Genomic DNA, 115,343 nt, shown 5'->3' on the forward strand with positions numbered 1-115,343 from the left:
AGAGCGGCCTGCTCCGCAGGCCGTCGGCCACTCCGTGGCCGTGTGCTCCACTCCGTGGAGCACGTTGGTGAGTCGGCGTGATGGGAACCCGATCGCTCCGCGATCTGCTTCTCATCACGCCTCAGCTTGCCTATTTCCCTTCAACAGATCACCTGGTGACGGTTCTTCAGGAAAGTGCCCGCTCTGCGAGCACTTTCAGTGCTGACTGCACGTTCGGGTGGTGCCGACGGTGACAAGGCCCAGGTCCCTCTCTTAGGAAGCAAAAAACTATTCATGTTTATGAGAACTCGTGCCTCTCCTCTCGGCACCGATCCCTGCGCGCCGGAGTCTTGTGACTGTCGGGAGGTTGGAGCTACCCACAGTCGTTCAGATTGCCTTTCTATAGAGGCACTTGACCGGGCATCAGGATGAGTCACCAGCGGGCCGCTTCCGCATGTTCAGAGGATGCGCAGGTCGTCCCACCCCGCCCGGGTCTCGGAGGTCAGGGTTCGATGAACGGCAGGGCGACGGCGTGCAGTTTGGTCTGAAGGTTGATGTCGCTGGTGGCGACGTACCAGACGGAGCCGGGATACCGGGACTGCAGGAGCAGCGTCGAGGCGATGAATCGGTCGTCCGGGACACCCAGGTCGAGCCAGTCGGGCAGCACGTCGGACTTGGGCTCGATGTACTCGAAGACGGCGTGGACGTCGCCAGCGACCCGGACCCCGCGGGTGACGTCACCGTTGGTGCGTAGCCCCTTCAGGCGGCGGTCGGCTTTTTTGGCCGCCTCGCGCAGGACGTCGGTCCGGCCGGCGCGCTTGTTGTCGTCGAGTTCGCGCAATACGACCGGCAGCAGGTGTGCCATGTAGCGGGGACCGACCTGGTCGGTGTAAGCGGCGAGGTCGGGGTTGTCGATCAGCGCGTTGGTGTCGACGGTCAAGCGCACCGGCCACGGGTCCGTCGGCAACAGGTCGGTCAGGCTCCGCAGCTGCTGGACCGATGCCTGCAGGAGGTTCACCGCCTCCGGCATGTGCTGCGGGACGGTCCAGTCGGACCACGTGCCCTCGCGAACCAGCCAGCGCTCCAGATGCTCCAGGCTCTCCTGGATCTTCTCTTCCGCCTCGGGAGTCGGGTGCGGGAACAGCAGCCGAAACCGCGGTTCCCAGCCCCGCAGGCGCCGCAGCAGGTCCATCCGCTGGGTCTCCAGGGCCGGGCCGCTCGGTGCCCAACCCCAGTCCGCCGCGGTCATGATGATGACTTCGTAGCTGCCCGGCCGGTTGGGGTTTACGTACCGGATCTCGGAGGCTTCCAGCACGGCAAGGTAGTCCAGCTCGATCGCATCGAGCTGCTCCAGGAGGCGCTCTCGGTAGGTCGGCGGGAGGGGCTTTTTCTGTGGCATCCACCGATGATGGCCCATCTGACTGACATCCCTCGCCTTGCCGTGTCCTGCCACGGGAAAGCCCGTGCACCAGGGCCCTGTTGGGGGGCGCCTGGGCTCCCGTCATGTACAGCTTGCACCCGTTGTCCGGGCCTTTCGGGTCGAGGCTTCGGTCCCTGTGCTCTTACACCGGGCATCCTGCCGCGCTGAAACGCGGCCAGCCGTCCACGGTCCTCGCCATCGGTGGTCGGTCTGGCCTGGATCAACGACCACGCCGGTGCGTGACGCGCTCGCTTGGTCTCCTTCCGTCGCGGGCGGAGTGGCAGTTGCCTGCCCGATGCGCTGTCCGCGGGCCGGGCGCTGTTACTCGGATGCGGGGGAAGTCCAGTCCGTCTGGAGGATCTGCGCCATCAAGTCGTCTTGTTCCTTGGTGAGTTGGCCCGTGTCGCGCCGGGTGCGGGCCTTGCACAGCCACGGTCCGATCATGATGCGTTCTCCGTCGACGTCGATCCATTCCCGTGCGCTGGGCGGTCGGTCCCAGTGCTCGACGAAGAGCCGCAGGATCTGCGCGTTGTGTTCGAAGGAACGGCGGGTCCGCTTCGCTGCGGGCCTCGCCGGCTTGGCAGGGGGCAGGGTGGTGGCGGGGGTCAGCCGCAGGCGGGTGAGGAGATCGCGTTGCGCGGGAGCGAGGCGGTCCCAGGTGGAGAGCTGGCGGTGCAGCCAGCTTCCCATCTTCACGTCGTCGATCACTGTGCCGCGGTGCAGGGTGTCGAGGCTGTGGCCGGCTTCGATGTGGCGTCGCAGGAGGTGGTACTTGCGGTGCCAGTCGGGGCCGTGCGGGAGGGTCCAGTGGGGGTCGAGGGCGTCGAGCTGGGCCAGGCGGTCGGGATCGAGACGGTTCTCGCGGGCGAGGGCGCGCTGGGTTACGAGGAAGCGGCCGCCGGGCTGGTGCTCGGGGATGGCGAGGTGGCCGTGCTCGGCGTGGAAGGCGGTGATGGTGGTGAGGTTGCCCTGCCAGGCGGCTTCGTGGTCGTCCCAGATCATGCCGAGTTCATCGAGTTCGGCGATCCAGTCCTCGGTGAGGAGGCCTTGTCTGCGGGCGGTGCGCTGGCCGGTGACGAAGGCGCCGAGCCGGTAGCCGTAGGCGTCTTCGTAGTCGGTGGGGACGCGCAGGTGGCGGTGTTCGGTGTGGAAGCGGGTGGCGGCCGCCAGGCCGGCGCGGCGGGGGGCGGAGAGGGCGGCGGCGTTGGCGGGCCAGGCGATCAGGTCCATCGCCCGGGCGATGCTGTCGGGGTCGAGGGTGAAGTCGAAGCGGAAGCGGCGGGCCAGGAGCGTGCGGGTGCCTTGTTCCAGGCGGCGTTTTGCGGTGGTACGGGGGGCGCGGGCGGCGATGGTCTGGTCGTGGTGGCGCAGGGCTGCTGTGACGAGCCAGAGGGCTTCGTAGGGGGTGCCGAGGAGGTCGGTGGGGTCGGCGCCGTGAGGGATGTAGGCGGGGACGACGAGGCTGGCGGTCTTTGCGGTCTGGGTGGGGGGTTTGCGTAGGGCGCGGCCGAGGGCCTGGACGATACGGCGGACGCTGGCGGTGCGGTCGGCGAAGACGACGGCGTCGACGGCCGGCAGGTCGACGCCCTCCCCCAGTACTTGGGCGTTGGTCAGCACGGCGCGGTCGGCGGTAGCGAAGTCGGTGAGGATGTCGTGGCGCTGGCCGGGACTGTGGGTGCCGTTGATCGACTGGACTACCAGGTCGCTGGTCCAGGCGGGACGTTGGTCGTCGGTGAGGGTGCGCAGGGTGTGGGGGAACTGGCAGGCGAAGTCGGTGGCGTCGGCGACCTGCTGGAAGTACACGATCACGTGGTGGAGGTCGTGTTCGGTCATCGCTTTGAGGACTGCCAGGTGCAGGGCGGTGGTGCGGCGTGCGGTCGGGCCGAAGCCGGAGTAGGTGTCGGGGGTGGTGAGGACGGTGCGCAGGTGGGTGTCGGTGATCGTGGGGACGACCAGTTGGTAGTCGGCGAGGACTCCGTCGTCGATGGCATCGGCGTGGCTGTAGGTGTGCAGGCGGGGGCCGAAGATCTTGGGGTCCGCCATGGAGGCGACGAGGGCGGGGGTGTCCCAGGCGGGGGCGGTGGCTGCGGTGCGTTTGGGCTGGGGGCGGGTGGTGGGTGCTTCGGTCAGGCGGGGTGGGTCCCATTCGTAGGGGGTGGCGGTCAGGTAGAGGCGGCGGTCGGCTCGGATGCGGGTGTGGTCGTGCAGGACGGTCCAGTCCTTGTCCCAGCTTCCCGCGGTGCGGTGTGCCTCGTCGACGATCAGGAGGTCGAAGGTCGGCACGGGAGCACGGGTGTGCTGGGTCTGTTCGATTCTCGGGAGGGAGTCAAGCGTGACGAAGACAGTGGCGTGCTCGTGCCGGGCCAGCCACGTTGCCAGGAACTCTGGGTTGTTGGTGCTGTGGACGGCTGCTCCGGCCAGGACCGGGTGCTTGGCTGCGGCCAGGGATGAGACGGCCATCATCGGTTCTGGGCGTCCGTCGTTGCGGGCTGCGCTGGCCCACTGCGAGATGAGGTCCAGGCTCGGCACGGCGATCAGCAGGTGTCGGGCGTCGAGGGCTTCGGCGGTCCGCAGCGCGGTGAGCGTTTTGCCTGTGCCGCAAGCCGAGACCATGTGTCCGCGGGTGTGTTCGCGTGCCAGGTGACGTGCCGCGCTGTCGACCGCCCGCTGCTGGTCCGGGCGTAGTGAGAGCCGGGCGGGGCGGGTGCGGGAAGCGGTGACGGCGGAGATCTCGGCGATGGGCTCCTCAGAGGGCATTGAAACAAGATCCTCAGTGCGCGATGGAGCGGTGGCCGGCGGGATCCATCGTGTCAGGTGTCCTTCGCTGAGTGGTGTTGTGAGAGGAGCGGGCCGGGTCGGTGGGTGCGGGTTGTGTCCGTGCAACGTTAGGGGATGGCGTGGGGCTGGTCTGCGGTTAGGCGAACAGGGCTTCTACCAGGACTGCTTGGAGCCTTCCTTCTTTTAGGGCGGTCGTGATTTCGGCTGCGGAGGGGTCTCCAGTCAGGCCGGTGCACAGGACCGCGCAGGGCGGCTCGTTCTGGGTCATCTTCCACATCGCGTCGGACAGAACGGTGACCGGGACGCGGAAGGTCTGCGTCTCTTCAAGGGTGGGGCCCTCGTAGTAGATGCCCCTGAAGGTGCGGTCCTGGGTAGCAAAGACGGCCTTCCACTTCTGGTGGGCCTCGGGGATGGTCTCTCCCTGCCAGGTCGGCCAGATGAAGCGGCTTGGATCGACGTCGGTCTCGGCCAGGTGGGTGGCGGGGCTCACCACGATCACGATCACGTCGGTGCCCAGAGTGACTTCGTTGATGAGTTCGGTCAGGCGGTTGACCTGTACCTGTGAGGTGGGGAGTGTGACGTGGGTGAGGCCGATGTTGAAGGCAGGCAGCCGGCCGGGCGAGTGGGGCGGTGTCGTCATGATGCCGTGCTCCTGGTTGAGGTCGTTCGGTTCTTTCGTGCTTTTGGGCTGCGGTACGTCTGGTGATGTCTGCCGGGCTCGGGTTCCGGGTCTGTTGGGCGGGTGCGGCGGGCGCTGCCGGGAGGATCCGGTGCAGCCGTTCGTTCGGGGGGGGCGGAGCGCAGGGGCGCGCCCGTGGTCTGCCGGTTGGTCGGCGGTTCAGGGTGTGCGGTGCCGGTGGCGTGAGATCCAGCGCATGTCGAGGGCTTCCAGGGCGTCCAGTTGTTCTCGCGAGAGGGCCTGCGGAAAACGCCGCTTCTCGGCGAGCCACCTTCCCAAGGCGAAGCCGTCTTCGCAGGTGTAGTTGTAGGGAACGTCCAGGTGTTGGTGGCGGCAGCGGTAGGCGTAGGCGGCCTTCAACCCTCGGGCGAAGGCCCGTTGGGAAGAGCCTCGCGGGCGGCGCAGCAGGAGGGCCAGGGGGTGCTCGATGGGGAGGTCGCCCATGAGGTGGCGCTGGTAGTCCTCGAGCCCGGCGAGGTTGTCGATCTGCTCGGCCAGCCATTGGGTCAGCACAGGGGCGGCGCCGGTGAGTTGGTGCGGGCGTAGGTGCGTTTCCATTCGGCTCTGCCTTTGGTGTTCCACCAGGGGTAGATCTCGTTCAGGGCCCGCTGGTAGCAGTGGGGCAGGCGGCGGGTGTTGGCTTCCTTTCGGCTGTCGGCGAGCCAGCGGCCCAGGTGCAGGCCTTGGTGGTGTTCGACCCACCGGGGGGCGAGGTGTCCGTGGCGGGTGACGTAGTCGCGGGCGATGAGGAGCTTGCGCTCGATGCTGTGCGGAGGGTGCTCCCAGATCATGCCGAGGGTGTCCAGTGCTGCGATGCGTTCGGGTAGGAGCAGGCCGTTCTTGCGCATGGAGCGCTGTGCGCCGATCCACCAGCCGAGGTAGAAGCGGCCGTCGTGGAGGTAGCGGCTGGGGACGTCGAGGTGGCCGTTTTGGAGGTAGAAGTCTGTGGCGACCTCGAAGGCGGCCTCCCATACGCGGTTGGGGGCCATGACATCGTTCAGGTCGAGAACGGGGATGATCTCGTCGGCGCGTTCCGGGCGCGGGGCGATCTGGGGGGTGGCGGTGGGGTCGCTCGGGTACCGGAAGTGGTCGACGAGGTGGAAGGTGTGCTCGTCGTAGACGTCGAGGTCGATGAGAACCCGGTAGATCAGGTGGAAGGCGGTTTTCTTGACGGCCTCCTCGAGGGTTTCGCCGGGTGCCATGTAGATGGGGATGACGATGGTGGAGATCTTGTTGTCGCCTGGGGTCTGGCGCAGTGCGCGTCCGATGGACTGGATGATGTCGATGCTGCTGGTCTTGGGGTGGGCGAAGAGCAGGGAGTCGATGGCGGGGATGTCGACGCCTTCGGCGCAGCAGCGGCAGTTGGTGAGGACGGCCCGGCGGGCCGGCTGCTGTGAGGCGGGGGTGTTGAGGGGCGCGGAGGCGAAGTCGGTGTAATTCTTGTGGCGTTCGAAGGGACTCTGCCGGGAGCTGACGGTGCCGACCTGCAGGGGCGCGTGGTAGGCCGGGGGCATCAGGGCCGCGGTCTCGTGGAGTGTTTCGGCGAAGACGTCCGCCGCGGCGATGCAGGGGTGGAAGGTCAGCGTGCGGCGCAGGTCGTAGCGGTGCTGCGCGACCAGCAGGGCCACTTGAGCGGCTGCGGCACGCAAGGCTTCGCCGGTCCAGGTGTTCGCGGGAAGCCGGTTCAGGAGGCCCCGCAGGTCTTCGTCTCTGATCACGACGCCGGCGATACGGTAGTCGGCGAGGAGCCCCTCATCGATCGCCTCTCTCAGGGAGATGCGGTAGACGACGGGCCCGTAGATGCTCACGTCGTCCATGGAGGCGATGACAGTGTCCGCGTTGATGCCCTTTTCGCGAGCTTTCTTCTCGTCGAAGACACGGGGCGTCGCGGTCATGTAGAGACGGTGGCGGGCGGGCAGCTTGTCGTCGTGGTGGATGCGGGCCCAGGGCTTGTCGTAGTCACCGGCGGTGCGGTGGGCTTCGTCGCCGACCACGACGTCCCAGCGGGGCAGATGGAAGTCGCGGTGGGCTTCGACGACCTTGTCCAGGGAGTCGTAGGTGCAGAACACGTTGAGCGGTCCTGGGGTGTCGGCTGCCTGCCAGGCCAGGTCGTCGGCGGTGCCCACCATGGTGAGGACGTCGGCCAGGTACGGGTCTGCCGGGTGGCTTGAGGAACAGACACCGAGGTAGCGGCCGGGACGTCCTTCGCTGTGCCATTTCGCGGCGGTCTGCTCAAGCAGTCGCAGGGAGGGGACTGCCACCAGGGAGGCGCCTTGAGGCGCGGTTTCCTGGACGACGTGCAGGGCCACCAGGGTCTTTCCGGTGCCGGTGGCCATGTAAACGCTGACACGGCGGTAGCCCTCGATGAAGCTGCTCGCGGCGGTGTCGACGGCGATTTGCTGGCCTCCGCGCAGGCGGGTCTTCAGGCGCGAGGCAGTCGCGGGGGCGGGGACGGTCGTGTCCGGGCGGATGCGTGTCGTCGTGGCCATGGTCCTCCCCCGGGTGACGGTGTGCACAGGCACCTGGTTCACAGGGTGGAAGGAGTGTGCGAGGCCGTGCCTGGGCGTTCGCCTGGGTTCACCTGAACGAGTGTCGGTGCTCTTGACCGCCTGCTGGCGGGCCGGTCACGGTGACCCGTGGTGACGGCTTCGGCGGAAGGGCAGCGGTGCTGGACGATCCCGGTCTGTACGGGCCTCGCCGGCCGCTGCCGCTGCGTGTGCGGCCGGTGCCGGGTGAGTCGACGGGGTCGTTCGTGAACCGGCTCGCGCACGCCAACGGCCTGAGCCTGGCGGCGTTCCTCGACCGCGTCGGACAGGGCGAGGCATCCGCGTACACCGAACGGGTGGAGAAGTACCCGCAGTCCACCGAGATGTACATGAACGAGGCGGGGCTGCGCTATCTGGCTGTCCTTGCTGACCGTGCGTCTGGTCTTCTCCAGCAGGATCTGCCCAGCCTGGGCGCGGAGCACCTGCTGCCAGGCGAAGAGGCGGCGCAGTGGTGGTGGCGCTGGGAGCCCGTGGCGGGGCACCTCGTGCGGTACTGCCCGCTGTGTGCCGATGCCTTGGGTGTCGGCCAGACGGTGTGGCTGATGTCGCCGGACAGCTGGCAGGTCTGTCTGCGGCACGGTTACTGGTCGGACGACTCCCGCGGCCGTGGTCCGGACTTCGTGCAGCTGGCCGAGCTGCCCGAGACGGTGACGGCGCACCAGGTGCGGCAGCAGCTGGCCGAACGGTGGGGGCCGGCCGGCGAGGAGTTGTTCGCCGATGCCTTCCAGGTGGCGGTGTACTGGTGGACGCGGATGCCGGACACCGTATGTTGGGTGCGCCGGGCCTGGACGGCTGGGCTGGACGCGCGGGAGATGCGGGCGGCCCCACTGGTGATCTACTCGGAGGCCGCGGAACTCGCGGGCGCCATGCTGGACTTCGAACGCGCGGGGCGGCGGGATACGGCGGACCGGTCCCGATGGCTTGCGGGCGTGGAGCAGTTGATGGCCGGGTGGGGGGTAGACGTGACTGAAGGGCGTCAGGCGCTGCTGATGTGGCTGGGGCGCCACCGTAGGGGGGTGCCCGCGCCGTCCGGTCCGGCGGGCCGAAGCGGGCTGGTGCTTGGGGCGGGGCACAGCCGGATCGCGTCCCGGACCGGTCCGGGGAGCCAACGCTCGTGCCTGACCTGGCAGTTGGGCATGGCGGCCGCCGACATGTAGGCGTCATAGAGTGGAGGGCTCGCAACCGTACGGTTGCGAGCCCTCCACCTTGCAGTAGCGGGGACAGGATTTGAACCTGCGACCTCTGGGTTATGAGCCCAGCGAGCTACCGAGCTGCTCCACCCCGCGTCGGTGAACACCACCGTACGTCATAGCGGCGGGCGCTGGAGACCATTATGGGCCGGGGGTCGTATGTTCCGGATCTTTGTGGCCCTCGAGGTCGGCCTGACCTGGCCGTAGTTGCGGCGTCCGGCGCGCTGGCCCCGCTCATCGTCCGGGTCTCGTGGCCCATTTGCCGGTCCGGAGCCTGTTGTCCCGGCCGTGGGATACTGGCTCACCATGACACCGGCTCACGCCGCCACCACCCGGCCCGTCGTGGATGTGGACAGCCCCACCACTTGGCCCGGGCCGCTGGCAGATCTCATCTACAAGATCGCCGAAGAAGCCGAACTGGACGAGCCGGAGCTGTACGTCGACTTGGAGTTGGAGGACAGGGAGGCGCAGATCCTCGACCTGCTCCGCGGCCACCTTCTGCGGGCGCAGCACTGCACCAGGCTGCTCGACCACGAGGCCGATGCGATTCGTGCCCATGGCCTGCGCCCCCTGGATGCCGCACTCGTTGACGACCGCCTGAACCAGGCCCATGAGCGGGGCTATCTGACCGACGCTGAGCGGGAGGCACTGCGCTCCCAGAGCATGGTCGCCCCGGGGAGGCCGAGGATGGGCGGTCGAGAGGGTCAGGTCTGCCTGACCCTCTCGACCGAGGCCACCACCCACAACATAGGCGGGGCGTGGCGGCTGCTGTCCTTCTGGGGCGGCGAGGCGATCTACTGGCAGCACTGCGACGACCCTGCCGGTGTTGCTCAGAGGCTGCGTTGCCTAGGCCGCCCCGCACTGGTCACCGCCTACGTGGACCTGGCCAGTCCCGGCAGGCACCTCGTCTTCAAATCGGTGGTGCACACCTTCGTCGGCAAGGCCATCGGCTACGCCCCCGCCAACGCCGACGTCCTCTACCGCAACGCGATCCCGCCGCAGCACGTCGAGTCCATCGCCTTCCCCGGCGATCCCGCCTACGACCGGCTTTGGGGCCTGCCCACCGCGTGATTGACCGCTCCGATCGCGCCGGTGGAGCGTCCGGCGTCGGTCCCCTGGGCCGAGAGGGACGGCTTCTACGCGGCGAAGCCGATGTTTTTGACGTACTCGTACTGGCCCCACTGGGAGCCCAGATCGGGCAGGACATCGGCGGTCCAGGCGTCGTCCAGGCCCTGGTGGTCACCGGCCGCCCAGGATCCGACGATCTTGTCCCAGCGGCGCACGTTCATCGTCCGGTGGGCCACCACCCGCTGGAGCTGGCGCGCCACGCCGGACTGGTCGAGGGGGTGGATCTCCACGCGGGTGCCGCGGCCTGCGCGGTTGAGGCGGGCGGTGAGGTGGCGGGCGACGTTGCGGCGCCGCACCGTCTTGTAGGCGGCGTCGATGCGTTCCAGGTTGGCCTTCGAGGGACGGCGGGTGCCCTGCATCCATGCCTTCAGCGTCCGGTCGCTCACGGTCAGTCCGGCGTCCTTGGCTGCCTGCCAGGCCCTGTCCGACGTCGTCAGGTAGTGCAGGCGGGCCATCAGGCCGCGCCTGGCGGTCACCGGGGTGGCGATGTGAGCGGCGAGCCGGTCGAGCTGGCGGGCGACGGCTTCGCTGCCCTTGATGCCGCTCGCGCCGAACTTCCCGAAGTCGATGTTCTTCTCCGGCATTTACTGCTCCTGCCCTGTGCCGGCTTCGGTGCCCCCGGCGGTGTACGTGTCCTTGACCTTCACCTCGGTAACCGAGCGGCCTTCGGGGAAGACACGGCGCCAGTCTCCGATGACGTGGAGTTCGTCGGTTCCCATCGCCCGCACGACCGTCAGTCCCGCGTCGTGGGCCTTGAGCGCCTTCATCCAGAGGTTGGCGAATGCCTGGGAGCGGATGATGTGCATCCAGTCCGGGCGGTAGAGCTCCCGGTTGTAGTTCGACTCCCCCATCGTGGACACGAACTTGGAGTACATCGCCTTCACGTACTCCAGCGTCAGCCCGTCGCCGTCAGCGATCGCGGTGTCGCGGGCATCCTTGAGGGCGATCCGGAACTTCTCCAGGAGGTTCTCGGTGGCGCCCGAGGTGTACGACTCGTGGATCTGGGGCGGCTCGCACAGGCCGTGCTTCGGTCCGGACAGGCGCAGCAGCAGGCGCAGGGTCGGTTCGGTGACCCACAGGGGGCCTGGTTCGTCGCGCTGGCCGATCGGGTTGGGCAGCACCGCGTCGTGCTCCCAGTCGGGCGGGGTGATCAGGTGGACTCCGGCGCGGCGCCGGTCGTGTGCGAAGCCGCTGGAGTGTTCCAGCTGACCGAGCGGGAGGTGGGTCTTGAGTGCGCTCAAATAGGCGCCGTTGATGTCGAGCGCGGTGACGTCGTGCTTCCCGGGCGGCAGTTCGGGCCGCGTCCACTTGGGGCGGGCCTCCCAGATCTGGTCGGCGCCCTTGGACGTCGGCTTCTTGAGGATGTCGGGGATCCAGGGGTGGGCGATCACGTCGTAGCGGGCGCCCTTGCGGGTCTCGTCCAGCAGGCGCATCGCGTCCGGGATCGCCTGCTTCAGCAACGCGGCGCTCGCGGCTTCGACATCGCCCCCGTGCTCGGCGAGCGCGGCGTGCACCGCTTCGTGAATCAAATCGGCCGGCCCGGACGGCTCCTGGAACGCCCGCCCGCGCGGGGCCGCACCTTTCCCTCCGACCGGGCGGGACGGGCGTGCTGTGCGCGACTCGTGGACCCGGGCAGACGGCGCGGCGGGCTCGGGTTTCGGGGTTCCGCCAGGGGTCTCCTGACAGTCGGAGGGGTCGAGGTGCTGAGCGAATCCCGCCACGCGTTGTTCGGCCGGACGGCCGCACAGCACACACGGCTCGGGCACGGCGAGCAGTTCCACCTCGTCCTCGTCCTGGCCGACTTCCGGCGAAGACGTAGAGGTGACGGCCGCCGCAGCAGTGCCTGATGCCACAGGCCGCTCCGCAGCCGGCTCCGCCATGGTCTTGGTTTCGGTCTCGGTGGCGAGCTTGGCGTTCAGCCCGTCCAGCAGATAGGCGTACTTGGTGCGGACCTCACCGGCCGGGTCCCGGCCGCTCTCCCATCCGCTGAGGGTGGACGGGCTCACCCCGAGCGCACGGGCCACCTGCGCCTTGGACAGCCGGGCTCGCTCCCGCAGCTCGCGGCGTACCTGGCAGGGCGGGAGTTCGGCCTGCGGGCCGACGGCGTCGAGGAGCGAGTCGATCGCGTCGAAGTCACTCACCGGCTCGCCCCCTTCGTCTCGGCCCGGACGGAACGGCGCCGGTCGGCGTGTAGCGCCTCGCATGCTCTGGTCGGACCCGCAAGCAAGTCCAGGGCGCCGATGCCGTAATGCTCGGCCAGGACATCCACGTCGCGCAGGCTCCACGAAACGGCACCCGACTGCCGGCGCGACACCTGCGTCTGCGTCAGCCCCAGAACTGCCGCCACCGACCGCTGCGAGTCACCCGTCACCTGCATCAACGCGGCCACCGTCAACCGCAGCGACTCTTCCAAGGTCAATCCCACGCCCTCATTGTATCCGAGTCGATGCAAATTCCGCATGGATATCAGCCAATTGCTTTCAATGATGCACAGAAGCTTCATCATCATGATCTGCGCGGGCCCTTGCTATGGCAGTCTCTGCTCAGGCCTGCAAGTCAGCGATGAGGACCGTCTTGTTCACGCGGAATCCGGCGGGCCGCGCGCCGGGCGTCCCGCTTCGCCTGGCGTGCCTCTTCAACCGCCCGGTCGGACAGACACCGTGGGCACACGAGGTCCAGGACACGGCGGCGCAGGGCCCGGCGCAGTCGGGGCCCGGGAGGCATCGACCAACCGCGGCAGTAACGGTGCACCGTACGCGCGCGGGTGCCCAAGAGCGCGGCAACCGCGGAGGCGTTGCGGGTGTAGGCGGCCAGGAGGAATGCCATCTGCGCCTGGTGGCTGGCCGGGAACCGTGCGGCCAGCTCGGCCTGCTCCTCCGGATGGAGGAGGGCATCGTGGCGCTCGCAGCGCGGCGCCTTCCTGTTGTTGCGGGCGGGGCCCGGCGAGCTAGTGTTCATGGCTTCAGGAGCCTGCCCCGGGCCGTCTGTGGACAGCGGCCGGCCTGAAGGCCTACGGCAGTTCTCGGCAGACCACTCCGCCCAAGCCCCCCTCCCGCCCGCCGTCGTTCGGGCAGCGCGTCGAGCCTGTCCGCCGTACCGCTTCAGCCGGCGCCCCGGTTGCGGAGAACGCCGCGTACGCCACGCTCTCCCTGGTTTCCGCAACGGGCCGGTTCTGCAACGGGCGACGAGGGGAAGCGGCCTCCAAGGGGACGTCAGTCTACGGACCATGCTCCAGAACTGTGGCTGGCCTGTGTAAACACGCATCCTTCAGAGGGCTCGCGCAAGAAAGGTCGCATCCGGCAGCGGCCATCAACGACGACAGCTCGTCACCATCGGCCGGGAAGCGATCACCTTTGCTGAGGTCCTTCCGCGCCCGCGCTTCGGTTCACTCGCACCGACGGCTCCCGTTCTGCCGCAGGGCGGTCAGCGTGCCGGCGGGTTTCCGTCGGGGTGCTCGTGGATCCAGGAGAGGCCGCCGAGGTCGAGGCGCCGGCGGGTGCGGGTGACGGCGACATAGGCGAGACGGGCTTCGCTGTCGCTGATCGGTCCGGGGACGGGGCGGCCGGTGTCGTCGTGCTTGTCGGTGTCCTTCGGCGGGGTGAAGTCGTCGGCGACCTTCACGCAGGGCCATTCACGGCCTTTGGCCTTGTGGGCCGTTGACACGGTCACCTCGGCCTGTTGCTCCGGAGTGAGGTGAGCGAGGGCGGCCAGGATGGCGTCGGTGCCGTGGGTGTCGACGAGGTCGACCAGCGGCTGCAGGTCACGTCCGGCCGGGTCGTGGGCTGCGTAGTCCTGCAGTTCGCCCCAGGAGGGGAACAGCACCAGCTCGGGGTGGGAGGTGCGGCGGCCCTCCTTGAGGTCACGGGCGGCCAGGGCCAGGGCGCGCAGGCTGTCCCCTCCCCCGGCCAGTCCCACGCGGTATCCGGCGGCCAGCAGGTCCATGACGTGGGCCATGGCGCCGACGTTGGTGCGGCACAGCACGGCGTCGGGCCGGACGAGGTGCCCGAGTTCGGTAGGCACGGCGGGGGTGCCGGTCAGGCGGATCGGTGCCTCCGCGATGGAAAGCCAGCGGTTGGCCTCCTGGGCCAGGTGGGGGCCGAAGCGGAAGGACTGCGACAGGACGAGCTGAGTGCCCTCGAAGCCTGTCATGACGTCTTTGGCGCCGCGCCACTGGTAGATGGCCTGGGCGGAGTCGCCGACCATCACCAGCTGAGCGTGGCCGCGCTGCTCGAGAAAGATCTGTTCGACGACGGGGTTGGTGTCCTGGGCCTCGTCCAGCAGCAGGAAGTCGGCGTCGATCTTCGGCTGACTGAGAGCCCAGATCTTCAGGTAGTGGTCGTGGTCGAAGCGCACGGCCCCGTCGTCGGGGTGCTGCAGGTCGGCCCAGGCTTTGCGGGCGAACGGCACGATGTGGGCGGCGAGTTGGGTGTGCAGGTCCTTGTCTTCCAGACCGCGCAGGCGGGGGACGTGATGGCGGGTGATCGTCTCGTCGGCGGTGTGGCAGAAGCCGGCCACGGTGCGCAGCGTGGCGTTGGAGAGGGTCTTTTGTGAGATGTCGCGGTCGCCGATGCGGATCGGCTTGGTGATGCCGAGGGCCTGTCCGGTCTGCCAGGCCGGGCGGCGGGGGGCGTTCAGGCGGCGGGTGTAGCGGTGGCCGACGGCGGCGTAGGCCAGGGCGTGGGCGGTCTTGCACTGCACGGTGTCGGGGAAGCGGGTGCGTGCGTCCTGGGCGATGGCCCGGTTGTAGGCGAGGTAGCGGCCGCGGCGTTTGGTGGTGCGGGCGAGCAGGGTCAGGGTGGTGGTCTTGCCGGTACCCGCGCCGGCCTGCAGGGCGAGGTGGTGGCCGGCGTGGAAGGCGTCGGCCGCGGCCGTCTGTTCGTCGGTCGGGTTCATGCGGGGGCTGCTCCGGGGGTGCGGGTCAGGGCGTGGCCGACGGCTGCCAGGAGGTGTGCGGCCGTGGTGCCGGCGAGCAGGTGCTGCACGGCCCGGTCGAGCCGGTCGGCCTCGTCGCTGGCGTGCTGGGCCAGTGCGCGGTGCAGGGCCAGCTTCACGAAGAGTTCCGGGCTCTGCCCCGTTTCATGGGCGGCGTGGCGGATCGTGGCGTGGACGGCGGGCGGGAAGGCGAGGTTGAGCAGGACCTGCCCTGCGGCGTCCGGGTAGTGGGTGGTGATCACGTCCACGGGGAGCCGAGTGGCGAGGTGCTGGCGCAGCCGGTGTGCGGCGCGGCCGGGGGTTTTGGCGCGTACGAGGGTCATGAGGCGGGTGGTGTCGTGGTTGGTCGCGAGCGGCAGCACGCGGGCGGCGTCACGGAGCTCCGCCGGGACCAGCGGGCGCGTCAGGAGGATTTCCAGGGCGTGGTGCGGCATTGTCACCTCTCTTTGCTGCCGGGTGCCGGTGGGTATGGCAGACCGGTACGCAGGTGCTGGGCGTGCAGGAGGGGATCGAAGACCTGCCATCCGGCCAGGGCCAGGTCGGCGGCGCCGTGGGTGGTGGCGTGCGCGGGGCAGCGCTGGATACGCCAGCGCCGTTGTTCGGCATGGGGCAGCTGGCTGAGGTCGTAGACGGCCGTCACCTGTTCGGACAGGGCGAGTTGGCCGCGTTGGGTGCCGACAGGCAGCAGTCTCCAGGATCCGGGCGGGGCGTCCGGGGCCAGAACGGGACGGGGGCAGCGGGTTCGGTGGCTCGTCTGGGCTACGCAGCGGATGGCCTCCACGGGGCCGTCGGCGAGGTAGTAGCCCAGCAGCATCCGTACGAGAGGGCGGTCGGGGCCGTCAGGCGCTGCGCTGGTGGGGGCAGCCGTGGGGATGAAGACACCGGTGTCGATCAGGCGACGGGTTCGTACGGCGAGTTGGCGGCGCACCGACGTGAGGGACGGGTTGATCCGGCAGAGGGGAGTGCGCTGCGGGCAGAGCACGGCGTGCGGAATGCGGCACCAGGCGCTGCCGTCGCCGTGCGGGTGAGCGATGCCGGAGCTCAGGTGCCAGTGGCAGGAGGCAGGGGCGTGGGCGGTGGCCAGTTCGGCGGGATGCAGGGCGATGGGACGCCCGTCGGCACGCGGGTAGAGGTCGATGCGGTTGCCGCAGTGGCGGCAGCGGCCGCTCTGGCCGGCGCGCAGCAGGCGGCTGGGACTGGTGGCGGCCACCCGCAGGGGACGGCGCGCCGGGGCGGTGCGAGGGCTGCCGTCCCAGTGGCAGCCGGGGATGGAGTGGGGGCGCATGGCGAGTACCGTGCCAGGTGACACGCCCGGAGGGCGGGGATGGCGGACGGGCAGTCCCCCGGGCGGCCCAGCCCTGTCGAACGGCAATGCGAGTCGGCGGGTGTGCGTTCTATGCATGCTCGCCGGTTCGGGTGATTTGCGCGGCGCGCCAGGCCTGACGCGGCCGGAGTCAGGCGCCCTTGGATCCGGGCGGGGCGTGGTCGTCGCAGAGCGAGCCGAGCAGCTGCTCGATGGGGACATCGAAGGCGTGCGCGAGGGCATGCCAGGTGGTGACGGTGCCTGCGGCCCGGCCGTGTTCGAGGTCGATCAGCGTGCGCCGGGCCAAGCCGCTGCGGCCGGCGAGTTCGTCGAAGGTCCACTCGCGCGCGTTCCTCAGCCGCGCCAGCGTCACACGCAGGGCGTCGCGGTCCGGGTCGGGCGGCAAGATCGTCACCCCACCATCCGACGGTGCAGACACCTGCCCTGTCAGTGCGGATTTCTGCACTATCAGTGCAGGTGAGCGCGCCCTGCACTCGCACTGCGTGAGTGCAGGTATCTGCACTACGGTGCGGGCGGCTCCCACGTACGTACCGGGAGGCCACCGCGCGAGGCCGACGCGGACCAGAACGGAGGGACAACGAGCCGATGCGGCTTGCCAGTACACACGCTGCGGTGCAGCGCATCTGGACGGTGCACCTGCGCCCGCAGACTGGCGGGCCGGCCCTGACCTGTCCCCGCTGCGCACACAGCCCCGTCCTGCCGGCCGCCTCCGCCCGCTCGGCCGCCCTCACCCATCTGGCCCGCCACGCCCGCGCCGACACGCTGCCCGGGTACCTGCGCATCTGCCAGTGCCGGGCACTGGGCTGCCACTGGCACCCCCGCCACCGCGGCTGCGCGGGACCCGTCCTGCTCGCCCTGACCTGCGACCGCGGCGGCCGTGCGTGGCGGCTGGCTGATGCCTGCGCCGCCTGCGCGGCGGCGATGAGCCGCACCGCCGTCGTGCCGCCCACCCTGCTCGGCACCGGCCGCGCCCAGCCGGCCGCCGGCATGGCGCGCCCTGCGCGCACCACGCCTCCGTTCGGCCCGGCAGAGCAGCAGCGCGTACGCGAAATGCTCACCTACCTCGCCACAGCGCTGCCCCGCTTCTCCTCCCCCGCAGCCCGGCTGCTCGCCCTGCAGTGCGCGTTGCGCGCCGACCATCACGGGCAGATCCGCCTGCCCCACGGGTTCCTGCGCGGCATGCGGCTGCACGGCCGCGCGGAGCTGTGGCTCGAACTGGAGCACGCCGGCTGGCTGCACCGCCTCAGCCGCAGATGCTCGCCCGTCCAGGCACAGCTGCTCGACGCCGCCGTCCTGCACCAGGCCCCCGGACGCACCGCGCGCATCCGCGCCGCCCAATGGGCGCTGCGCCCCGCCCCGCTGGCCGCCTCGCCCGGCCTGCCCTGCGCCCTGCGGCTGACCGCACTCGCCCTGGCCGCCCACAGTACCGCCGGGGCGGGCGGGGGCGAGCTCGATGCCCTCGCCCGCCAGTGCGGACAGCCGCCCCAGCAGCTGGAAGACCTCCTCGACCAACTGGTCCGCGCCCGCCTCGTCACGGCCTGGCACCATCATCACGACAGCGGCGAGGTCCGGTGGGAGCTGCCCGCGCACTCGCCGCCCAGCGAAGACGCCGCCAGAGAGGCTGGCGCGTAAAGGCAGCACTGTGGCCCGTTTGCCGGGCCCCGGTCATCCTGCCGCTGCGCGTGCCGGAGGGGCACCACACCGCTTGCTTCGCTGCTGTCTCAGCGGTGTGCCCGGCGCAGGTACATCGGAAGGACGGTGCGCATGATCTGTTCGCCGCGGGTGGTGATGGCCTCGAGGTCGCTGCGGGTCATGGCTGCGAAGTTGGTCGGGTAGGAGGCGACCGCGCTGCGCGGGACGAGGTCGGCGGGCGGTGTGGGCAGCCAGTTGTCCTTCATGCCGAGGTAGGCGAGGGCGAAGCCGTCGATGCGTCCGCTCGCGGCCCACTCGTGCAGGCGGGAGCGGGCGGAGTCCTGGGCTTTGCGGTGGACGGTGGCGAAGGAGCGGTTGAGTCGTCCGGGCATGAAGTGCGGTGCTTTCAGGGCGAGTTCGCCCAGGCCGGCGTCGCAGGAGATGATAAAGGGCACGTCGTAGACATGCTGGGTGTGGTGCGGTGAGCGTCCGGGCTCGAGGACGGACAGGCCGAGGTTGTCGTAGACGCCGCCGTCGGTGAGCAGCACGGTGTGCTGCTGGTTGTGTCCGCCCGGGTGCTGGAAGGTGAAGGTGCGTTCCAGGGCGGGCAGGAGCGCGGGGTAGGCGGCGGAGGCGGCCACGGCGGTGGCGACGTGGATGGGCTCGGTGATGGTGCCGTAGCGGGAGCAGCCGCTGCGGGTGCTGCCGAAGCGCACGGCGTTGGTGGTGGCCAGATCGGTGGCGGTGAGAACGACGTCGAGGCCCGGGTGGGTGACATCGGCCATGGTCTGGGGGCCGAACGCCTTGTGGGTGAGGACGGCGGCCAGGGCGTCGGTGCGGTTGGCGGGGCGGGCGACGCTGACGTCGCTGTGGCGGGAGAACAGTTGGCGGGTGCTTGCGCGGGCGGCTGCGGTGAGGTTGCGCGCGGCCGCGGAGGGCTTGAACGCCTGGCGTGCGATGTCCAGTTGGAGGCCGCGGCGCAGGAGGTCGGTGGTGCGGATGTCGAAGTCGGCGAAGTCGGACGGTCCGTAGGCCCACAGGGCGGCGAGGAGGGAGCCACCGGAGATGCCGGAGACGACGCGGATGCGGTCGAGGAGATCGCGGTCGTGAAGGGCGCGCAGGCAGCCGAGGTGGAAGGCTGCGGCGCGGGAGCCGCCGCCGGACAGGGGCCCATCAGCCGGGCGATGCGGCGCCGCAGCTTGCCGCGCGGGGTCTTCTTCGCCTCATCGATGAGGAAGTTCTTGATCGACGTGAGGAACAGCCGCTCCAGTGAGGCGTCGTCGGCGGCCAGGGCGAAGCAGCTGGTCACGAAGTGCTGCCCGGCGCCCTCGCGGGTCAGCATGGCCGTGATCACGTCGTAGGCCGCGTCGTCATTCCACTCTGCGTACCCCTCGGGCGGCGGGAATCCGGACGACTGGCGGACCTGATGAACCAGACGTCGCAGCATTTCGAACGTCTCCGGCCCCAACTGGCCCGTATGTGACAGTTCTTCGTACGCTCCACCCGCCACCAGCTCACCACCCCCGACCCGCCTGGAACGGACGGTCCCAGGCTTCCTGCCTGCATACACCTGCCGTCTCAGGCCCGCCAGGCAACACGCCCGAAGGCGCGAACCGCGAGCCTGTTCGTCACGCGGACCGTCCCCGCGGATCGCCGTGGTGCGGACACCGCTCGTCGGCCGGAGGCGCAGACGGTCTGGTGCGTCCTGGCCCGGCAGCTGCCGGATACCCGTCGCCCCGGACGCGGGGTGCCGGGGCCGGTTGGCGGCGCCAGGGTCCTTCCCCCACCGGTGATCGGATCCCGGCGGGCCACGGTGGGTCTCCTCGCTCCCTCCCCTTCCTGGGACTGATCGATGCAGCGGATGTTCAGCGGGCCGAACCGGGCCGCGTGGCGGGCGAGTTCAACAGCCAAGGCGGCGCGCAGGACGCCCTGGTCCGCACGGGAAGGGGGTGCCCGACTTCCTTGTCACCACCGTATTCACCCTTTCAGGCGTATCCGGCGGGTGGGGAAGTTCTCGCGGCGCGGCGCACAGCAGCATGGGGGTACCGGGCTGCGGTGTGGGCCGGCTGGGCGCACGGCCAGGGACCGAAGATGCAGGAGTTGACGGGCGGACAGGTCTGCGGGGCCGTGCGGCGGCACGGCAGGGGGTGGGCATGAGTGCGGTGGAGGTCGCCGGCGGACTGCTGGAAGGCGAGGCCGTGCCGAAGGCGGGCCAGGGTGTCGTGGCTTTGTACCGCGAGCCGTACGGGCCGGTGTACTCGTGCACCGCGGACGGGCTTCAGGGCGTGGTGCTGGAGGAGTTCGGGCCGGTGAGCGAGCCGGTGCCCTATCGGGGCCGCAGGGGCATCATCACCTACTGGCCGGTGGCGACGCGGGAGCAGACCGTGGTGTGCGGCAGCCTGCGGCAGTGGCGGCTGGCGGTGGAGCTGGACTTCGAGCCGGCCTGGGCGGCGTTCAGTGCCGGCCCGGTGGAACTGCGGTGGCGGGCAGGAGGCCGCCTTCGCCGCTGGCGCCCCGATTTCCTGGCGCGCACGGCCGATGGTGTACGTGAGGTGCTGGTGCTGAAGCCGTCCGGCCAGGAGAGCCTGACCGCGGCGCGGCTTCAGGTGCTTGAGGAGGTAGCCCGGTCGGCAGGGTGGCGGGTGCGGCAGGTCCGCGAGCCGTCGGGGGTGCGCGCGCGCAATCTCGGGTGGCTGGCGGGCTACCGCTTCCCCGCAGGCGACGAGGAGGGCCAAGGACAGGCGCTGCTGGAGGCGTTCAGGCAGCCGACGGGTCTGCGGGCGGGGGTGGCGGCGAGCGGGCTGGACGAGCTGACGGGGCTGGACCTTGCCTACCGGATGCTCTGGCAGCGGCGGCTGCTGTTCGATACCGCGTATCCGCTGCTGCCCGATGCCATGGCCTGGACGGCCTGAACGACCGGGAGGAGCGCATGGCGGGAGCAGATGAGGGCCGGTCTGCGGGACCGCTGTCCATCGGGGCGCTGGTGCGCTGGCACCAGCGCGAGTGGGAGGTGGCGGAGTGGCAGGGGCCGCTGGTCACGCTGGTGCCGCAGGACGGCGCGGAGGCGCCCCGGGCGGTGTCCTTCCGGTGGCTGGTGGGCGCGGAGGATTTCGCTGTTCTCAGCGGGGGTGCGGCACCGGCCGCGGGCGGGGCGGCACTTGAGGGGCGAGGGCGGCTGGAGGGGCAGGAGGAGGAGGCCGAGCTGTGGCAGGCCCGCATGGTGGAGATCGATACCGGTCTGGCGCCGGGCCGAAGCGAGCATGCGCGGGGATTCGGGCCGGACACGACGCTGGCCCAGCGGTGCGCCGCGATGTCGGCGCGGCTGGCCGCCGACGGCATCCGCTGCTCCGCTCACACCCTCGCCGACAAGCGGCGCAAGTGGAAAGCGGCCGGGGAGAACCCGGTTGTGCTGCTGCCCGCAGGGCGGGAGAAACGGCCGGGTGGCTTCACCGATCCGCGGTGCCTGTTCGCCATGCAGGAGGTGGCGGCCCGGCGGGCCCACGCGTCGGATGTGACCATCGACGTGATCCGCGAGGAAGTCGAGGACCTGCTGCACTCGCGGTACGCCAAGGAACTCGGCTCGGCTGGCGTGGCGGCTCTGCTGCCCTCCCGTTCCACCTTCTACCTGCGGATGAAGGAGTCCGGCCTGGCCGATGCCCTGAGCAAGCCGACACGGTCCCGGGCCGCCCTGGCCTCCACCCCGCCGCTGCCCCATGGCGGGCGCGAGGTCGTGCTGCGGCCGGGACAGGTGACCCAGACCGACACCACGCCGCTGCGGATCCTGGCCCGCGGCGACGACGGCCGGCCCACCGCAACGGAGCTGACCTCGCTCATCGATGTGGCCAACCACACCGTGTGCGCGTTGATGATCACGCCCAGCCGCCCCCGGGACGCCGAGAGCGGGCAGGCGGGCCAGGCGACCCGGGCGATCGACCTGACCCTGATGCTGGCCCAGGCATTCGCGCCCTGGCCGGTGATGCCCGGCTGGGACCCGCTCAGTGCGGCCGCCGCCTCCAGTCTGCCGTTCGGGGCGCTGCGGGCCGCGGACGAGCGGTTCACCGAGGCCACCGCCGCCCGCCCGGTCATCCGCCCCGAGCTGATCATCTACGACCAGGGCAGCCCCTATGTGAGCGAGCACTTCACCGAGGTCTGCGACCGGCTGCGCATCGCCCGCCGCCCGGCGCGCAAGAAGACCCCGACCGACAAACCGCTCCCCGAACACTTCTTCGTCACCCTCGCGCACCGCTTCAGTCAGCACGTGACGCACGGCTGGCAGGGCCGCAGCCACAAGAAACGCGGCCGCGGCATCGACCGGATGCCGCTGTACACGATTGCCGAGCTCCAGCAGATGGCCCAGGAGTGGGTGGCGCTCGAGTACCAGCAGACCCCCGACGCGGGGCTGCGTGACCCGTTCCGTCCCCACGTCGTGCTGTCGCCCAACGAGATGTATGCGGTCCAGGTGGCCCGCAGCGGCTACCGGGCGGTGCCGCTCTCCCCTGCCGAGAACCGCTCCTTCCTGCTGCGGCAGTGGGTCCGCCCCGGCAAGGGCGGCTTCATGATCGATTATCGGATCTATCAGCCCATCGCGCAGGACGCCGGTCACTACCGCGAGATCCTTCTGCGCGGCGGCTCGAAACTGCCCGGCCGAGGCGACCAGTGGGAATGCCGCTTCAACCCGTACCACCCCGAGCGGGTGTGGCTGTACGACCACACCGCCGGCACCTGGGTGACCTGCGACTTCCGGCTGCGGCACCTGCTGCACGATCCGTGGACCGCAGACATGTGGCAGGAACACGCAGAGCGGCACCTGGCGGCCGGCGGCAGCAAGCAGGACGAGGAGGCGATCGCCCTGTCCCTGGCGCAGCGCGACCGGCGTCGTCGCAGTCGCAGGCCGCCGCCCAAGCGCACCGGGGCCGAACCGCCCTTCCAGGGGCTGGAGTTGGAGACGGAGCAGCCGTCCCAGGACCCGTACGCGGGTCTGGAGGAGTTCGACCTGTCGACCCTGCGGCCCTACCCGGCGCTGCCCATCTCCCCCATGGCACCCCCCTCAGCACCCGCCACGTCGTTGCTGCCCGCAGGCAGCAACGACGTGGGGCCGACTTCGGGCAGCGGGCTGGCTCCGCATCCGCTCGCAGCGCTCTTCCCCGACGACGGCGACGGCAGCGGGCCGCAGGCCCTCACGGCCGAAGCACCGGCATCTGTAGACGAGGTCGTCGACGCAGAGCTCCTCGACGACCCCAATCCGGACGATGACGAGGCCGAGAACGACGTATGGGATGTGTAGGCGACCTGGGGCAGGGGCCGTGAACGACGCAGCCGCATCCGGCCCGGGGCCGGTCCGGCGGTGTCGAGGCAGGAACCGTGATGAGGGAGAAGCGTGATGAAGGCATCCGTCGAACTGCGTGACAAGCGTGAAGCCCGCCTGCGCCAGCAGCTGAGGGACACCCCGATGCGGCCTCTGCCGCTGTTCCAGCTCACCGGCTGGACCCACTTCGTCGACGAGGAGGTGAACCCGCCCGTCCTGGCGGCAGGCACCAGTCCCACCGAGGACAGGAAGACGGACGAACAGGCCATCGCCTACCACCGGCACCTGCGGATGGTGCCCACCGGCGCGATGACGCACATGCAGAAGACGGTCGTCGAGGCGGTCCACCGCAACAGCGGGAGCCGTGAGGGCCTGATGGACCATGTCATCGACGGGCCCGCGGGCACTGGCAAGACCTGCCTGCTGCGGGCGATCGGACGCACCGCCCAGCAGGAGATCGAAGTCGCCACGAACGGCCGGCAGCCCAACACGATCCCGGTGGTGCACATCACCACCCCCGCGGACCCGGAGCCGAGGGTGAACTGGATCTGGGAGATCGGCTCCTACCTGGGTCTCAACCCCGAGCCGAAGAGCCTCACGGAAGTCCTGGAGATGCGCAGGCACCAGGATGTGACCCTGTCGGTCAACTACGTCCTGGAGACGGCGCAGACCCGTCTGCTGCTCGTCGACGACATCGACCGGTCCTCGCCACAGCAACTGGCCAACGTGCTGCCCTACTTCGACTACCTGCGCGACAAGCTGGGCATCTCGCTCATCTTCTGCGGCACCGGCGCCAGCCACCTCCTGCACCAGGCCCGCATCCTGGCCCAGGACCTGACCCGGGTCAGCGCGGAGAACCGGGTACGGCTCGAACAGGCGGGCCGCCCGGCGGATCCCGTCTCGCCCTCCCCCACCGCGCTGCTGCCCGTGACCTGGCTGCACCCCCTGCCCCTGGGCCCCAAGGCCGAGGAACAGGAGATGTTCCGGCGCGTACTGGCTAGCTTCGAGGCTGACTTGAGCCTGTACCGGCTCGAGGAAAACGCCCTCAGCAAGCACGCCGCCCAACTGCACCAGCTCACCGGCGGCTACTTCAAAGCCCTCACCTACGTCATCTCCACCGCCGCCGTCATCGCGATCCACAGCGGCAGCGAGAACATCACCGAGAAAGAGCTCAAAGCAGCGACAGCCCAGCTCGGCCCCTGGCAACCAGCCGCAGGCGAGCGGTGAAGCCGGCCGGCCTCCACCGCCGCCACCGTCATCGCGATCCGAAAGCGTTGCGGCTGCTTGCGGATCGCGCTGGAGGAGATCGACGCCGCAACGGAACCCGCTCGACCCTGAAACATGGCGGGCAGCGGGCCGTTCGCCTCGTGTCATGAACTACCCGGTGGATCCGGTTTCGCCGTCGCCCGCACGAGCGCCGTCTGCCGGCACGTTGGCGTAGTCGACCCCGGGAAAGAGCCTAATGCGGCTCTCATCGACGCGGACCCTGGCCGGCCGCGGAGCGTCGTCCGAGAGGCGGCACAGCACGTCCGCTTCACGGCGGCCGTCCCTGGTGGTGTGCCAGGATCGCAACTGGCCGAAGCGGCGTTTCCCGTCGGCGGTCTCTACGAACACGGGCGGGTCCGGTGCGCGTCCCGGTCCCTCGGTGACCTGGGCGAAGAAGCCTTCCTGGCGCAGCCGGGTGCACAGGTCCACCAGAGAGGATGCCTGGGTTCTTCCCAGTTCCATGCCGATCTCGAAGTGCTCTTGAAGACCGAGGGAGGACAGGTTCGCGCTGCCGAAGTAGCCGGTGGCGCGGTCGGCGACCACGAACTTGGCGTGCATGATGCCGGGGTTGGCCCCGGTCCACCAGTACAAGGACGTTCTTCCGTAGTCGGCGCAGTCTTTGACGAGGTCGGTCAGGGGTTGGGCCCGGCTGCTCGGGTCGTGGGCGTAGAAGTGGACGGCGACCTGGCGCTCGGCGACGGCGGGCAGCAGGACCTCGCGCAGTAGGTCGCAGCCATGGCGGTTCCAGAAGGGGCCGCCGATGTGGAGTTCGCTGTTGGCTCCGGCGATGACGTCCTGGACTAGCAGGTCCAGGCGTCGGACGGGGGGCGCTACGAGGTGGGCGGCGGCTCGGGGGGTGGTGAACACCAGGGGGCGCTCGGATGGTGGTGCTGCGGGCGGTGGGTCAAGGCCGTCCAGGACGTCCAGGAGCACCTGGAGTTGGGAGAGGCGGGCAGGGACGAGCCCTGCGTGCCGGCCTGAGCCCAGTAGGCCGCACTCGGCGGCGAGCTGGCGTACGGCGGTAGCGTGATCGTCTGCGACCCCGTGGACGCGGAGGGCGTCAAGGGTGTCGGCTCTGGCGATCTCCCGTGTCCATTCGGCGGCTGCCGCGTAGCTGCCCGCGAGGCGCTCCAGGAGCTGGGCGAGCGGGACCAGCGGTCGCAGTTCGTCGGTCATGTGTGGCTCGAGGCGGCGGTGTGGCGGAGGAACTCTGCGGCGAGGCCCCGGTCGAGGTCGTCGTTGAACAGCTGGCAGCCGAAGGTGAGGTAGACGCAGCGTTCGCAGCATCGTGGTGAGGACTGATGGCACAGCGGGTCGTTCTCGCAGCTGAGCACGGAGTCGGCGGTGCTCTCCAGCCAGCTGAGCACGCGGTTGCTGAGCAGGGTCCACAGTGATCCGAGGGTGAATTCACGGACGTTGTCGGCGTAGATGGCGACGGTGAGTGCCTTCGTGACGACCCATTCGGCGAGCGTGTTCTCGGCCAGTCCTACTTGGCCGTCGTCCAGGGAGCGAAGCAGGAGGTGGCCGAGGGTGTGGATGACCGTGTGCACGGTTGCTGCCGCGCGGGCGGCTTCCGGGTCGTCCTGGTCCGTGAACAGTTCCAGCAGCCGCCGGCGGGCCGCCGATTCGTCTTCGGCCACCCCGGCGGTGAGTCCTTTGGCGTCCAGGAAAGACAGGACGGAACGTGCGGAGAAGGTGACCAGGAGGGCTTCGGTGTCTGATGCTGCGACGTAGACCGGGTACTTTCCGTCGTGGTGGTACTTGTTGTGGAAGCCGGTCAGGACGCCCCGTTCGGGCTCGTGCTCTTCTCTGGTGTAGCCGAAGGCGACTCGGGCTACGGGGAACTCCCAGGTGACGGCGATCTCCGCGATCCCCAGGGTGCGGGCCTGCTCGCGGGCGCGTTCCGTGGTCTGCTGGGCCAGCCGGTCCTGGAGCTCGGCGAAGCGTGCACACTGGTCGTCGAGGGTAATGCGCTGGATCTGGGCGGGGTCGAAGACGGCTGCGCGTTCCACGAAGGGGCGGTCTGCACCGAGCAGTTCCCACCGCGCGTTGTCGGCGTCCGTACTGGGCAGAGCAGCCAGGCCGCTCTCCTCCGGGCCCATCATTCTGCGGATCTGCTCGATTGCCTCCTCCCCCATGTTGATCTGGCGCAGTTGTTGTTCTTTTTGCTGCCATTCCTGCGGGGACAGGCGTGGCACCGTGACGGTCTGGGCGGCGTCGCCGAGGCCCTGGGCCGTGGAGTCGATCAGGTTGAGGTAGTGGGCGGCCGCGATCCGGCCGCGCTGGGGGTGGCGTTGGTACTGCCGGAACTCGGAGTTGTCGATGTTGACGAGTTGGAGGGCGTGGACCTGGTAGGCGCGGGTGTCGTTGAACGTCCTTGCCCGCATCATGGCTCGGCCGGCGGCGTCCTTCCATTCGCAGCCGCAGGGGGACTGCGAGGTGCCCTGGAGCTTCGCGCCGCCGCAGCCTGGGCCGACGCAGCGCCAGAGGGCGGTGACGAAGCTTCCCGTGTTCTCAAACACGATGTGGTCGTAGCCGTGCGCGGGAACACGGCACTTGGGCACGTACATGGGGCGGATGCGTCCGCAGTTGTGCGCGTTGAAGTACGGGAGTTGCCGCAGCGGTGCGCTGCAGGTGCGGCACCGGGGGTCGGCCGCGAGTTGCTGGGCCTTCGCGTAGGTGCGCACGCGGCGGCAGGAGCGGCGGACGCATTCGAGGACGAGCGGGAACACCTCGAAGCGGACGAGGTCGGGACTGACCAGGACGAAATTCTGCCGCAGTCGGCCCTGCGGCACGGGCAGGGCGGCTCTGGCGTCTTCGCTCCAGCGCTCCAGGTAGCGGGAGATTTCGTCATAGATGACGTCTTCGTTGAGTTTTTTGACCACGTCCCCGTCGACTGCCTGGACCCTGCCTCGCAGCCGCTGTTCGTGGCGGAAGACCGCACCGGGCAGGAAGGCGGTCATGGCCTGGCTACGGCTGCGGTTCATCCTCGCCCCCCTTGCTGTCGGCAGTGTTGGTGGCGAGCGCATTGAAGGCGTCCTGGCTGCTGGTCAGTGACTGGAACGCTGTGCTCTTGTCGATGTCGCGGAAGCTGGTGAGCGGCTGTTGGAGGAACAGGTAGGCGGTGCGCTTTTCCTCTGCGCCCTTGTTGAGGTTGGGGCGTTCCTCCTGCCGCCAGGTGTCCATGATCCGCGCAACGAGGTCGTTCTCCAGGCCGCGCCCGTTGACGCCCTCCACACGCTCGCGGTAGCAGGCTGGGATGCGTCGTTCCAGCCAGGGGTCGAGAAGTGGTCGTTGGGCGCTCCACCAGCGCTTGAAGTCTTTGGAGTAGTCGGCTCCTTCCGGTGGTGGCTTCAGCGCGGGGTCACGGGCGGCGTCGTGAAGCAGCGCCAGCACGATGCCAGGCAGGGTGCGTCGCGCTGCGAAGTAGGCGTACTTGTTGACGGGCACGGGGGTGACCATGCGGTCGAGCAGGCGGTGGTAGCTCAGGAAGTTGGAGAACATGGAGCGTTCGCGGCGCGAGACGGGGTCGTAGACGGTGACGACGAGGCCTGCGTGGGTTCGCCCGGCCCGGGCGGTGACCTGGATGTAGTCGGCGGCGGTCGGCGGCATGCCGGCCAGGACCAGGAGGTTGAGGCGCTCGAGGTCCACCCCGTGGCTGAGCACGCTGGTGCCGACCAGGGCACGCAGCCGCTCTCCTCGCGGGGTGTCCAAGTGCTCGCGTTGGACCCGGGCGATGGCCGCGGCCAGGTCGGGGACCGGGACTTCGCCGGTGAGCACCGCATGCTCGACGCGGTCGAGTCCGGCGTGCTGCAGGTCGTCGGAGAGCTGGCCGAGCTCCTCGTCGAGCTGGGTGCCGTGCTGCTTGCTGTTCACATAGGCCAAGGAGACCTCGTAGGGGAAGAGGAGCCGTGGGAGGTCCGAGTCGGGCAGCCCGTGCAGGGCGAGGCGCTCGCGCAGGGCCTTGGGCTCCTCCTGGAGCCGGGCGATCTCGGTGAGGAGCTCGCCCTGCACGATCGCGGCGACGTCGGCTTTGCGGCGCTTGTGCGGGAGCACTCCGATGTGAACGCGCCGGAAGTCGGGCCGGGTCGTGGTGTAGAAGCTCTCGCCGAGTGTCCATCCCGGTGCGGGGAAGGCGCGGGGACGGCGGCCGTAGAGCTGGCGGAGCTGGTCCTGGTACTGCTCGATGGTGGCGGAGGCGCCCAGTACCTTGCTGGGCAGGCCGCTGCCTGCTCCTGACTGGAGTTCGGCGATCATGCCTTCGTAGTGCGCGTTGAACGCGCCGAGCTCCTCCTTGAGGAGGTGCATCTCGTCCTGCACCGTCAGTGCCGGTACCGGGTCCTTGATCGGGCGGGCCGCCGGGTAGCCGCCCTTCGGCGCGGTGCAGTGGTCCGGCCCGGCCGAGCAGACTCCGAAACGCGGGAAGGAGAAGTAGCCGTGCTCGGCGCAGCGGTGCTTCGGTCCGTGCTGGAACGCGGTGAACTCGGGGAACCAGCTGTGCCCGGTGAGCTTGTCGACGGTGGAGATGACGATCGCCGGCAGGGTGCGGTAGACCTCGACGTCGCTCACGTGCAGAGGCAGGATCCGCTGGCAGGCGGCGCACTCGTGATGCAGGCGGACCGCATCGATGTCCAGGCGCAGCCGTACGCTGTCGCGCTCGCAGTAGGGGCAGGTGATCACGAGCCGGTCGCGCAGGTGGTCTTCGGCGAAGGTCCCCGCCCGGGTGGCGGCGGCCTCGGTCTCCCAACCGCGCCACCAACCCCCATCCCAGTGGAGATCGTTGGGGCTGCCCGTGCCGCCGGCGAGGTAGCCGAGCGCGAACGGGTCGTCGTGGGGGGATCCGATCCGGCGTTCGACGCGGAGCTCCTCGGCGGCGATCAGCATGCGCAGGGTGCGGTCGAGTTGCTGCACGCTGAGCATGCGCAGCGGGAAGCGCAGCCAGGCGGTGACCCCTGCGTGCTTGCCTCGCAGCCGGTCGTAGAACAGGGCGGTGAGGATCAGTCCCAGGTACGCCTCGGTCTTCCCCCCGCCCGCGGGGAACCACAGCACGTCGGTGTGGTCGAGTTCAGCGCGCAGGTCCGTCCGCTGCGGGTGCTCGCGCACGGCGAGGGCCGGCAGGTGGGAGACGATGTAGACCAGTTGGAAGAGCCGCCAACTGTCGTACGGGCGGCCGTCGTTGACGCGGGCGAAGACCTCGTTGGCGAGCCGGAAGGCATGCTTGAGGTCCGGGTCCAGGTCCAGGCACTCGCGGCCGAGGCCGAACCGCCTGGCCTCGTCGTCGAACTGGGCGCGGTCGGTTCGATGGCCTTGTGGTGCGGCAGCTGCTGGGCGGCACGGCAGGCGGCGGCGAACTCCCGGGCGTAGCGGGCCATCGCGACCTCGACGGAGTCCAGGATCGGGGTCGGATCGTCGGCCAGCTCACGCCACCGCGGGTGTCGCACCCCGGCTTGGCGGGGTACGACGGTGCGTTGGACATGGATGGGCAGGGTCTCGGTCCGCAGACCGCTGCCGTGGGGAACGGCTGCGCAGCCGGTGCCGCGACCGATCACCTCCGCCAGCTCCTCCAGGCGGTAATCGCGGGGGGCGAGGTGGAAGCGCTGGGGCACGATGCTGATGCCGTCTCCGGGGAAGACCGCGAAGCGGCAGTCGTACACGGAGAGGTCCTGCCAGTCGCTCTGCGCCGTGTCGCTTTGGTTGTGCAGGGAGACGCGTATGAGGTGGTCGCCGCCGTCCAGGGCCTGGGCGTGCGCGGACAGCACCAGTTGAGGTGCGCAGGGGGCAGTGTCGCGGTCCAGCAGTGCCGCGACGTGGCGGTGGAATGCCTCCTCGTCGGCCATGGCCTCCGCGGGGAGCACATTGCGCCGGCGCCGCCCCTGGCGGCTCTGCGGCCCCGCGGTGAGCGGGCGACGGGCCTCGGGGCGGGCGAAGTGCGCGTCCACCGCTCGGCGGACCGCACGGTCCAGCACCTGCTGGGCCTCGCTGAGCGCGTGCGGATCGAGGTCGCCTTCCCCGAGCGGCACTTCGATGACCAGGTCGGGCACGTGGACGTCATGGCGGCGCCAGACGCCCAGCAGCTCTCCCGGCCGGGCCTGTGCGCCGGAGGGGTCTTCGTCGCCGCGCAGGTACTCCATGTGCTCGGCGTAGCTGGCGATGTCCTCCAGGTACAGGGCGAATCGGCAGTGGACGGCGAGTTGTGCGGTCCCGCGGCCGGGGGCGATGCCCACCCGGAAGTCGAGTGCCAGGACCGGGGGCGCCTGTGTGCCGCGCAGGGATTCGACGGGCCGGCGGCCCGGGTCAGCCGTCGCCTCGTCTGGTGCCGGGGGCTGTTGCGGCGGGACCGCGACGGCGGGCAGCACGCCGACGACGACGTGGTCGCGTGGTGTCCACGGGGGCTTGTGCGGCGCTCCGCTACGGTCGGCGAGCCTGTCGGCGAGGACCTGCGTCAGGTGGTCGATCAGCACCGTCTCCCGCTGGTTGTCCGCAGCGCTGTCGGGGTGCGGCGCCAGCGGGTTGTTGCGGGCATCGTTCACGGCGCCTCCTGTGGTGAGCTGCTTGCGCTGCGGGGGCCTGGCACGCGGCCCAGGGCGGTTGTGGACACGCTCTTCTGGCCGCCGACGCTGCGGACGACGACCAGGTCGAACTCCTCGAGGACCTCCGAGACGTCGATCCCGGAGCACAGTGTCTTCAGCTGGCGCAGCGCGGGGCCTTCCGTGCCCCGTGCGGCCTCGGTCATCGCCGCCGCCGCGGTGTGGCCCAGCGCCCGGTGTAAGCGGCGTAGTTCCTCCGCCATGCGGGCCAGGCGCTGCCAGGTGCCTCCTGCGGTCAGGCGGGTGTCCCGGGCCAGCAGGGCAACCCGGTGGATGTCTTGCGGGTCCTCCGGGGCAATGACGCTGCCGTCGGCCCATTTGCTCACCGCCTGCCATGACGAGACCTCGCTCCCGAGGTTCTTCAGGGCGGTGAGCACGTTTGGCCACGACCCTCGTTGCTCGTGCACGGTGGTGATGGCCTGGCGGAAGAAGCCGATCATCGTGTCCATGGCGGTCACTTCGGCGCTGTCGTGCATCACCATGACGAGCCGGTCGTGGAGTCTGGACTGCCCGTCGCCGCGTGCGCGCAGGAGCCGGCTGCCGGGGGTGAGTGCGGTCACGGGCACCCTGGCGTAGCGCTGGCCGATGAGGACGTCGACCTGCTCGTCGCTGCGCAGCCAGAGCACTGTCCCTTCGGGTTCGGTGAGCACGGCCGTGGCCGGCACCGGGTCGTCCGCGGCCGCCACCGCTGTGGCGCTGCGGCCGGGGTCCGCCGAGGTGCCGATGGCCCTGGCCGGGGCGTCGTAGTCCTCGAAGAGCGCTGAGAGGTCGAGGGCGAGCCGACTGTCGTGCTGGGGCGGCTCTTCTGGTGCGGTGGACGGTCTGGAGAGGTCGACGGGGCCGTACGCGACGGGCAGCGGGGGCGTCACCCGCTCTGGTACCTCGCCCAGCCTCAGCACCGCGGCGGTCTGGCGTATCTGCTCGTGCCAGCCGTGCAGCGCCCGGTCGGCTGAACGTTCCAGCCAGGTGTACTCGCTTTGCTCTACAACGACGAGGTGTTCATCGGCAGCACCGGAGAACAGCACGCCGGTGCGTGAGGCCGCGGGGACACCGAGGTGGAGCTCGAGCCTCGGCGAGGCGTCCCAGGGCAGGCGTTCTGTATAGGGCATCACATGCAGCGTTCCGGCTCCCCTGCTGGCGGCGGGCCCGGGCCGGGGAGCGAGCAGCAGGGAGTCGGCGTCACCGCCGAGCGTGTCGGCCAGCTCCTCGGCGACAGCGGCGGCGGCAGAGCGGGAGCGGGTGCGGACGAGAACGGGGACGTCTGCCCGGTCGGCCCGTGCCCAGGCGATCAGCGCAAGCAGCAGGTCCCGGCGGGGGTTGTCGTCGTAGAGCAGTTCATACAGGTCCAGCACGCTGCGCCGGAGGTCGGGCCATTGGGTTTCGCGGAACAGCCCCCACGGCCCGGCCCGGCCCTCCAATGTCCCGCGGGACACCGACCGGGCCAGCGCCCGTGCGCCGCTGCCGCGCCCCATCAGCACCTGCCAGGCGTCTTGCTTTCCGATCGAACCCCAGCTGCACCACAGCAGGTTGAGCAGGCGCACGGCGTCGGCGACCGGCTGCGGCCAGGGCTCCGACGTGTGGATACGCCGTGCTGCAACCACACCCGCCACGACGGTCCGGTACAGCTCGGCGAGCTGCTCGTGGCGGTATACCGCCACGCTTGGTGCGGCTGCCGGGCGATGGGCGAGGAGGGCGTTGCTGGTCAGGGGGCCGTATGCGGAGCGGTGTCCGAGGGTGTGCCGCACGTCGGTGCGCAGCGCGGGAGTCCACGGCCATTGGGTCCAGGCCCTGCTGCTGCCCGGCTGGGTGCCCAGGTCGGCGACGCCTACGACGCGAGCGGCGTCGTGCTCGCTCGCCCAGGCCAACGCGCGCTCCCAGGACTGGTCGTTGGCCATGCTGGTGCGGTCGATGACGACGGTGCCGACGCTGCTCCCCAGTGAGGGCCTGCCGAGCGCGGTGTTGAGGTAGAACAGTCCCGAGGGCGAATCGACAGCCCTGGTGATCCTTCCTTGGAGGTCAACAACCCGCCCGTCACCGCGGATTCTCTGCATGCGCAGGGCTCGCGAGAGGTTCTGTCGGCCAATCGCGAGCTGTGCCAGCCGTACGGTGACGTTGGTGCGCAATCCGACGACAACCACCGGTCCGTCAGGGACCGGACAGGGCGATCCGCCGGTCAGCTCTGCGCCGCGCCGTATGAGCTGGAGGTAGATCCCGATCAGCACGGCCAGGTCGTGCCGCCCGCGCGGGAGTCCCAGGTACACGCTGTGTTGGTCGCTCGATAAGGCGCGGGACAGCAGGGTCAGGGTGGCGCGGTCCAGTGGACCGAGATCGACGGTGCGGCCGCGGTCCGTCATGCGAAGGGCCTGCACGCGCTCGAAGAAGTCGGCCGGGTCTGCGTCGGGAGGGACGAGACAGTCCAGATATGTCACGCGTGCCATCACCCACCTGGTATCCCCCCACTACCTGCCGTTACAGTAACGCACGTTGACAGGCCGTCACCTGCTCCTGCCCAATCCGAGGGCGGTGGATCCGGGTTCGGACCACCGGGGGCGTACACATGAACGAGAAGCCAGGGGCGGGCCTTCCCCCGGTGTCACTTCTCGAGGCCGGGCCGGCGCCAGTGGAGTGGAGCCGGATCGCCGAGCACGAGTCGTGGCGCAAGGAGGTGCACCGGCCCGCGACCTACGTGCACAAGTGGTGGGCGAGGCGCCTGGGCAGCGTCGCACGCCACTTACTGTTGGCTGCGGTGTCCGGGCCGGACGACTCTGTTGCGGACGCCGCGGCCAGGCTGCGGGGGCTCGTCGTCTATGATCCATTCGCCGGATCGGGCACCACCCTCGTCGAGGCGGCCAAACTCGGGGCCGCCGTTGTCGGTCGCGACATCAACCCCGTCGCGACGCTCACCCAGCGGCAGGCGCTGCAACCATGGGATCTAGAGGTGCTCGCGGACCTCTTCGGGCAGGTCGTCAGGAAGTGCGCCCGTCCCGTCCAGGAATTGCACCGCACCGCCTCCAACGAACCGGTCCTGCACTACTTCTGGGTCGCCCTCGCGTACTGCCCGGAGTGCGGCGAGGACGTGGAGCTCTTCACCACCCGAGTGTTCGCCCGCCATGCATACCCGCGCCGATTCCCGCGCGCCCAGGCTGTATGCCCGGGCTGCCGGGGCGTCTGCGTCACCGACCTGAGCAAGGACGAGAGGGGGCACTGTCCCGCCTGCGGCATGGCCTTCTCGTTCCAAGGGGCCGCCCGTGGACGATTCATGACGTGCCGTCACGGTCACCGCACCCCTGTCATTGCCGCGCTGAACGGCGCCGTCCCGGAGCGGCGCATGTACGCGAAGCTGGTGCTGCGCGCCGACGGCCAGCGTGAGTACCGGGCGATCGACGACTTCGACCTCTGCCTGTACGACAAGGCAGCGAAGTCCCTCGCCGACACATCCCCCGATGAGCTCGTACGCCCGCTCGGCGCGCTGGAGGAAGGCGTCAGCACCATCCAGGCGCTGCGCTGGGGGTACGACTCCTGGGAGCGGTTCTTCAACGAGCGCCAGCGCTACAGCCTGGGACTGATCGGCGCGGCGCTGCGCGATCTCCCCGGGGCGTCCGCGGAACGCGAGGCGCTCATCGCATCGTTCGGCAGAACCGTCGAACACCACAACCTGTTCTGCTCTTACAAGGGGGAGGGCACCGGCCCGGTCCGCTCGGTCTTCCACAACCACGTACTGCGACCGGAGCGGTGCAGCGTCGAAGGAGACCCCTGGGGCGCCCAGGGGGGATCGGCCGGGTTCTCCGGGGTGCTCACCCGGCTGCACAAAGCAGCCCAGTACAAGGGCACCCCGTTGGACTTCAGGGCCGAGGCCGGCCGGATCCTCGCCGTCGACCAGTCCTCGCTGCCCGTCGCCCGCCCCCTGAGCACGACGTGGCAGCAGTTCGTGCGGAATCCCGCAACGGCCTACACCACCACCGGCGACGCCTCACAGACGGATCTCCCCGACAACAGCGTGGACCTCATCGTCACCGACCCCCCCTACGTCGACAACGTCCACTACTCGGAACTGGCCGACTTCTTCCACGCGTGGCTCAGCGCCATGCGCCCCTACCAGGGCTACCCGGACATGCCCAGCACCCGGGCCGTCCAGGAAGTACAGAACGCCGCCCCTGATGGATTCCAAGCCACCGCAGCCCGTGTCTGGCGCGAGTGCCGGCGCGTCCTCAAGCCCGGCGGCTGCCTCCTGTTCAGCTTCCACCAGTCGCAGACCACGGGCTGGTGCGCTCTTATGCGGTCGCTGTCCGACGCTGGCTTCACCGTTACCACGACCCGCGCCGTGATCGCCGAAGTGGCGACCAGTCTCTCCAAGACCGCAGCGGCGGAGCCCAACCGCATCGACGTCATCGTGCTGTGCCGGGACGCCGCGGGCACGTCTGCCGGGGCAGCCCCCGACCTCGACCAGGCCGCCGCGCAGGCGCTGTCGGAAATCCAGGGTCTTAGGGGAGCTGGGCTGCGGGTGGGTCCCGGCGATGTCCGCACCGCCGTACGCGCCGCGGTCTTGGCGACAGGAACACGCCAGGTGGCCGCCGACTGGGAGACCCTGCAAGCAGAGGCAGACCAGCGAGCCACGGCGGCGGTAGCGGAGTTCAGCACCACCTGACTCCCCCGGTGCCGGTGCCTGCCACATCCCGGCCTGGCCCAAGCCAGCCAGGAGGACCGGGGACGGCCCCAGCACGCGGACCGCCCGCCGGCGACTGCCCTCGCACTGCTGCCAGTCGCCTGCCCAGGAACAGCGGGCCGCGTCGCACTGCTCACGACCGGCACTGTGGTCCGGCTCAGAGCCCGAGGCGGTCCTGCGGCGGCGTTGCGCGGAAGAAGGCACGCAGGGGTTCATCGATAGCGCGTTCGCGGCCGGTGCCGGCAGCAGCAGCGTCGAGGAGGGGGGCGAGGTCTTCAGTGTCGCAAGGGGTGAGGACGAGCCAGCGCAGAACAACCTGCCGCACGATCAGCCTGAGGTCACGCAGGGCGGCCAGTTTCTCGCTCTCCTCCTGGTCCTTGAGGACGTCCCCGTGCACGTACTTGGAGCGCGCGCTGTACGCCTCCTGCACAATTGTCTCGACCTGCTGGCGCAGGGACGGGGTAAGGAACAGGGCGGCTGCACGGGACCGGATCCTTTCGCTGACGCCCTCGTGCTTGTCGTCGGGGCTAGCCATCAGGGCTTCCAGCGTGATGACGTAGTCCAGGTGCAGCTCGTCGGCCTCCTGCTCCCACACGCCGTAGTCGCTGTGAGTGCGCTGGTGGGCCTGCAGCAGGTGCCGGGCCGCGCGCTCCAAGCGCAGGGCGCGCCTCCTGGGCAGCCTTCGGCTGCTGGTGGCGCCGTCCATGACAGCGTCGATCTTTGCGGTCACGGCGGCGCAGAAGGCTTGCAGGCGCGGGAGTTGCGCCTGGGTGACGTGGAAGGTGCCGGTCTCGCGGACCTCGACTTCCTCCTGCCTGCCGTCATGGTCCTCGTAGATCTGGAGGGTGGTGGGCACGTGGTTTGGGTGCAGCCCGAACTCGCGGCCGCGCTCAACATCGAACACCGCGTTGACATGCAGGAGTTCGGGACTCCACAGGATCAGCGGCAGCAGCGCCCTCCAGTGCCGGGCCTCCGGCCGCGGGCCGGTGAAATCGAACCAGGGCGCGCCACTGCGGTCCGAGGCACGGTCCGGATCGGGGGCGTGGACGAACGGCGCACCAGCCAGGAGACGGAGGTCGAGCCCGCCCGGCTGAAGGCCGTGGAGGGCCGACATCGGACCCAACTGCCTCAGCTCGTCAGCGGTGAAAGTCTGCAGGGTGTACCGGCCCAGCGGGATCCGTGTCCCCTCGGGGAGTTCGCCGCTCAGCAACAGCCAGTCCTCCACTGCCGGCGCGGGCGCCGTACAGAAAGCGACGAAGCTGTCCGCAACCTCTTCCACCGGCACCGTCGCCCCCTGGGCAACCAGACGGGTCGCGTCCCCGAGCCCTGATCCGCCCAGGAGCGTGGACCATCGGGGCACCCAGTCACCATCGGCCTTGCCGTACAGGTCGCGGTGTTCGGATTTCGGCGCGGCGCCCACCACCGCGTTGACCACGGCATCGAACTCCGGCTGCGTCGACAGCGCTACATCGGTGATCGCCTCGGGTATCGAGGGCAGGTCCCGTGCCTGTTCAAGCCAGGCGAGGACGGCCTGACGCAGCGGGAAAGTGTCTTCCATATGGTACGAAAATAGCGCACCCTTGCCGCCCGCCACACCCAACCACCAGGCCACAGCTCCCGGCCTGAGCGGCCGTTCCCGCGTTGTTCGAGCATCGAACTCCGGGGCACCCGTCCGCCAGTGGCCCTACCTGTAGTACGCCCTCACTCAGCAGTCGTAGCTCTTGAGCGTCTTCGAGGCACCGGTGGCTGACTTCAAGTAGTCGTTCTCCGACTTCAGGCTCTCATTCTCCGCCGTCGACTCCGCCAACTGCACGACCAGTCCGGCAGCCATGGACAGGAGCCCCTCGTGCTTCGCCTGGAGCTCCTCATGCTCTTCCTGAAGCCCCTTGTACTTCCAGGTAAGGACCCCGATGGTGGTGGCGGCCAGAACGCTGGCGCCGACCTTAACCGCGACCCTGACTTTGCCGAACTTACCTCCGGCTGGCCCGGCACCGTCCTTGCCGATGCAAACGTGGCCCGTCTGGTGCGAGTGCTGTTGCGCCTCGCCGAGATGGTCGCTCTGATACGAGCAAGATCCGCATTGGTAACGGGTCATCAGTCGTTCCTCTCCCCCAGGGAGATGAGCCTGCCACAGGTCACGTGCCTCCGGCGGCCACTTCGTGATCCTCCGTACGCCCACCCACGCTGAGGGAAGGACGCGCACCTGCACGGGTGGCGCGCCCCTGGTTGTGGGCTAAGCCGTCAACCTTCGCAGGAGGGCCCATGGCGCGCCACGGGTACCTTGTTCAGGTCTCTGGCCAGCGAGATGCGTCGGTTCCAGGCCGAGGAGGTCAGGAAATGGAGCTGACGCAGGTCCAGGTAGCAGCGCAGCCGAAGGCCGAGCTCGCCCGCGTCCCGGGTCGTGTGCTCCGCTGTTCGCCGTCGCCCACCGGTCGGCAAGCAGCTGCTGGAAGGCGAGCGCGGTGGCGTCGTCGGCGGCCGCGACGTCGACCAGGCCAACCGGCTTACGTGCACTTCGTTCATGTACGGCACTACGCCGGGTGTCCACGGGAGGGTTCCGCCGCAGTGCGTCTTCACTCGGCTGAGTGGCAGGCCCTCGGGGCCGTCGACGCCCCGGTCCAGCCGCGCAGACACAAGGAAATCCCACGCCGATCACTGAACTCGCACTTCAGGACCTCTCCAGCTCCTGCAGCTCCACAAGCCCCCAGTCCAAAGCCGCGCCACACCACAGCCAAATCCGGAAATGATTACTAGATCCCCAGGCCAGCGTTTTGCTCATGGAACCGACGAGGAGACCCGCCCCGCCGCAAGGCGGAGGCGGGGCGGGCAGATGGCGCAACCCTGCCGAAGCAGCGGCAGGAGGAAGCGAGAGACCGTACTCAAACCGAAGCTCTCACGCTTTGCTGTTGTGACGGATCTTCCGGGCCGGAATGCCCGGTGCTGAGAGCCGCTGAGGCTCAGAGCAACGGCTTGCGGCACCCTCTGTGAGGCTCAACCGCCGCCGCGTGCAGCAGTGTTCGCCCAGGCGGCCGTCTCCGTGCGGTCCGGCCCTCGAGGCGCACCCGTCTGCACCTGCCCTGGTGGCATTGCGCGGTGGTGGTGCGCACGATGAGGTCGGCGAGCGGCTGCTTCTCGAGGTAGCGCACGGCAGTATGCGGATCGGTGATGCCGTTGCGGACGAGTTCGTCACGGACGGCCGGAGCGACGGCCCCCAGTCCGCTCTGGGCGACCAGGTCACCGGCAGCGTGGAGGTTCAGCCAGTCGATGCCGTCGGGCAGTTCGAGGGCGCCGTCCTGGCCCAGCGAATGACGGATGGTGGGCCAGGCCAGGGGAGATCCGCAGGTGACGAGGGCGGTCAGGCCGTCGGGGCCGGGGCCGGTGTCCTCGCGGGTGAGCATGTCGAAGGCGATGACGCTGCCCAGGGAGTGCGCGATGACCAAGCGGGGTCCGGGGCGGTGCAGTTCGGTGCGGACCTCGGCGCGGATGCGCTCACCGATGTCGTGGTGCAGGTAGTCTCGCTGTGATCACCAGCGGTGATTTCGAGCAGGAGCCGCACCGGGGCGAGTTCACGCAGCTGCTGAAGCTGGCGCTGGACAAGGCCAGGGATGAGTCGGCCGGCTTCACCGCGCCCCATCTGTCGTTCGAGGAATGGGAGAAGCTCCTCAACACGGTCGGGGATGAGAACCCCGCCCTTCTGCGGGCGCTGTGGGTGTGGCCGGACTCGCGCCGCGACGAGCCGAGCCTGTGCCTGCCCAACCCGCGCTATCAGCCGCAGGAACAGGTCGTGGAGGCGTCCCGGCAGCCGGTGTCGCTGTCGGCATCCACCCTGGCGCAGTACTGGCTGGCCCGCGCCTCGGGCCGTACCGATGACGATGATCCGGGCTGGTATTTCAGCGGGCGCCAGACGCTGATGCAGGCGCTGGTGGAGTTCGTTCATGCCGGGGCGGGGGTGCTAGTGGTGACCGGGGCGGCCGGCTCGGGCAAGTCGGCGTTGCTGGCCCGGCTGGTCACGCTGAGCGATCCGTTGTTCGTTACCCGGTTCGCGGACATGGTGGAGGCGGTTCCCGCACCGCTGCGGCCGCGGCAGCGTGCGGTGGACGCGGCCGTGCTGGCGCGGGGAAAGTCGTCGCTGGCATTGATCGAGGATCTGCTGGCCGCCCTCGGCACCGAGAGAGTCGGGGGCGAGCCACACGTGCAGGCACTGCTGGACCGGGTGGCCGCAGTCTGCGCGGAGGTGCGGGAGCCGATAACACTCGTGGTCGACGGTCTGGATGAGGCGCAGGAACCGACCGCCTGCCTGTCCGACGTGATCGCCCCGCTGGCCCGGCTGCGGAGTGCGGACGGGGAACCGGCGGTGCGGTTGGTACTGGGAATGCGTAGTTCGGCCCAGGACGTCGAGGGCGGCAAGCTGCAGGATGCGGCGGCCGACCAGCTGCTGGGTTTCCTGTACACCGTGCTGCAGGCGGGGATGGGCGAGAGCAGCGTGCCGCTGGACCTGCTGCGCACGGACGGGGCCCAGACCGCCGCCGACATCACCGCCTATGTAGAGATGGTGCTGCAGGCGGCTGCGGACAGCCCGTATGCCGGCCACGCCGCGGCGGCTGCCGAGGTGGCCTCGGTGATCGCGCAGGCCGTGAAGCCGTCGTTCCTCGATGCCAGGCTGGCCGCCGCCCAGCTGAGGTCCGCGATCGGCTGGCAGGACGTGCACGATCCCCTTTGGCGTGGCCGGCTGCTGGCCGGGACGACGGCGCTGCTGGCCAGCGATGTGCGGCAGGCAGCCAGGGACCAGGACATCAGCCTGCCGATGCTGCTGGCGGTGCTGCGGGCCACCGCCTTCGCCCAAGGCGCGGGGCTGCCGTGGGCGGAAGTGTGGCCGGCGGTGGCCGCCGCGGTCCTCGGCCCGGCTGCACCGCCCGCCGACGAGATCGATGCGGTGATCCGCACGGTCCGCCACAGCCGCCTGGTCGGCTACCTCGCCGCCGGTGAGGAGGACGGCCGAGTCACCTACCGGCCCGTCCACCAGCGGGTGGCCGAGGTGCTGTTGACCGAGCCGGGCCTGCTGATCGGGGAGCCCCTTGAGGGCCTTCCTGCCGAATGGGCTGCTGAGATGGAAGGCCTGCGGCCCGTGCCGCAGGTCCACCGTGCCATCGCCGAGGCCTGCGCCCACCTGGCCGAGCAGGGCGGCCGCCTGGCACCGCATCCTTATGTGCGCCGCCACACGGTGGCCCATGCCGAGCTGGGCCACGCTCTGGACGATTCGATCATGCCGGTGGAACTGGCGGTCTGGGAGAGCTCAAGGTCGCTGCGCGGACGGCTGGGCCTGCCGCTGCCGGTGGGTGACCCCCAGCGTCGGGTGCTCACATCGGCCGGGCTGATCGAGCCGTACCTGGATGAGTCGGTGGATGCCCCGTCCCGCTTCAGCAGCCTCTCCTTCCAGCTGGCGACACAGGGGGAGGAAGAGGGCAAGGACTTGCTGCCGGCATCGCCGACTCCCGCCCGTTCCTTCGGCCCGCGGCTGCGCACCCAGTGGGGGCACTGGCAGGCGCGGACCAACGTGGTGGCGTCCCCCATGGGCCGGGTGCACGCCCTGTGCTCGCTGGCGACGGTGGGCGGCCGCCAACTGCTCGCCGCCAGCACCCGTCACGGCATCGGTGTCTGGGACAGCACAACCGGCCAGCAGCTCACCCACATCGACACCGGTGTGGCTCATGGCCTGACGGTCGCGAAGGGGACCAGCGGGCGTCCTTTCCTGGTGGCGGCCGGGCCCCGCAGCGCGGCGGTGTTCGATCCGCTTTCGGGCCGCCGACTGGCGGGCCTGGAACAGCTCAGTGTGCGCACGGTGGTGGTGGCGCAGGATGGCGCCGACCGGTGGACGATGGTGTTGGCCAGCGGGCGGGACGAACTGGCCCTGTGGAAGCCGTCAGAGGACGTGGTCCAGCTGGTCCGTCTGCCTGACGATCTTCGCCTGCCGGAGCGGCTGACCTGGGTCCGTGACCGGCGGGGCCGGGGCTACCACCTGTGTAAACGGCACCGCGCTGGGTGGGTGCTGTTCAATCCCCTGACCGGCGACGTCCTGCCCCTGCACCTGCCGTTCTCCACTGCCCGGTCCATGGCCGCCGTGCAAGGGCCGGAAGGCGATCTACTGGCCGTGCTGCGCGGCGGCCCGGACGAGCCGGTCTGGCTGTTCAACCCCTTCCAGATCACCGCCCGCAAGAGCGAGCTCTTCCCCACCGATGCCCTCCAGGCGGGCGAGGTGGTCGGCCGGTTGCCCACTCAGGGTCAGCGGCTCGTGGCGCTGGCTGCTCCCGGCGGCGCCAGTGTGGCCGGCATCGTGACGGACGACGCCATCGAGGTGTGGGATACATCCCGGCCCGAGCCGCAGCATATTGGGACGTACCCGGCGTCGCCGCGAGCGATGTTCGCCGGCATTCCCAGCCCGGACAAGGCATGGAAGGTTGCCATCACCGGTGACGAGGGCATCCAACTCCACGGTCCCCGCCCTGCGGTGCAGCGGGGCTCCCGCCCATCACCCTCGCCACGGCCCCGGCAGGCGGCCAAGCCGCAGCGGGTCGCGCGGGCAGCGCACCTGATGGCCGCCCTGCCGTCCGCGACGGGTACGCAACGGCTGGCCGTCCCCACCGGCTCCCAGGTGGAGATCCTGGACGTCGCCACCGGGCAGTGTCTCGACCACTACGAGCAGTTCTCCCCCGTGACCTTCCTGGAAGCCCTGCCCATCCGGGGCGGCTCAGCAGCCGTGGCCGTAGGCGACACCAAGGGCATCCGTCTGTGGAACACCAGAGATGATGTCGCCCGGCCACTGATGAACGGCTCGTTCGAGCAAGCCCGCTGCTGCGCCGTGCAGCTCCCGGATGGGCAACCCGCTCTCGTGGTGGCCGACCGCAGCGGGACGATCATTGTGGATGCCGTTACCGGCGAGGTAAGACCGCTCCCCGGCACCGGGCCGGTCAGCGCGCTGCTGGCGCTGCCGTCCCCCGCCGGCCGCTGCCTGGTGGCGGGGGCGGTGCGCTCCCGGCTGCTGGTGTGGGATGCGGCCGGTGGCGAACTCGTCGAGGAACGCACGCTGCCCTACCGCAACACAGTCACCGCCTTGTGCCTCGTCCCCCTACCCGAAAATCGTGTCGTGGTGGCCATCGCCACACCTCATGAGATCGCGTTCTGGGATCCGCAGGGGTGGAGCCGGATGGGCCGTATCGACACCCCGTACACCGCTGTGATGACCGCACTCCCCCAGCCCTCGGGGTCATGGCTGCTGGCAGCCGGCAACGGCACCGGCATGCGGCTGTGGGACCCTCTCACCGGACGCCTCGTTCATAGCCTGCTCACCGCGGCACCGGTCACCAACATCGTGCACACTGCCGGCGATACGCAGCATGTGCACATTGCCGGGCCGGCAGGACTTGCCACCCTGGACTGGCCGCTGAAGGCAGAACCGTCGTACCTGCGTTCGACAGAAGTCGGTTCGCCTAGAGATGCAAAGTGGGCCATGACCTGCAGCTTCATCGCCTCACGCCCGAATTGCCCGTGTCTCTAGGCGCTGACATTCCCGCTGGTCAAGGAGTTGGCGAGAGAGGCGTGATTCTCTGACAATGCCACAAGATCCGAGGGTGATTCATCACCTTTCGCCACTTTTGCGGGCTTGCCTCGGCGCAGCGCGATGGGGCTAGAAACCCGCTATGTGATCGGATAGCGTGGTTGCAACGCCCCAGCATCAAGGGGCCCTTGGCGGTCATCACCGCGCTGACCAGCAAGAATGTCAGAGCCTAGAGACACGCCCCCTCTCCATGACCTAGTGCATCCTCCCTGGTCAGACCTCATCTTGTGACTCTAGGTGATGGGAATTCTGTCGAACCCAGGTCGTAGGGACGCTGATGGCCCGCTGATGACGTGTCACCGCCGATGGCCCGCGGGCCGGGCCCCACGCGCTTGGGCAGCAATGCCTCGTCGAAGGCTCGAGATCCGGTCCGCTCGTGTCCTGGCGCCGCTGCGGGCCTGGGCAAGACATGCACGGTCAGCACATCCTCGAGCGGGGCGTTCGTGGCGCAGGCGCCCGCCGGTTTGCCGGGATGCGCCACCGGGCCGTGGACAGCGCGGATAGTCTCCGATGCGTGATGAACGACGGTCTCAGGCATACCACCAGCCGCCTCTTCGACGCCTTCTGGGCAGCGGGAATCTCCAGTCCGCTGGAGATCGTGGAGCAGATATCCCACCTCCTCTATCTCCGCGAGCTGGACGCCGTCCAGGAACACTGGGAGCGGGAGACTGTTCGGCAGGAATCCCCACAGCAGCAGCCAGTCTTCACTCAGGATGAGCAGCATCTGCGCTGGTCCCAACTGATCCGCCTGACACCTCAACGCATGTACACGTCGATGACCGACGAGGTGTTTCCCTGGCTGCGTCGCCGCACTTTCGCCGGAGTGGGCTATTCGCAGCTCGTCAAGGATGCTCGTTTCACGATCCCGACCCCCAGTCTCCTCGCCAGGGTTGTGGGCCTGCTGGAAGAGACGCTCTCGGCGGGGGATGCCATCGCGGGCGCTCTGTATGAGCACCTGCTCGCCCGGATCGCCACGGCCGGTCCCTATGGTGCTTTCCGTACGCCTCCTCATCTGGCGGCTCTGATGGCAGCGATGGCTGAGCCCGGAGCTGACGAGGAGGTGTGCGATCCAACCTGCGGCATGGGCGGTCTCCTCGCTGCCGCTGCTCAGTTCGTCCACCGGTCCCGCCGGGAGACCGCGCAGCAAAGCGCAGCGGAGGTGAGCGGCAGGATCCACGGGTTTGACTTCGACACGACCATGCTGCGGTTGAGCAGCATGCGGCTGGCTCTTCAGGGCTACGAAGGTGCTGATCTGCGCTACCGGGACAATCTGGCGGAGGGCACCGGGACGGAGCGTGAGCGCTACTCAGTCGTCCTGGCCCATCCCCCGTTCGCGGGCAGCGTCGACTACGAGGCCGTCGCACCCGAGTTGCTCGCAATGGTACGTACGAAGAAGACCGAGCTTCTTCATCTCGCCATGATTCTGGAGCTGTTGAAGCCGAAGGGACGCGCGGCTGTGATCGTCCCCGCCGGTCTGCTGTTCAGCTCGACTTCTGCACACATCGAACTTCGGCGCCTGCTGGTGGACGTGCACGGGCTGGAGGCTGTGGTCCAGCTGCCCGGCGGCACCTTCAAGCCGTATGCGGGGGTATCGACGGCGATCCTGTTCTTCACCAAGGACGCCGGACAGAACGACAGCGTGTGGTTCTACGATCTCACGGCGGACGGCTTCAGCCTGGACGACCGGCGTGAGCCGCTGCTGGCGCAAGATAAGCTCGGGCTGGCTCCCGACAGCGTTCTGGATGCCGTCGATCACACGCGCAACAACCTCCCGGATCTCATGCGGCGTTGGCGGCTGCGGCGCAGCAGCGAGCGCCGGCGTGCACGGTCCGAGCAGAGCTTCTGCGTGACAGCCGCGGACATCGCCGCGGAGGACTACAACCTGTCACTGGAGCGATTCCGTCAGATCCATGAGATGCAGCGGGCCGCGCAGGAAGGCATCCGTCTGGGGGACTTCGCTGAAATCTTTCCCGGGTCCGTACGCAAAGCCGATCTGGACGAAGAACCGGATGCGACGGACACGGACGGGCAACGGCGGGTTCTGACACCCACCCTGCTGACCAGCACGCTACCGGACGTGGCAGACCTGCCCCTGCGCGCGGACCAGCGCGAACCCCGCCGCCGGTTGCGGCAGGGCGACATCATCGGACGGGATCTCGCCGGGACCCGCCACTGGACGTGCGTGCCGAGCCACTACGACGGCGTGCAGCCCGGCCAGGGCCTGATCGTCATCCGGCTCACCGAGGAGCCTTTGCCCCACGAGTACGTGATCGCCTACCTGTCCAGCGCTCTGGCCGAGCAGCAGCTGCCGAAGTACGGAGTCATCCCGCACATCAAGGCCCGCGAAATGGCCGACATCTGGATCCCACGGTGTGACGGCAGCCTCTCGGAAATCCGCGCCGCCCTCGCCATGCTCGACGAAGGAGAACGGGAAGCCGCACGCATCCAGGACGATCTCCACCGCAAACGGATGCAGATTTTCGAAAGCGGAACCGGTTCGGCCCGGCGCGGGCGGCTCGATGACGCCGCCGCGATCAGCTCCTTGACCGCGCAGAACCTGCGCCGACACAACGAGCCCTACAAGCTGTTCCAGGATTCGTACCCCTACGCCGTAGCCCGCGCGGTCCGCAAGTTCCGCCACGCCCTGTCCCTGGCCGAAAAGCACGAGGCAGCCATCCAGTGCACCGAGTCCTTGATCCTTTCTCTGGGCATCATGGCCCTTGCCCTGGCCACCGACCGCGGCCGTCAGGATCTGCCGGCCATCGCCCAGTGGAGCCAGTCCGTTGAGCGGGGCGGTGTCTCTCTCGGCCACTGGGTGGGGGTGGTCAGGGCAGTAGCCGACGACGCCCGCCAGCACGGAGACCCAGCCGCCGGCCTCGTCGAGGCAACAGCTCGCAAGAAGGGCAAAAAGGGCCTGTTCGCCGACCTTGACCAATTGGTCGAGCTCCGCAACAAGATCCGTCACGGCGCAGGCCCCCGGACACGAGCCGAGCTGGAGAGGAGCCTTGGACGCATCGAACCGCTGATGCTCAGCAGCCTTTCGGGATGCGCATTCCTTGCGCACACCCGATGGGTACACACCGACCGGCTTCAATGGATGCCCGACGCCGGGAAGTTCCGCGTATCAGGCCTGGCCCTGATGGGCGATCACCCCGACTTCGCAACGGTCTCCTTCGACACGGCACACCCTCTGGCAGACGACCAGCTGTACCTCATCCCCCCACACGACGAACCCCTCCCCCTCTCGCCGTTCTGCCTCCTGAGCGACTGCCCCACGTGCCTGGCACCCGAGCTGTACTACCCCGACCGCATGACGAGTTCCACGGCTCTCCTCAAGAGCCTGGATCGAGGCCACGAGCTGGACAGCGACTCCGTTTTCAAGGCACTGCGCGAGTGGAGCACCCCGTGAACGTTGCAGCCACACATGAGGGCGCGAGCAGATGAGCGAGAGGAGATCGGAGAGGACGTGAGGTGCCCCGGCGCGTCACGATCCTCACAGCCTGCGCAGGGACAGATCAACTCGCCTGCCGGGCGGCACTCGTGACGGCCCCGGGGTGCCCGTGCTCCAGACGGGCCGTTTCCAGCAGGCGTCGCCAGGAGATCGATGGGCGCAAGTAGTGGTTCACTGCCTCCGTACGCTGGCTGCTGGCAGCCCAAGACGGGTTGGCCCTCTTACCGGCGAGCCTGACAGGATTGCCTACTCCTGGCAGACACGCGTCCTTCTGAGCCCGACAGCCTCGACAACCAAGGGCATTACGGTTCTGGACTCCCAGCCCTGCGTTCCGCGTAATTCGGGGGTTCTGGAGTCCCTACCGGGCTGAAGGTGCAGGTCAGTGGGCTGGAGGCTGGTGACGCGGGCAGATTCGCCTAGAGACGCGATTCTGCGGATTCGCCTGCGCTGACCTCGAGTTGCTCCGTAGGGTCTGGAGTCGTGTATGTGAAGACGACGAAGCGGGAGAACAAGTCCGGCACGGTCCGGTACCTGCACCTGGCCCACAACGAGTGGGATCCGGTAAAGGGCCGGGCGGTCCCGAAGGTGCTGTTCACGTTCGGCCGTGAGGACGACCTCGACCGGGACGCAGTGAGGCGCCTGGTCGCGTCTCTATCGAGGCTGCTGGAGCCGGGTGAGGCACTGGCGTCGACGGCGGCGGGTGACCTGGAGTTCGTCTCGTCGGTCCCGTTCGGCGGCACCTATGTCCTCGATCATCTCTGGCGTCGGCTGAGGATCGACAGGATCGTCGGGCAGGTCGGGCAGCCCAAACGGGGCCGGCGCCGGGACATGTCGATGACCGAGCGGGTGCTGTTCTCCCTGGTCGCGAACCGGGCCCTGGCTCCGTCGTCCAAGCTGGCCGCCGCGGACTGGGTCACGCACGACGTGCATGTCGAGGGCCTGCCGGCCATCGACGACGACGCCTGCTACCGGGCGATGGACTGGCTCCACGAGGTGACCGACGACCTGGAGAAGCGGGTGTTCGACGAGGTCGCGAACCTCCTCAACCTCGAGGTCGACCTGCTGTTCTTCGACACCACCAGCACCTACTTCGAACTGGAGGAGGCCGACGGACCCGTCGCCCGCGACGACAAGGGCCGCCTCCTGACGGACGACCGCCCACCCGCTGAAGAGGACGGCGAGAGCGCGGATCAGGCCGGGTTCCGTGCCTTCGGCAAGTCGAAGGACTCCCGCGACGACCTGCCGCAGATCGTGATCGGGATGGCCGTCACGAGGGACGGGATCCCGGTCCGCGTCTGGTCCTGGCCCGGCAACACCGGTGACAGCAAGCTGATCCGGCAGGTCAAGGACGACATGCGGGACTGGACCCTCAGCAAGATCGTGTGGGTCACCGACCGGGGATTCTCCAGCGAACGCAACCGCCGCTACCTCCGCCAGGGCGACAACGCCTACATCGTCGGCGAGAAACTCCGCTCAGGCAGCCCGGAGGTGAAGGCCGCCCTGTCCCGCCAGGGCCGCTACGGCGAGATCGCCCAGAACATGCGGGTCAAGGAGGTGCGGATCTCCGACACCGAACGGTTCGTGATCTGCCACAACCCCGAAGCCGCCACCCGTGACCAGCACATACGCGAACAACTCGTCTCCCAGCTCACGACCCTGATCGAAGACACCGACAAGCTCAGCGACTTCAAGCGTGGCGAACTCCGCGGCAAGATCGCCGACAAGCCCGGCCTCAACCGCTACCTCCGCACCACCCCGTCCGGCAAGCTCCGCATCGACACCGCGAAGATCAAGACCGAGGAGAACCTCGACGGCAAGTACCTGCTGCGATGCTCCGACCCGGGCCTGTCCGCCGAGGACATCGCACTCGGATACAAGCAGCTCCTCGAAGTCGAGCGGGGCTGGCGGGACATGAAGCAGATCATCGACCTGCGGCCCGTCTATCACCGGCTCGAGGAACGCATACGCGCACACGTCGTCCTCTGCTGGCTCGCCCTCCTGTTGATCCGCATCATCGAGACCAGCGCCGACGCGACCTGGACGACCGTCCGCCGCGAGCTCGACCGGCTCCACCTCGGTACGTTCACCGGCCCTACCGGCCTGTTCCGCCAGGTCACCGCCCTCACCAAGCCCCAGAGGGACCTGCTGGCCAAGCTCAACATCCCCGCACCGAAGCAGATCATCGCGCTCGAACCCGCACCCCGCTGACCAGCACGAACACCAGCGCCTAGAGAAACGCCTCTCAGGCGCCCTCACCCATGTCCGCGCAGGTCAGACCCCAGATTCGTGACTCTAGGACGCTGAATTACGCGGAACGCAGGCCAGCGGCCCGGCCCCGTCACGAGCGAGGATCTGGCTAGCGCGTTAGCGGGGCCGCCAGGTGCGGATTTCCAGGTGAGTGATGTGCGCGGCGGGGTCGATGCGGCCGGTTACCACCAGCCACTGGTGGATGGCGGCGGAGAACTCATCGATGCGTTGGCACAGGCCGCAGGCACCACCGCAGTCGCCCGGCTTCTTGAGACAGGCCTGACAGACGACGTCTCCATCGGCAGCAGCTACCACGTGGGAGCACTGTCCAAGACGCTGCGGGTCTCTGGAAGAGCGAGGAAAGCAGCGCCACTATTCGGCGCAGCGAGTTCGGCAGGCGGGGAGCCTCTGCAGGCCTGCCTGTCCAGCGCGTACACGGCCCACTCCCCTGGCCTGTGGCCGTGCTTCTCTTCAGTAGTCGACCACAGACGCGATTTGCCAAATGCGCCCCTGACCAGCACATACCTGACTCTCCGCACCACGCAGCTGTATAAAATCTCGTGCCGATCACTACATTCCTAGACGATCACTAGACCTGCACTTCGGAGCCTCTTCAGGTCTCAGAGCTGTCAGAAAGACCCAGCTCAGAACTGCACTGCGCCACTGCCGAGAATCCGGGGTCGATCACTATATTCCAAGGTCAACGCATCATCCATCTAGTGATCACTGGCGGATTTGTCAAATGCGGTCAGAGCCACGACGGCGTCGAAGACCGGCGCGAGCAGCAGATCGCCGCAGCCCGTGCGAAGGTGGACCGGCTCCTGCTCAGACTGCGGAGCCTTCAGGAGGCATCGGCTGCCGCCGCCGACCAGGCCGCCGAGGCGGATACGGCGGCCGCGGCCGCGCTCACCGCCCGCGACGCCTACGACGAGGGCCATCTCCAGCCCGCCCGCAAGGCCGCGCAACAGGCCGAGAAGGAGGCCCACGGCCTGAGCCGCGACGTCGCCCAGCTCAAGGAACGCCTGGAGTCGGCCGACTACATCAGCGCCCAGGAGCAGGTCATCCAGGCGGCCAAGGAACAGATGGAGACGGCGCAGGCCGCCCGGGATGCCGCGGTCACCGCCCACGACGTGCGCCGCAAGGAAGTCACCGGCCGCTGGTCGGAGTTCTTCCTTGCCCGGCTGAAGCAGATCAACCCCGACGTCGAGACCGCCCACATCGACCCCGCCGACTTCACCACCCGCGTCAAGGAACGGCACACCGCCGACAAGACCTTCGCCGAGAGCTCGGTCGCCGGAAGCCCCAAGGTGGCCACCAACGTCGCGCTGCTGCTGGCCCTGCGCGATCTCGGCCGCGTCGACCGCGGCGTCCGAGTGCCGCCGCTGATGGTCATCGACTCGCCGCTGGCCGGCCTCGGAGCCAAGGGCCTGGACCACGACACCGGCCTGCGCCTGATCGACACCCTCATCGACATCGCCGACGACCCCTCCCCCGACGGCTACGCCTGCCAGGTCATCGCCGCCACCAACGACCCCCTCCCCCGCCCCTATCCCGGCGTGCGAGAAATCCGCATCGACACCGACAACCGCTTCTTCGACCACGCCCCACGCCGCGACAACTGACCCTCTGTGCCCCGCACTTTCGTAGAAGAGCCCAGGGCGGCCGCCAGCCGTCGCCACGCCCGGACGGCCGACGCCCGCAGCTGCGCCACCGCCTGGAAAGGTGCAGCCGGGGCCCGCCATGGGGCCCTCACCGGCATCGCGGACGTACAACGAGGTCGGCCACCCTTCCCGCCCCGCTCGGCTGAAAGACGGTTGACGGAACTGATCAGCCCGCCGTGGCTTTCAGCGGCGGGCTGCCTCGTGCAGGTGCCGGCGCAGCTGTGCGCGCAGCTGCGGCAGAGGGGCGCTCGCGCCGAGCCTCCGCAGGAAGTCGGCTCCGTCCCAGGTGATCAGGCCGCCCTGGCGGGAGAGGTACAGGCCCACCTGGTCGATGCCGAACTCGTCGTCGTAGTCCAGCAGGAGGTATCCGGCGAGTTGATATATCTCCTCGCGGCCCAGGCGGCGGGGGTCCTTGGTGGCTTTGCAGTCCAGCAGCAGGCCGCCGAGGATGAAGTCGGCGTCGGCGATGTCGCCGCTGCCGGCGAAGACCGGACCGCACACGCGGGCCCTTTGCGGTAGAGCCCGGAAGGCGGCGAACGGACCCTCGGCGAGCCGCATCTGCTGGCCGATGTCGGTCACAACGTACTCGGGGACCGCCGCGGAGAGGTCGGCCAGGGTCGTGGCGGGGGTGGCGGAGCTGAGCATGCTGAAGCGGCGGATCTCACCGGTGCGGGCGATGTCCTCGAAGAAGCCGGCCACGAAGCACAGCCGGATGAGCGCGTTCTCGTCCAGGCTGCCGGGGTCGGCGAGGTAGGCATCGACGGTGGCCAGCAGTTCGCGGCCTGCCGTGTGCAGGGCCGCTCGGGCCCCACGCGCCGGTGCGCCGCGCAGCGGTCCGGTCTCGTCAAGGAACATGACGCCGGCGACAACGGCCAGTCCGAGCCGCCCGCCGAGGCTGAGACGGAGGCGGTAGTCGACGGCGTGGCCGAGGGCCGACCAGTTCGGGTACTGCACGTCGATCGGCTGCACCGGGTGAGGGAGGCCGACGATGCGCGCCTGATAGTCGCCCACCAGGTTCTGGCTGTACGGGAGGTGGGCGGCCATGAACTGCGAGATCGGTGAGGAGTCGTACTTCAGCTGCCCGGTCAGACTGAGCTCGATCATCGGCCGCCCGGCTACCGTGCCGTCCCGGCCGGCGCCGGCCATGGTCTTTTCGTACGCGTCGATCCAGGCGATGCCCTCGGTGTCCAGCAGATGGCGGGCGCGGGTGACCGCGACGTAGATCAGGCGGGCCTCGCTCGCGTTCAGCGCGCGCTGCAGGCCGTGGTCGTCCACCGACGGGGCCATGAAGCCCTTGCCGATGCGTACCGACGGCCACTCCCGTCCCTTGGCCTTGTGCGCGGTGGAGACGGTGACCTGCGCCTTCTCCTCCGGGGACAGACGGTCCACCGCGGCGATGATCTGGTCGGGGCCGTAGGTGTCGACCAGCTGCATGATCGCTTTGAGGTCCTGGCCGGCCTTGTCCTGCTCGGCGTACTCCTGCACCTCGCCCCAGGAGGAGAACAAGAACAGCTCCGGGTGGCTGGTGCGCTGCCCGGCCTTGAGCTCGAGTGCGGCCTTGGCGATGCGCTGCAGCGCGCTGCCTCCGCCGGTCAGCGCCACCGGGATGCCGAGCTCCAGGTAGGACAGGACCTCGCTCATCGCGTCCACGTTGCCCCGGCACAGCACCGCCTCGGGCTGCGCCGCCTCACCCACGCGGGAGCCGGGTCCGTGGCCGGTCAGCTGCATCTCCGACTCGGCGTGTCCCAGCCACCGGTTGGCCACCTCGGCGATGGCCGGGCCGAAGCGGAAGGACTGGGTCAGGCGTAGCTGTTCGGCGGGGAAGCCGGTCATCACATCGCGCGCGTTGCGCCAGCCGTAGATCTGCTGGGCGGGATCCCCGACGCACACCCGCTGCGCGTCCTGGGCGAGGAAGACCTCCTCCAGGACGGGGTTGGTGTCCTGGGCCTCGTCCAGCAGGACGAAGTCCGCCCCGAGCTGCGGGGAGGTCATCGCCCACAGCTTCATGTAGTGGTCGTGCTCGAACCGCAGCCGGCCCGCGGGCGAGCAGATGTCCTCCCACGCACGGTGCGCGTAGGGCAGCAGGGTCCGGGCGAGATAGTCCTGGCCGAGGCCGTCGAGGCCGTTGACCGGCTCCATGTGGCGGGCCATGACCTGCCGGTCGGTGGTGTAGCAGAACTTGCGGACCACGCCCATCACCAGGCGCGCGGCGTGAGTGACCTTGATCTGGCGGGAGCCCACGTCAAGGTCACGGGTGATGCCGAGCAGGCGGGCGGTGTGCTTGGCGGGCATTCGCGCCGAGGCATCCAGACGCTCACGGTAGTGGTGGCCGACAGCCCTGAAGGCCAGGGAGTGCGCGGTACGGCACTCCACGTTCGGCCCGAATCGCCCGCGGGCGTCGTCGGCGATCGCCCGGTTGAACGCCACACACAGCCCGCGTTTGCGGGTCGCGGCGCCCATCAGGATCAGCGTGGACGTCTTGCCCGTCCCCGCTCCGGCGACCAGGGCCAGGTCCCGGCCGGAGGCGAACACCTCACGGGCAGCCTGCTGCTCCTTCGTCGGCTCCATGGCCATGGATTCCTCTCTGGGAAGCGCGGCTTCATGTACCGCAACCCCAGAGGCTGAAGTAGCCGATGACCAACCGTCAATACAGTCATACGTTCGGTAGCCAGTTTCGGCCGAACCGGGGCAGCCTGCAAGGCAGCACCGCGAGCCTGTTGTGCTGCCGGTTTCCCCCTCCCCCGCCTCCTGGCGAAGCATCCCCGTCGGCGCAATCGAGACAACGAACTTCCCTGATTCCGGCAAGAGTTGTCAGTCCTGGTTTCTATGCTGCCGCAGGTTGGGGACCGCTGGGCACCGCGTTGATGCCCGGCCGTGTGAGCAGATGGGAGGTGCGGGATGGCGACGTGTACCCGCCGGGCCAAGTCGACCCGCGCTTATGCCGCCGGGAGGCCGCCGAGTGGCCCCGCTACGACGATCTCCCCGCCCCCGTGGCGGCGTGCGCCAGCCACCTCACGCCGGCGGAATGGGCCGCCTGCCAGGAAGCCCGCGCCCGGGCAAACGCCGAGTACGCCGCCCGCCGGGCAGCGGAGGCGGCCGCACGCGAAGAACAGGGCGAACAGGCGCAGCCGGCACCGGCCATGGCACGCTATGTCCCCCGGCCGTGCACCGGCCAGTGCGTCTCCCAGGAACGTGCCTGGGGCCGCGACGCCGACAGCGCCTCCAGCCTGTGCGCGACCTGCGACGGCTACGTGTGCCTGGCCTGCGGCAAGGCCGAAGTCGACGGCATCTTCGACTTCTGCGGCCGGTGCGCGGCGTTCGAATCGGAGATGGACCAGGAGCCGGACGCGGTCTGGGGCGATGAGATCGACACCGGGCCCCACCCGCGCATGCGGCTGACCGCGATGGTGCACCAGCTCGTCGCGGCCACCGGCGCCACACACCGCGACGTCAACGCCCGCATCAACCGGACCATCGGGGTACACACCCGCGTCGGAGCCGACGAGCAGGTGATCCGCCGCGCCGCCTGGGCCGCCCGCGACTGGCTCGACCACCTCCTCCCAAGCCCGCAGACGGACACCACCGCCCCACCCGACGCGCCCGATCCCGGCGCAGTGACAGTGACCACCGAGCACGTCGAGCCCGCTGCACGGGTCGAAGGCGCTGCGCTCGCGGGCGGCCGGGTACTACGGTCAGCGCCCATGGACACCCCAGCACCACACCCCGCCGACGACGCCGTGGGCGAGCACGCCGAGCTGACCGTGACCATCCGCCTGACCGGCCAGAGCGCCAGGCGCCTGCGCCGCGCGGCCGACATCCAGCAGCGGCCCATCGAGGAGGTCGCGGCCGAGAGCATCAGCGACGAGATGCACCGGGACGTGCACGAGGCGCTGTACAGCGGCAGCGACACGTACGCGGCCACCCTCGACGGCCTCGCCAAGCGCCTCGCACTCATCGTCCGCGAACTGGGCGCCCTGCCCTCCGGCGCCGCCGCACACGTGATCGCCCAGGCAGCCGCCGAGAAACACGGGCCCCTGCCCGAGGAATGGCACCAGCGCATGCTCGAACAGCTCACCGAGATGTGGACCGGCCGCGCCACCGAGTCGGCGCGCGTCCCGACGGCTCCGTCGGCCCGCTGGAGGACATCAAGGTCCACGCGATGGTCACCCCCGCGCAGTGGGACGCCCTGGCCCGCATCGGCGCACCCGGCAGCATCGCACTGGGCACGCAAAAGGCCCTCGAAGCCGGGATCACCGCCCTCGACCGATAGCCGGCCCGGCCGCGCCCCGGACGGGGGCTAGCATGGCGCGCTCCCTCACGAGAAGAAGGAGCCGATGCAGCCCGAACACTGCCCTTTCCACCACCGCGAGGCCATCTGTGCGGCCACCGCCCGGCTACTGGTCCAAGCCGGCCTGCTCGACCCCGCCCCGCACGCGCCCGCCGCCGGCGCAACGACGGTGTGAACGGTCACGTAATTTCGTGATCGCTCACAGACGGTGGACGTTCCCCCATCCCACCGCGTCCCGTCACGCTCGCCTGATCACTGAGCACGTCAACGCCTGGGGCCGCGTCGTCATCGACCCCACCCTCCCGCACGCCGACATCACCACGCTGGAGGAACGGTCCCTCGTGGAGGCCGTGAGTCGCCCCCGCGCCGTCCACCCGGATGAGGATCTTCGCGGTGGAGGCACCGGTGAAAACCGGCGGGCGCTTGTCCATGTGGCTGCGAACCAGCGCCTGCTCGTCCAGGTCGGCGAGCGCGCGGCGGGTCGTGGAGTCCGACACCGCCGGCCCGAACAGGCCCTGGTGGTGGGCCTGCAGGGCCTCCGCCTCGCTCAGGTTCCGTGCCCCCATCACGATCGCCACCGCGAGTTGCACCAGCACCGCGCCCCGATCGCGCCAGCCGTGGCCGCCCGCCCCGGGCAGCGCGGCCGCCAGCGCGGCCGTCAGTCCCGTACGGTCCGCCAGCCGGCGCAGCAGCACCGCACCCGCATACCCGATCAGCCCCTTCCCGTCGGCAGCCACGGACAGCGCCGGTCCCACCCGGTAGTCTCCGTCACCAGAATGGTGCCCCTGATCTCTCGAACGCTGCGAACTCGACCACATCGTTCCAGCTCAGGCGGCACCTTTCGCTGTCGATCAGTCAGATCGACCTATTCCGCTGAATACCCAGGGTCAAACAGCGGCCGCCGCGGGTAGCTGCGGCTGCTGCTGGGCGAGTTCCAGCTGCGTCGCCCGGTCGAAGCCGCACCGGTCGTACAGACGCGACACCACCAGCCCGACCAAGAACGCCCCGACCGCGTAAATGACGAGCACCGCCCAAGCCCGGCCCAGACCGGACCCCAGCCCGTCGAAGAAGAGCAGCGAGCGGATCCCCTCCGTGACGTGCCGAGCTGGGAGTAGCTCACCCATCGACGCGGCGAACCCCGGCTGGGCCTCCACCGGAATCGTTGCACCGGACAGCGGGACGCCGAGTAGTGTCACCGTCAGTAGCGCGAGCAATTGACCTGCCATGCCGAAGACGGCGAACAGCGCCAGCGTCAGCTGCGTGATCGCCGCGCACGCCATGCCGGCGAACATCCAGAGCTGTAGCGGCTGGTCTGGTTCCACGTCCAGTCCCCACACCGCGACGGCAATCACTGCGCTGCCCGCAGCAAATCCGGTGGCCGCGCCGATTCCCGCCTTCGCCGCGAAGGTCGAGGTACGGGCGATGCGAACGAGGGGCCGCAGAGTGCGGCGCGGCCCTATTTCCCATGCGCCGTAGCCGAGCGCGGCGTCGACCACCATCGTGAGCAGCATCGCGGGCAGCAGTCCGGCCAGCAGCACGGCGATCGTCAGATAGAGGGTCATGGACCCTCCCGCCGCGGCACCGGAGGCCGTCTGACCGGGCTCGGTGAGCGTGCGGACCGGGTCCTGGAGCAGCAGGAGCCGGGCGGCGTCGGGCCTGGCGGTGGCCGTGGTGGCCTGCATGCGCTCCGTGAGTTGTGTGCCGAGGCTGGCGGAGGTCTCCGCGGCGGTCTGCCGGGCGGCCTTCTCGGCCATCGAGGAGGCCACTCCTCCGGCGCCCTCGTTGGTGAGAACCGTCATCGTGGGACGTTCCGGCCGTCCGTCCGGCGTGACGAGGGACATCGCCTTTCGGCTGAAGTCGCGCGGAAGGACGAGTCCGGCGTAGGCCTCGTCCCGCGCGAGCAGTTGCTCGGCTGCTTGCAGGGAGCCGACGGTCCGCCAGGCGACCCGGCCGTCGCGATGCGCGGTCTGTTCGATCTGGGTGCTGATGTCGCTGCCCAGCCGCACGCGGGAGTCTCCCGCGCGCACTCCCTCGTCGGCGTTGACAAGGACCAGGGGGAGGTCCCGGACGTTCGCCTGCGGATCGGATGCCGGTCCGATGTAGGCCATGGTGATCACTGCCGCGAGCAGGCTGCCGACGATCACTGCCAGCCAGCCGCGAGGTTGCTTCCACAGGGCCGTTGCCCGCACGAGGGCCGCCTTTCAGTACTTCGTATTCGTAAGTGGGTAGGCCTGTTCAGGCGGCGGGTCCATGGGGCGCTGCGATCGGGCGTTCCAGTCCGAGCCGGGCCCGAAGCTGCCGGGGGTTCGCCGTCCGCTCGGGCAGCAGGGCGCGGTCCCGCAGTATCGGCACGATCTCGTGTGCGAAGCGGAGCAATCCCGCGCTGCCGCCGGGGAAGCGGAGCAGGAGGCCGTCGGTGCGGCCGTCGGCGAGCGCGGCCGCGAGCCTCTGGGCCACCGCCTCGCCCGGTTCGAGGGCCACGGTGAATGTCTTGAGGGCGAGGCCGGATGGGGCCGGCGGGCCCACGGTGTCGTCGGCCTGGCGGGTCGCCGAGGGGCTGTGGGGCCACGAGGTGAGGACGAGCGGGCGTCGCCCTTTCCAGTGCTCGCCGACCTCGTCGATGAATGCTTCGGCGGGCCCGTACTTCGGTCCGGACTGCCCGTCGGATGCAGGCACGAACTGGCCGTCGAGTTCAGGTCCGAACTGCCCCTCGGGTTCCGGGACGAGCCAGCCCGCGCGGCCGCCGCTGATGGTGTCGAGTGAGGCGAGCTCCCCTGCCAACCGCTCGGGTTCACCCGAGGAACTGGGCACCTCGGCGACGAGGCCGAGGCGGTAGGTGCGGGGTGCGAGGCCCGCGAGTACGACGACGGGGTCCAGGACGGGTTCTTGGAGACCGGCACCGTGCTCGACTACGAGGGCGTCGATTCCGGCTTGCTCGGCGGCGACGGCAGCCTCGGTCAGCGGCCGCTGCCACGGCACGTTGTCCCTGGCGGGGCGTACGGCCGGCAGCGCGGCGAAGAGGAGCGGGACGTGGGGCGTCTTCAGTTCGGTCATGGGCGTCAGCAGTTCAGGCATGGATGCCTTCCGTGGCCGGGGCGTACGACCGCAGGCCGAGGTTCTGCCGCAGCGTGCGGCTCTCGTAGTCGCTGGGGAACAGGCCGCGCCGCCACAATTCGGGGATCACGTGGTCCACGAAGTCGACGAGCGGTCCGGGCAGGGAGGGGAAGGACAGGGCGAAGCCGTCACAGGCCCGCAGCTCGAACCACTGCTCGATCTGGTCGGCGATCTGCGCGGGCGTGCCCGCGAGTACCTCACCGTCCGGTTTCCCCCGCGCCGGATCCCAGTGGTGCACGACAAGGGGCGTCAGCTCCGCCCAGACGACCAGCTGCTCGGGCTGCCTGCCGTGGGTCGCGGCTTCGGCCTTGATCTCGGCGTAGCGGGCGCGGGCCGCCTCCAGGGGCAGCCGGCCAGCGAGGACGACGTCGGCGTGACGGGTGGCCAGGGCGCGGTCGGGGGCGGTGTCGGCAGTCTGGAAGAGCACCGGACGGCCCTGCGGAACCGGGGCTGGGCTGGAGGGGCGGTCTTGCTTCGCGGCGGCCCAGAGGCCGTGGACCTCGTCGAGGAGTTCTCCGGTGATCTTGCGGCGCAGTTCGCCGTCCTCGGTCTCCTCTGCCAGGGCGTCCGGGTCTGATGAGGGAGCGGGCTGCCAACCGGATCTGCCCGCCGACAGTACGTCCAGCGAGGCGAACCTGCGGGCGATGGCCTCGGCCCGCCCGGGGGTCGCCGTGGTCGCGGCGGCGATGCCTATTCGGTCGGTGGCTCCGGCGAGGCCGGCGAGCAAGGTGGTGGCCTCGAACTCCTGGCCTGCGGCACTGTCCTGTGCGTCACCCGGAAGCCGGAGCACTTCCGGTACGAGCAGGGTGTCCAGGCGTCCCCGCTCCAGCTCCAGGGCCAGGAATTCGAGGAACGGGTAGTCGTACGGGTCGGGCGGCGCGGGCGGGACCTGCAGGCCCATGGCCCTCTTCTCCCCTCCGTGCAGCCGCACTCCGAGTGAAAGCCGTCTGGCGGCTCCGCTGTGCATGTGTTCTCCCCCTGGGATCTGCGGTTGGTGCGGCTGGACCGTTCAGCGGGATCCGAAGAGCCGGACGATGTGCTCCAGCCGCGCGATGTCCTTGGCACCGCGGGCGTACGTCGAGATGGCCAGCGGCGCCTGGAAGCGGCGGCGGGTCACGGCGTGCGGGACCGTGAACTCCCGCAAGCCGTCAGTTCCATGGATGCGGCCGAAGCCCGAGGCGCCCACTCCGCCGAACGGCAGAGACGGCACGCCGGGAAAGGCCATGACGTCGTTGACGCTGACCATCCCGGAGCGCAAGGTACGGGCAAGGGCGGTGGTTCCGCGGCACGCGAAGAGTGACGCCCCCAGCCCGTACGCGGAGTCGTTGGCTCGGCGTACGCCGTCCTCGGCGTCCCGGACCCGGTTGACGACCAGGACGGGGCCGAAGGTCTCCTCGCGCAGGGCGGCGGAGTCCTCCGGGACGTCGGTGAGGACGACGGGGCCGAGCACATAGGGCGGGCTGACGGACTCGGGGCCGCCGACGAGCGCGCGGCCGCCGCGTTCGAGCGCGTCGTCGATGTGGCGGCGGATGATCTCGAGCTGTGCGGGCATGGTGATCGGGCCGAAGTCCTCGCGTGCGCGTATCTGGCGCGCCCGTCCGGTCAGCCGGGCGACGAACCGCTCGTAGACGGCGTCGGCGACATATACCCGCTCGATTCCCGTGCACGACTGGCCCGCATTGGCGCAGCCGCCCCACAGAGCCGCTTCGACCGCCGCATCGACATCGCCGTCCTCGGCGACGACGAGGGCGTCCTTGCCGCCGAGTTCAAGGAGGACCGGGGTGAGGGAGGGGGCGCAGGCGGCGAGTATGCGGGAGCCGGTGGCGCGGGAGCCAGTGAAGGCGATCTTGTCCACGCCTGAGGTGCACAGTGCTGCGCCGGTGGGGCCCGCCCCGGTGGCGAGCTGGAGGACGGGGTGTTCCGGCACGGCCTCGGCGAAGGTGTCGACGAGCCAGCTCCCGCAGGCGGGGGTGAATTCACTGGGCTTGAAGACGACGGCGTTGCCTGCAGCCAGGGCGTAGGCGAGGGAACCGACCGGGGTGAACACCGGGTAGTTCCAGGGGCCGATGACTCCGACGACTCCGTAGGGCTTGTACTCCAGGGATGCGGCCTGGTTGAACATCAGGGGTCCGGTGGGCATCCGCTTACGGCCGAGCACCCTGCGGGCGTGCCGGGCCGCCCAGTCGACGTGGGTGAGGGTAACGGAGAGCTCGATGACGGCGTCCGCGCGGACCTTTCCGTTCTCGCGTCGCAGCAGGTCGATGATCTCCGCGCGACGGCGTGTCATGACGCGCTTCCAGGTCAGCAGTCGGGTCCGGCGGCCGTCGTGGCCGAGAGCGTCCCACCAGGCGGCGGCCTCGCGGGCCCGCTGGATCTTGCGCCGTACGGCTGTCTCGTCCTCGGAGGGGAACGTGCCGACCGCCTCCCCGGACGCCGGGTTCAGGGAGGTGAACTCCGCTGTTGCCGTGTCGATCTGGGTGTCTGTCACGTCGTTCTCCTTCACGGTAGGGCGTTGCACGTGCCGTGGTCCGAGGCGATGTCCCTGGCGAGGGAGGCGATCAAGTCGGGGACGGTGTCGTCCCGCCAGGGGAAGAAGTGGCCGCCGTCCAGGACACGCATCCCTCGCCAGCGCTCCGCGAACGGCTCCCAGGAGGCGACGGTGTGCGGCGGGTACACGTCATCGGACCGTCCGCTCAGCGCGAGGACGGCCACGGAAGCGGGGACCGGGTCCGCCGGGTCGGGGAAAGCGGCGAGGAGCCCGAGGTCGGCCCGCATGGTGCGCAGGACGAGTTCACGCATCGCGGGTGTACGCAGCACTTCTGGTGGGGTGGCGCCGAGTTCCCGTACGTGGTCTAGGAGCGCGACGGGGTCACCGGTCAGTGCCCGGCAAGCCGCCCGGTCCACCAGGTGGGCAGGAGACATGGCCGAGAGCACAAGTGCGGCGGGAGGAGTGCCGAGTTCGGTCATGGCGCGGCAGAGCTCATGGGCGAGCAGGGCGCCCATGCTGTGCCCGAAGAGGATGGTGGGCGGTCCTGGGCGGGCCGCGAGTGGGATCAGGGTTTCGACGATCTCGGTGACGTCGGCTGCGGGGGTCTCGGTCAGCCGCCTGCCGTGGCCCGGCAACTCCACGGCGTGGAGTTCGGTTCCGGCGGGCATGGCCGGGCCCCAGTGCCGGTAGCTGCCCGCGCCGCCTCCGGCGTAGGGCAGGCACAGGATCCGGGCGGTTGTCGTGCCGTCAGGTGCGGGCGGCGACCACTGCTGGAGCCACGCCATCACCGGGACGTCCCCTCGGGCCCGGTGGTGAAGGCGTCGGGCCGGGCTCCGGACAGGAGCTCGTATCCGCGTTCGACGATTCCGGCGAAGGCGGCCGGATCGCTGATCGACATGTCGTGTGCGCCCGGCACGTGGAACAGCCTGGCGTATCCGCCGGTGGCGCGGACCGCGCGGAGGAACTCGCGCTCCTGGGCGCGGAAGAGCCGGTCGCTCCGGGCGTTGACGAAGAGCACGGGGAGCCGGCAGCGCCCCGCGACGTTGAGGAAGTCACGCCGTGTGAGGTCCTCGACGACTTCGACGAAGGCGTGCATGGTGAGGCCGCCGGCCATGACGGCCCGGTAGCTGTCGGGGGGCAGCCGGCGCTGGAGTGCCCGGTCGTTGAGGCGGGCGGCGCGAGCCGGGCCGAGTCCCCAAATGGCGCGGGCGATTGTGCGGTAGACGAAGCCGGTCATCCGGTCGGGCCGGGCGGTGGAGCCCTGCGCCAGGACGGCGGCGGCCCGGACCGGGTGCGCGGCGCCGTAGGCGAGGGCGACGTATCCACCGAGGGAGCCACCGGCCACCAGAGGGCGGCGGCCGGTGGCCAGAGCTGCCTCGTCCACGGCGAGCCCGACCCGCTCGACCGCCTCCTCCAGGTTGAAGGGACGGTCGCGTTGCGTCCCGTGCCCCGGCAAATCAGGGGCCGTGATGCGGAATCGGGGGGCCAGCCGGTGGGCATGCGGGTTCCACATCCGGGCGGAGACCCGGATGCCATGGACCAGCACCAGGGGAATACCCTCGGCGGGTCCAGCGGTCCAGATGCCGGGCCGGTCGGGGGCCGGAGTCAGTCCGGTAACTGGATCTCCCAGTCCGTCAGCACGCATCGATTCCCCTGCCAGGCGTGGTGCGCCCGCGGACGGGCGGCAACCTAGAACGCAACGTTGCGTTGCATACTAGAGGCCGGACCCGCCAAATGCAACGCCACGTTGCGTTGTTGTAGACTCGGCGCCCGCACAGACGAAGGGCGTGAGCAGTGAAGGACAGGCGGGACTTGGAGGCCGGCGGACCGCGACGCAAGGCCGAGATCTTTACTGCCGCGCTGGACCTGCTGGGCGGTCTGGGATACGACTCCCTGACGATCGAGGGCGTGGCCCAGCGCTCCGGGGTGAACAAGACCACCATCTACCGCTGGTGGCCCTCGAAGTCCGAGCTGCTGCGCGACGCGCTGCTGCACTCGCATCTCCTGCAGTTCGAGCTTGCCGACACCGGCAGCCTGCACGGCGATCTGACCGCGCTCGCCGAGCGGGTACTGGCTCTGCTGGACGACGAGCACCGACGGGCCGTCATCGAGGCGGCCCTGGTCGGCGCGGTGCGCCATCAGGCGATGCGCGAGCTCGTCGTCTCGTTCCTCGACGACCGGCTCGGACGGCACCAGCCGGTCTTCGAACGCGCGGTGGCGCGCGGCGAGCTGCCGCCCGACGCCGATCCGGCGCCCCTCGTAGACGCCATGGCCGGGGCGCTGTGGCTGCGCATCCTGGTACGCCGGGGCGAGGTCACCGGGACGTACACCCGCGACCTCATCGGACTGCTGATGGAGGGAGTCACGCGGACCGCGCCGACTCCTGGCGCACCTGCTCCGTGACCTGGCGCAGGTGCGCCAGGACCTCGACGTACGAGCGGGTCGCCGAGACCTCGTAGTACGGCAGGTCCTGCGTGGCGCAGTGCGCCCGCGTCAGCGGACGCACCTTGCGCAGGTTGGGCCGCGGCATGGTGGGGAAGAGGTGGTGCTCAATCTGGTAGTTGAGCCCGCCGTAGAGGAAGTCATGGACCCGCGAGCTGCGGATGTTCCGGGAGGTGAGCACCTGCCGGCTCAGCCAGTCGGGCTCAGAGTCGCCGTCGCGGACCGGCATCCCCTTGTGATTGGGGGCGAAGACGCAGCCGAGGTACACGCCGAACAAGCCCTGATGGACGGCGATGAACGCGACCGCGAGAAGGGGGCCGAGCAGGGAGAAGACCACCACCGCATAGGCGAGCGCGTGCAGCGCGAGCAGGACCGATTCGGTCCGCGGTCGCCGGACCACTCCGCGCCGGATGGCGATCACGGACCCGACGCGCAGGCCGACCGCCTCCAGGTTGAGCAGCGGGAAGAAGAGCGGTGCCTGATGGCGTATCACGAAGGTCCGCAGCCGGTTGACGCCCTGAGAAGCCATCCGCTTTCCGATCAGTGGGTTTGTCGGTCGAACAAGGGTCTTGATCGGGTGATCGCGGTGGGGTCGGTGCATGAAGGCAGGGCCTCGCGGTAGCTCGGGGTTGTCGAAGCCAACGAGCACCGGGAGGCCCTGTTGCTGCAGTCTGTCGCGCTTGCGTCTGTGGAGTCCAACGAGCCATCTCCGGCGTGTGACTGTCTCGCGCACAGGTTCGGCAACGCGGCGGACGGACCGGACCGCGTCCCGTGTTACGGCTCCGACCTGACGGAGGCGGAATGGCAGGTCATCCGGCCGCTGCTGCCGGTCCCCGCGTGGCTTCAGGGGCGGGGCGGCAGGCCGGAGGGCTATTGCCACCGCGTCATGCTTGATGCGGTCCGCTATGTCGTCGACAACGGCGTCAAGTGGGTCAACCTGCCCTGTGACTTCCCGCCGTACCGACGAGTGCACGCGTTCGCCCGACGCTGGCAGGTGACGGGCCTGCTCACCGAGCTCCACGACCGGCTGCGCGACAAGGTCCGCCAGAAGGAAGGCCGTTCGTCGGACCCGACGGCCGCCATCGTGGACTCGCAGTCACTGCGGGCGGCGACGAACATCCCGCGCTCGACGTCCGGGTGGGACGGCGGGAAGAAGGTGGGCGGCCGCAAGCGGCACCTGGTCGTGGACTGCCTCGGCCTGGTCCTGGCCGTTGCGGTGACCGCGGCAAGCGTGCAGGACCGCGACGCCGCCGTCCCGCTGCTCGAGCGGCTGCGCACCATGTACTTCTCCATCCGCCTCGTCTGGGCGGACGGCGGTTATGCGGGTCGGCTCGTCGGCTGGGAAGCCGAGAAACTCCAGCTCACCCTTGAGATCGTCAAACGCACCGACGACACCAGCGGGTTCGTGGTGCTGCCGCGCAGGTGGGTCGTGGAGCGCACCCTGAGCTGGCTGATGCGCTCGCGCCGCCTGGTGCGTGACTACGAGACACTGCCCGCCATGCACGAGGCCATAGTGCTGTGGTCCATGACCATGCTCATGGGCAGCCGCCTGGCCGGGCGCCGGCCAGGCGCCTTCAGCCGGCCGACGCCGCGAGCGAGGTGAACACCCCCGGCCGCACCTGGAGCGCCCACCCCCGCTCCACCAGGCGTTTCGCCTTCGACCGCAGCCCCTCGACCTTCGCCGGGACCGCCTGAAGGCCCAGGGCCGCGGCCAGCTGCTGGCACCGCACACCCTCCCGGGCCGCATCCGACTCCAGCACGGACATGATCCGCTGGTAGTCCGCAGGCAGGACCGCCGCCGTCATGCCCTCGGTCCGTCTGGGCACCACCGCACTCACCACCGGCTCCGCGACCACGACGGGCGGCTCGGCCAGCACCTCGGCCACCGTCACGCGGGCATCCGCCAGACGCTGAAGTGCCCGTTCCGCCTCGCCAAGGGCAGCCTCCACCCGCTCAGCCTCCTCCCGCAGCCGTGCCACCTCTTCCCGCACCTTCTTCTCCCGAGCCTCCAGCAGACCGAGCACCGACGGCACCAGCCACCTCCACAAGCGAGACGAGCAGACGAACCACGCCCATCTCTCCCGCCGCCAGCCGGAGTTCATGCCCACCCAGCCCGAACCAAACGATCACGTTCGGAAAGCGGATGGCTTCTCAGCACACTAGCGTGACCGATTTACGGGCCTGGCGGACGCACACCACGCGGAGCTGTACGAACTGCTCCTCGCGGAGAGCCGGACTCAGCTGGCCAAGGAGCTTCGGCAGAACGGCCTGCAGGTGTTCGCACAGTACGTGGCACTGGCCAAGGGGCACGTCGTGGGCTGGCTTGAGGGCACAACGCGCTACGAGACCGGCAACGAGGTGCCCGGCCACCCGACCCCGTGATCGCAGATCAACTACGTCCTCACCCACCCTGCCATGCGCAGGCAGGGCATCGCAGGCGATCTCGTGCGCCACTTCGCGCACGATGAGTACGGTGCCGGGAACCGCTTCATGGTGCTCTGACCCGATCACCGTGAGGACTCGGACAGACGGTTCGCCTTCTTCACCGCGTACGGATTCCAGCCAATCGCGGGCGCCGGATTCTTCGGCGTCGATCTCCAGCAGCTGCTCACCGGCCGGGGTGAGGCGTCGCCCAGTCCATGACCGGGCTTCCGACTTGCACCCGGGCGACGCACTACCGGTGCCTGAAGCCCCGCCCGCCGGTCGACCGGGCACCGCGTCCGGTTCCCGCCGTCGGCCCTGCTTCCGGCACCCCACGCTGGGGGATGGACCACTGAGGGTGTGTACCGGGACGGGTTCGGCGAAACGGCGGCCCTGGGTTCGGGCAGCGGCATGGCGGCCGCACGCGCCGGACGCGGCCCCCGCACGTGAGGCGGACGGTCATCTCGAGGCGGTCGCGGCGCCTCCGCACTGGAACCCGACTGCTGACTCGTGAACAGGGGTTCTGGTCAAAGATCAGCGTCAGCTATCCGAGGCAGCGCGAGCCGATAGGCAGTCTCAGCCGTTTCGGCTTCGACAAAGCCGGGCATGCCAAGGCACTGCAGCGCCAGCGCCTGCCCGCCACCGGCTCGATCACATTTCTCCGGCGCGTGACGGAGTGCTCAGAGGTGCACGAGCATCGCTCCGAACACGGCGAGAGGCCCTTGAACGGGACCTTCCCGGTGGGCCCAGCGTGCGGAAACAGAATCGATCACGGAGGGAACCCGCTCGATTCCGCACAGTAGGGATCAGAGGCGGTATAGCTCATAAAACCGACGCGAGCCTGTAGGAGAGCGCCGCTACAGAGGAGGCCCGGCTCCAGCGTGGTGAAGAGAAAGTGGTCGTCATACCGGCGCCCGGGATGACAGCTGAGCCAGCACATCATTGATCTCCGCGTGGGCAATCGCTGATCCAGCAAGCTGACCGGGTGGGGCGACCGCCTCCTTACTGCGGTTCCGCCCGCTTGCCACCACCTGGTCTTCAGTACTGATCAACACGGCTCCAACGAGCGTACTACCCGCCCTGAACGCCTCCAACGCCAGTTCGAAGGGTAGTCGCCAGGTCGGCGATAGCGCTGGGCTGTCGTTACCGGGCACACACCGACTCTACGCGGCCTGAAGGCTTGGTGAGCTGTGCACACGATCCGCCCCGCCGTCTTCCGGCCGCTCACCGGGAGACGGCCACTTCCGTTCACAGTGCTGTTCAGGGTGCTGTTCCGTTAGGATCTGGAGGGAGAGGTTGACAATGCTCATCGAAGACGAGTGGCTCCCGGCCGCCGATCACCTGCCGGCGCAAGAGCCACTCCGGCACGATGCCGCATTCTGCGGTCAGCGACCGGACGACTGAGCTGCGAGGTGCCGGGGCCCGGTGCGCTGCCTGCGTCCGCCGACTCCCGCCTGGGCCCGGGGTGCTCTCGCCCGTGGACCCGGTGGCACCGCTACCGCCGTCTCCGGAACAGCGACGTCGACGGTGGAGCACGGCAGGCGGTGTCTCACCGTCGCTCACGTCGTCGTGGCGCCCAGGCGTGGAGAAGGCCACGGCTCCGGCGACCCGCGGCGGTCTCCCCGTCGTGGGGCCGCGCGGGCTTGTTCGGCGGCCCGCCGATCGGTCGTGGTGTCGCACATCCCCCGCGATGGTGGAGACCCGGGCATGTGAGGGAGATGTCCGACCGGCACGCCGGTGCGAGCCGGTGACTCTGTCCCAGGGTTCCCCGGCGGCCCGGCCGAGCGGGTTAGCTCGTCCGGGCACGCAAAGGCGAGGACCGGTCGGCCCCAGGCCTCACAGGGAGACAGAGCATATGACGCGACAGCCAGGCCCCCGTCGTACCCATGCGGCGACTGAGTCGGATGGCGACCGTCAGCCCGATGCGGAATCGACCGGTGCGGCCGGGGAGCATGAGGTGGTTCGTAGCCGGACCGCGCATCGCGCTTCGCTCGCGGTACTGGTCACGACCCAGTTGTACGTGATGCTCAGTGGCACGGTTGTCAACATCACGCTGCCCGTCATGGGGGCTGACCTGCATCTGTCTCCCGCCGATCTGTCGCGGGTGGTCAGCGCCTACATCCTGGCCGTTGCGGCGCTCCTGCTGCCGGCCGGCCGGGCCGCCGATCGCTTCGGTCGACGACGCCTGCTACTGATCGGCCTCGCGGTGTCCGCGATCGCCTCCTGCCTAGTCGCCGCCGCCGGCGACGGCGTATCGCTGATCGCCGCGCGGGTGCTCCAGGGGGCCGGGATCGCCCTGGTGCAGTCTTCCCTGCTTGCCCTGTTCCTCTTGCGCGCCCCGGCGGGCGACCGTGCCAAGCCCCTCGGCCTGTGGAGCATGGCGACCTTGACCGGAGGCGGCGCCGGAATCCTGTTCAGCGGACTACTGACCGAAGTCGTCGGATGGCGGGGGGTATTCTTCGCCTCGGCTGCGTTCGCGGCACTACTGGCACCACTCTGTGCTGTCACAGCCCCGTCCGATCAGGGAACCCGCGGCACCATGTCCCGACGTGACCTGCCGACCTTCGTCGTGCTTGCGTCCGGGTTGACCCTACTGGCCGTTGGCACGGCCGAGGCCGGGCACATGGGTGTGTCACGCCCCGGAGCCCTGGTCCCGATCGGCGCGGGACTCGCCGGTCTCCTACTGCTGATCACACTCGAGCGGCGCCGGGCGAACCCTCTGATTCCCCTGCGGATCATTGCCGGCCCCCGGGTGGGTGCGGCCCAACTCGGTGTGGCGGTTCTAGGGATGACAGCCACCGGGTTCTTCTTCTTCCTGTCCCTCTACCAGCAGCAGGTCCTCGGTGACAGTCCCGGCGTGGCCGCGCTGTGGCAGATCCCCCTCGCGGTGGCGTCCGGTGTGGGATCCGTCTATGCCGTCCGCCTGGGCCGTCGATTCGGATCCGGCACAGCCCTGGCCTTCGGCCAGGTGTCGCTGGCCGTCGGCCTGGTGTGGATGGGACGGCTGAAGGGGGAGAACGGCTTCGGGGACGAGGCCCTGTTGCCATCGCTGCTGGTCGGTGCCGGTTTGGGAGTGGCGCTCGTCCACATGGTCAATGCCGCCACCGCGGGTGCTGACCGGCAGGACGCAGGTCTGGCGAGCGGACTGACCAGCACCGTGAAGAAATGCGGTGGCGTCTTCGGCCTCACCCTGCTCAGCAGCCTGGCAGTGTCCGAGAGCCAACGGGCCGACCTCACCATGTCCCGCGTACAGGCCCTCCAGGAAGGGTACGCCGCGGCCTTCACGACGCTGGGCACGCTTGTCGCCGCGACAGCGCTCCTGATCCCACTGGCCCCGTTGCTCGGTCGGATCATGCCTCGACGGTCCCGCCCCCGGACAACGGGTGACGACAACGCCCCGTCCCGCACCTGAACCCGGGGTATTCACGAGGCGCGGTGGCCCAGGTGCCGACCCGCTGGCACTTCTTCGTGGTCAAGTGCGGGAAGACGTTGTCGCAGACGATCGCGATCCGGACCTCGGAAGCGGCAACACCTCGCTGACCTTGGGCGACTTGCGGCACCAGGTGGCTTCGGCAGCGTGAGCTGGCCCCACTTGTCAGTGGGTTTCGGCCCCACTTGTCGATCGTTCGGGCATGATCTATCAGTGAGTTTTGGCCCCACCCTCGCGTCGCGGTGTGTGGTTCAGGGGGCAACTGTGGCCGGCGGAGGTATCCGTCGACGGGGAGATGTCTGTGATCGTCTGGGTGAACGGCGCGTTCGGCAGCGGGAAGAGCACGCTGGTGGAAGAGCTACGTCCGCGCCGGCCGGAGGCGCTGGTCTATGACCCGGAGATGGTCGGCTATGTGCTGCGCGAGATCGTGGACGTCCCGACTGGCGATTCTCAGGATCTGCGGCTGTGGAGGCGGCAGGTCGCGGAGCTGGCCGTGGGGCTCGTCGAGGAATATCGGCGGCCCGTCCTGGTGCCCATGACGCTGGTCAACCCCGGCTATGCCGAGGAGATCTTCGGTGCGTTGAAGGACGCGGAGCTCGCTGTTCACCACTTCTTCCTCAAGGTCTCCGAGGAGGTACTGGTGAAGCGGATCGACGGGCGGAGCTTCACGCCGGATGACCCCGCGCAGGACGAACGGGTCCGCGAGTGGTGCAAGTCCAAGATCGAGTCGTGTTTGGCCGCAGTGGACGCGCTGCCCCATGACACCGTGTTCCTGGACGGCGAGCTGAGCTCGCAGGAGTTGGCCGACGACGTGCTGGCCCGCGTCGGCGCGGTCCCGGGCCGGTAGTCCAGGCTGTGCGGTCAGCTGCTGCCCTGCTGGTTCTTGGTGTGGGCAAGGCGGTAGGAGTCGCGGCCGGTCTCGATGATGTTGCCGCCGAAGGTGAGCCGGTCCACGATTGCCGCGCAGAGCCGCGGGTCGGTGAAAGTCTTCCTCCAGCCTCCGAACGATTCGTTCGAGGCGATGGCCACGGAGGCTTTCTCCTCCCGCTCGGTCAGAACCGGGAGTGTCTAAGTAGGGTCGGGGACTGGCGCGGTGGCTGTCGCTCCGTTTCCAGTCCCCGCCGCTTCAAACCGTGCATGCGGTTCTCCCGCACACGGCTTTCCGACATCGTTCACCGACTGGCATGCGCTGTCGCCCTGCGTACGGTTCCGGTGAGGCGGTAGACCCCGAGCCGGGTGATCCACCCGTAGGTGAATCGGGTGGTCCAGTTCCGGCCTCGCAGTCCGTGTTTCCGGCTGGCGAGGATGGCCAGCCGTTCGTGAACGTAGCCGTCGACCGCGTTGAACTTCCGCCCGGAGTTCCCGTTGCGGAAGTACGCACCCCAGCCCCGCAGCACGGGGTTGAGATCGGCGACCACGGCGGCCACCGGCCGTTCGATCTTGGAGCGTCCGGTGGCCGCGCGGACTTTGTCCCGCAGCACCCGCATCGCTCTGACCGAGGGCCAGCGCTGCAAATAGAACTTGCCCCGCCATCTCCACGACTCCACTTTCCGGTGGTGGAAGCCGAGGAAGTCGAAGCCTCGCCCGCCCCTGCTGAGGCAGGTGATCCCGGACTTTTCGGGATGCAGCCGCATCCCGAGCCGGTCCAGCACCCTCGCTGCCAGCTCCCGTGCCTGTTCGGCCCGTTGGCTGGTCGGCGACAAGACCACGAAGTCATCGCAGTACCTCACCAGCACTCCCAGCCGGCGGCCCTCGTCCTGCCACGCCTCATCGAGGACATGCAGGGCGATGTTCGCCAGCAGAGGTGATACCGGTGAGCCCTGTGGGGTTCCCGCCCCGGTCGGAGAGGTCACCCCGCCCTCCAGCACTCCCATCCGAAGCCAGGCCCGGATCAGCTTCAGCATCGGCCGGTCCACCACACGCCGGGCCACCTGGGCCATCAGCGCTTCGTGGTCGATCGTGCCGAAACAGTCACGGATATCGGCCTCGAAGACCCACTCCCGGCCCTGGTTCACAGACAGGCGCACGCCTTCGCACGCGTCGATCGCGGACCGTTTGGGCCTAAATCCGTAGCTCGCCTCGGTGAACCCGGCCTCGAAGACCGGTTCGAGAACCAGCTTCGCGGCCGTCATCACCACCCGGTCCGCCACGGTGGGAATCGACAGCGGCCGGAACTCCCCCGGCCGCCCCGGCTTGGGAATCTTTACCCGCCGAAGCACCGACGGACGATACGTATACGTCCGCAGTTGCTCCGCCAGGTCCTGGAGGAACGCGTCCACCCCCGAGGCCGCCACCGCGTCGACACTCACGCCGTCGACGCCGGGGGCTCCCCGGTTCTCACACACACCGGCCCACGCCCGCCGAAGAACGTCCATACGGTGGACATGGCCATACAGGGCATGGAACCGGCGTTCGGGTTCTTGCTTGGCACATCGGTAGAGCGTCCGCCGCAAGGCTCGGACCTTGTCCAAAGGACGGCCACCCGGTCCCGCGGTGCCTTCCTCCCGGCGGATGGATCTAGGGCGTGTTCTGGGTTGAGATCACGAGCTCGGTCATTCCCGCTCCAGGAGGGTGCCGGTTGCGATAGACCGGTCGCGTGACTCGTGGCGATCTGACCGATGCCGAGTGGGGGTTGGTCGAGCCGCACCTGCCGCTGGGTGCGTTCGGACCGATCCCTGACCTGCGCAGCTACTTCAACGCGGTGATGTGGCGGTTCCGCACCGGCTGCCCCTGGCGAGATGTGCCGGAGAGCTACGGCTCCTGGTCGACGATCTACGACAGGTTCCGGATGTGGGTGCGTGAGGGGGTCTTTCAGGCCCTCATGGACGCGATGATCGCCGAGGCGGCGGCCCGCGACGATGTAGATCTCAGCCTGGTCAGCGTGGACTCGACTGTTGCCCGCGCGCATCACCACGCGGCGGGCATGGTCGTCGCCCCGGAACTCCTCGAGGACCTGGAGAAGGCCGTGGCGGAGGAAAAGGGGCTGCAGCAAAGGGACAAAACAACCCCGTAGGCGAGCAACCCGCGGACATGGAGGACTCCGGGCGGGAACAGCGCCGCGCCGTGCGCCGACGCCGCAGGGCCCGGCTGCGGGCCGCCGAACTGGGCCGCTCCCGGGGCGGGCTGACCAGCAAGGTCCACCTCGCCGTCGAGCGGCGGTGCCGCCCGCTGTCCATCATCCTCACCCCCGGCCAGGCCGCGGACAGTCCGCGCTTCATCCCGGTCCTCAAGAAGATCAAGGTGCGTGTCCCGGTCGGCCGCCCCAGGACCCGGCCGGACGCGGTCGCTGGCGACAAGGCGTACTCCTCCCGCGCCAACCGCGCCCACCTGCGCAGACGCAACATTAAGGCGGTGATCCCGGAGAAGGCCGACCAGACCGCCAACCGCAAGAAGAAGGGACGCTCCGGCGGACGCCCGGTCAGCCACGACGCCGCGCTCTACAAAGATCGCAACACCGTCGAGCGCGCCATCAACAAGTTCAAGGAATGGCGGGGGCTGGCCACTCGCTACGACAAGACGCCCGAGAGCTATGCCGCCGGGCTCCACTTGCGCGGATCCATCCTCTGGTTACGCAGCCTGCCAGCCCTCCCGTGATCTCAACTCAGAACACGCCCTAGCCGATACGGCACTCATCCGGGTCCCTCCCTGTTCACGATCCGCATCGATGAAGCAGGGGCCCTTCGCTCCCGGCGGGTTGTGTTGTCCCGCCGATCGGCACTACTACGGCCCCCTCCGACTGCCTCTCGGCAGCCCGCCACTTCCCGGTTCTTCCGGTTATAGGCGGGCCACGCTTCCCGCGCCGCATGCGCGGGGCCGAGGAGGCTCTCTCCAGTTCCCAGGACACCCGTCCGGCCATTCCACGCCCCTTACGCCGGGAGGTTCTTCGGCGACCGCTCCAGGTCCAAGATCGCCTTCCATGGCCTTCGCCGTTCAAGCACAGGCTCGGCTCCTCCTTGGCCCCGCCTTCCGGCGGGCTTAAATGACGACGCTGCAGGCTTCACTTCATGTTGCGGACTGGCCGGTTACACACCCCCGAAGGGCGCTTGTCACTCCACTTCGACGCCACCATTTCGAGTGACGCCGGGAGTCAGCTACCGGGGACCCTGGCGTCTCCCCGGACCGGACTTCCACCGGCTGGCTATCCTGAGCTTGACGTCCGGTTACATCATCCACATCCCTTCTGAACTGGGACGACGTCCGGACTGCTGGACGTACGCTTGACGTTTAACCTACGTTTAACCTCGCTGTTGTTGGTGTTCCTTGATCGTTTCGGCGCGTTTGACGGTCTTGCCGACGTCCTGGATGCGGGCCTTGTGTTGGTTGCGGCTTCCGGGCGGGCGTCCGGGGCCGGGCTTGCCCGGTTTCGGTGCGGCTGCGGGACGGGCCGCCTTCCGGTGGAGGTTGCGAAACCCTCGCCGGACACGGGCCGGGGACAGCCGTTCGGTCTTCACGGGGCGTTCCCAGGGGCGGCGTAGGTCCTCGGTGAGGGGGCGGGCGAGTCGGAGCTGGGTGTGCGCGGCGATGATCAGCCAGGTCCACAGGTCGGCCGTGGCGGGATGACGGACGCGTGGTGCGGTCCAGCCGAGCGTCTGCTTGATCATTCTGAAGGTGTGTTCGATGTCGAACCTGCGTAGGAACGTGCGCCACCACAGGTCCACGGTGGGCGGGGCGGCGTCGGTGGCCGAGCACCACAGCCACACCGGCTTGGGGGCGGCCTCGCCGGGCAGTCGTTCCACAGCGAGTCGGATCAACGTGCCGTGCAGCAGCGGGAGTTCTTCTGCGGCGTGCTCCAGCCAGGGTCCACGGTGGGTAAGGCGGGGGTGCATGCGGTCCCAGGCCATCGCCTCCGCCTTCCCGTAGCGGGTGGTGTCTGTCACCGTGGTGACCTCGGGGGCGTGCCAGGACTCCGGCTTGGCGAAGGTCAGCACGCCGCCGTGCTTGCGCGGCCGCCCGCCCCGAGGGCCGGAGCGGGCAGGGCCTGCGTCGCGGAGCATGACGCGGTCCGAGCGCAGGCGCCCGACCAGGACCACGGGCAGGTCGGCCAAGGCATGGGAGAGGTAGGCGCTGTCGTAGCCGGCGTCCATCACAATCAGCATGTCGGGGTCGCCGTCGTGCCAGTGGCCTGCAGTGATGATGCGGGTGACGACTTCACGCAACTGGGTGGCAGTGACGGTGGTGGCGTCGCCGGCCGGCCCCAGGCGGATGGCGTCCAGCAGGGCGCACCAGGAGGTGCGGCCCGATTCGAGGGCCGCGACGAAGGAGTAGGGCCAGCCCGGGATCAGCTGGTCGCAGCTGCGGTCGGCTCGGCGGCCGTGGACGTGGCAGAAGAGCCGGTCGGGGCTGGTGTTCGCGTCCGGGCGCAGCCAGTTGGAGACGTCCACCGCCAACGCGATGCGGCCGTCGGTGACGCGGGGCAGCGGGAGGTCGGCCAGCGCCCGGCGCATACGGGCCGGTTCGCACCAGCCCTTGTCCAGAGCCGCGTACAGGGCGCCGTGCCCGCGCCGCATCTCATGCGCGAGGGAAAGCTCGACCAGCGTCTTGACCGGCCCATCGGTGCACAGCACCGCGTCGGTCAGCTCGAAGAGCACGTCCGCGCGGGCGTACAGGCTCTCGTAGAACTCGACCCGAAAGCGGGACAACACGTCCAATGCCTGGCCTGCGGGCGCATCGACAGACAGACTCATACACAGCGGCCGTTCCCTCGGTGCTTCGTGACTCGACATCTCGAAGCGTGGAGAACGGCCGCCTCCACTGTCCCGGGAAGAACCGCAGATCAGCAGGTCGGGTGACGCGCGAGGTTAAACGTCAAGCTAAGAAGCCGTATCTCAACCGAACGTGATCGCTTGATTTCTGCTGGTCAGGCATGGTGTAGCTCCGAATGAGGGAGGGATCCGGCGTCTTGTTTCCGCTCCATGAGCAAGGGGTGCGCGATGGCGTCGGTTCTGGGAATGCTGGGGGAGCGGGAGACAGCGGCCCGTGTGCGGGTGGAAGGGCTTCGGGAGGAAGTCGCCGGGTTGGCCGCGGTGTTGGAGGCCGCCGAGATCGAGTTGGACCGGCGGGTGATCGCGCGGGAGGAACTGGTCGAGGCCCTGGCCGTGTCCGCGGCCGAGACGACTGCCGTGACCGAGGCGGAGCAGGAAATCGTGCCCTCGCCCTCGCCCGCGCCGGTGCCGGGGTCGATCGTGCCGCTTTGGCGCGAAGGCTTGCCGGTGACGGTGCTGGCGCCGGACTACCAGCGGATCCTGGGCGTGCTCGATGAGCGGCAGCCGGCGGGCCAGGGACCGCTCAAGGCCAGGGAAATCGCGGTGGGGCTGGGCCTTCAGACGACGTCGGCGAAGGTCGAGGGGGTGCGCTCGAAGTCCAGGCGCCTGGCGGAGCGCGGGTGGCTCGTGCCGGAGGCGTCGGGGGCCTTCAGTGCCGGCCGGCGGCCTGTGGCCGTGCCAGGCGACGGCTCATCCGCGTGACCATCGACCACCGGATCATCGCCTCGCTGCTGGCCGGCAACGTCTCGTAGTCCCGGGCCAGTCGGCGCGAATGCATCAGCCACGCGAACGTGCGTTCTGCCACCCAGCGCCTGGGCAGCACCACGAATCCCGTCATGTCGTCGGTGCGCTTGACGATCTCCAAAGTCAGGGCGAGTTTGTCCCGGCACCAGTCGACGAGGCCGCCGGTGTAGCCGCCGTCGGCCCAGACCAGGCAGATGTCACGGTGCAGGCGGCGCAGCCGGGTCAGCAGGCCCGTCGCAGCATCCCGGTCGCCGATGTTCGCGGCAGTCACCGCGACGACCAGGAGCAGGCCGAGGCAGTCGGTCACGATGTGCCGCTTGCGGCCGCCCACCTTCTTCCCGCCGTCGTAGCCGCGTGAGACGGACGGCACCGAGGCCGCGGCCTTCACCGACTGCGCATCGATGATCCCGGTCGTCGGCTCCGCCTCACGGCCCTCCCGCTCACGCACCCGTCCGCGCAGCCGGTCGTGGAACTCCGTGATCAGCCCGTGCTCGCGCCAGCGGCGGAAGAAGGCGTAGACCCGGCCCCAGTCGGGGAAGTCCGCGGGCATCGCCCGCCAGGAGATCCCGCCCGCGACCAGGTAGCGGATCGCGTCCAGCAGCTGGCGGTGGCAGTAGCCCTCGGGCTGCCCGCCCCGGCCCTTCAGCCAGGCCGGCACCGGCAGCAAAGGCCGGACGGCCGCCCATTCCGCGTCCGTCATGTCGGAGGGATACCGGCGTTCCCGGTCCGGACAGGGCTCCGTCAAGTTCCGCGGATGAGCGGGTGGTTGACGATCAGGGCCGGTAGGAGCGGATAGCAGTGCAGGCACGAGGGTTCGTGATCATTGTGGTGACTAAGCCAGATGATCATGAGGATGTCCCGTGCCTGCCGTTGCATCTTCCCCTATACCTGCCGTGCTGGAGAAGCTGGGTCCGCTGGATGCGGACCGGATCGCTGACCTGTGCCCCTACCTCGCATCGGTGCCCGATCCGCGTTCTCGCCGGGGCCGCTGGTACTCCCTGGTGTCGATCCTGCTGGTGTGTGCCTGCGCGGCCGTGTCAGGTGCGAAGAGCCTGGACGAGATCGCCGAGTTCGCCGAGCGGGCCACGAACACCCTGCTGGCGACCCTGAGGATCCGCCGTCACCTGCTCGGCTGGCGGCGCAGCCCCAAGCCGGTCACCATCGGACGCGTCCTCATGGCGGTCGACGGCGATGCTTTGGACCAGGCCGTGGGCGCCTACCTCGCTGACCAGCACCGCAAGTCCGCGTGCGCGGATGCGTCAGCGGCCCGACCGCGGCGGGTCATCGCCGTGGACGGCAAGGCGCTGAAGGGCTCGGCCCACCTGGCCGCGCCGCGCCGGCACCTGCTCGCGGCGGTCACGCATCACCCCGTCGCCACGCTCGCACAGGTCGAGGTCGGCGCGAAGACCAACGAGACGCGGCACTTCAAGCCCCTGCTGGCACCACTCCACCTCGCTGACGCCGTGGTCACCTTCGACGCCCTGCACTCGGTGAAGGCCAACATCACCTGGCTGGTCGAGACGAAGAAGGCACACTACATCGCGGTCATCAAGACCAACCAGCCCACCGCGTACGCCCAGCTCGCCGCTCTGCCCTGGACATCGATCACCGTCCAGCACACCGCCTCCGCCACCGCCCACGGACGGCGCGAGTCCCGGTCGATCAAGACCTGTTCCATCGCCGACAGCCTCGGCGGGATCGCCTTCCCCCACGCCCGCCTCGCCATCCGCGTCCACCGCCGCCGCAAGCCCACCGGCAAGCCCGAGAGTCGCGAGAGCGTCTACGCCGTCACCAGCCTGGATATCCACCAGACCAGCCCCGCCGGCCTCGCCACCGCCATCCGCGGGCACTGGGGAATCGAGAATTCCTCCCACTACATCCGAGATGTCACCTTCGCCGAGGACGCCTCGACCGTCCACACCGGCAACGCGCCCCGCGCCATGGCTACCTTCCGCAACCTCGCCATTGGCACCCTGAAGATCCTCGGAGCCGACAACATCGCCAAGACCACCCGCGCCATCCGCCACGAACCCGAACGAGCACTCGCCATCCTGGGCATCACCAACAACCCCGACACTCACGGAACTTGATCAAGCCCTGCGGTCCGGATGGTCGGCCGCGTTGCCGTACACATGCGCGAGGCAATCACACGATGGAGCCGCCGAGTTGAACTGAACGGGTTCGGACGCGTACAACAACGACACCAGGGCCTCCCGGCGCTGCTCGGTCAGATTCGCATCCCCGAGCTACCGAGAGGCCCTGTCTTCATGCGCGCACAACGGGAAGATCACCCCGGCGGGAAACCTGTTCGACCCGCACGTTCCATGATCGGTTGAGATACGGCTTCTAATCAATCAAATTGACACACCCACAAGTACATGCCCGCATGTCTGCCGTACCAGTCCAGCGAATTACCACGATGAACTCGGGTCCCGGTAGCGTTCGTTTCAGTGGCCACGTTCCGGATCCTCCGTCGGCTCCTCGGAAATGCCGCCGGTCGTCAGGGGCGCAGTCCCAACCATGTGGCGCCGTCCGACGAGAACTCCTTCTTCCAGATCGGTACTTCCTCCTTGAGTAGTTCGATACACCTCCGTGCGGCGGTGAAGGCCTCCGAGCGGTGTGGAGCGGATGCGGCGAGCACCACTGCCGCGTCGCCGATCTGCAAAGCCCCGGTGCGATGGGAGACGGCGACCCTTACTCCCGGAGCCGACTGCTCGCAGCGGTCGATGATGGAATTCAGCGCCCGCAGGGCCATGGCCGGGTATGCCTCGTAGTGCAGCTCGGTGACCTCGTGGCCGTCATGCTCGTCGCGGACCGCACCGACGAAGACCACCAGCGCCCCCTGCCCAGGGCCGGATACCGCATCGACCAGGGGGTCGATCCGCAGCGGCTCGTCCGTCACCACGCAGTAGCGGTCCGATCCGCCGGCGATCGGAGGGATCAACGCCACGGTGTCACCGACGTTCAGGACCTGCCCGTCAAGCGCGAACTCCTCATTCACTGCGATCTTGATCCGGTCCCGGATCGGGACGAACCGCGGGTGGCGGGCCCCGATCTGCTCCACCAAATCGGCCACGGTGGCACCTGCTGCCAGGGAGAAGCGCTCCTCACGAGCCTGGACGTACATCTCACGCAGAACCCCGAAGTACAGGACCTGGACGTCGGTTCCCATGGTCATCCCTCCTTGCTCCCGGCCGCGTTCGCCTCCACGTGGCCGTCTTGGTCGGCTGTCGTGCGGCGCCAGTGTCCGGAGCGCCCGCCCCTCTTCTCCTCCAGGCGGATGCCGGTGACCTGCATGCTTCGGTCGACGGCCTTGCACATGTCGATCACGGTCAGGCCCGCGACCGCGACGGCCGTCAACGCCTCCATCTCGACACCGGTGCGTCCGGACGTCTTCGCCCTCGCCGTGATCAGCAGCCGGTCCGGCGCCGTGGCACTGAGGTCCACCCGGACCGCATCCAGGCTCAGGGGATGGCACAGGGGGATCAGGTCTCCCGTCCGCTTGGCGGCCGTGATCCCCGCCAGCCGCGCCGTAGCCAACACATCGCCTTTGGCTGCGGCCCCGCTGGTTATCAAGGACAGGGTGGCCGGGGCCATGACCACCGCAGTGGACGCGACAGCCTCACGCGCGGTCACCGCCTTGTCCGACACATCGACCATCCGGGCCGCACCCCGGGCATCCAGGTGCGTCAGGGGATGCGGATTCTCTGAGGCACTCGTGCCGCTGCTCGCAGGGAGGTATGCGGCGTCGATGCCTGCTGCGAGATCGAAGTCCAGCACCGTCAACCCGCCGAGCTTGTGCGTCCACAGCACCACCCTCACCTCGCGCTTGTCCTCCAAGGACAGGTTCGGGTGGTGGTTGAGTTCCTCCGCTATGTCGGCGATGGCCTGGACGAACGCCATCGACTCGCGGAACGTCGAGCAATGAAAGGTCCGGGTGAGGCGCCCCTCTCGGAGCTCCCACCCCGGGACCTGGCCAAGGCGCCGCTCCGCTCCGGCTGTGTCCAGGACACCGACACCGCCCTGGCAGGCGCTATGGTTGACTGGCGACAAGTGGTCGTCGGTACAGGACCGATTCGCGGTCACAGGAGTCTCCTAGGGATTCGGTCGTTCCTTCGGTACAAGGTCCGGCGTGGCGGTCTCTCTCAGCCGCCGCGCGTGTGCATCTCCAGATGCGGGTCGCGCCGCAGGCTGTCAAGGGAGATGAACGCACCCCTTTCGCGCTGGGCCAGTCGGTTCTCGGCACCTCGGTCCGCTCGCGCGCGCCACACCTCGGCCACCAGCTCGCGCAGCTCTTCGTTGCTCGCACCCCCGCGCAGGGGCTCGCGCAGATTCAAACCATCAAGGGAGTAGAGGCACGTGAGCAGGATGCCGTCGGCGGTCAGCCGGCTGCGGTTGCACGTACGGCAGAACGGCTGGGTAGTGGAGGAGATCACGCCGAAGACGGTGCCGTCCGGAAGGGCATAGCGATCGGCGGGCGCCGGACCGCCTTCGTCCAGCGGGATCGGCGGGCCCGCGTAGTGTTGCGTCAGCCGCTGGAGGATCTCCAGGCGCGACACGACTTTCGACGAACTCCATCCGGTAGCCCCACCGACATCCATGTACTCGATGAACCGCACCTCGGCGGGGACGGAGCGCGCGTACTCGATCAGATCGGCAAGCTCGTCTTCGTTGAACCCCCGCATGACCACCGTGTCTATCTTCGTCCCCGTGAATCCGGCTTCGGGTACCGCCCGGATTCCGGCCAGTACCGCTCCATGGCTCGAGCGTCGGCTCAAGGCCTCGAAACGCTCCGGACGCAAGGTGTCCAGGCTTACGGTCACGCGACGCAGGCCCGCTTCTTTCAGCGCGCGGGCGCGTTTGGCCAAGAGCACCCCGTTCGTTGTGATCGCCAGATCGCGCAGGCCTCGGTCGCGTCTGGATGCAAGGTCCCGGACGATTTCAGGGAGTTCGGGCCGGATCAGGGGCTCGCCCCCGGTCAGACGCAGCTTGGTGACGCCCAATGAGACGAACACATCCGCAAGACGGCCGATTTCGGAGATGGTGAGCAGATCGCGTCTGGGAAGCCAGGTGTAGTGCTCCTCGGGCATGCAGTACTGGCAGCGCAGATTGCACTGGTCGATCACAGACACCCGTAGGTCACCCAGCGGCCGGTCGAAGAGATCTCGCGGACGGGCAGCGATGCTGTCAGTCATGCTCATCAGCCTCCGCCGTCGCGCAGCGTAGCCGACGCATCGGCTCGTCCTGACTGTGCATGCGCGGGCGCCAACCAGGCGGGGGGCCGATCGGAGGTGACGATCAGCGAGCGGGCCGGTCGCTCGGGATTGGCCGCCATGCCGGACGGAGGGGCCGCAAGGGACGGGCAGCTGTCGATCAGGGTTGTGTCCGGGTACGCACTCACGGTTTGCTCCTTGTGACGTGTGACTCTCACACCAATATGCAGTGGCTCGCCTCGCTCCCAGAGTCCACCGGGTGATCCACGGGGCGGAGGTTCGGGCGTTCCCCCGAATGGAGGAAGGCGGCGAGCCGCCCGCGTGGACGACGACCGGCACGAACACAGAATGACCGCGGTCAGCGGCGACGGGGCAAACGCCGCTGCCTCGACCCGCGGACGAGCTGGCGAAGCCTCGCCTTCCGTGGGACGAAACCGACATCGCCGAGGGGGATGGCGCCGCGACAGAGCCGACGGCGCCACGACCGCCCAAGAGGTGCTTGCTCTTGCTGCCGACGGCGATCGAGGTCGTTCGCAGGAACCGACCAGGCGAGGGGCCCGCCCCGGCGGCGTCCGGCGACGGGCGGACCGGTGGCGTCGACGACGATCAGGCCGGGACCGGCAGCTCCCTCACCCGTGATCCAGAAAACCGGCGGCGTGCGTAGCGACGTCGCCACGCTGCCGCATCATCCAGCCTGGCTCTTGCAACCGGCTGCCTCAGTCGGGTTTGACGACCGGCTCCCAGCAATTCAGGTTGATCGGGACTCGCCCGAGGATCTCACAGAAGGAGCGCTATGTTTACGTGCATGCAAAACATTCATCTATAGAGTTATCCCCGCCACTACCATCTTTCCATTTATTCAAAGTGTGTCATCATTTCGATCGATGTGACACGGGGTCAACGTGGAGTCACTCTGAGGCTCCGGACCACCTTGGCTGGACACCCCCCCGCGGCAGTGCCCGCGATCAGGGCGAAGAAGCCGCGCGACGCAGGGCACTCAGCGCCAGCAGCCATGCCCACCGGGGCGAAGAGAACCACGCCGATCGGCTACCTCATCAACGCACCGCCACGAACGACGGGAACGAACCCGGCGAGTACCATAAAGAAGTAGCTTCATTGTTGGTTGCATCCTACGAGAGGTTCCGTTATGTCAGATAGCTCAGCTGACTCGCGGGAGCCGCGCACCGTGGACGTGGCCCTGGTCTACGCGGGCCGGACCAAGATCCGCTACACAGCGCAGCTGATCGAGGACAATGGCGCACGAATCACGGTCCGCACGAACTGGGCGGCTTCGCACGTACGCGACCTGGGCTTCGTCCGCTTCGAACCGGGCGATCTCTTCGTGGAGCACTACTGGCGCGACCGCTGGTACGTGGTCAAGGAAGTCTGCGGCTCGGATGGTGCCCTCAAGGGCTGGTACTGCAATGTCACACGACCAAGCACCTTGGACGGTAGCGAAGTCCTCGTCGAGGAACTCGGCCTGAACCTGTGGGTGTCGGCGGATGCGGCCACCGTGTTCCGGCTGAACGAGGAGGAGTTCGCGTCGAGTGATCTGCGGGAGCGAGACCCGGAGGCAACGCGCATGGCCGAGAGCGCTCTGGATGAACTCGAACTCATGGCCAAGAGTGGACAGTTGGCGCGGCTCGATCAAGTTCCGTAGGTGTCCAAGATCACGGGAAAACGATCAAGGCCAGGCAGTTACCGAGCTTTTTCAGAGTGGCCACCGATCGAGTGACCCAGGCCGAGTCAGGATTGGGACCGCAACGCACAGGGCTCCCGCGCCGTTGAGGGGCCTGGTCTACCTCCGTCGTCACGACACTCTCGCGCAGATCGCCGCCGGTTCCGGCATATCCGTCGGCACCGCCCTTGCCTACGTCAAAGCCGTCGTCCAGCACCTGTCCGGCCGAGCACCCGGCCTCCCGCGTGTCCTGCGCGAGACTGGTCCTGATTACGTCCTGCTCGACGGCACCCTCGCCGAGTGCGACCGCGTCGGCGACAGCCGGGCCGACTTCTCCCAGAAGCACCGTCGCCACGGCGTGAACGTGCAGGCCGTAGCCGACCCCTCGGGCAAGATGTGAACGCCAGGGTGTTCCGATCCTCGCCGACCGCGCTTACATCGGCGCCGGCCCCTGGGTGACCACACCGATCAGACGGCTCCCGAACCGGGACCTCACCACGACCCAGCGAGCGGTCAACCGAGCCCTGCCAGCGGCACGGGCACCGGTCGAACGCAGCATCGCGCGCCTCAAGTCCTGGCGGATCCTCCGCAGAGCCCGCGGCAGCCCGAACCAGATGACCGTCATCGTCGCAGCCGTCCTCACCCTGGAGCGGCAACGCTGACGAAGCTCATCGCCGTTCCAGAGTGAGGACGGATCGGCGATGGCGCCATCATGGGTCTTCGAATTTAGTGGGGGGTGCGGCGGTGACGGGCGCGCTCGCCGGTCACGCTGTGTGAGGTGGTTGGGGTGCGGGCGCCCTGGACGCAAGGAGCCCGCGGGCCTTCGTGATCATGGTTGTTGTCTAGGCAACCGATCATGAAACCCCACGGGCTTGAACAGCGACGATACCGGCATCAACGAAGCGGCAACGCGACTTCTGGGGCTGGAGGGGGTGAGTGTGACGCAGGTCAAGGACGACGGGGCGGGCGGTTCGACGGTGTACGTGGTCACGAGCGAGGACTCCGCCCGGGCCTGCCCCTCGTGCGGGGTCTTCGCCACCCGGCTGAAGGACTACCGCACCACCCGGCCCCGGCACCTGCCCTGCGGTGGACGCCCTGTGAGTATCCGGTGGCGCAAGGCACGCTGGTACTGCGCCGAACCCGCGTGCGAGCGCGGCTCGTTCACCGAGGCGATCCACGCGGTGCCCGCCGGGATGCGCACCACCACCGCCCTGCGCCGGGCGGCGGGGGCCGCGGTCTGCGACGGATCCCGCACCGTCGTGCAGGCCGGCCGCGACCTGTCCTTGAGCTGGCCCATCGTGCAGCGATGCTTTGAGGACTACGCCGCGACGGTCCTGCCCGAGACGCCGCCCGCGACCGAGGCGGTCGGGATCGACGAGACCCGGCGGGGCAAGCCGGTCTGGGCCCAGAACCCGGCCACGCAGAAGTGGGAACTGGTCGCGGACGCCTGGCACATCGGCTTCGTCGACGCGATCGGCGGGCAAGGACTGTTCGGGCAGGTCGAAGGCCGCAACGCCACCTCGGTCGCCGACTGGCTCAGCTCCCAGCCCGCATCCTGGCGGGCACAGGTGCGCTACGTCGCCATCGACCTGTGTTCCACCTTCCGCGCCGCCGTCCACCGTGCCCTGCCGCACGCGACCGTGGTCGTCGACTGCTTCCACATCGTGCAACTCGCCCAGCGCCACCTCGCCGACCTGCGCCGACGCCTCACCTGGCGGCAGCACGGCCGCCGGGCCCGCAAGGGCGACGGCATCTACACCGTCCGCAAACTCCTGCGCCGCAACAAAGAAGACCTCACCGAAGACCAACGCCTCCTCCTGAAGACCGAGTTGGAGTACATGGGTACCTACGGCCGGCAGATCCACGCGGCCTGGCAGGCCAAGGAACTCCTGCGCGACCTCCTCGGCCTGGCCGTCAGCCGCACCCACCACGCCCCCGACCGCTCCGCGATCTCCGCCGCCCGCCACCGCTTCTTCACCCACGTCGCCGACCACGCCCACCTGCACGAACTCCTCACCCTCGCCGAGACCATCGAGCAGTGGTGGGACGGCATCGAGACCTACCTGACCACCGGCATCACCAACGCCGCCTCCGAAGGCAACAACCGCCTCATCAAGCTCGAAGCGCGTAACGCCTTCGGCTTCCGCAACCGCGCCAACCAGCGCCTACGCTCACGCTGTGCGACCACCCGCCGGAGCCGACGGCAGGCGCACCCCCACTAAATTCGAAGACCCGCCATCATGCGGTGGGGAACCGCCTCACGACCAGACGAGCCGACCTTCGGAAAACTTACAGACCGGGTAGCTTCCATCGGCGATCACCGTCAGCATCTCCGCTACGGAGCCGAAATACTGGGCCATCGATTCGTACTCTCCCGTGACCGTGGGATCACCCACGAACCAGCTGCCGACACGCCCGTCCCGTACATCGATGAACTTGCCCATCCAGCCGTCCTGGTCCGACAGGAACGGGATCCACTCATTGCGCCAGAACGGGTTGTCCGGCTGATCCGGAGGGTCGAATCCACAGGACGTGGAGCGGTTCGCGTACAGCCTCTCTATCGCTCGGATGCCCAGAAAGAAGCTTCCCTCGTCCGGGAAGCCGTCGAAGCCGCAGCATGCCACGTCGTCGTCGAAATCTTCCTCAGGTAGATCCAGATTGTTCTGCAACAGCCACGTCCGGAGATCCCCAGGGAGGGAGATCCCCATCCGTTCCTCGGCGGCCGCGAGCATCTGCTCGGTAGCGGGCCCTGGAAGATCCGCGTGATCAGCCGGGGCGTGCTGCCGAAGAAGAGTCATCACACGGGACCAACTCTCAGCTCCACTCATTGCACTCTGTCCTCTGCATGGATGCCTCTGTCCGACTGCTCCACGACGGAGGTTGCGAAGTGCCGACCGGAGAACTTTGCAGGGATGCTACTTCGAGCGTGCCTCCCATCCCTCCCCACGACCATCTTCTGACACGAAGCACAGGGCCGGCTCCTCAGCGCGGTGACGGCCCCGCCAAACGGCCGCATGCCGAGGCCGTCGAGTACACAGACCGAGCCGCCCTGCTCCTGCGCTTCCTTGCCGACCTCCTCTCGGCCCTCCGAGCCAGTTGCCCGGAGCCTGCTCACCCCCACGCCATGACGTCAGTCGTCAGTGCCGCCCTCGCCTTGGAGGGGCGAAGCTGAAAACGCTTACTGACTTCGGCTGGTCAAGGTGACGTTGGGTTGTCGAGGGTCAGGCCGGTGCCTGCTATGAAGCCGTCGAGGGTGTCGGGCCGGTACTGAGGTTGCGTACGAGGGCGAGCCGGTCGAGGGCGACGACGGCGAGGTTGGCCAGGCTGCGCTTGACGTGCGCCCAGACCCACTCGACGGGGTTCAGATCCGGCGCGTAGGCGGGCCGCAGGAACACCGTCAGCCATCCCCGTTCGGCGATCAGCTTGCGCATGGTGTGGGAGACGTGGGTGTTGAGGCGGTCCCAGACCAACACGATCGGCGCCTTGACGAGGTGGTGGGACGCCGTCGACGAGTGCGATGAAGTCGCGTTCGCCCATGCTGCGGCGTTTGCCTCCGCCTGCTTGGTGGGTGCGCAGGCGGTGGCACAGCCGGTCCGCGAGCCGGGCCGCATGGCGATCAGCCCGGCCACGGAAAGGCGTCCCGAACGGCGCCCGTTGACCGTCACGACCGGGGTGTGTCCGCGCCGGCCCCAAGTACGTTCCCTGAGCGAGCGGGTGAAACCTGCTTCGTCCTCGAAGCAGATGTTGGGCTGTACTGAGATTTGTGGAGTCCCTGGTGTGCCAGGTTACGGCCCTGGCGAAGCAGAACCACGAGCACCATGGCAGCAGCCCGTGAATACCCGGACGAGCTCCGCGAGCGCGCGGTCCGTGAAGTCCGCAGCACCGGTCGGCCGATCGCCCACGTCGCGAAAGATCTCGGCATCCACAAGGAGGCCCTGCGCGGCTGAGTCCGTCAGGCCGAGGCCGACCGCGGCGAGCGTGACGACCGGCTCACCACCGCCGAGCGCGAAGAACTCAAGCAACTCCGGGGTGCGACCGCCGAGTTGAAGGGGACGAATGAGATCCTGAAAGCCGCCAGCGTGTTTTTTGCCCAGGAGATCGACCGTCCCCGGACGAGGCCGAGCAGGTGATCGACCACCTGCGTGACAAGGGCATGCCTCGGGGTCGATCCAACTGTGTCTTCACGGCCTCCACTCCCGAAACCACCACCTGCTACGGGTCCTACGTCCTCGAAGACGGCCAGATTACCTGGCGGAACGCCACACGCGACCCGCAGACCCCCTATCTCATCGCCATCACCGGAGGCACCGGCAAGTACTGCGAGGCCAGCGGCCAGATCCGCGTGGTCAGAACCCAGTCGGAAGCCGGAGGCGGCCTGTACCAACTCGAAGTCATCACCAGCCGCAAGCGCGCCACTTCCCAAGCCTGGTCCCGGTGAAGACAGCAGACAGCGCGCCGGCCCGGCCCGGGTGGAGGGAATGGCTCAGGAGTAGGTGCGGATGTTCTGGGCTGCCCATTCGGCGAGGGCGCGGGCGCACTGCTCGGCGGATTCCCGCCAGGTCGCGGCGGCGCCCTCGCCGGCGTCGTCGCTAACGTGTTTGATGATGCTCAGAGACACACCGGCGCGGTGTGCCGCAGCAGCCAAGGCGTAGCCTTCCATGTCGACCATGGAGGCACACGCTGCCAGACGGGCACGAGCGGTCTCGTCGTCGATGAAGGAGTCCCCGGTGGCGAGGGTGGGGCCGCCAGGGTCGCCCACCGTCAGGGGCGCGCCGTAGGTCTTGCCGGTCAGGGCGCGCAGGATGGCGCTGTCCAGGTCGTGTTGCATGACCGTGCCGATGACATGGGTTCCCGTCCAGCCGGGGCGCAAGGCTCCCGCGGTGCCGAGGTTGACGACGTCCGACGGAAGCGGGCCGCGGGCCAGTGTCGCGGCGAGGGCGGTCGCGGCGTTGACTTTGCCCATGCCTGTCAGCAGGACGGGCAGGGACGTGTCGAGGTACTGGGCCTCTTCTTCGACCGCCAGCACGAGCAAGGAACGGTCGCTGGTGATCTGTCCCATGAGTTCCATGGGCTCAGAGTACGGCAATTTGTCCGAATTGCGGAATGTTGCGGGTCACCTGACGGCAACATGCGGGAGCTCGACTCCGGCACGGCCGCTGTCGCACGCCGGGACGCACTGCGGTCGCGTCACACAGCGGTCACCGCGGCGGCGCGTGCCGGGCGCGACCGGGGAAACGGCGGGCAGCTTCGGTCCCGGCCGATGCAGCTCTCGGCGCCTCCAGCCGCAAACCGAGCGGGCGGCGGTGCCCTCGGTACGGGGCGGTTACTTCCGGTCGCTGGAGACGCCAGCACGGACCGTCCCACAACGGAGGGCATCGGCGGCGTTCAGGCCGACGGCCCCCGGGGCAGGACCAGGAACTGGATCTCGGGGAGCGTGTACCCGTCGCTCGTGACGATGCTCGCGTGCGCTGCGGCCAGTTGGGCCCACCCGGGCTCGCGCCTCCTCCGGTGTGGGCTTGGTGCTGCTGATGGGCCGCTGGACGGCGTGGGCGCTGGTCGTGACCAGGACCTAGTGGTTGGTGTCGTACCGGGAAGTGTCCACCGAGTCGCTCAGCCAGGCCGAGGCGTTGGAGTCGAACAGCACGAACCAGGGGCGGGCCTCGACTCAAGGCCCCTGCTGACCCTGCCCGCGTTCCCCCGCACCGGCCGGACCCACCTCCCCGGCCACCCGGACCCCGAGGTACGCGCCCTGGCCGAACCTCCGCTGGGAGACCCCCGACCGACGCGGTACGCCGGGCAGCCAACCCGACCCTGATACCGAAGGCTCTGGAACCCCTCCTCGCCGACCTCCGCACCGCGGAGGGCGCCGCGGCCAACCCGTCCCTCCCCGTCCCCCGCATGCACGCACTCCTCGACCACTGCCTGCACGGAGCCGCCATCCCGCCTGCGGCGGCCCGACACTGAGAGACGACGCCCGGGTAGCGATCACGGGCAAGGCAACCGCCGTCGACCATCGACTGACGCCGACACGCCAGGCAAGTGTTTCCGAAACTCATCAACATTCCGAGCACCAGCAACAAGCGACTCCTGCTGCAACTCGTCCATGAACGTTCTCCCCTGTGGTCCATGACCATGCTCTTGAGCAGCCACCTGGCCGGGCGCCGCATTGGCGCCTTCAGCCGGCCGGCGTCCCGAGTCGGGTGAACACCCCTGGCCGTGTCTGGAGTGCCCACCCTCGTTCCACCAGGCGTTCCGCCTTCGACCGCAGCCCCTCGACCTTCGCCGGGAGCGCCTGAAGGCCCAGGCCCGCAGCCAGTTGCCGACGCCGCCCTGCCCCGCTTCCGGGCTCGGCCGTTCGACCCCCCAGCCGTCCGGTGGGCCGTTGCCGCCGTCTCCGCCCGGAGAAGCGCGACGCCGGCATCTGCGTCGACCAGGCCTCCTTCGTGCGAGTCGGCGGAGCACCCGTTCCCCTCAAGGACATCACGCGCCGCCCATTCGATGGCACCCGGGTTCCCCGCGGTCGGCCTGCGGGACGGCCTCACGCATAGCCGTGCAGTCTGAGAATCAGCTCCTTGACGTCGGCCGCGTGGTAGCGGGGCCGTTCCTGCGCCGGGTCCGAGCAGAGCAGCATGGGGGCGTCGCGGTCTGAATCCGGCAGTCGGCCATGGCTTCCCCGGACGCAGGACGGGTCCAGAGGCACCACGGTCATGGGTGCCCGCATGCCCGCCTTCTTGCGCAGCAGTGTCAGCGCGGCCCTGGCCTTCACCAACCGGTCGGTGGGGTCGAAGAACAGCTCGGCGGGGTCGTAGCCGGGCTTGCGGTGGATCTCCACGCCCCGCGCGAAGTCGGGCGCCCGGTCGTCATCGAGCCAGTAGTAGTACGTGAACCAGGCGTCGGGCCGTGCGACGGCCACCAGTTCGCCCGCGTTGGGATGGTCGATGCCGTACGCGGCCTGCTCGGTGCGGTCCCACACCTCGTCGAGTCCTTCGACGCCCTTGAGGACGTCCCGCACGCGGGGCACGTCGGCCGAGTCGGCCACGTACACGTGCGCGGCCTGGTGGTCGGCGACGGCGAACGCCTGTGAGGTGTGGGGATCGAGGTACTCCATGCCGCGCTGGGTGAAGACGTGCAACAGCCCCGCTCGGCGCAGTTCCCGGTTGATGTCGATGGGGCGGCTTACCGGCGTGACCCCGTACTCGCTCAGCGCGACGACGGCGGTTCCCCGCTCTCGCAGGTCGTCCAGAAGCGGGCCGAGGGCCGCGTCGGCGTCCCGGGCGGCCTGGACGGCCTGCTCGCTGTCGGGACCGAAGCGCTGAAGGTCGTAGTCGAGGTGGGGCACGTAGACGAAGGACAGGTCGGGCCGGCGCCGGTGCACCACGTGGCGGGCCGCGCCCACGATCCAGCGGGTCGAGTCGATCCCGGCGCCGGGTCCCCAGTAGCTGAACAGAGGGAAGTCGCCCTGGCGGGAGCGGAGTTCGTTCCGTAGCGTGGCGGGCACGGTGTAGCAGTCGGGTTGCTTGCGTCCGTCGTAGCGGTATACGGGCCTTGGAGTGAGTACGGTGTCGACTTCGGCGCCCATCGCCCACCACCAGCAGAGGTACGCGGCGGTGTGCCCGGCGTCGTGTGCCCGGGCTGCGTGCCACACTTTCTCGCCCCGCACGAGGGCGTTGTGCTGGCGCCACATGTGGACCTCGCCGTGGTCCCTGAAGTACCAGCCGTTGGCCACGGCACCGTGGTCGCGGGGTAGCAGCCCGGTGGTGAGGCTGGCCTGGACGGTGGCGGTGACGGCCGGGAAGACGGTGTCGAGCGCGGCAGTGAACCCGTGCTCGCCGATGGCGCGTACGTTGGGCATGTGGTGCAGCAGCCGCGGCGTGAGACCGACGGTGCACAGGACCGCGACGCTGCGGGTGCTTCGGCCAGTGGCGCGGTCGTCCCTGTCGGCGGTCACGATGTGTGCTCCTTCAGTCCGAGGTCCCCCAGCCGGTCGCGGGCCCAGTCGAGTTCGGCCGCGATTCCCGCGCTGAGCCCGTTCTCTGTGTTCGGGCGCTGCCCCTCGGGCAGAACGGACCAGGTGTACGTCTCTACCTCGACGTGACTGGTGATGGCACGTTCTCCGCCGAACAGTGCGCCGAGTGTCTGCATCAGCACCGGTCGGGTGCTCGTCAGCGGTGGTTCGGGCCGGGCATGCAGCGGAACGTGGTAGTGGACGCGCCACGGTGCGCGGCCCGGCAGCGGGGCGGGCCCGTCCAGCGCCTCACCGAGGTCGTCGGCCGCCAGCAGACCTCCGCCCGGGACCGCTTCGCGCGTCTGGTGCAGGAACCTCGGTTCTGCGAACGGTCGGAGTGCGGAGCGGACCGCGGGATGGGACGGATCATCGGCCTGCAGAGCAGCCGAAGCCTGGAGCTTGACGACCGGGATCCCGCTGCTTTGGAGGTGCGCCACGGCGGTGGCCGGATCTTCGTGGGCGACGGCGAGATGACAGGCGTCCAGGCACAGCCCGACATGCGCGGAGTCGGTGCCGATGAGCCCGTCCACGGCCTGGGACACCGTCTCGGCGACGCACCCCGGCTCCGGTTCCAGGCCGACCCTGATCATCCGGCCGGTCTCGGCCCGGATGTCCTTGAGCCCGGACGCGAGTGAGTCGAGATGGCGCCGGGCCCGGTCCCGGTGCTCCACAAGCCACGGCTCGCGCCACGCCCAGGGCAGGGTCGAGACGCTTCCGCCCTCGACATCGTCGGGCAGCAGCGCGGCGAGGATGCGCGCCAGGGACAGGGTGTAGGCAAGGCGGGCCGGCTCGGACCAGTCGGGTGTGTAGACGGCGCGTTTGACGACAGGCGCGTGGAAGCTCCGGTAGGGAAAGCCGTTGAGGGTGACGGTCTCCAGGCCCCTGGCCCGGAGCCCGGCACGCAGCCGTGCAGTGGCCGCCGGGTCGGCTGCCAGGCCGGCTGCCGCGTCGGCGGGCAGCCAGAGGCCGACCCCGAGCCGGTTCGTGCCGAGCCGCTCGCGGACCGGCACGGCGTACTGGCCGAGCTGCGTTGTGATGCCGGCCAGGTCTTCGGCCGGGTGGACGTTGGTGCCGTATGACAGGTGGACGGTGCTGCCGCCCGGATGCCGGAATCGCATGATCCGCCGCCTGCCGCTCAGCTGCCGCCGCGGGCGATGGAGTTGCCCGCGTACAGAGCGGCCTCCGGCTCCTCGCCGGAGCGGTCCGGGAGGAGGCGGCCCGACTGGCCGTAGAAGGCGACCGGATTGCGCCACATCACCCGGTCGACGTCGTCCTCGTCGAAGCCCGAGGCGAGCATGGCCTCGGCGGTGCGCCGGGTCAGCAGCGGGTCGCTGTGGCCCCAGTCGGCGGCGGAGTTCACCAGCATGCGTTCGGTCCCGTACCGGTGCAGGACCTGCACCACGCGCTCGGGAGTCATCTTGGTGTCCGGGTAGACGGAGAACCCCATCCAGCAACCCGAGTCGACGACGGCGCCCACGGTCATCTCGTTGAGGTGGTCGAGGACGACGAAGCCCGGGTCGATGCCGGAGTCGGTGACGACGTCGAGCGAACGGGCCGTGCCGCGGACCTTGTCGCGGTGGGGGGTGTGTACGAGGGCCGGCAGCCCGTGCTCGACGGCGAGCTCCAACTGGGCGGCGAATGCGCGCTCCTCGGCCTCGGTCCCGGTGTCGAAACCGATCTCACCGACGGCGACGACGGTGTCCTTGACGAGGTAGCGCGGCAGCAGGTCCAGCACAGGCGTGCAGCGGGGATCGTTGGCTTCCTTGGGGTTGAGGGCGATCGCGCAGTAGTGCCGGATGCCGAACTGCGAGGCGCGATAGGGCTCCCAGCCGAGCAGCGAGTCGAAGTAGTCGGTGAAAGTGTCGGGCGAGGTGCGGGGCTGGCCGAGCCAGAAGGCCGGCTCGACCAGGGCCCGAACGCCGACGGCGTGCATGGCCCGGTAGTCGTCCGTCGTCCGGGAGGTCATATGGATGTGCGGGTCGAAGATGCGCATGGTCGGTCCTCGGAACTCCTTCAGAGATGGGAGGTGATCAGCCAGGTGTCCGCGGGCACCGGCCGGCCCGCGGCGCGCCTTTCGTCGGCGAAGCTGTGGGCCATCAGGGCGAGTTCCGGGTCCGCACGCTCCGAGAGCCCCGCCACAACGGTCAGGGGAACACCCAGGAACAGGCATTTCAGCACGGCGTGCCGCCACTGGTGCTGATCGAGGCGGACCTGGGCATAGGGCCCGAGCGCGGCGGCGAGGAGCCTGGGGTCGTTGGTGCGCAGAGCGTCCTCCACGAGCGGCAGCCCGCCGGTGCCGATGGGAAGGAACGGCAGCGCTCGCAGGACGCCGCGACGCTCGCCCGCGTCTCCGTGCCGGTAGCGGACCGACACCTCCTCGACCAGTCGGCCGCCCGTCTCCGGGAAGCGGCTCAGCAGCAGCAGCCGCACGGCGTCGTCGACGGTCCAGCCGGCCCGTCCGGGCAGTGCCTCACGGCCGAAGGACCGTCCCGCGAGGGGAAAGGAGGAGGCCAGTGCGGCCGGATCGGAAACCAGTTGCTCCAGTTCCGCGGTCAGCTGCGCGTTCTTCGGCGGCGAGAGCACGCTCCGCAGGGACGCTTCCACGGACCGCACCGCCGCCGCGTCCACCGGGACGGCCGTGTTCCCGTTCATCGCGAGGGCCCCGTCGTCGAGTAGCCGGCAGGAGCGTCCCGTGTCGCGACGGCGCGAGGCGCGTCCTGCGAGGGGACGCAGGCGGCAGCGGACACCGCGGCCGCGCGCAGGAACTCCAGGCTGCGCCGTGCCGTATTGGTCGCGGCATGGCTGTGCCTGGGCAGTTCCACCGACACCAGGCCGCCGTAGCCGGTCGCGGAAAGGGCGGCGAGGACGGGCGGAAAGTCGATCTCGCCCTCGCCGAACGGGAGATGCTCGTGCCGGCCCCGTCGCATGTCCTCGATCTGCACATGGGCCAGGCGATCCTGATCGGCCGCCCGTGCGACGCAGTCGGTGACGGGATGCGGCTCGAGGCACTGGCAGTGGCCGATGTCGAGGGTCAGCCGGAAGCGGGGCGGTGCGCCGAGTTCCGTGTGCAGGCGGCGGTAGCCGGCCAGGTCGCAGACGAGCATCCCGGGCTCGGGTTCGAAGCCAAGGTCGATCCCGGCGATCTCGGCGTGGCGCAGCACCTGGGAGCATCCGTCGACGAGCCGGGCCCAGGACTCGGCTTCGGCGGCCCCACTCGTGGCGGTACCGCTCCAGAGGTGGACCACCCCTGCACCGAGTTCGGCGGCGATGTCCACGGCGCGCCGCAGCATCTCCAGACGCCTGGCTCGGCCGTCGGGTTCCGCGGTCAGCAGGGTGGGCTGGTGCTTGTGCCAGGGGTCGAGGAGGTAGCGGGCTCCCGTCTCGACGACGACGTCCAGTCCGGTGCGGTCGAGCGTGCGGCGCACCTCCCGCACCCGGCCGGCCAGACCGGGGGCGAAGGGGTCGAGATGGTGGTGGTCGAGCGTGAGGGAGACCCCGGAGTATCCGATGTCGGACAGCACGTGCAGGGCGTCGGCCAACCGGTGGTCCGCGAATCCGTTGGTTCCGTACGCGAACCGGAGCCCGCCGCTGGGGGAGGTCATGTCGGGGACACCTTTCGGGCGAGGCGGCACGCCAACGGGAGCGCGGCGGCCAGTGGCACGGACAGAGCGGGCGCACCCGCGCGGGCGGTCAGCGCCGCCTGCAGCGGCAGCAGGGCATGGATGCCCGCGCCCACGGCGTTGCGGACGCGGGCGGGAGCCGGATCCTCCAGGGCAGCGATCTGGGCTCTAAGGGCCGTCGCGGCGTAGAGCACCGTCCCCGTGAGGGCGGTGGCAGCCGCGGTCGGTGTACGGGCCCGTCCCGCCGTCGAGCCGAGGGCGACCGCAGCGGTGACGGCCAGTGCGGTGCGGGCATCCGCGGTTGTGCCGCCGTGCACCTCGTGGCGGCTGAGCCAGGTCACGGCGAAGGTGTGCCCGGCGACGGCTGCCGCCGCGGGCAGTGCGGCGGCCGTCCTGCCGGGAGGGACCCCCAACAGGACGTCGAGCCCTCGCGCTGCGGCCATCGCGGTCGGGCCGACCGGAGTGGCCTTCAGGCCGAGGTCGTACGCCCACACTGACGCGGCCAGCGGGAGCGCCCGCCGGAGGAGTACGCGTCGCCCCCCGGCAGCTGCGGCCAGGCCGAGTGAGGCGGAGGTCAGGACCGATGCGAGAGCGAACGCCTGGCCGGGCGTGACGCGGCCCGAGGGGAGGGGGCGACCGGGCCGCTCGACGGCGTCCTGGTGCCGGTCGGCCCAGTCGTTGAGGGCCATGCCCGCCCAGTACAGGGTGACGGACGAGGCGGCGAGTCCCAGCAGTCGAGGACGGAACGCTTCTCCGGCCGCCGCGGCTCCGGCGAGCACGTCCCCGGGGACGGTGAGCGCCGCGGGTGCTCGGACCAGCTCGACGAGCGTCCGCCACCGTGACGGGCGCACAGCCGGCACGGCCGTCCCTCTGCCGACCCGGTCGGTACCGGTCGGCCGGGAAGCCGTGGTCTCCGGGCCGTCCGCGCCGCTCCCGGAAACGGCCCGGCCCGGCGTCACCTGAGCTCGCCGGACGCGGCCGAACAGCCTGTTCACCGGGTTCCGCCGGTGGGGAGCGCCGAGGCGAAGTCCAGCAGGTCGCGCCACTGCTCCGCCAGGCCGTGGCGGTCGGACCCGACAGGGTCCTTGAAGAAGAAGGCCAGTTCGCGCAGCGGCCCGGACCGGCCAGCAGCGTGGGCCGCAGCGGTCAGCCGCACCAGGTCGAGCACCAGGGGTGCCGCCAACGCGGAGTCACAGCCGTGCCAGGTGAACTCCATGCGCATCCTGGTACCGAGGAAACCCGTGAAGGAGATCAGGTCCCAGGCGGTCTTGAAGTCGCCGATGTCCGGCACGTACTCGATGCAGAGGGGGCCCTCGGGCTGGTAGCCGAGCGCTCCGGCGAGAACCTGCCGCTTGCTGGCCGCCTTCGTTCCGTTGGCCGCGCCGTCCGCGAGGTTCGCGCCGTCGCCTCCGCCCAGTACGTTCAGGCCCGACCAGGAGTGGACCCGAAGATGACGTTGGGCGAACATGGGCGCCAGCACGGACTTCACCAGCGTTTCACCGGTCTTGCCGTCCGATCCGGCGTGTGGCACATCGGCCCTGGCTGCGAGTGCTTCCAGTGCGGGAAGGCGTGCGCCCGTGCAGGGAGTGAAGTCCACGAACGGGCAGCCCGCGGTGAACGCCGCGAAGGCATACAGTGAGCTCGAGGGCAGAACCGTTTCGCCGGTCGACAGCGCGGCATGCAGTGAAGCGGGGTCAGCGTGCGCCGGATGGGGTTCCAGGGGCCCCTCGGTAGGTGCCAGGTGCACCACGACGACCCTGCTCAAGCCATGCCGGTCGCGGAAGGCGGCCAGGTCCGCGGCGATCGCCTCGGCGGTCTCGCCCTGGGTCCGCCGGGTGGGCACGACGGCGATGCTCGCATCGAGCCGGACGAGCTCGTCCTCAAGCGCCTCCACCACATGGCCGGGCAGTACGCCTGCCGCGACGAGGTGCTCGGCCCGCTTGAGCACGGTGGTCTGCGCGGGGTCGTGACCGCCGAAGACCAGCTGGTCATAGCCCGGAAGGGCCGACCGGTGGAAGCAGGGCAGCGCCGTGACACAGCCTGTCGGGTCCACGAGCCCCGCGCTGAGCGCCAGCGACCCGACCATGGTGGTCGTCGCCACGGAACCGCGGGCTCCGATCAGCCATACGCCGGTGCCCCCCGCGTCGACGTCGTGCTCGTGCCGTTCCGGCCCGGGCCGCTCCACCGGAGCGGGCAGGGAGCGTTCACCGTCCACGGGGGTCCTCCATCCATGCGGAGAGACACCACAACGCGGTGGGCGGTGGAGCAGGTGCCCTTCGCGCTCCGACATCTCCTGCTTCGGGTCGGCGGTGGATCCATCGGCGGGACCAGCCCCGAGGACCAGCGACTCGTTGTTCGTGATCATCGTTGGGAACTCCTTACGGGACTCATGCCTTCTCTCGCCATGCCGGATTCCTTTGCGCCACTGCGATCCAGCCCAGGAACCGCGGAAATGCACACCGTCCACCGTTCGACTCGTTCGCCGGACGAGGGCCAGTCCCCGATGAGCCGACGCACAACGCCGTGCACAGATCGGTGAACCGGGTTGTCCCCCGTGGCGCATGAGGCCACCGTCGAGTGAGATGCCCGGAGTCTCGGGAGCACAGCCCGGGGACCTCGCCGGTTCGAGCGCCGTGACACAGCCTGCGGATTGCACCGGCATCGCGGCCAGTGCCCCGGCCATCGTGGTCGTCACCACGGAGCCACGGATCCCGATCGGCCACGTCCCTGCCTCCTGCCCCCGGCCGAACCGGTGTCGGGGCGTCATCGGCCCTTCAGACGGCGGGTAGGGAAGGATGCGCCGGCCACGCGACCCCAACCGCGTCCGCGACACCGCAGCGCGGCGGCCGGCGTCCCGCGGAACCTCCCGCGTCGAGTCGGCGGTGGGTCTGTCGGGAGTCCGGCGGAGGCTCACCCCGGGTGCGGCGACCGGACAGGAGGGCTCCGGCTTCGGACGCAGCCGCAGAAGCACGCGCCTGACCGCCGTTAACCCAATGTGACAACCCGCCAGGCGCCAAGGCGGGTCTGCGGCAGGCCCGTCCGGGGGTCGGGCACCGCCGAGAAGAGGAGGTAGCGCCCGGGGCGTGAGTCGAGGTGCAGCTTCACGTTGCGATGTGCGGACAGGCCACCGAGCCCGAAGGGCTGTCCGTCGACAATGGTCTCGGTGGGGAGTTCTCCCCGGAGCACGACGGCCATGGCATCGCTGACGTCCTCTGGGGTGACTCCCCTGCGGAGCCGTTGGAGCAGCAGTTCACCGCCGCCCTCGGGAAGACGGTTGGTGAAGGACAGGACACCCTGTGCGGGCAGCTTGGTCCGGGTGCGGATCCGGGGGCCGTCGTCGGTGGCGACGAGCTCGACCGAGGTTTCCCCACGATCACCGGAGGCCCGGCCTTCCCGCCCGTCGCAGCCCTCGGCGGACCCAGTCACCTCCAACTCCCGCCAGCGCTTCTCTCCGAAGAGGATCTGCTCCAGATCGATGAGGTAGTAGGTCCCAGGACACAGCGTCGCCGACCAGCGCACCGAATGGTGGCGGTCGACGAGGGCCCCGCCGAAGAACTCGGTGATCTGGTCCGTCTCACGGACTGCCTGAGCCACCTGATTGGGGGGATTGGCCACGGGAATCCCCTTGACCCGGCGCAGCAGGGCGGTGTTCTGGACTCCCTCGAGCGCCTCCCGCACCGACACTCCGTCGCGCGGCTGGAAGACCTCCAGCATGTGCGGTCGGCCGTCCTTGGAACGGACGGCGAAGAGCACCTTTCCCGCCTGGACGGATCTGGGCGCCCGGATCTCCTCCGCGTCGATTCCCACCGGGACGGTCTCACGATCGGCTGCTCGCGCTGTCTGCTGTTCCCGGGGAAGCGGGCCTACGAGCAGGGCCGAGGCGCAGGCAGCCCCCAAGCATGCCTTCGCCCAGGTGCTCAGCAACGTCATCGACGGCTCCTATGCGACAGGGGTTTCGATCGCCTCGGCATCGGCTGCCGGAGCGGCAGAAGGCCGGGAAGCGGAAGGAGAGTCTTCAGCCACCGTCCTAACACATCTTTCGCTTGACATCGCATGAAACATCCGCAGATGTCCCACTTTTGGTCGTGCTGAACCGCGCCTCTGTCGTGAGCTGCCGTTTCTCTGACGGTCACATGAGGAGCCGGCCGGCAGTGGTGGTGGCGTAGGAGGGCGTCGTCGGTCTCCCCGTCAGCGGCCCGTCTTGGCGACGCCCTTCCTCAGCGCCTCACGCACGTCGTAGGCATAGGTCCAGGAGACTTCCTCCACCATTCTGGCCAGAACGTTCTCATACACGCCGCCCATCCCCGCCGCGTCCGAGGCGGGCCCGCTCCCGCGCGAGCCCAGCTGCACCCGGGTGGTGTGCGGCAGACGGAACGACTCGTAGCGCAGCAGTGCGTCCTCCACCGCCCGCCCGGTCGAAGTGCCGCCGTCTCGCCGGCCGGTGCGCCCACGCCCGGCAAGGAAGTGAGCCAGAGCAACGGCGTCCTCCATCGCCTGGCTTGCCCCTTGCCCGTGGTGGGGCAGCATCGGATGAGCTGCGTCACCGAGCAGTGTGACCCTGCCGGTCGACCAGAGCTTCAGGGGCTCCCGGTCGTACAGCGTTAGACGCTGCGTACCCGTCAGGGCACGTACGGCCTCCAGCACCTCGCCGTGCCACCCCGCGAGTCGGTCGGCCAGTTCGCCGGGCTGCCCCTGGGCGTCCCAGGACTCCTCGAGCCGATGCTTCTCAGGGACCACGGCCGCGAGCGTCCATGCGCGTCCCCCGCTGACGGGGAAGCACAGGATTCGTGCGTCCGGGCCGGGCCACATCAGGATCGTTCGCGGCGGAAGAGCGGGGACCGCGTCCGCAGGGACGAGACCGCGCAGAGTACTGCTGCCCGAGAAGACGCGCACCGCGCCCGGGCTGACGAATTCCCGGACGACCGAGTGGATACCGTCCGCGCCCACCACCACGTCGGCCGCGGCCTGGCTGTGATCTGCGAACCGAAGCCGGACCTCGTGGTCATCGGCGTCGATCGAGGTGAGACGGCGTCCGGACTGCAACTCCGCTCGGCACCGGACCTCATCGACCAGAATCTCGTGCAGATCGGCGCGGTGAATCGTGTAGTAGGGGGCTCCGAACTCCTCCTCCCAGGCCTTTCCCATGGGGCGACGGGCCAGGCGACTGCCGTCCCTCCAGTGCCGGACCTCGAAGGCCTGCGGCCGTACCGCTACGGCTTCCACTCTTTCTGCAAGGCCCCAATGGCGCAGGATGCGGGTGCCGTTGGGACCGAGGTGCAGACCGGATCCCAGTCCCCGGTATCCGTTCGCCTGCTCGTAGAGGGTCACCTCGGCGCCTGCTCGCAGAAGGGCAACCGCGGCCGACAGCCCTCCGATTCCCGCTCCCGCCACCGCCGCCCTCAGTCCGCGCTCAACCACTTCTCTTCCCGGTTCCCTTCCGACTTCCCGCAGCCGTCCACTCGTGTCACGAAGCCGGTCCAGGAGATCCGGACCAGCGACCGCCTGCCCCGGTCACCAGCGAACAGGCAATGTCTCGGGGCTGCGCATGAAGACACCCCAGGTGATGTCCTCAGGGTTCACGTCCAGTCGCAGCCCGGGCAGTCTGCGGGCGAGTGCGACGAGGGAGAGCCTGAACTCGAGGCGCGCGAGGTTCGCTCCCAGACAGAAGTGCGGTCCATGGCCGAAGGCCAGGTGACGCTCTGCCGTTCGGTCCACGTACCTGGACGGATCACAAACCGCGGGCCGCGTGAAGACCGTGGGATCGTGATTGGCCGCCTCCACCGATGCCAGCACCGCCTCACCGGCGTGGACCGCGCCGGAAGCGAGTTCCACCTCCTCCTTCGCCACCCTCACCGTGGAGAGGGCGACGGAGTGGCGGCGAAGAAGTTCCTCGACGACGGCCTCGACACCTTCGCGCGGGGCGGTGGCCATGCTGCGATAGAGCCCGGGCAGGCCCAGCAGTGTGACAACCGCGCGGGTCATGATGTTCGAAGTCGTCGCCAGGCCCCCCGTGATGAGCATGAGGACCATGTTGACGAGTTCCGGCTTCGTGAGGGAGTCCGCCCCGTCCCGCGCCGCGATCAGATCATGGACGAGGCTTGTGCCCGAGGTGTCCCGGGCGACCTCGATGATCTCCTCGACGTACTGGGTGTACGCCTCGATCTGCGATCTGACCAGCGAGGTCTCGGCCTCGTTCCTCGCCACGGTGAACAACGCCCTTGCCCCGGTGTTCAACCGCTCGTGTCCGTCCTTGGGTACACCGAGCAGCTCGCACATGACCGACGCCGACAGCGGCATGGCGAACTGCTGGACGAAGTCCGCCTTCGGCCCATGGTCGATCAGCTGGTCGATCAGCTCGTCGACGATCTGTTCAACGCGGGGTTTCCACCCCTCGACATGGGCCTGGGAGAACGCCCTCGCGGCGATGCGTCGCAGTCGCTGGTGGCGGGAGCCGTCCACATTGATGAGGAGGTCCGGTTCGGTGGTGGTGAAATCGACTCCCGGCAGGAAGCGCGGCGCATCGCCGCCGTGCAGTTCCCTGGTGAAACGGGGGTCGGACAGGACCTGCCTGACGTCGTCATAGCGGACCACGAGACGCGCCACGTCACCGCTCGGCATCGTCACCGTTCCCAGCGGATCCTCCCGCCGACGGCGGTCGAGCTCGTCGGGTGGCGCTCCCAGGGGACCCGCGGGGAACGGGCAGGCAGCGGGTTGATCCGGACGCAATGTAACACTCCGAAGTGTGGTGAACGGGGGGCTGGACTGGACCAACCTAAACGCCATGACAGTGGTTCCCGGGCTCAACTCGCCGCAACGGCAAGGTCAGGGCCGCCGGCGTGCTCCTTGTTCCTTCTCCGTGCGGGGCAGGCGGGCCCGATCAACGTGCTGCCCGGGGTTGGCACAGCCGTGGAAAGGGTCGGAGCCGGGGCGCGTTAGGGCACCAGTCCATTTCGCTCAGAATCCGGGGAGCGCGGGTGCAAGCAGGCTCGGGACCTACTTGGACCGTGGACATCATCGACAACCTCCGGTGAGTTCCTCCGGGCCGGCCCATGTACGGACCGTGCCCCACCACTTCTCCAGCTTCTCCCTCTCAGGCTCGCCGCGGCGTCCCCCGATCAGACCTTCGCGTAGGGGACAACCCTGATGCTGTACAGGCCACAGGCCACAACACCGGAGCGGGACCAACGGTGCGACGGTCGGCACGGCCGGCTCAGGGGGCTACGCGGCTCGGTCCTCGGCCGTTCCGGCCGGCGCTCGCTCGGCGGCTGAGCGCGAGCAGCGCCATGTCGTCGGCCGTCGCGCCTCCCGCGTACTCCCGTACGTCGGCGACGACCGTGTCCAGCAGTTCCTCCGGTCCGCGAAAGATCCGACCGCCGAGCCGTTCGCTCGGATCGTAGAAGACGCCGCGCGCGTCGCGCGCTTCGGACAGTCCGTCGGTGTAGAGGAGAAGCGTGGCACCGGGCCCGTACGGGACCTCGTAGGACCGGTCGGGCCGTGGGTCCAGGTCGCCCATGCCGAGCGGCAGCGCGCGATCCGGCGGTTCCAGCACCTCCAGAGTGCCGTCCGCATCCAGCAGCAGTGGAGAGGGGTGCCCCCGGTCGACGATCCGGACCGTCCCGCACCCAGGCGGTATCTCCGCGAATACGGCGGTGGTGAAGTCCTCGAGCGCCTCGGGCCCGGAATGCCGGGTGCCGCACCGTGCCAGCGCGCGCTCCAGCCGCCGGGCGACCCGTCCAGAGTGGGCTCCTGCACGGCGGCCTCCCGGAACGCCCCGAGCACCACGGCCGCGGTCTCGACCGCGCCCAGCCCCTTGCCCCGCACATCCCCGACGACCACGCGTACTCCGTACGGAGTCTCCTGTACTGCGTAGAGGTCGCCTCCGATGGACGCATCCCGCTGCGCCGCTTCGTACCGGGCGGCGACCTGCAGTCCGCCGATGTGCCCGTCCGGCGTCGGCAGCACGGCCCGCTGTGCGGCTTCCGCGATGACACGCGCGGAGGCGAGCCGTTCTCCGCTGCGCCGCATGACCCGGTTGATGAAGAGGGCCAGCACGGAGACCGTGGACACGGTCACCAGTTCCGTGAGGGCCGGGATCTCACCGGTCCGCGCGTTGTACCCGTGCAGCGCGGCCACGGCCCCGACCGCGGCGACCCCCGCCATCAGCGTGCCCGTCAAGGAGAAGAAGGGGGCTGCGATCAGTGGTGCCGCCGTGAAGAGGGGCGAGGCGGTGAACGTCTCCGGCGTTCCCAGGTCGAAGAAGACTCCGACGACGATCAGCAGCACCGGCAGCACCTTGACCACCAGGCGGCCACCGTTGCACCCTTGTCCGTTGTCGCGTGCTCGTTGCCCCACCGGTCGTCTCCCGCCCAGTACGCGCGTGGCTGCGGGGTACCGCCGCGCTCTGTCCCAGTCCGACCGTCGTCGCTCGGTCGGCGCATGGCTGTCGGCCAACCGGCTCATTGAAGCGCGCACCCGTCGCCCGGCGCCTCCCCCGATCGGTCGACTCGTGGAGGGGACTGGGCCGTCCACTCCTCCTTACCCCTCCCCTCTTTCCGAGGATCTTCCGTCAGCCTGACTCGGACAGGCACCACGTTTGGCGACCAGGGCGAACAGCACCCGCTCGGTCGCGGTCACGTCCCGACGGCAACCCCCGCTTGGGCCGCCCGGCCCGGCCCACGATCTGGTCGATCCGCAGCTGGCGCGTCGTTAGGCACCTCCGGGCTTCCCAACCACCCCCGCTGGGACGAACACCCGAACCACCGACCATGACCGCACCCCGATCCGGACCGCCTCTCACAGAGGCCACGCGTCCGTTGTCAGTGGACGGTGTTACGTTCTGTGACATGACCGATCACGCGCTACGGCTGCTGCGGCAGGACCGCCGCTTGGCCGAACTGGCCGCCTTCCCCTTCGACTTCGACCTGGACCGCGCCGCCGACGGCCATGTCGAGGAGGTCCGCCTTGCCTCGGGCGGGCCGCTGGAGAGCGTAGCCGGGGACGATACCGGCGGTACGTACTTCGTGTGCGCGGACGGCTCGGTGCTCTACGCCAGCTCGGAGGGCGCCGCGGGGATCATCGGCTCCAGCGTCGACGAGACCTTGGAGCTCGTGATCGGCCTGCCCGGCTGGCGCGACTACACACGGCTGTCGCCGGGTGACGGCGAGGAGAAGATCCTGGCGTGCGTCGCGGAGACCGAGGACGAGATCCGCGAGTCCTACGGAATCGACAACGAGCGGGCCGAGCTCCGTGCGGCGCTGGGCTTCCCGAAACGCTCCCCGGTCGAGCTGGTGGGCAGACTGCGTGCCGCGCTGCTGCGCACCGAGCCGGACTTCGTACTGCTCAACGCGGACGAGGGGTGTGCGTACCACCGGATAGGCCCGGCCGGTCCCCCTCTGTGGGAGCCGGTGCTCGTGGCGGGTCGCGCAGATCTCGCCCGGTTGCGGGAGGGCGACCGCATGGCATGGCGTGAAGTCGCTGAGGACCCGGTGCGGCGCCGGATCACCCTGCGGGCCGCGCAGTTCGACCGAGCCGAGAGCGATCTGGAGCTGCTGCGGCATCTGCTGCGGCACGAGGCACGGTCATCGATGACGGACGAACTGCGGCTCGCGGCTGCGCTGGTGGGGCTGCGCGGGGACACCGGAGATCTGCCTCTGCTGCTTGAGGTCCGGGAGACGGACTTCGACACGGCGTGCGGCCTGGGCGATATGCCGGAACCGGGTGCAAGCGCGGACGAGTTGCAGCAGTGGGCGCGGGCGCTCGACGAGTCGATGTTCGGGACGGATCCGTCTGACGAGCCGGTCTCCACGTGGACCGACCTGGCGCGGGACCAGGGGATGACGGACCTCGCGCGGGTGACGCTGATCCGCGAACTCGACAACATCTTCATGGCCAGAGCAGACTCCGCCGCCCCGAGGCGCCCCACACCCTGACCACAGCGCCGCTGAGCAGGCTCGCCCGGGACTTCGAGGAACTCGGCGACCTTCCCCAGTCGCTGCGCGCCCAACGCCTGTACGCCCGCCCTTCAGGAGACGGCATGGGACCGGGCCTCGGCCCGACACACCCTTGCCCGCCTGGAACGGGAGGCGGGCCGGCTGCCGCAGGCGGCGGACAGCCTCGCCGCCGTGCGCGACGCCCTGGCCACCCCTGGCGACGACTCGCTGCGCCACTGGCAGCAGGTCAACCTCGGCCGCTTCATTGCCGAGGAGCATTACCGGCTCATCCTCGCCCTGGCCGAGGCGGGCCGCCTCGAGGAGACCCGTGCCCTCCTCGCGGCCGCCGACGCCATACTCGGCGAGCTCTCGGAGGACGCCGCGAACGGCGTCCGCGAGCTCGCCAAGCGGACCGCTGCGAGAGTGCGGGAGGTCAACTGAGGACGGGCACGGCGGGCGGGCATTTCGCCAGAGAGCCGTGGGCACGACGGGCCAGGTAGTCGGCCGGTGCGGCAGCCGGTGCTGACCTCGCCGACATGATCATCACCGTGCGTAGTCTGATCCGGCAGGTATGGACGACTCACCGCTGGGACGAACACCCGAACCACCGACCATGACCACACGTCTATCCGTGCGGCTTCTTGTCCCAGCGGAGCTGCCCAGAAGCGATCAGGACGAGCGGTGCGCCCGCCCCGCCAGGGCGGAACGCACCGGCAACAGCCGCGTGGGACGGGCCCCGACCAGAAGCGGCGGAATCCGAAACCCCGCTCCCGGACAGTGCCGCTGCCAGTCCTGGGAAACAGCGGCCACCAGCCTGCAGCCTGCCCCGCTCGGGCTTCTTCGCTCCGGTGGCGGCCAGAGCCCGCTGGGTGTGAAGGGTCAGCACGACCCAGCGGCGCAGACAGCCATCGGCGAAGCGGGCGTCCAGCCCCTGAAGGTCGCCGGGCGCGACACTCTGCCACAGCGGATGCAACGCAACAACCGCCTGCAGGACCTGGTCGCGGGTGAGCGGCCAGATGTAGGGCCAGCCGGCGCTGCGACTGGCGAGCATCCGCTGGGCGCGCAACGAGCGTTCGCCGCGCGCCTGGGCGATGAGAACCACGCACAACCCTTGGGGAAGGTCGTCGTGCAGGAAACGCACGTACTCAAAGCAGGACGTCGACAGCCGGTCGGCGCCTTCGACCACGACGATCCGCGGCCTGACAGCCAGGGCGCGGCGGACCAGCGTGTCGGCGATGCCGGGGTCGGCAGGCGCCTCACCGCCAAGACCAAGTGCACGGTGGAGGGCTGCGCGCAGGTCCGCCGGCGCCGGGTGGGCACGGTAATCAAGCGAACAGCTCACCGAGACGGCGGGCGGCGGTGTGGACAGCGAAGGTCTTGCCGACCCCGGCATCGGCCAGCACGCACACGAACCGGCCCTGTGCGTAGGCATCGGCGAGCGCATCACTGACGGCGAGCATGCCCCGGGTGAGCAAGGTGCGCACACCCGGGGTGTCGAGGAAGTGCGGGCCGGGTGGGGTGGCATCTTGCACGACGGCGAAGGGCTCCTGAGCGCCAGCCGCGCCCCGTACGGTCGGCGACGGGGGCGTTGGCGGGGTGGTCAGCACCGCTTCAGAGCCCAGTCCACGATGCGGTCGTCGACCTTGTCGGCCTTGAAGTGCTCCATGCCCTTGACACGTGCTTGGTGACCCTCACCCACTCACGGAAGGAGCCGAGCGCGTACTGGGTGCACTCGCTTCAGCAGCCCCTCGTCCACACCCCTCCACACTGGATGCGAGTGAGGAACAGCCATGAGGACCTCGTCCTCGGTCATGGCCAGGATCTCCAGGCGGATGTAGATCCGCGAGGCCAGCGCCGGGTCGCTCTTGACGCACTCGGCCAGCAGTGAGCCCGGCGGGGCTCGCGGTGGGCGGCACAGAGCCCGTCGCCCGTGCGCGGCCCGGGGGCGCGGAAGGGTCGCGGCGGGCGGTGCTCCGGCCGGGGCTCAAGAGGAGACTGCGGGAATGGCGTTCAGCAGTGAGCCAGGGAGATAGGCGGACTCGATCTGCAGGTCCCAGCCGTGCACCTGTACGGCGAGCGCTGCCAGGGCGATCGTGCCCACGGGCAGCAGGCTCCTTGGCGCAGGGTCCTCGCCGACGCCTGCACGGTGCTGGACAAGCCGTTCGTGCAACGCGTACTCGAAGGCGTCCTGATCATCTCGGAGCAGGATGCGCAGCAGCCGCTGGTCGGGACTCGTCGCGCCGGCGGCGTCCAGGGCTAGGGCCGCGTCCAGCCGCTCGTCTACGGACGGCTTGCACAGCGTCACCTGCGGCCAGTCGCGCGGCAGGTGGCCCTGGGCGGGGGTCAGGTAGCCGCATAGGGCGTCCATGTGCGCGAGGTCGCCAGGTTGGGAGACCGAGCCCCGCTGCGCGTAGGGGAGGCTGCTGTGCAGCATCGGGGCATAGTCTCCTCGGAGCAGCAGCCCGATCACCCGCTCCCAGTCCCACACCAAGCCGCTGGCCACGCAGATGTCGAAGGCTTCGACCCAGGTGCGGGCAGTGACCGTGTCGGTCGCGTCCCGCATCTCGTCGAAGTCCTTCTCCTCGCTGCTGAAGCGCGTACGTGTCAGTGGGAAGGGGATCTCCCAGTCACCACCCGGGCAGCAGCCAAGCTCCAGCACACCGAAGAGGCATTCGGCCGCCGTCGTCAGCGCAAGCCGGGTGCGCTCGTCGTTCAGGTTGAGGTCCTGCACACTGCGTGCGGCAACGTGATCCAACAGCTCGTAGCCGAGCTCCGACAGCATCTCGCGCATCGGATACTCGGCGTGGTAGACGTCCTCGAAACGGCGCTGAACACGATCCGCCATGTCGCCGAAGGCCCACTCCAAGCGCTGCTGGTTCACCGCGTGGCGCGTTACGTTGTTGGTTCCCATCCATTCATCCTGTCAGCTGACACCGACAACCTGGCTTTCAGGGCCGGTGCACAATCCCTGTCTGCGCTGCGGGTTCTGGCCACAGGCCGCCCGTCCCTTCTGGGCCTTGAACCGCTTGCCCAGTCTCCTCGCCGCCGGAGAGGGATTGGGAGAGCCCCGGACCCTTCAGCCCCTCCCATGCCGATGAGACTTTTCTGACCTGTGCTTTCATCGAGGGGCTGGAAGGAGCGGGGCCGGACAAGGCGAACGACCCACTCAGCCCCGGCGCCCCAGCAGGGTCTGAGCGGCAGGCCTGTCGGCCAAGACCCGCTTCCACGAAGCGACGTTGGGTCTGCGGCGCAGCAGAGCCCGGCGCTCGCGCTCGGTCATGCCACCCCAGACGCCCCACTCGACACGGTTGTCGAGGGCGTCGGCCAGGCACTCGGTGCGCACCGGGCACCCCGTGCAGACCGCCTTGGCCCGGTTCTGGCCGGCGCTATCCGCGAAAAGCTCATCGGGGTCGGCGCTGCGGCAGGCCGCATCCTCGCTCCAGTGGGCCCTTGAACTCATCCTGTCTCCCTCCCCGTCGCGGCTCGGCGACGACACCGAGCCTATTGCCCAGGTCACAGCCGATGTGCTGCGGGTGGCGGTCCGGGGGGTGCATGTCCTGCGGCGCCCCGCTCCCCGTCTGAATGGGACGAGAAGGTGGGCGCACGCGTTCCGTGCACCCTGTCCGATCAGGAGTGGGCGACCGCGCTGCGGTCGATGGCCGCCAGGGCGGCCGATGAGGTGCTGTGGGACCTGCCGACGGCCACCGCCAGCCGACGGCCCGATCCTCACCATCCGGGTGCCCGCCGACGGTCTCCCTCCCCTGCGCTCGGCGTGCACGGCGCAGGGCCTGCGCCTGACCTCCACCGCCCTGCCCGAGTTCGGCACGCCGCTCATGCCCCCGGTCGCCGGCCCGTTGGGAGGACGCCACACAGCAACACTCCAACGAGGCCTCTGCGCAGCTGCCCCGGTGAACTGTCCGGGCACCCCCTTTTGCCACGGTGGGCGTGGATGGCGGGCCCGTGCGTGCGGCCTCCGAGGCCACCACAAGAGTGGTGATCGTACGGAGAGCGACTGCCACCTCTTCGTAGTGAGTAGCATCCGGCAGCAACACCCAGGTGCTAGGAGTGCTGTCGTGGCCGACGAGCCCGAGAAGAAGACCCCCATCCAGAACAAGTACGCGCAGCAGTACGCCGATGACCTCGCGGCCAACCGCAAGGAGCAGGGTTGCATCACCGAGCAGATCGCAGGTCTCCAGGCGCGCCAGGAGCAACTCACGTTGGAGGAGACCTGGTTGGCCCAGGCACGGGCAGTCTGCTCGGGGCCCGGCCCGCAGAGAGCCCGCGGCCGTGGTGGCGTCGCCGACGGACTGGGCCGAGCAGCCCGAGACCTCCGCGTCGGCCGACGCCGTCACCAAGGCGCCCCAGACCGTTCCGTCGCCGCGCCAGGATGCGTCGGTGAATCCGGGGCAGCCCGAGCAGCCCGCCAAGAAGGCGGCCACGGCGAAGAAGGCCGCGGCTAAGGCGGCGAAGAAGGCCGCCACAGGGAAGCCGGCCGCTGAGTAGGCTGCGCTGGCGGAGCCGACCGCGGGCGAGGTGAAGTCGGTCCGCCGCTGTGGCAGCTCGTCCTGGACATCCTCCTGAAGACCCCCGGGCAGCCGTGCATGGCCCGTGAGGTCACCGACCAGCTCGCGCAGGACCACTCCGGCCGGAAGACGACCGTCCAGACGGTGCGCAACAACTTGGAGACCCTCGTCAAGAACAACCGCGCAGAGAAGTCCCACCAGCAAGGAAGCGCGATGTACACCGCGTACGCCGAGGCGGATGCGGCGCCCGCTGCGGACGACACCGCGAACAGTGAGGCCGAGACGGCTGCCGAGAAGGTTCCGGCGTAGGTCCAACGTCCGCTGCGGTCCGCCCGGGCTCCCGCGACGGCGATCGTGGATGCCGTTCCGGGAGGTGGGAGCGGTGCCCTGCGGTCGTCCGCCTCATACCTCAGCCGGTGTGGTGACGGACACGGTGCGGGCCGAGAGCAGGAGCGCGCACAGGGCGGCGGCCATCAGTGGGACGGCGAAGTGGCCGCCGAGCGGGCCTGCCAGGGCGGTGCCGCCTGCCAGGCCGAGGCGGATCGCGCTGGACATCCAGCCGACCGCTTCGGTCGATGTGCCCGGTGGGGCGAGGGAGGTGACGGTCAGGCTGGCCACGGTCAGCAGGGGGACGAACAAGGCTCCGGGCAGCATCGCCAGGATGAGGACCGCAGGGGCCGGGAGCGGGGCGAGCAGGGGAAGCCATCCGGCGGCGAACGCGGCGCCCAGCAGCATCAGATGACGCGGCCGGGGGGCGGTCGCGGGCTGGAGGCGGGCGTACAGGATGCCGCCGAGGAGCCCTGCTGCGGAGAACGTCGCGGGCAGCGCGCCCGCGAGCCAGGGTGCGTCTTGCCGTTCGGCAGCGACGGTCCCGGCGACGTCGAGGGCGCCGGCCGTGGCGCCGAGGAAGACCAGGGAGAGCATCAGGGGCCGCATCGCGCGCGGGCGCAGCACGCCGAGCCGTTCCCGGCGGCGTGGTGCGGCCCGCCAGGTGCGGGCGGGGCGGGCGGTGGCGAAGGCGAGGGAGCCGGCCATGGTGACGGCGGCCGCCGAGGCGAGGGCTGCGGCCGGGGAGCCAGGTGGCCACTGTACTCGGCACACTGCATCTGCCCGGCCGGGGCAGATGGGCACGACGGAACCTGCATGTGCTGTCGAGTCGGGCTCGGGGTGACCGGCGGCTGGGCGCGGCTGGCGGTGAAGGATACCCGTGCTCTCGGATGGGGTTCTCCGGCCGCCGATCGACGAAGAGAGACCGGATTCAACCGGTCGTTGCAACACCAGCTTGTTGAAGCAACTGTAGCTGCTCGTTGAACGCCTCGGCGGGTGTCTTCCAACCGAGCGTCTTGCGGGGTCTGCTGTTGAGAGTGTGAGCGACGGCCTCGATTTCCTCGGCGGACCATCTCGAGAGATCGGTGCCTTTCGGGAAGTACTGGCGCAAGAGCCCGTTGGTGTTCTCGTTCGTGCCACGCTGCCACGGACTATGCGGATCGGCGAAGAACACGGGAATGCCCGTCTCGACTCTGAATTGCGCATGGGCCGACATCTCCTTGCCGCGGTCCCAGGTCAGAGACCGTGCGAGCTGTTCGGGCAGCGTCGACATCGTATTGGCGAGGGCGGTCTTCATCGTGATCGCCCCATAACCGGCCAGCGCAGGACCATTCTTGACCGATTGCTTGTGCCGGTAGCCTTCCTCGCGCGGCAGGTGAACCAGCATCGTGAATCGAGTTGACCGCTCGACGACAGTGCCGATCGCGGACCGCTCCAGCCCGATGATCAGGTCGCCTTCCCAGTGGCCAGGAACGGCACGGTCCTCGACTTCGGCAGGTCGTTCACTGATCAGCGCTTCGGGTGTCACGTGCGCCCAGGTCTTGCGGCGCGAACGAGCGCGCGGGGCACGCAGTGCGCGGCCCGTGCGTAGGCACAAGATCAGCTCTCGCTTCAGCGCCCCGCGGCCCTGAATGTAGAGCGCCTGGTAGATCGCCTCGTGGCTGATGCGCATGGACTCATCATGCGGGAAATCAAACTTGATCCGGTTCGCGATCTGCTCCGGACTCCACGCCTGCACCCACGCGCGGTCCTTGCGGTGCGGCTTGTTCCGCCCCGTCCACGTGGCTGTCGCAGGTCCTGCGATTGCCCTGCCGTCAGGCGTGCTGATCTCTCCGGACAGCCGCTTCTGGACGTATGCGTGCAACCGCGGATTGGCGACCAGCTTCGATGTCTTCGGCCGGCGGGCGGCCATGTCCGATTTCCATTGCGCGACCGAGGCCCGGTAATCGAGCTTCCCGCCCCTCGTGGCCGCGTTGCGCCGCAACTCGCGGGAAATCGTCCCCGGATCACGGCCGACTTGCCGAGCGATTTCACGAACGCCCATGCCTTGGGCGTTGAGGAGCGCGATCTCCTCCCGCTCAGAGAACGACAGGTACCTGCCCGAATTCGGCTTCGGATCGAACGGTCGCATGCCGCCATGCTGCCGAAACCAGCGCGTGGCCACCGCCGGCGCCACGCGGATAACCCCGGCCGCTTCCTCCGCGAGCAGACCTTTGGCGATTTCATCCCAGAACGCTGCTTCGATATGACGCTGAAATTTCGGATGCCCCGGAGACCTCAACTTTGGCCGTATCGCCCGATCGGCTCCCTGCTGACGACGAACCATCCCACACCTCGCTGATCATGAGGTGTTGCGACGACCGATTGAATCCGCCGAGTGCCTGCCGTTGTCTATGGTGCGGATCGATCGCAACGCAGTCGCACGGTCGGATGCCTCACCGCGGCCAGGCAGCCCTTGCCGCCGTCGGCAGTCACTGACGTAGTCGTGGCGGTGGGTGAACACGTCGGCAGCTCGGTCAGGGCTTTCCTGACCGGTGGTCTGCCTGTCGTGGATGACCGGAGTTCGTCGGCTGGTGACGGCGCGGCCGGTGGGTTGGTTCAGGTGAGGAGGGCTGTGAGGGTGCCGGTCACGACGGCGGCGAGGGTGATGACCGCGGCGAAGGTGGCGGCGGCGCGGGTGAGGGCCGTGGGATAGCTGGCGTGGTCCATGCGGGCGAGCTTGCCCGCGCCGGCGGCGGCCAGCAGCGCGACGACGGTCACGAATGCGGTGGTGAGCAGGACGACGGCGAGGGTCACGGCAATCTCCCGGTACACGGTGGGGTGTTGACGTGGCCGAAGGTCGCGGAAACGGGGTTCGCCGGGGTTCACCGGTAGCAAGATGAACACCGGCGAACACGACGGTCCTGGGGGCGCGCACCGTGCACGAAGAGCACAACGATCAGAATCCGGCGCTGACCGAGTTGCGGGAGCGGCTGCGTGTCGGGCTGGCCGGTATGCGGCTGAACCAGACGGAGCTCGCCGCCCGTGCCGGATTGGGGCGCACGACGGTGTCGGAGGCGCTCTCGCGGAGGAAGCCCTTGCCCTCGGCCCACACGGTGGCTGCACTGGCTCGTGCGCTGAGGCTGCCGGTGGAGGACCTGCTGGAGTTGCAGCGGAACGCGGAGGCGGGCGCTGGGGGTGGAGAGCGGGCGGTACCGGGCCGTTTGATCGGTGAGTGGGATCCGCACGATCTGGAGGTCCACCCGGCCGGGCCCGGTGATGCCGCTCCCGGGCCCGGGGTGTCGGGGGCCCGGGTGATGCCCGGGTACGTGCGGCGTGAGCATGACCGGGTGCTGGCCGGGGCGGTCGGGGATGCCGCGGCCGGCCGTAGTCGGGCTGTGGTGTTGGTGGGTGGTTCGTCGACGGGGAAGACGCGGGCGTGCTGGGAGGCCGTGCAGCCGCTCGCGGAGAAGGGGTGGCGGCTGTGGCATCCCTTCGATCCGACCCGCGCCCAGGACGCCCTGGAGGACCTGCCTCGTGTCGGGCCCCGCACCGTGGTGTGGCTGAACGAGGCCCAGCACTACCTCGGCGACCGGGCGGCGGGTGAGCGGATCGGGGCAGCCTTGCACCGGTTGCTGGTGACTGCGGAGTGCGGGCCGGTACTGGTGCTGGGCACGCTCTGGCCCGAGTACGCCGCCCGGTACACGGCCCTGCCCACACCGGGTGGGGAGGATCCGCACAGCCGGGTGCGGGAGTTACTGGCAGGCCGCGTGCTGACCGTTCCCGAGACGTTCGACGCTTCGGCGCTGGCCGCCGCGGCCGCTCTTGCCGAGGGCGGGGACCGGCTGCTGGCCGGCGCCCTCAGCCGTGCGGGCGCCGACGGGCGCCTCGCCCAGGACCTCGCCGGTGCCCCCGAACTCCTCAACCGCTACCGGCACGCGACCCCGGCCGCCGCAGCGGTGCTGGAGGTGGCGATGGACGCCCGCCGCCTCGGTGTCGGCCTCCACCTCCCGCAGGCCTTCCTCACCGACGCCGCCGCCGACTACCTCAGCGACACCGACTACGACCGGCTCACCGACGACTGGGCCGAGCATGCCTTCGCCGAACTCGCCGCCCTCGTCCACGGCAAACAGGCCCCCTTGCGCCGCACCACCCCCCGCGCCCGGCGACGTCCGCCCTCCCCGTCCCCGGCCGTTCACGGCCCGGCCCCGTCGACCGCGGGGCCGGTGTTCCGGCTCGCCGACTACCTCGAACAGCACGGCCGCACCAGCCGCAGGCAGCTATGCCCGCCCGCGTCGTTCTGGCACGCCGCCCACACCCACCTCACCGATCTGGACGACCTCAGCAACCTCACCCAAGCGGCCAGAACCCGCTACCGCCTGCAATGGGCCCACTACCTCCGCCAGCGCGCCGCCGACCTCGGCAACCCCTACGCCCTGGCCAGCCCGGCCTTCAGGTGGGAGTGGGCCGGGGATCAGGAGGGCGCCCAAGCCCTGGCCCGGCAGGTCCTCGGCAACACCAACGAACTGGTCAGCCGAGGCTTCAGGTTGGAGGAGGCCGGGGATCGGGAGGGCGCCGAAGCCATCTACTGGCGAGCCGCCGACCTCGGCAACCCCTACGCCCTGGTCGGCCTGGCCTTCGGATTGGAGGAGGCCGGGGATCGGGAGGGCGCCGAAGCCCTGGCCCGGCAGGTCGCCGACCGCGGCAACACCGATGCCCTGGTCGGCCTGGCCGAAATGCGGGAGCGGGCCGGGGATCGGGAGGGCGCCCAAGCCCTGGCCCGGCAGGTCGCCGACCACGGCCCCACCGGCGTAAGCAACACCTGCGTTCTCGAAAGGCTATGGCCATACGGCCTGGACCCGGACGGTACGCCGACACCGCCATGGCAACGGTAGGTGTCCGCCTGCTCGGCGACTGAAACACCGCTCCTTGGGCACGCACGCCGTACTTGCCTGCAATCGCGAACGACGGTCTGAGCTGGGGGAAGAGGTTCCGACCCCTAATGTCGCATCAGACAACATTCGCCCTGCCGATCACGGCTGGCCGGTCGAGCCCGGCCGCGAAGAAACTCGCCGCGGCCTTCAGGATCTCGTTGGCCCGCTTCAGCTCGGCGTTCTCCTTCCTCAATGCCTTGAGCTGGGCGGACTCCTCCGTCGTCATCGCCGGACGCTGCCCCGAATCGATCTCGTGCTGCTTCACCCAGTAGTTCCGCAGCGTCTCGCGGGCACCGATGCCCAGCTTTCTCGGTCACCGCCTGCAGGGCGGAAGTCTCGTTCGGGGGACCGGCGCAGCCTGACCGCGCTGTTCTGGTCCAACGTCAACCCGTACGGAACCTTCCGCCTGGACATGGACAAGCGGCTCGACCTGGGGCTGACCGCTGCCTTGCCCCGTCCCCGCACCCCGGCGGACACCGCCGGGTGCGGGGACGGGGACACCATGAAGGGCTTCGCCGCTGATCTCACCGACGCCCGGATGAACGAGGCCGTGTGGCGGACGCCCGATCCGGCGACCCTCGGTTTCAAGGTGCTGTCCTGGCCGAATGACGGCCGGTGCGGTCAGGCGTCGCTGGTGTTGGTCGGTGTCGCCTCGCCGAGCATGGCGAGGGTCAGCACGTTGCCGGCGATGCCCCAGCCGCCGTCGGCGACCTCTTCGACCAGAACCATGGTGTTGTTGCGGGCGCGCTCGCCATAGATCTCGACACACAGCTCGGTGGTGCGGGTGACGATCTCCTCCTTCTGCTGCGGGGTGAGGGTCTTCTCGGGGACCTTGAAGTTCGCGAAAGGCATGGTTGGTCGTTCCTTCTCTCAGTGGGCGTTACAGGGAGCTGTCTGCGGTGAGCAGGCTGTCCAGTCCGACGCGGCGGAAGAGTCTGCGCGGAGGCGGTCGGCAACCGCGGAGACGACTGCGCTGCCGTCTCGGCTGGGGTCTATGTGGGTGCGCAGAGGCCGAGTGCCATGCTTCATCGCGACCAGTCGCGCGACGGCTTCGGCTACCTCGGCCACATCGGCGTCCGAAGGGATGAGCGCGGCCGGGCGCTCGCCCAGATCGCCCATATCACCCATAAGGGGTCGGTGACGCTGGTCGTAGGCTCCCGCACAGTCGACGTCGGCGGGATCGCCTGCGTTGGCGAAGTGGTTGGTGCCACTGGTGAGCGCACCGGGCACCACGATCGCGGTGTCGACGCCGAACGGGGCACCTCGGCGCGTAGCTGACGGCCAGGGCGTCCATCGCGGCCTTTGCGGCCAAGTACGACTCTGTTGCTGAATCCTTCAGCCGGCGAGTTGGTGGCTGAGGCGCTGCAGTCGGCTGGTGCGGGGCTTGCGTAGTGGGTTGGTGGTCCACCAGGCGTCGAGGCGGACGATGTTGAGGGCGGTGGCGGAGAAGGCGTGTTGGAGGGTGACTTTCGGTAGCCCGCGGTAGCGGGCCTGGCGGATGCCGGTGACGTCGAGGGCCTGGTTGACGGTGCTCTCGATGCCGGCGCGGAGGGCGTACTTGGCCCTCCAGGACTCGGTGTCCTGTTCGGTTCTGGCTGTGGTGGTGCGTTCGTGGAGTTCACGGGGACGCAGGGTGAGCATGCGGGTACCGCGGACCGAGCTGGTGCAGTTGGTCCGGGAGGGACAGGGACGGCAGTCGGCTCGGGCGAATTCGATCACGATGGCGTCTCGTCGGTGCTGGGTGACCGGGTACCAGCCGGCGCTGGTGGCCCCCTGGGGACAGTGGACCTGGCGGGCCTTCCAGTCGACGCGGAAGGCGCTCTTGGCGAAGCCCTCGGCGGCCTTGGCCTGCGGGGAGTGGTCGGCCAGGAGCGGGGTGACCATGCCGATGCCCCGGCCCGCCGCTTCCACGACCAGGTCGACGGAGGGGTATCCGGAGTCGAGGTAGTGCTCGCCCGGTGCGACCTGCCGCTCGGCCAGGTTCTGCTGGATGGGCGCGGTGGCCTTGACGTCCGGAACGGTCGCCTCGGTGGTGTGGACATCCGT

At 69.4% G+C, this 115,343-nt stretch carries 90 protein-coding genes, 1 tRNA gene and 9 pseudogenes (1 of these 100 running past the window's edge); 32 read left to right on the forward strand and 68 right to left on the reverse strand.

The genetic code is table 11. The annotated features are described in order from the left end of the window. Positions 1-481: 481 nt before the first annotated feature. The 5 genes from FEF34_RS00005 to FEF34_RS00020 form a co-directional block, all read right to left on the reverse strand. Positions 482-1,378, reverse strand: coding sequence for a PIN domain-containing protein (locus FEF34_RS00005; RefSeq protein WP_138051297.1), 897 nt, complete (start codon positions 1,376-1,378; stop codon positions 482-484). A gap of 342 nt (positions 1,379-1,720) precedes the next feature. Continuing rightward, the gene (locus FEF34_RS00010; RefSeq protein WP_138051298.1) at positions 1,721-4,156 is read right to left on the reverse strand and encodes a DEAD/DEAH box helicase; all 2,436 of its coding nucleotides are present in this window, start codon (positions 4,154-4,156) and stop codon (positions 1,721-1,723) included. Positions 4,157-4,313: 157 nt separating this feature from the next. Further along, positions 4,314-4,817, reverse strand: coding sequence for a hypothetical protein (locus FEF34_RS00015; RefSeq protein WP_138051299.1), 504 nt, complete (start codon positions 4,815-4,817; stop codon positions 4,314-4,316). Between the two features lie 198 nt (positions 4,818-5,015). Then, positions 5,016-5,414: a helicase associated domain-containing protein gene (locus FEF34_RS42245; protein ID WP_234042168.1), complete on the reverse strand. Its 399-nt coding sequence runs from the start codon at positions 5,412-5,414 to the stop codon at positions 5,016-5,018. Next, entirely contained in the window at positions 5,363-7,345 is a 1,983-nt protein-coding gene (locus FEF34_RS00020; RefSeq protein WP_234042169.1) for a DEAD/DEAH box helicase, read from the reverse strand. Before FEF34_RS00020 ends, FEF34_RS42245 begins: the two co-directional genes overlap by 52 nt. Positions 7,346-7,521: 176 nt before the next feature. Here FEF34_RS00020 and FEF34_RS00025 point away from each other — a divergent pair, with 176 nt between their 5' ends. After that, a complete protein-coding gene (locus tag FEF34_RS00025) occupies positions 7,522-8,559 on the forward strand; it encodes a TniQ family protein (RefSeq protein WP_171052749.1) in 1,038 nt (345 codons plus the stop codon). Between the two features lie 55 nt (positions 8,560-8,614). Here FEF34_RS00025 and FEF34_RS00030 read toward each other — a convergent pair. Continuing rightward, positions 8,615-8,688 (reverse strand) — tRNA-Met (locus FEF34_RS00030). 210 nt (positions 8,689-8,898) lie between these two features. Between FEF34_RS00030 and FEF34_RS00035 the strand changes: the two genes are divergently transcribed. Then, entirely contained in the window at positions 8,899-9,663 is a 765-nt protein-coding gene (locus FEF34_RS00035) for a hypothetical protein (RefSeq protein ID WP_234042170.1), read from the forward strand. A gap of 65 nt (positions 9,664-9,728) precedes the next feature. Here the strand turns inward: FEF34_RS00035 and FEF34_RS00040 are convergent, their stop codons facing one another. The 8 genes from FEF34_RS00040 to FEF34_RS00075 all read right to left on the reverse strand — a co-directional run bounded on the left by FEF34_RS00040 (position 9,729) and on the right by FEF34_RS00075 (position 16,370). Then, the gene (locus FEF34_RS00040; RefSeq protein WP_138051300.1) at positions 9,729-10,304 is read right to left on the reverse strand and encodes a transcriptional regulator; all 576 of its coding nucleotides are present in this window, start codon (positions 10,302-10,304) and stop codon (positions 9,729-9,731) included. After that, entirely contained in the window at positions 10,305-11,861 is a 1,557-nt protein-coding gene (locus tag FEF34_RS00045; RefSeq protein ID WP_138051301.1) for a helix-turn-helix domain-containing protein, read from the reverse strand. It abuts the gene before it with no gap. Continuing rightward, complete coding sequence (locus tag FEF34_RS00050) at positions 11,858-12,145, reverse strand: helix-turn-helix domain-containing protein (protein ID WP_138057182.1); 288 nt, start codon at positions 12,143-12,145, stop codon at positions 11,858-11,860. The genes FEF34_RS00045 and FEF34_RS00050 overlap by 4 nt, the downstream gene beginning before the upstream one ends. A 131-nt stretch (positions 12,146-12,276) precedes the next feature. Next, positions 12,277-12,678 (reverse strand): hypothetical protein, encoded by a 402-nt coding sequence (locus FEF34_RS00055; RefSeq protein ID WP_138051302.1) that lies wholly within the window; start codon positions 12,676-12,678, stop codon positions 12,277-12,279. A 465-nt stretch (positions 12,679-13,143) separates the two neighbouring features. Continuing rightward, positions 13,144-14,613 carry a UvrD-helicase domain-containing protein gene (locus tag FEF34_RS00060; protein WP_138051303.1) on the reverse strand — a complete coding sequence of 490 codons (1,470 nt, stop codon included), beginning with the start codon at positions 14,611-14,613 and terminating at the stop codon, positions 13,144-13,146. After that, entirely contained in the window at positions 14,610-15,092 is a 483-nt protein-coding gene (locus FEF34_RS00065) for a hypothetical protein (protein WP_138051304.1), read from the reverse strand. Before FEF34_RS00065 ends, FEF34_RS00060 begins: the two co-directional genes overlap by 4 nt. Then, positions 15,089-15,937, reverse strand: coding sequence for a DUF6083 domain-containing protein (locus tag FEF34_RS00070; RefSeq protein WP_138051305.1), 849 nt, complete (start codon positions 15,935-15,937; stop codon positions 15,089-15,091). The genes FEF34_RS00065 and FEF34_RS00070 overlap by 4 nt, the downstream gene beginning before the upstream one ends. A gap of 169 nt (positions 15,938-16,106) precedes the next feature. Next, positions 16,107-16,370 carry a helix-turn-helix transcriptional regulator gene (locus tag FEF34_RS00075; RefSeq protein WP_138051306.1) on the reverse strand — a complete coding sequence of 88 codons (264 nt, stop codon included), beginning with the start codon at positions 16,368-16,370 and terminating at the stop codon, positions 16,107-16,109. A gap of 191 nt (positions 16,371-16,561) precedes the next feature. On the opposite strand from FEF34_RS00075, the gene FEF34_RS00080 reads away from it, so the two are divergent. After that, positions 16,562-17,608 (forward strand): hypothetical protein, encoded by a 1,047-nt coding sequence (locus FEF34_RS00080; RefSeq protein WP_138051307.1) that lies wholly within the window; start codon positions 16,562-16,564, stop codon positions 17,606-17,608. 89 nt (positions 17,609-17,697) lie between these two features. Here FEF34_RS00080 and FEF34_RS00085 read toward each other — a convergent pair whose 3' ends face one another. Continuing rightward, positions 17,698-18,774: a patatin-like phospholipase family protein gene (locus FEF34_RS00085; RefSeq protein ID WP_138051308.1), complete on the reverse strand. Its 1,077-nt coding sequence runs from the start codon at positions 18,772-18,774 to the stop codon at positions 17,698-17,700. A gap of 987 nt (positions 18,775-19,761) precedes the next feature. Here FEF34_RS00085 and FEF34_RS00095 point away from each other — a divergent pair. The 3 genes from FEF34_RS00095 to FEF34_RS00105 all read left to right on the forward strand — a co-directional run bounded on the left by FEF34_RS00095 (position 19,762) and on the right by FEF34_RS00105 (position 24,140). Further along, positions 19,762-20,520 (forward strand): TnsA-like heteromeric transposase endonuclease subunit, encoded by a 759-nt coding sequence (locus tag FEF34_RS00095; RefSeq protein WP_138051309.1) that lies wholly within the window; start codon positions 19,762-19,764, stop codon positions 20,518-20,520. Between the two features lie 17 nt (positions 20,521-20,537). Next, on the forward strand, positions 20,538-22,892 hold the full coding sequence (locus FEF34_RS00100; protein ID WP_138051310.1) for a DDE-type integrase/transposase/recombinase: 2,355 nt from the start codon (positions 20,538-20,540) through the stop codon (positions 22,890-22,892). Between the two features lie 96 nt (positions 22,893-22,988). Next, positions 22,989-24,140 carry an ATP-binding protein gene (locus FEF34_RS00105; RefSeq protein ID WP_171052750.1) on the forward strand — a complete coding sequence of 384 codons (1,152 nt, stop codon included), beginning with the start codon at positions 22,989-22,991 and terminating at the stop codon, positions 24,138-24,140. 150 nt (positions 24,141-24,290) lie between these two features. Here FEF34_RS00105 and FEF34_RS00110 read toward each other — a convergent pair whose 3' ends face one another. Genes FEF34_RS00110 through FEF34_RS00130 form a run of 5 tightly spaced genes read right to left on the reverse strand, consistent with a single transcriptional unit; the run spans position 24,291 to position 33,204 of the window. Next, on the reverse strand, positions 24,291-25,355 hold the full coding sequence (locus tag FEF34_RS00110; protein WP_093600474.1) for a phospholipase D-like domain-containing protein: 1,065 nt from the start codon (positions 25,353-25,355) through the stop codon (positions 24,291-24,293). Further along, entirely contained in the window at positions 25,352-27,166 is a 1,815-nt protein-coding gene (locus tag FEF34_RS00115; protein WP_138051312.1) for a hypothetical protein, read from the reverse strand. Before FEF34_RS00115 ends, FEF34_RS00110 begins: the two co-directional genes overlap by 4 nt. Continuing rightward, positions 27,150-29,282, reverse strand: coding sequence for a helicase-related protein (locus FEF34_RS00120; RefSeq protein WP_138051313.1), 2,133 nt, complete (start codon positions 29,280-29,282; stop codon positions 27,150-27,152). The genes FEF34_RS00115 and FEF34_RS00120 overlap by 17 nt, the downstream gene beginning before the upstream one ends. Beyond that, complete coding sequence (locus FEF34_RS00125; RefSeq protein WP_138051314.1) at positions 29,177-30,709, reverse strand: hypothetical protein; 1,533 nt, start codon at positions 30,707-30,709, stop codon at positions 29,177-29,179. The genes FEF34_RS00120 and FEF34_RS00125 overlap by 106 nt, the downstream gene beginning before the upstream one ends. Then, positions 30,706-33,204, reverse strand: a complete 2,499-nt coding sequence (locus tag FEF34_RS00130; protein ID WP_138051315.1) for a DISARM anti-phage system protein DrmE domain-containing protein — start codon at positions 33,202-33,204, stop codon at positions 30,706-30,708. The genes FEF34_RS00125 and FEF34_RS00130 overlap by 4 nt, the downstream gene beginning before the upstream one ends. Before the next feature lie 119 nt (positions 33,205-33,323). On the opposite strand from FEF34_RS00130, the gene FEF34_RS00135 reads away from it, so the two are divergent. After that, positions 33,324-35,411 carry a DNA methyltransferase gene (locus tag FEF34_RS00135; protein WP_138051316.1) on the forward strand — a complete coding sequence of 696 codons (2,088 nt, stop codon included), beginning with the start codon at positions 33,324-33,326 and terminating at the stop codon, positions 35,409-35,411. A gap of 175 nt (positions 35,412-35,586) precedes the next feature. On the opposite strand, the gene FEF34_RS00140 is transcribed toward FEF34_RS00135, so the two are convergent. From FEF34_RS00140 to FEF34_RS00155, 5 genes and pseudogenes are all read right to left on the reverse strand, one after another. After that, on the reverse strand, positions 35,587-37,041 hold the full coding sequence (locus tag FEF34_RS00140; protein ID WP_138051317.1) for a HEPN domain-containing protein: 1,455 nt from the start codon (positions 37,039-37,041) through the stop codon (positions 35,587-35,589). A 93-nt stretch (positions 37,042-37,134) separates the two neighbouring features. After that, entirely contained in the window at positions 37,135-37,524 is a 390-nt protein-coding gene (locus FEF34_RS00145; protein WP_093600456.1) for a hypothetical protein, read from the reverse strand. 146 nt (positions 37,525-37,670) lie between these two features. Further along, positions 37,671-37,952, reverse strand: coding sequence for a DUF6207 family protein (locus FEF34_RS42250; protein ID WP_325063608.1), 282 nt, complete (start codon positions 37,950-37,952; stop codon positions 37,671-37,673). Then, a pseudogene (locus FEF34_RS43855) lies at positions 37,885-38,085 on the reverse strand (hypothetical protein); the annotation flags it as partial. The gene FEF34_RS42250 and the pseudogene FEF34_RS43855, both read right to left, overlap by 68 nt. A gap of 301 nt (positions 38,086-38,386) precedes the next feature. Next, a complete protein-coding gene (locus FEF34_RS00155; protein ID WP_138051318.1) occupies positions 38,387-38,869 on the reverse strand; it encodes a hypothetical protein in 483 nt (160 codons plus the stop codon). An 80-nt stretch (positions 38,870-38,949) separates the two neighbouring features. Between FEF34_RS00155 and FEF34_RS00160 the strand changes: the two genes are divergently transcribed. From FEF34_RS00160 to FEF34_RS00170, 3 genes are all read left to right on the forward strand, one after another. Further along, the gene (locus FEF34_RS00160; protein WP_138051319.1) at positions 38,950-42,981 is read left to right on the forward strand and encodes an AAA family ATPase; all 4,032 of its coding nucleotides are present in this window, start codon (positions 38,950-38,952) and stop codon (positions 42,979-42,981) included. A 577-nt stretch (positions 42,982-43,558) separates the two neighbouring features. Beyond that, positions 43,559-46,450 carry a class I SAM-dependent DNA methyltransferase gene (locus tag FEF34_RS00165; RefSeq protein WP_138057183.1) on the forward strand — a complete coding sequence of 964 codons (2,892 nt, stop codon included), beginning with the start codon at positions 43,559-43,561 and terminating at the stop codon, positions 46,448-46,450. Between the two features lie 522 nt (positions 46,451-46,972). Then, a complete protein-coding gene (locus FEF34_RS00170) occupies positions 46,973-48,700 on the forward strand; it encodes an IS1634 family transposase (protein WP_138051320.1) in 1,728 nt (575 codons plus the stop codon). 156 nt (positions 48,701-48,856) lie between these two features. On the opposite strand, the gene FEF34_RS42260 is transcribed toward FEF34_RS00170, so the two are convergent. Then, entirely contained in the window at positions 48,857-49,054 is a 198-nt protein-coding gene (locus tag FEF34_RS42260) for a hypothetical protein (protein ID WP_234042171.1), read from the reverse strand. A gap of 404 nt (positions 49,055-49,458) precedes the next feature. On the opposite strand from FEF34_RS42260, the gene FEF34_RS00180 reads away from it, so the two are divergent. Then, positions 49,459-50,361, forward strand: coding sequence for a hypothetical protein (locus tag FEF34_RS00180; RefSeq protein WP_138051321.1), 903 nt, complete (start codon positions 49,459-49,461; stop codon positions 50,359-50,361). Positions 50,362-50,583: 222 nt separating this feature from the next. Here FEF34_RS00180 and FEF34_RS00185 read toward each other — a convergent pair whose 3' ends face one another. Further along, a complete protein-coding gene (locus FEF34_RS00185) occupies positions 50,584-52,968 on the reverse strand; it encodes a UvrD-helicase domain-containing protein (RefSeq protein ID WP_234042172.1) in 2,385 nt (794 codons plus the stop codon). Positions 52,969-53,390: 422 nt separating this feature from the next. On the opposite strand from FEF34_RS00185, the gene FEF34_RS00190 reads away from it, so the two are divergent. Both FEF34_RS00190 and FEF34_RS43555 read left to right on the forward strand, forming a co-directional pair. After that, positions 53,391-54,701, forward strand: a complete 1,311-nt coding sequence (locus FEF34_RS00190; protein WP_138051323.1) for a hypothetical protein — start codon at positions 53,391-53,393, stop codon at positions 54,699-54,701. 33 nt (positions 54,702-54,734) lie between these two features. Continuing rightward, on the forward strand, positions 54,735-54,863 hold the full coding sequence (locus FEF34_RS43555; RefSeq protein ID WP_267905163.1) for a hypothetical protein: 129 nt from the start codon (positions 54,735-54,737) through the stop codon (positions 54,861-54,863). Between the two features lie 4 nt (positions 54,864-54,867). Here the strand turns inward: FEF34_RS43555 and FEF34_RS00195 are convergent, their stop codons facing one another. The 7 genes from FEF34_RS00195 to FEF34_RS00225 all read right to left on the reverse strand — a co-directional run bounded on the left by FEF34_RS00195 (position 54,868) and on the right by FEF34_RS00225 (position 61,935). Then, positions 54,868-55,443: a hypothetical protein gene (locus tag FEF34_RS00195; RefSeq protein ID WP_138051324.1), complete on the reverse strand. Its 576-nt coding sequence runs from the start codon at positions 55,441-55,443 to the stop codon at positions 54,868-54,870. Between the two features lie 132 nt (positions 55,444-55,575). Beyond that, the gene (locus FEF34_RS00200) at positions 55,576-56,877 is read right to left on the reverse strand and encodes a DUF3533 domain-containing protein (protein WP_138051325.1); all 1,302 of its coding nucleotides are present in this window, start codon (positions 56,875-56,877) and stop codon (positions 55,576-55,578) included. 46 nt (positions 56,878-56,923) lie between these two features. Continuing rightward, positions 56,924-57,763: an LLM class flavin-dependent oxidoreductase gene (locus tag FEF34_RS00205; protein WP_138051326.1), complete on the reverse strand. Its 840-nt coding sequence runs from the start codon at positions 57,761-57,763 to the stop codon at positions 56,924-56,926. Further along, on the reverse strand, positions 57,756-58,703 hold the full coding sequence (locus tag FEF34_RS00210; RefSeq protein WP_171052752.1) for an LLM class flavin-dependent oxidoreductase: 948 nt from the start codon (positions 58,701-58,703) through the stop codon (positions 57,756-57,758). The genes FEF34_RS00205 and FEF34_RS00210 overlap by 8 nt, the downstream gene beginning before the upstream one ends. A 108-nt stretch (positions 58,704-58,811) precedes the next feature. Continuing rightward, positions 58,812-60,290 (reverse strand): aldehyde dehydrogenase family protein, encoded by a 1,479-nt coding sequence (locus FEF34_RS00215; RefSeq protein ID WP_199800616.1) that lies wholly within the window; start codon positions 60,288-60,290, stop codon positions 58,812-58,814. Between the two features lie 11 nt (positions 60,291-60,301). Next, positions 60,302-61,075 (reverse strand): thioesterase II family protein, encoded by a 774-nt coding sequence (locus FEF34_RS00220; RefSeq protein ID WP_138051328.1) that lies wholly within the window; start codon positions 61,073-61,075, stop codon positions 60,302-60,304. Then, positions 61,075-61,935 carry an alpha/beta fold hydrolase gene (locus FEF34_RS00225; RefSeq protein WP_138051329.1) on the reverse strand — a complete coding sequence of 287 codons (861 nt, stop codon included), beginning with the start codon at positions 61,933-61,935 and terminating at the stop codon, positions 61,075-61,077. The genes FEF34_RS00220 and FEF34_RS00225 overlap by 1 nt, the downstream gene beginning before the upstream one ends. A 149-nt stretch (positions 61,936-62,084) precedes the next feature. Between FEF34_RS00225 and FEF34_RS00230 the strand changes: the two genes are divergently transcribed. Then, positions 62,085-62,693: a TetR/AcrR family transcriptional regulator gene (locus FEF34_RS00230; protein WP_138051331.1), complete on the forward strand. Its 609-nt coding sequence runs from the start codon at positions 62,085-62,087 to the stop codon at positions 62,691-62,693. Here FEF34_RS00230 and FEF34_RS00235 read toward each other — a convergent pair. After that, positions 62,653-63,333, reverse strand: coding sequence for a fatty acid desaturase family protein (locus FEF34_RS00235; protein ID WP_138051333.1), 681 nt, complete (start codon positions 63,331-63,333; stop codon positions 62,653-62,655). The genes FEF34_RS00230 and FEF34_RS00235 overlap by 41 nt on opposite strands. 87 nt (positions 63,334-63,420) lie before the next feature. On the opposite strand from FEF34_RS00235, the gene FEF34_RS00240 reads away from it, so the two are divergent. Beyond that, positions 63,421-64,335: an IS5 family transposase gene (locus FEF34_RS00240; RefSeq protein ID WP_234043027.1), complete on the forward strand. Its 915-nt coding sequence runs from the start codon at positions 63,421-63,423 to the stop codon at positions 64,333-64,335. Here FEF34_RS00240 and FEF34_RS00245 read toward each other — a convergent pair. Continuing rightward, entirely contained in the window at positions 64,307-64,765 is a 459-nt protein-coding gene (locus tag FEF34_RS00245) for a hypothetical protein (RefSeq protein WP_138051335.1), read from the reverse strand. The genes FEF34_RS00240 and FEF34_RS00245 overlap by 29 nt on opposite strands. A 2,243-nt stretch (positions 64,766-67,008) precedes the next feature. Here FEF34_RS00245 and FEF34_RS00250 point away from each other — a divergent pair. Then, positions 67,009-68,565: an MFS transporter gene (locus tag FEF34_RS00250; protein WP_234042173.1), complete on the forward strand. Its 1,557-nt coding sequence runs from the start codon at positions 67,009-67,011 to the stop codon at positions 68,563-68,565. A gap of 19 nt (positions 68,566-68,584) precedes the next feature. On the opposite strand, the pseudogene FEF34_RS43860 reads toward FEF34_RS00250, so the two are convergent. Further along, a pseudogene (locus FEF34_RS43860) lies at positions 68,585-68,671 on the reverse strand (transposase); the annotation flags it as partial. Between the two features lie 213 nt (positions 68,672-68,884). Here FEF34_RS43860 and FEF34_RS00260 point away from each other — a divergent pair. After that, on the forward strand, positions 68,885-69,430 hold the full coding sequence (locus FEF34_RS00260) for an AAA family ATPase (protein ID WP_138057186.1): 546 nt from the start codon (positions 68,885-68,887) through the stop codon (positions 69,428-69,430). A 14-nt stretch (positions 69,431-69,444) separates the two neighbouring features. Here FEF34_RS00260 and FEF34_RS00265 read toward each other — a convergent pair. Continuing rightward, positions 69,445-69,642, reverse strand: a pseudogene (locus FEF34_RS00265) (ATP-binding protein); the annotation flags it as partial. A 113-nt stretch (positions 69,643-69,755) separates the two neighbouring features. Beyond that, positions 69,756-70,958, reverse strand: a complete 1,203-nt coding sequence (gene ltrA, locus FEF34_RS00270) for a group II intron reverse transcriptase/maturase (RefSeq protein WP_138051339.1) — start codon at positions 70,956-70,958, stop codon at positions 69,756-69,758. Positions 70,959-71,179: 221 nt separating this feature from the next. On the opposite strand from ltrA, the pseudogene FEF34_RS00275 reads away from it, so the two are divergent. Then, positions 71,180-72,177 (forward strand): annotated as a pseudogene (locus FEF34_RS00275) (IS5 family transposase). Positions 72,178-72,818: 641 nt separating this feature from the next. Here the strand turns inward: FEF34_RS00275 and FEF34_RS00280 are convergent. After that, positions 72,819-74,267 carry an NF041680 family putative transposase gene (locus FEF34_RS00280; RefSeq protein WP_171052754.1) on the reverse strand — a complete coding sequence of 483 codons (1,449 nt, stop codon included), beginning with the start codon at positions 74,265-74,267 and terminating at the stop codon, positions 72,819-72,821. A 246-nt stretch (positions 74,268-74,513) separates the two neighbouring features. Between FEF34_RS00280 and FEF34_RS00285 the strand changes: the two genes are divergently transcribed. Next, a complete protein-coding gene (locus FEF34_RS00285; protein ID WP_234042174.1) occupies positions 74,514-75,047 on the forward strand; it encodes a hypothetical protein in 534 nt (177 codons plus the stop codon). Here FEF34_RS00285 and FEF34_RS00290 read toward each other — a convergent pair. Continuing rightward, complete coding sequence (locus FEF34_RS00290) at positions 74,995-75,789, reverse strand: IS5 family transposase (protein ID WP_138051343.1); 795 nt, start codon at positions 75,787-75,789, stop codon at positions 74,995-74,997. The two genes, FEF34_RS00285 and FEF34_RS00290, sit on opposite strands and share 53 nt — an antisense overlap. Before the next feature lie 193 nt (positions 75,790-75,982). On the opposite strand from FEF34_RS00290, the gene FEF34_RS00295 reads away from it, so the two are divergent. Next, positions 75,983-77,179 carry an ISAs1 family transposase gene (locus FEF34_RS00295; protein WP_138051345.1) on the forward strand — a complete coding sequence of 399 codons (1,197 nt, stop codon included), beginning with the start codon at positions 75,983-75,985 and terminating at the stop codon, positions 77,177-77,179. 410 nt (positions 77,180-77,589) lie between these two features. Here the strand turns inward: FEF34_RS00295 and FEF34_RS00305 are convergent, their stop codons facing one another. Genes FEF34_RS00305 through moaA form a run of 3 tightly spaced genes read right to left on the reverse strand, consistent with a single transcriptional unit; the run spans position 77,590 to position 80,284 of the window. Further along, complete coding sequence (locus FEF34_RS00305; RefSeq protein ID WP_138051346.1) at positions 77,590-78,261, reverse strand: molybdenum cofactor biosynthesis protein MoaE; 672 nt, start codon at positions 78,259-78,261, stop codon at positions 77,590-77,592. Positions 78,262-78,263: 2 nt separating this feature from the next. Then, complete coding sequence (moaC, locus tag FEF34_RS44055) at positions 78,264-79,175, reverse strand: cyclic pyranopterin monophosphate synthase MoaC (protein ID WP_138051347.1); 912 nt, start codon at positions 79,173-79,175, stop codon at positions 78,264-78,266. A gap of 59 nt (positions 79,176-79,234) precedes the next feature. Then, the gene (moaA, locus tag FEF34_RS00315) at positions 79,235-80,284 is read right to left on the reverse strand and encodes a GTP 3',8-cyclase MoaA (RefSeq protein WP_199800617.1); all 1,050 of its coding nucleotides are present in this window, start codon (positions 80,282-80,284) and stop codon (positions 79,235-79,237) included. A gap of 1,165 nt (positions 80,285-81,449) precedes the next feature. Here moaA and FEF34_RS00320 point away from each other — a divergent pair. The 3 genes and pseudogenes from FEF34_RS00320 to FEF34_RS00330 all read left to right on the forward strand — a co-directional run bounded on the left by FEF34_RS00320 (position 81,450) and on the right by FEF34_RS00330 (position 84,202). Next, entirely contained in the window at positions 81,450-81,962 is a 513-nt protein-coding gene (locus FEF34_RS00320) for a DUF402 domain-containing protein (protein ID WP_138051349.1), read from the forward strand. Between the two features lie 124 nt (positions 81,963-82,086). After that, positions 82,087-82,642, forward strand: a pseudogene (locus tag FEF34_RS00325) (transposase family protein); the annotation flags it as partial. Between the two features lie 210 nt (positions 82,643-82,852). Further along, a complete protein-coding gene (locus tag FEF34_RS00330; protein ID WP_199800618.1) occupies positions 82,853-84,202 on the forward strand; it encodes an ISL3 family transposase in 1,350 nt (449 codons plus the stop codon). A 36-nt stretch (positions 84,203-84,238) separates the two neighbouring features. Here the strand turns inward: FEF34_RS00330 and FEF34_RS00335 are convergent, their stop codons facing one another. Then, the gene (locus FEF34_RS00335) at positions 84,239-84,778 is read right to left on the reverse strand and encodes an SMI1/KNR4 family protein (RefSeq protein WP_234043029.1); all 540 of its coding nucleotides are present in this window, start codon (positions 84,776-84,778) and stop codon (positions 84,239-84,241) included. Positions 84,779-85,216: 438 nt separating this feature from the next. Next, on the reverse strand, positions 85,217-85,741 hold the full coding sequence (locus tag FEF34_RS41880; RefSeq protein WP_199800731.1) for a transposase: 525 nt from the start codon (positions 85,739-85,741) through the stop codon (positions 85,217-85,219). A gap of 57 nt (positions 85,742-85,798) precedes the next feature. Here FEF34_RS41880 and FEF34_RS00345 point away from each other — a divergent pair, with 57 nt between their 5' ends. Beyond that, on the forward strand, positions 85,799-85,927 hold the full coding sequence (locus tag FEF34_RS00345; protein ID WP_138051351.1) for a transposase: 129 nt from the start codon (positions 85,799-85,801) through the stop codon (positions 85,925-85,927). Positions 85,928-86,106: 179 nt separating this feature from the next. Next, positions 86,107-86,418 (forward strand): hypothetical protein, encoded by a 312-nt coding sequence (locus tag FEF34_RS00350; RefSeq protein WP_199800619.1) that lies wholly within the window; start codon positions 86,107-86,109, stop codon positions 86,416-86,418. A 45-nt stretch (positions 86,419-86,463) separates the two neighbouring features. Here the strand turns inward: FEF34_RS00350 and FEF34_RS00355 are convergent, their stop codons facing one another. The 12 genes and pseudogenes from FEF34_RS00355 to FEF34_RS00420 form a co-directional block, all read right to left on the reverse strand. Then, positions 86,464-87,048, reverse strand: coding sequence for a nucleosidase (locus tag FEF34_RS00355; RefSeq protein WP_138051352.1), 585 nt, complete (start codon positions 87,046-87,048; stop codon positions 86,464-86,466). Positions 87,049-88,518: 1,470 nt separating this feature from the next. Then, the gene (locus tag FEF34_RS00370) at positions 88,519-89,928 is read right to left on the reverse strand and encodes an alkaline phosphatase family protein (RefSeq protein ID WP_138051354.1); all 1,410 of its coding nucleotides are present in this window, start codon (positions 89,926-89,928) and stop codon (positions 88,519-88,521) included. Beyond that, positions 89,925-91,103: a metabolite traffic protein EboE gene (gene eboE, locus FEF34_RS00375; protein WP_138051355.1), complete on the reverse strand. Its 1,179-nt coding sequence runs from the start codon at positions 91,101-91,103 to the stop codon at positions 89,925-89,927. Before eboE ends, FEF34_RS00370 begins: the two co-directional genes overlap by 4 nt. A 17-nt stretch (positions 91,104-91,120) precedes the next feature. After that, a complete protein-coding gene (locus FEF34_RS00380) occupies positions 91,121-91,978 on the reverse strand; it encodes a TatD family hydrolase (RefSeq protein WP_138051356.1) in 858 nt (285 codons plus the stop codon). A gap of 20 nt (positions 91,979-91,998) precedes the next feature. Next, positions 91,999-92,637, reverse strand: a complete 639-nt coding sequence (locus tag FEF34_RS00385) for an EboA domain-containing protein (protein WP_138051357.1) — start codon at positions 92,635-92,637, stop codon at positions 91,999-92,001. After that, positions 92,634-93,587: a sugar phosphate isomerase/epimerase family protein gene (locus FEF34_RS00390; RefSeq protein ID WP_138051358.1), complete on the reverse strand. Its 954-nt coding sequence runs from the start codon at positions 93,585-93,587 to the stop codon at positions 92,634-92,636. Before FEF34_RS00390 ends, FEF34_RS00385 begins: the two co-directional genes overlap by 4 nt. After that, a complete protein-coding gene (locus FEF34_RS00395) occupies positions 93,584-94,465 on the reverse strand; it encodes an SCO3242 family prenyltransferase (protein WP_138051359.1) in 882 nt (293 codons plus the stop codon). Before FEF34_RS00395 ends, FEF34_RS00390 begins: the two co-directional genes overlap by 4 nt. Before the next feature lie 131 nt (positions 94,466-94,596). Further along, complete coding sequence (locus FEF34_RS00400) at positions 94,597-95,970, reverse strand: inositol-3-phosphate synthase (protein WP_234042175.1); 1,374 nt, start codon at positions 95,968-95,970, stop codon at positions 94,597-94,599. Positions 95,971-96,590: 620 nt separating this feature from the next. Further along, on the reverse strand, positions 96,591-97,535 hold the full coding sequence (locus FEF34_RS00405) for a hypothetical protein (RefSeq protein WP_138051360.1): 945 nt from the start codon (positions 97,533-97,535) through the stop codon (positions 96,591-96,593). A gap of 258 nt (positions 97,536-97,793) precedes the next feature. Beyond that, entirely contained in the window at positions 97,794-99,023 is a 1,230-nt protein-coding gene (locus FEF34_RS00410) for an FAD-dependent monooxygenase (protein WP_138051361.1), read from the reverse strand. 93 nt (positions 99,024-99,116) lie between these two features. Continuing rightward, positions 99,117-100,223 carry a cytochrome P450 gene (locus tag FEF34_RS00415; protein WP_234043032.1) on the reverse strand — a complete coding sequence of 369 codons (1,107 nt, stop codon included), beginning with the start codon at positions 100,221-100,223 and terminating at the stop codon, positions 99,117-99,119. Between the two features lie 643 nt (positions 100,224-100,866). Further along, positions 100,867-102,065, reverse strand: a pseudogene (locus tag FEF34_RS00420) (PP2C family protein-serine/threonine phosphatase); the annotation flags it as partial. 383 nt (positions 102,066-102,448) lie between these two features. Between FEF34_RS00420 and FEF34_RS00425 the strand changes: the two are divergent. The 3 genes and pseudogenes from FEF34_RS00425 to FEF34_RS42280 all read left to right on the forward strand — a co-directional run. After that, on the forward strand, positions 102,449-103,534 hold the full coding sequence (locus FEF34_RS00425; protein WP_234042176.1) for a hypothetical protein: 1,086 nt from the start codon (positions 102,449-102,451) through the stop codon (positions 103,532-103,534). 192 nt (positions 103,535-103,726) lie between these two features. Then, positions 103,727-103,975, forward strand: coding sequence for a hypothetical protein (locus tag FEF34_RS42275; RefSeq protein WP_234042177.1), 249 nt, complete (start codon positions 103,727-103,729; stop codon positions 103,973-103,975). An 83-nt stretch (positions 103,976-104,058) separates the two neighbouring features. Next, a pseudogene (locus tag FEF34_RS42280) lies at positions 104,059-104,151 on the forward strand (IS5/IS1182 family transposase); the annotation flags it as partial. Between the two features lie 8 nt (positions 104,152-104,159). On the opposite strand, the gene FEF34_RS00435 reads toward FEF34_RS42280, so the two are convergent. The 4 genes and pseudogenes from FEF34_RS00435 to FEF34_RS00450 all read right to left on the reverse strand — a co-directional run. Further along, entirely contained in the window at positions 104,160-104,876 is a 717-nt protein-coding gene (locus FEF34_RS00435; protein WP_234042178.1) for an ATP-binding protein, read from the reverse strand. Further along, a complete protein-coding gene (locus tag FEF34_RS42285) occupies positions 104,860-105,066 on the reverse strand; it encodes a hypothetical protein (protein WP_234042179.1) in 207 nt (68 codons plus the stop codon). The genes FEF34_RS00435 and FEF34_RS42285 overlap by 17 nt, the downstream gene beginning before the upstream one ends. Before the next feature lie 452 nt (positions 105,067-105,518). Next, entirely contained in the window at positions 105,519-106,445 is a 927-nt protein-coding gene (locus FEF34_RS00445) for an immunity 49 family protein (RefSeq protein ID WP_138051363.1), read from the reverse strand. Positions 106,446-106,745: 300 nt separating this feature from the next. Beyond that, positions 106,746-106,994 (reverse strand): annotated as a pseudogene (locus FEF34_RS00450) (WhiB family transcriptional regulator); the annotation flags it as partial. 827 nt (positions 106,995-107,821) lie between these two features. Between FEF34_RS00450 and FEF34_RS42290 the strand changes: the two are divergent. Beyond that, a complete protein-coding gene (locus FEF34_RS42290) occupies positions 107,822-108,037 on the forward strand; it encodes a hypothetical protein (RefSeq protein WP_234042180.1) in 216 nt (71 codons plus the stop codon). A gap of 98 nt (positions 108,038-108,135) precedes the next feature. Further along, positions 108,136-108,366 (forward strand): hypothetical protein, encoded by a 231-nt coding sequence (locus FEF34_RS42295; protein ID WP_234042181.1) that lies wholly within the window; start codon positions 108,136-108,138, stop codon positions 108,364-108,366. 93 nt (positions 108,367-108,459) lie between these two features. On the opposite strand, the gene FEF34_RS00460 is transcribed toward FEF34_RS42295, so the two are convergent. The 3 genes from FEF34_RS00460 to FEF34_RS00470 form a co-directional block, all read right to left on the reverse strand. Next, positions 108,460-109,158: a hypothetical protein gene (locus tag FEF34_RS00460; protein ID WP_234042182.1), complete on the reverse strand. Its 699-nt coding sequence runs from the start codon at positions 109,156-109,158 to the stop codon at positions 108,460-108,462. Positions 109,159-109,315: 157 nt separating this feature from the next. After that, positions 109,316-110,710 (reverse strand): IS30 family transposase, encoded by a 1,395-nt coding sequence (locus FEF34_RS00465; protein ID WP_138051365.1) that lies wholly within the window; start codon positions 110,708-110,710, stop codon positions 109,316-109,318. A 272-nt stretch (positions 110,711-110,982) separates the two neighbouring features. After that, positions 110,983-111,180, reverse strand: a complete 198-nt coding sequence (locus tag FEF34_RS00470; RefSeq protein ID WP_234042183.1) for a hypothetical protein — start codon at positions 111,178-111,180, stop codon at positions 110,983-110,985. Between the two features lie 122 nt (positions 111,181-111,302). On the opposite strand from FEF34_RS00470, the gene FEF34_RS00475 reads away from it, so the two are divergent. Further along, positions 111,303-113,258, forward strand: a complete 1,956-nt coding sequence (locus tag FEF34_RS00475; protein ID WP_138051367.1) for a helix-turn-helix domain-containing protein — start codon at positions 111,303-111,305, stop codon at positions 113,256-113,258. A 146-nt stretch (positions 113,259-113,404) separates the two neighbouring features. Here FEF34_RS00475 and FEF34_RS00480 read toward each other — a convergent pair. Beyond that, a pseudogene (locus FEF34_RS00480) lies at positions 113,405-113,601 on the reverse strand (IS3-like element IS987 family transposase); the annotation flags it as partial. Between the two features lie 317 nt (positions 113,602-113,918). Further along, a complete protein-coding gene (locus FEF34_RS00485) occupies positions 113,919-114,149 on the reverse strand; it encodes a tautomerase family protein (protein WP_138051369.1) in 231 nt (76 codons plus the stop codon). A 168-nt stretch (positions 114,150-114,317) separates the two neighbouring features. On the opposite strand from FEF34_RS00485, the gene FEF34_RS40925 reads away from it, so the two are divergent. Beyond that, complete coding sequence (locus FEF34_RS40925) at positions 114,318-114,575, forward strand: hypothetical protein (protein ID WP_171052757.1); 258 nt, start codon at positions 114,318-114,320, stop codon at positions 114,573-114,575. 57 nt (positions 114,576-114,632) lie between these two features. On the opposite strand, the gene FEF34_RS43560 is transcribed toward FEF34_RS40925, so the two are convergent. Beyond that, on the reverse strand, positions 114,633-115,343 hold the 3' end of the coding sequence (locus tag FEF34_RS43560; protein ID WP_267905164.1) for a transposase. The gene runs 981 nt beyond the window's last position; the window shows 711 of its 1,692 coding nt (coding positions 982-1,692); the start codon falls outside the window, past its right edge; its stop codon occupies positions 114,633-114,635.

This window comes from Streptomyces marianii, from assembly GCF_005795905.1.
GTDB lineage: Bacteria > Actinomycetota > Actinomycetes > Streptomycetales > Streptomycetaceae > Streptomyces > Streptomyces marianii.

What these genes read in the sequence shown, in the direction of transcription:
- FEF34_RS00415 (WP_234043032.1), bottom strand. Translation starts at nt 100,223, where the DNA reads ATGCCGAGCGGTGACGTGGCGCGTCTCGTGGTCCGCTATGACGACGTC.
- FEF34_RS00405 (WP_138051360.1), bottom strand. Translation starts at nt 97,535, where the DNA reads ATGACGTTGCTGAGCACCTGGGCGAAGGCATGCTTGGGGGCTGCCTGC.
- FEF34_RS00425 (WP_234042176.1), top strand. Translation starts at nt 102,449, where the DNA reads ATGACCGATCACGCGCTACGGCTGCTGCGGCAGGACCGCCGCTTGGCC.
- FEF34_RS00345 (WP_138051351.1), top strand. Translation starts at nt 85,799, where the DNA reads ATGGCAGCAGCCCGTGAATACCCGGACGAGCTCCGCGAGCGCGCGGTC.
- FEF34_RS43555 (WP_267905163.1), top strand. Translation starts at nt 54,735, where the DNA reads ATGCAGCCCGAACACTGCCCTTTCCACCACCGCGAGGCCATCTGTGCG.
- FEF34_RS00285 (WP_234042174.1), top strand. Translation starts at nt 74,514, where the DNA reads ATGGCGTCGGTTCTGGGAATGCTGGGGGAGCGGGAGACAGCGGCCCGT.
- FEF34_RS00100 (WP_138051310.1), top strand. Translation starts at nt 20,538, where the DNA reads ATGGCGGGAGCAGATGAGGGCCGGTCTGCGGGACCGCTGTCCATCGGG.
- FEF34_RS00380 (WP_138051356.1), bottom strand. Translation starts at nt 91,978, where the DNA reads ATGCGCATCTTCGACCCGCACATCCATATGACCTCCCGGACGACGGAC.
- FEF34_RS00355 (WP_138051352.1), bottom strand. Translation starts at nt 87,048, where the DNA reads ATGGAACTCATGGGACAGATCACCAGCGACCGTTCCTTGCTCGTGCTG.
- FEF34_RS00135 (WP_138051316.1), top strand. Translation starts at nt 33,324, where the DNA reads ATGAACGAGAAGCCAGGGGCGGGCCTTCCCCCGGTGTCACTTCTCGAG.
- ltrA (WP_138051339.1), bottom strand. Translation starts at nt 70,958, where the DNA reads ATGGACGTTCTTCGGCGGGCGTGGGCCGGTGTGTGTGAGAACCGGGGA.
- FEF34_RS00040 (WP_138051300.1), bottom strand. Translation starts at nt 10,304, where the DNA reads ATGCCGGAGAAGAACATCGACTTCGGGAAGTTCGGCGCGAGCGGCATC.
- FEF34_RS00020 (WP_234042169.1), bottom strand. Translation starts at nt 7,345, where the DNA reads ATGGCCACGACGACACGCATCCGCCCGGACACGACCGTCCCCGCCCCC.
- FEF34_RS00080 (WP_138051307.1), top strand. Translation starts at nt 16,562, where the DNA reads ATGCGGCTTGCCAGTACACACGCTGCGGTGCAGCGCATCTGGACGGTG.
- FEF34_RS00485 (WP_138051369.1), bottom strand. Translation starts at nt 114,149, where the DNA reads ATGCCTTTCGCGAACTTCAAGGTCCCCGAGAAGACCCTCACCCCGCAG.
- FEF34_RS00110 (WP_093600474.1), bottom strand. Translation starts at nt 25,355, where the DNA reads ATGACCGACGAACTGCGACCGCTGGTCCCGCTCGCCCAGCTCCTGGAG.
- FEF34_RS00465 (WP_138051365.1), bottom strand. Translation starts at nt 110,710, where the DNA reads ATGGTTCGTCGTCAGCAGGGAGCCGATCGGGCGATACGGCCAAAGTTG.
- FEF34_RS00320 (WP_138051349.1), top strand. Translation starts at nt 81,450, where the DNA reads ATGTCAGATAGCTCAGCTGACTCGCGGGAGCCGCGCACCGTGGACGTG.
- eboE (WP_138051355.1), bottom strand. Translation starts at nt 91,103, where the DNA reads ATGCGATTCCGGCATCCGGGCGGCAGCACCGTCCACCTGTCATACGGC.
- FEF34_RS00280 (WP_171052754.1), bottom strand. Translation starts at nt 74,267, where the DNA reads ATGAGTCTGTCTGTCGATGCGCCCGCAGGCCAGGCATTGGACGTGTTG.
- FEF34_RS00095 (WP_138051309.1), top strand. Translation starts at nt 19,762, where the DNA reads ATGAGTGCGGTGGAGGTCGCCGGCGGACTGCTGGAAGGCGAGGCCGTG.
- FEF34_RS00290 (WP_138051343.1), bottom strand. Translation starts at nt 75,789, where the DNA reads ATGACGGACGCGGAATGGGCGGCCGTCCGGCCTTTGCTGCCGGTGCCG.
- FEF34_RS42250 (WP_325063608.1), bottom strand. Translation starts at nt 37,952, where the DNA reads ATGAACGAAGTGCACGTAAGCCGGTTGGCCTGGTCGACGTCGCGGCCG.
- FEF34_RS00005 (WP_138051297.1), bottom strand. Translation starts at nt 1,378, where the DNA reads ATGCCACAGAAAAAGCCCCTCCCGCCGACCTACCGAGAGCGCCTCCTG.
- FEF34_RS00165 (WP_138057183.1), top strand. Translation starts at nt 43,559, where the DNA reads ATGAACGACGGTCTCAGGCATACCACCAGCCGCCTCTTCGACGCCTTC.
- FEF34_RS00390 (WP_138051358.1), bottom strand. Translation starts at nt 93,587, where the DNA reads ATGACCTCCCCCAGCGGCGGGCTCCGGTTCGCGTACGGAACCAACGGA.
- FEF34_RS00145 (WP_093600456.1), bottom strand. Translation starts at nt 37,524, where the DNA reads ATGACCCGTTACCAATGCGGATCTTGCTCGTATCAGAGCGACCATCTC.
- FEF34_RS00220 (WP_138051328.1), bottom strand. Translation starts at nt 61,075, where the DNA reads ATGGCGTGGCTCCAGCAGTGGTCGCCGCCCGCACCTGACGGCACGACA.
- FEF34_RS40925 (WP_171052757.1), top strand. Translation starts at nt 114,318, where the DNA reads ATGCTTCATCGCGACCAGTCGCGCGACGGCTTCGGCTACCTCGGCCAC.
- FEF34_RS00115 (WP_138051312.1), bottom strand. Translation starts at nt 27,166, where the DNA reads ATGAACCGCAGCCGTAGCCAGGCCATGACCGCCTTCCTGCCCGGTGCG.
- FEF34_RS00235 (WP_138051333.1), bottom strand. Translation starts at nt 63,333, where the DNA reads ATGCACCGACCCCACCGCGATCACCCGATCAAGACCCTTGTTCGACCG.
- FEF34_RS00225 (WP_138051329.1), bottom strand. Translation starts at nt 61,935, where the DNA reads ATGCGTGCTGACGGACTGGGAGATCCAGTTACCGGACTGACTCCGGCC.
- FEF34_RS00015 (WP_138051299.1), bottom strand. Translation starts at nt 4,817, where the DNA reads ATGACGACACCGCCCCACTCGCCCGGCCGGCTGCCTGCCTTCAACATC.
- moaA (WP_199800617.1), bottom strand. Translation starts at nt 80,284, where the DNA reads ATGACTGACAGCATCGCTGCCCGTCCGCGAGATCTCTTCGACCGGCCG.
- FEF34_RS00305 (WP_138051346.1), bottom strand. Translation starts at nt 78,261, where the DNA reads ATGGGAACCGACGTCCAGGTCCTGTACTTCGGGGTTCTGCGTGAGATG.
- FEF34_RS00060 (WP_138051303.1), bottom strand. Translation starts at nt 14,613, where the DNA reads ATGAACCCGACCGACGAACAGACGGCCGCGGCCGACGCCTTCCACGCC.
- FEF34_RS00055 (WP_138051302.1), bottom strand. Translation starts at nt 12,678, where the DNA reads ATGAACACTAGCTCGCCGGGCCCCGCCCGCAACAACAGGAAGGCGCCG.
- FEF34_RS00445 (WP_138051363.1), bottom strand. Translation starts at nt 106,445, where the DNA reads ATGGGAACCAACAACGTAACGCGCCACGCGGTGAACCAGCAGCGCTTG.
- FEF34_RS00205 (WP_138051326.1), bottom strand. Translation starts at nt 57,763, where the DNA reads ATGCCTGAACTGCTGACGCCCATGACCGAACTGAAGACGCCCCACGTC.
- FEF34_RS00105 (WP_171052750.1), top strand. Translation starts at nt 22,989, where the DNA reads ATGAAGGCATCCGTCGAACTGCGTGACAAGCGTGAAGCCCGCCTGCGC.
- FEF34_RS00250 (WP_234042173.1), top strand. Translation starts at nt 67,009, where the DNA reads ATGACGCGACAGCCAGGCCCCCGTCGTACCCATGCGGCGACTGAGTCG.
- FEF34_RS00070 (WP_138051305.1), bottom strand. Translation starts at nt 15,937, where the DNA reads ATGCGCCCCCACTCCATCCCCGGCTGCCACTGGGACGGCAGCCCTCGC.
- FEF34_RS42245 (WP_234042168.1), bottom strand. Translation starts at nt 5,414, where the DNA reads ATGGAAACGCACCTACGCCCGCACCAACTCACCGGCGCCGCCCCTGTG.
- FEF34_RS00010 (WP_138051298.1), bottom strand. Translation starts at nt 4,156, where the DNA reads ATGCCCTCTGAGGAGCCCATCGCCGAGATCTCCGCCGTCACCGCTTCC.
- FEF34_RS00335 (WP_234043029.1), bottom strand. Translation starts at nt 84,778, where the DNA reads ATGACTCTTCTTCGGCAGCACGCCCCGGCTGATCACGCGGATCTTCCA.
- FEF34_RS00185 (WP_234042172.1), bottom strand. Translation starts at nt 52,968, where the DNA reads ATGGAGCCGACGAAGGAGCAGCAGGCTGCCCGTGAGGTGTTCGCCTCC.
- FEF34_RS00130 (WP_138051315.1), bottom strand. Translation starts at nt 33,204, where the DNA reads ATGGCACGCGTGACATATCTGGACTGTCTCGTCCCTCCCGACGCAGAC.
- FEF34_RS00035 (WP_234042170.1), top strand. Translation starts at nt 8,899, where the DNA reads ATGACACCGGCTCACGCCGCCACCACCCGGCCCGTCGTGGATGTGGAC.
- FEF34_RS00400 (WP_234042175.1), bottom strand. Translation starts at nt 95,970, where the DNA reads ATGATCACGAACAACGAGTCGCTGGTCCTCGGGGCTGGTCCCGCCGAT.
- FEF34_RS00385 (WP_138051357.1), bottom strand. Translation starts at nt 92,637, where the DNA reads ATGAACGGGAACACGGCCGTCCCGGTGGACGCGGCGGCGGTGCGGTCC.
- FEF34_RS00210 (WP_171052752.1), bottom strand. Translation starts at nt 58,703, where the DNA reads ATGGGCCTGCAGGTCCCGCCCGCGCCGCCCGACCCGTACGACTACCCG.
- FEF34_RS42295 (WP_234042181.1), top strand. Translation starts at nt 108,136, where the DNA reads ATGGCCCGTGAGGTCACCGACCAGCTCGCGCAGGACCACTCCGGCCGG.